We start from the raw sequence: 114,486 nt of genomic DNA, 5'->3' as shown, positions 1-114,486 counted from the left end.
GACGTCGAGGATATCGCGCACCTGATGCCACTTGGTGTGATCGTGGTCGTTGCCGAGGAAGCGTTCCTTGGCACCATCCGCAAACCATGCATCCGCACCTTCGGCTTCGAAGGCCTCCAGAATGCGGGCATTGACGGCCTCGTCCAGCAGCACTTCGCCCTTTTCATCGGCGAACACGGCGATCGGGACGCCCCAGGCGCGCTGACGCGACAGCACCCAATCCGGACGGTTCTCGATCATGGCGCGCAGACGGTTCTGGCCAGCGGCTGGCACGAAACGGGTATCGTCGATGGCCGAAAGCGAACGCGAGCGCAGCGTGGTGCCATCGCCCAGTTCCTTGTCCATATAGACAAACCACTGCGGCGTGTTGCGGAAGATGACCGGCTTCTTGGAGCGCCAGCTATGCGGATAGCTGTGCTTCAAGCGGCCACGGGCAAACAGGTTGTTGGCCGCGATCAGCGCCTTGATGACACGCTCGTTTGCATCACCCTTCTTGCCGTTATCGTCCATGACGCGCGCAGCACCGCCTTCAGCAGATGGGCCGAAACCGGGAGCGTCTTCGGTGTAGAAACCATCGTCGCCAACGGTGAACGGGATTTTGGTCTCGATGTCCAATTCGGCGAGCGCCTTAGCATTCCCCATCCACGCATCAAAGTCTTCTCGGCCATGGCCAGGCGCAGTGTGCACAAAGCCAGTGCCAGCATCATCGGTCACATGATCTCCGGCAAGCATCGGTACCTTGAATTTATAACCCATGTTCGCCAGCGGATGCGAGCAGACGATGTTTGCAAGATCGACAGCCTTGAGACCATAAAGACGCTTGAACTCCAACTTTGCCTTAGCGAATGCATCAGCCGCTAGTTTGTCAGCAAAGATCAACTTCTCACCGGGCTGAGGGCCGAATTCATTGGCAGCAGCAGTCACTTCGTAGAGACCATACTCTATATTCCAAGAAAAAGAGATCGCTCGGTTGCCTGGGATTGTCCAAGGCGTAGTCGTCCAGATGACGACTTTGGCGTCGTAAAGATCCGCTCTGAGACGATCTTTTCTAGCTACCGATTCTGTATCTTCGGGATCGAACATCACAGTGTATTCAGCAACAGGGAACTTCACCCAGATCGTATCGCTTTCAACGTCGTGGTACTCAACCTCGGCCTCAGCCAAAGCCGTGCGCTCGACAACCGACCACATGACCGGCTTCGACCCACGGTACAACTGGCCGCTCTTGGCGATCTTCAGCAGTTCGCCAGCGATGCGGGCTTCCGAGTGGAAGTTCATGGTCGTGTAGGGTTGCTCGAAATCGCCCTCGATGCCGAGACGCTTGAATTCGGCGGATTGCTTTTCGATCCAGCCAGCCGCGAACTCACGGCATTCCTGACGGAATTCGTTGATCGGGACCTCGTCCTTGTTCTTGCCCTTGGCGCGGTAGGCTTCCTCGATCTTCCACTCGATGGGAAGGCCGTGGCAATCCCAGCCGGGGACGTAGTTGGCATCGAAACCGCGCATCTGGAACGAGCGGGTGATGACGTCTTTGAGGATCTTGTTCAGCGCGTGGCCGATATGGATGTTGCCGTTGGCATAGGGAGGGCCATCATGCAGCACGAATTTTTCGCGACCGGCAGCGGAGGCGCGCAGCTTCTTGTAAAGACCCATCTGTTGCCAGCGGGCAACCGTTTCCGGCTCCTTCTGGGGCAGACCGGCGCGCATGGGGAAATCCGTCTGCGGCAGGTACAGCGTGGTGGAATAGTCGATCGTTTGTGCGGTGTCGTTCATGATCATACCGTTATGCGGCGTGCCCGAAATTGACAAAGAATTTCAGGGTTGCGCCGTCTTGAGTGCAAGAGAGGCAAAGCGGAGAGGCGCTTGCGGCAAGCGCCGAAATCCCGGACCTTTCGGCTGCTTACTGCGCGCGAAAGGCCGGGCCAATAATTCGGGAAATGAACGTCAACCGAAATTGGTACATGCCGGTTGTTTATGCGTTTTTCCGGCAAAAAGGAAGAGGTTTGTCGGTTTGAATGCTCATGTCTGTCGCCAAATCCGACACCAACCATCAAAAAGCGATTTTCGCATCCAGCTCGCTGAGCGGCGTTACGCCTGACAGCAGCGCCCTCGCCTCTTCCTCGTCGCGCTTGATCTGCGCCACCAGCGGCTCCAGCCCGTCGAATTTCAACTCGTCCCGCAGATGGCCGAAGAAGGAGACAGCGCAGATTTCGCCATAAAGATCGCCGGAGAAATCGAAGACGAATGTTTCAAGAAGGGCCGCGCCATTGTCGGTGACTGTAGGGCGGTAGCCGAAGCTGGCAACACCATCATGAAGCGTGCCATCGGGGCGGCGGAAGCGCACGGCATAGATTCCAGGTTTCAGTTCCGTTTCCGGCGGGAACGCCATGTTGGCGGTGGGGTAACCCAGCGTGCGGCCGAGCTTCTGCCCGCCGATGACTTCGGCCTCGACCGTGTAACGATAACCCAGCAGGCCAGCGGCACCGGCCACATCGCCCTCAGCCAGCAAGTCCCGGATGCGGCTGGAGGAGACAACTTCCGCACCCTCATCGCGGAAGGAATCGATCAGCATCACATCAAAACCGTGCCGTTTGCCCGCCGCCATCAGATAGGCCGGACCGCCTTCGCGTCCCTTGCCGAAGTGGAAATCCACGCCGGTCACGACGGCGCTGGCACCCAGCCAATCGACCAGAATGGATTTGACAAAATCTTCCGCCGAGCGCTGCGAAAAATCCCTGTCGAACGGGTATTCGATGACGGAGTTGAACCCTTCCGCTTCCAGCACCCGCGCCTTGACGGACGCTGGCGTGAGCCGAAACACAGGCGTTTCTGGACGAAAGACCGTGCGGGGATGCGGCTCGAATGTCAGCACCAGTGCCGGAACGTTGCGGGAGGCGGCAAGCTCCAGCGCATGGTCCAGCACTGCGCGGTGGCCGCGATGCACGCCGTCGAAATTGCCAATGGCGATGACGCCGCCCTTCAAATTGTCGGGCAGCGGCTCCTTCTTTTCATTGCGGTGAAAAACGGTCATGGGCAAACTCTGTTTTCAAGCCAGTGCTTCAAGCCAAACGAGGCATCCACCAGCCGGGTGCCGCGTTCTGGCCCTTGAGGTAGGCATTCAGCAGGGCCTCGTCAGTCTCGCCGTTCAACGTATATTCCGCCGCATGAATGCCGCCGCTGATATAGAGAAGCGTCAGGCCCGCATCGATGGCGCCTTTGACATCCGTCGGCATGCCATCGCCGATGGCCAAAACGCGATCCTTGGTGAACGCGCCGCGCACGTCTTTCGCGGCAGCCAGACAGGCTTCGTAGATCGGCGCATGCGGCTTGCCGGCAATGCGGACCTCGCCGCCCAGCTGCTCGAAATAAGCGGCCATGGCGCCGGCGCAGGGAATGATGCGCTCGCCACGTTCCACCACCAGATCGGGGTTGGCGCAGATCATCGGCACGCCGCGGGCAACGAAGCCCTTGAGCATATCCGTGTAATCTTCCGGGGTTTCGGTTTCATCATCGAAAAAGCCGGTGCAGACGACAGCGGTTGCTTCCGTTTCCGGCACCACTTCGATGTCGAGACCTTCCAGCAGCGGCATGTCGCGCTCAGGCCCCAGCAGGAAGACTTTTTTCGGACCCTGCGAAATCAAGGTACGCGTTACATCGCCCGAGGTGATGATGCGATCATAAGCGGTATCGGGAATGCCCAGCGCGCGCAGCTGCGTGATGACGCCGGGGGCCGGGCGTGGGGAGTTGGTGATGAGCACCACCGTCTTGCCCGCCTTGCGCGCCGCTTCCAGCGCGATGGCCGCATCCGGAAAGGCGCTTACGCCATTGTGCAGCACACCCCAGACATCGGAAAGAACAACGTCGAACCGATCTGTGATTTCGCCAAGGGTGGAAATGCGGTGGGCCATGAGATGCTTCCAGACTTTCAAAACTGCCAGATTTTTCAAAAATGCATGGGCGTGACATGGCAAACCGGCACGCCGATTACAAGCAAAAACGAGTCTCGCCGACCAAAGTCGCAGAGAGCCGAGTTCGCCTTTTTGCACTGCAACATGTTGTGATCGCACGTCTGACGTGTTTTTATAGGGCGGGGCTGGCTTACTCTACCGAGGAGCCATCGATGAAGAGAATTGACCAACTCGAGGGTCTTCGTGGTCTTCTGGCCGCATGGGTTGTTCTGGTTCACCTGCTGCCCGCAGCCGGTATTGATCCGGACAGCATGGGTGCGCTGAAACCCCTGATCAACGAGAAAATCCGCGTGCAAATCTTCTGCATCATGAGCGGTTTCGTGATTTTCGTCATGATGTCCTCGCTGTCGGAAGACTATTCGACTTACATAACCCGACGCATCAAACGCATTTATCCCGTCTATATTTTCGCGTTTTTCCTGTCGATTGCCTTCGCCTGGATCGCCTATCAGGCACTGCACACAGCCGATTTCCAGAGCGTGCGCAATGCGGGCCGCATCGCCATTCTCAACCGCAGCTTCGAGAACTGGGAAATGAACACGCTTGCCCATATGACCATGCTGCATGGCATCATTCCCGATAGCTGGCTGCCGCTGGGTGCCTATGCGTTTCTGGGTCAGGCCTGGAATATTTCCACCGAGTTCCAGTTCTACCTGATTGCACCGCTGGCCTTCTGGTGCCTTCACCATTCCAGCAATCTGGTGCGCGTCGGCTTCCTTGCGGTCTCCGTTATCGGTGTCTGGTATTTCCGCCATTGGCCGAATGGGGCGATCCTCGCCAACTACGCCATCTATTTTGCGGCGGGCATCGCCAGTTATTATCTCTGGAAAATGCGCTGGGACGACCAGCCCTTCATGTCGCCGCCAGTCGTTTTGCCGCTGGCCGCCATTGTCGGTTATTTCGATTTGGCCATCGGCGCGTGGATTTTCGTCTTCACCAGCGCAATCATGGTACGCGACAAGGGACGCAAGAAGGGGTTCGTGGCAATGTTTCTGGAGCACCCCGCCATGATGTTCCTGGGCACCGTCTCCTACTCGCTCTATCTGCTGCACATGATCCCGCTTTACGGCTGGATGTATGTGCTGAACGATCAGGGCTTCAGCCAGGCTACCTATTTCGCCATGCTGGCGGCGCTCACCTTCGCCACAGCCATCCCCTTCTCCTACCTCGCGCATAAATATGTGGAGCGGCCATTCTACCGGTCGAAGACGCACCGCACACCCTCTGCGGCAACGATGCGGCCTGCTGTCGAAGGAAAGTAATCAGATGTGCCGCCACCTCCTGCGGCGGCACATCACATCAGCCAGAGCCGAAGAACGCCGCCTGCTATGCCAAGCACCAGCACCGGCACCATGCCGACTTTCCAGCGCATGAGCATCAGCAGAGACAGGACCAGCAGTCCGGTCGCGATGGGATCGAGCGTATTCCAGACCGGCCAGGATATGCCGGGGCCGAAGCTTAGCGGAACAGCGATGCGCTTGACCTCGCCAAACAGCACATGCAGTCCAAACCAGATAGAGAGGTTGAGGATGACACCCACGACCGCTGCCGTGATTGCCGAAAGCGCAGACGACAGAGCGCGATTATTGCGCAGCTTTTCGACATAGGGTGCGCCAAGAAAAATGAAGATGAAGCTCGGCACGAATGTCGCCCACGCCGTGACCGTCGCGCCCAGAACGCCTGCCACCATCGGGTCCAGCCACTCTGCATGGCGAAAGCCGGCCAGAAAGCCGATATAGGGCAGCACCAGCACCAGAGGCCCGGGCGTGGCTTCGGCCAGTGCCAGACCATCCAGCATTTCGCCGGGGGAAAGCCAGCCATGGGTCTCCACCGCCACCTGCGCGACATAGGCCAGCACCGCATAGGCCCCGCCGAAGGTGACGACCGCCATGCGCGAAAAGAAGCTTTGCAAGGTCGCCAGCGTTTCCGGCGCGGAGAAAAGGAAAATCAGCGCCAGCGGGATTTGCCATATCACCAGCCCCAACACGAGCCCTTTCACCCGAGAGAAAAGCGTGACCGGTGTCGTCTCCGCATCCGTCTCGCTTAATTCAACGGCGGCATGACGCGGGCGCAGAAAGCCGATCAGACCCGCCGCGAAGATGACAAGCGGAAACGGCAGGCCGAAAACGAAAAGCGCAATGAAGGCTGCGGCTGCGATGCCAGCCAGAAAACGGCTGACCAGCGCCCGTTTCGCCACCCGGATCAAGGCTTCGATGACAATGGCCAGCACGCAGGCTTTGAGGCCAAACAAAAGACCGGGCAGCCAATGCGTATCCTGATAAAGACAATAGGCCGCGGCAAGTCCCACGATGGCGAAGAAGCCCGGTAGGATGAACAGCGTCCCCGCAACGATACCGCCCCGCACGCCATGCATGAGCCAGCCGATATAGGTAGCCAGTTGCTGCGCCTCCGGACCCGGCAGCAGCATGCAATAATTCAGCGCATGCATGAAGCGGGCTTCAGACACCCACCGTTTCTCATCCACCAGCACACGGTGCATCATGCCGATCTGTCCGGCGGGACCGCCGAAGCTGAGACAGCCTATGCGGGCGAAGACGGATGTGAGCTCGGCGAGAGACGGTTTGGCTGCGGGTGGCGGGTTTATAATATCTGTCATGAACCGCTGATAACCATTTTACATGAAATATTTCCGACAGGGCGTTCTTGACTCACCACAGGCACAGCCCTATCTCTGCCTCGCTAGCACTCTCCAATGAGGAGTGCTAACACTTATCACGCGGACCTTTGATGGGTTCGTACAGGTCATTTGATCGAGGGATTAGACTAATGACAAGCACAACATTCCGTCCGCTGCATGACCGCGTCGTAGTCCGTCGCGTTGAGTCTGAAGCAAAGACCAAGGGCGGCATCATCATTCCTGATACCGCCAAGGAAAAGCCACAGGAAGGCGAAATCGTCGCTGTTGGCACCGGCGCTCGCGACGATAGCGGCAAGCTCGTTCCTCTGGACGTCAAGGCTGGCGACCGCGTGCTGTTCGGCAAGTGGTCCGGCACCGAAGTCAAGCTCGACGGCGAAGACCTTCTGATCATGAAGGAATCCGACATCATGGGCGTTATCGGCTGATTTAAGCCGGTTTTCTCATCCTTACATGACAACCAATGGGCAATGAGCCCGGGAGTTTTCTACCATGGCAGCTAAAGAAATTAAATTCGGCCGCACAGCGCGCGAAAAGATGCTTCGTGGCGTCGACGTTCTCGCAGACGCAGTGAAGGTAACGCTTGGTCCTAAGGGCCGTAACGTCATCATCGACAAGTCCTTCGGCGCACCACGCATCACCAAGGACGGCGTTTCCGTCGCCAAGGAAATCGAACTTGAAGACAAGTTCGAAAACATGGGCGCACAGATGGTCCGCGAAGTTGCTTCGAAGACCAACGACATCGCCGGTGACGGCACCACGACTGCGACCGTTCTTGCACAGGCCATCGTTCGCGAAGGCAACAAGGCTGTTGCAGCCGGCATGAACCCGATGGACCTCAAGCGCGGTATCGACCTCGCTGTTTCCGAAGTTGTTAAGGACCTTCAGGCCAAGGCCAAGAAGATCTCCACTTCCGAAGAAGTTGCACAGGTTGGCACGATCTCTGCAAACGGCGACAAGCAGGTCGGTCTCGACATTGCTGAAGCCATGCAGAAGGTTGGCAACGAAGGCGTTATCACCGTCGAAGAAGCCAAGACCGCTGAAACCGAACTTGAAGTCGTTGAAGGCATGCAGTTCGACCGCGGTTACCTGTCGCCTTACTTCGTCACCAACCCTGAAAAGATGGTTGCTGACCTGGAAGACGCCTACATTCTTCTCCACGAGAAGAAGCTTTCGAACCTTCAGGCCATGCTGCCTGTTCTCGAAGCTGTCGTTCAGACTGGCAAGCCACTCGTCATCATCGCTGAAGACGTCGAAGGCGAAGCTCTTGCTACACTCGTCGTCAACAAGCTGCGTGGCGGCCTGAAGATTGCTGCTGTTAAGGCTCCTGGCTTCGGCGATCGCCGCAAGGCAATGCTCGAAGACATCGCGATCCTGACCGGCGGTACGGTTATTTCCGAAGACATCGGCATCAAGCTCGAAAACGTCACGCTCGACATGCTCGGCAAGGCGAAGAAGGTTTCGATCTCCAAGGAAAACACGACGATCGTCGACGGCTCGGGCCAGAAGTCCGACATCGAAGGCCGCGTTGCACAGATCAAGGCTCAGATCGAAGAAACTTCTTCCGATTATGACCGCGAAAAGCTGCAGGAACGTCTTGCCAAGCTCGCTGGCGGCGTTGCCGTTATCCGCGTTGGCGGCTCCACGGAAATCGAAGTCAAGGAACGCAAGGACCGCATCGACGACGCTCTGAACGCGACACGCGCTGCTGTTCAGGAAGGCATCGTCCCAGGCGGCGGTACTGCTCTTCTGCGCTCTTCCACGAAGATCACCGTCAAGGGTGCAAACGACGACCAGGAAGCCGGCATCAACATCGTTCGCCGCGCTCTTCAGTCGCTGGTTCGCCAGATTGCTGAAAACGCTGGTGACGAAGCCTCCATCGTTGTTGGCAAGATCCTCGACAAGAACGAAGAGAACTACGGCTACAACGCCCAGACCTCTGAATATGGCGACATGATTGCCATGGGTATCGTTGACCCGGTCAAGGTTGTTCGCACAGCCCTGCAGAACGCAGCTTCGGTTGCTTCCCTGCTGATCACGACAGAAGCCATGATTGCAGAACTTCCTAAGAAGGAATCTGCAATGCCTCCAATGCCAGGCGGTGGCATGGGCGGTATGGACTTCTAAGAAGTCTGACCTTCGGAAATACGAAAAGGCGGTCCTTGCGGGCCGCCTTTTTTGTTGTGGCTATCGCACTGGCACAGTATCGTTCAGCGAGTGTAGGTGCGCTAAATGCAACCCTTGGATCGGAGATTAGGTGTCTGAAGCAGAGCAGATAACCAAGAGCACACCCACTTCTTTGTCGTTTGCTCGCAGACGATGTCTCTTAATGTTAGCTGCGCCCTTAATATTTGCGGTCGGATCAACTGTCTACAGCATCATTAGTGTGCCCGTACCCGTTCCATCAAACTACGTCAGGCTAATCCTCACTCTTCTGTGGGCCGAGCTTTTCAGCTTACAGTCAGTAGTCGTATGTACTGTAATACTCTATTTCGGTCGGATATTTGAAGGCCCGCCGGTCGATCTTGAACAGCTGCGTTGGAACTTTCCACGCTGGATATTTGAGCAGCCGTTCTTTGGCATCACTCTCGGCCTGTCTTTATTTTGTTCTCCTCTGCTCATCGTTATAGGGCTAAGCGGCATAATTTACCTTCTCGCTGCAGGAGTTGTTCTCTATTTAATGCCGCGACTTTTGGCTCAGGGGGCTATCGGTTACGGTATTTTTATCGTCCTGTGTCTCGTTGGCGGATGCATGCTGTCTATGCTCCTCCCCCATAAAAACAACGCTAGTGCGTGCGAGGCCGATAAGACTGTGCCGCTTCGCTCTGGTGCGACAGTGGCATGTGACGAGTACGCCTTCATTGAAAGAGCGGAGGGCCTTATCATCAAACACGGCCAATCATCTATTTTCGTGCCGCTGAAGGACCTCTCACCCTACGAGATCGAAGCACTCGGACCCGGTAGTTTGTCAATACGAGGCGGGATTAGGCCAATTGACTAAAGCCAGCCAAACCGTCCATCGTCTTCAAATAGTGAACAAATAGTCTTCACTTGTTCATCTTTCCTGCGATGCCGAATTGGCGCATATGTCAATTATCAATTAACGCCATCCGGGCAACATCTTGGAGACTTCCATGTCCAGCAGCCAGAACACACTCGTGCTCGTCGCGCGTATTCTTCTTTCCTTCATCTTCATCTATTCAGGCTTCGGTAAGCTGACCGACCCTGCTGGCACCGCTGGCATGATTTCCGGCGCTGGCCTCCCTGCCGCGACTGCTCTTGCCTATCTCGCCGGCGCTTTCGAACTGCTCACCGGCCTTGCCATTCTCGTTGGCTTCCAGACGAAAGTCGCCGCCTGGGCACTCGCTGCGTTCTGCGTGTTCACCGGCCTCGTTTTCCACAGCGGCACCGTTGCCGTTCCTGGCTGGCCTGATGCGGCTCTGGGCTGGATCAACACGCTGAACGGCATCATGCTGATGAAGAACATCACGCTGGCTGGCGCTTACATCCTGCTCGCCACCTTCGGTGCTGGCGCCTACTCGCTTGATGCCCGCCGCGGTCTTGTTGCTGCGCGCGCCTGATTGGAGTGATCAAAAGAAAGGCCGCCGGAGCGATCCGGCGGCCTTTTTTATTTCACGAAATCTTTCTCGTAACCGGGAAGATCATCGATATCGGACAGCCAGTCCACTGCCGATTTGGTCCATATCTGGGCCTTGGGAACCAGTGCGTCGCGCTCATTGATGCTTCCCCAGCGAATGCCCCATTCCTTCGCCTCCTCGCCCTCGCCGCTGGTAAACAAAGGCGAGCCACACTCCGGGCAGAAATGCTGGTTGCGTGTGCGACCGTTGTCGGCAGTCTTTCGATAGATCTTCGGCTGGTTTTCACTAATTTTGAGGGCGGAGCGCTGAACCAGCACCGTGACGCGAAAGGGTGAGCCGGTCAGCCGCTGGCAATCCGTGCAATGGCAAATACCGACGCGCCCGGGATCAGCCTGCGCTTCGAACTTGATATGGCCGCACTGGCACTGGCCGGTAATATGCATGATGAGCTCCTTCTCCAAGAAACCCATCATAGAGCAGCCGCTCAATAAACCAAGGTTTACAGGGCGGATTGCACGCGAGCGATAATGTCGCTTACCACCGCGTCACCTTCATGTTCCGGCTTGCGTGCCCGCACAAAGCAGGCTTCGGACCGCAGGATGATGCCGTCAGTCAGGATTTTCAGGTGGTTGGCCTTCAGCGTCGAGCCGGTGGAGGTGATATCGACGATGATATCCGCCTGCCCCGCCGCCGGTGCGCCCTCGGTGGCACCGAGGCTTTCCACGATGCGGTAAAGCTGGATGCCGTGCTGGCGCGAGAAGAACTGCTGCGTTAACCGCCAATATTTGGTGGCGATGGCGAGGCGGCGGCCATGGCGGGCGCGGAATTCGGAGGCGACATCGCCAAGATCGGCCATGCTGTCCACATCCAGCCAGATTTCCGGCACGGCCACCACGACATCGGCGTGGCCGAAACCGAGGCGGGCGCAGAATTCAACGCGGTTTTCGACATCAACAAGATCTTCGCGCACCAGGTCCTCGCCGGTGACGCCAAAATCCACGGTGCCATTGCCGATTTCGCGAGCGATTTCGGAGGCCGAGAGATAGGCGATCTCGATATCGTCGCGCCCCTCGACCCGGCCGCGATAGGAGCGGTCATTGCCGATGGCGAGAACCTTCAAGCCCGCGCGCTCCAGAATGGCGGAGGCGTCTTCCTTCATGCGACCCTTGGAGGGCAAAGCGATGGTGATGGTCATGCCGTGGCCCTCATGGCTTCGATGCGATCCAGCCAGAGCGAGAAACCGACCGCCGGTATTTTGTCTTTAGCGCCGAGCAGCGTCATCAGCCGGTCAAACCGACCGCCGCCAGCCAGAACGGCATTTTCGCCTTCCACGCCGACTTCGAAAACGAGGCCGGTGTAATAATCCAGCGGACGCCCAAAGGCTGCGCCATAGGTGATGGCATCAAGATCAAGACCGCCATTGGCGAGCGCTGCCACGCGGGCGTCAAACGCAGACAAGGCAGCATCCAGTTTCAGCTTCGCCTTATCGGCAAAGTCGGACAGCGTTTGAGATGCCTGCGATAGCGGCGCTTGTAGGGACAGGAACTGTTTCAACAGCTCGAAACTTTCGTCCGGCAGGCGCGTGGCGGCCAGCGCCAGTTTTTCGCGCAGACGCCGGGCAATTTCCTGCGGCGCGCGGCTGGCATTGGTGGAGTAACCGGTGTCCTGCATGACGCTATCGATATAATCAACCAGCACCTTTTCCTCACCGGTGGCGAGCAGACCCGCAACGCGAGCATCGAGCCCGGTCATCGGCTTGGGGCTGACGAGGCTTTGCAGCAAGGCGTCCAGCTGCACGGTATCGCCAAAGGCCTGAACCAGCCGCTTCTGCCAGCCTTGCGGCAGGCCGAGTGCGGCAACCACAGCCTCGAACACCTGCTGATCGCCCAGCGTAACGGTCAACTTGCGACCGGGCAGCAGCCGCTTCAAAATGGCGGTCGCATCGCTGATGGCGCGGGCATCGGCGCTCGCGATATCCGTATCGCCCAAGTCCTCTATGCCCGCCTGATAAAACTCGCTCGATCCATCCCGACGCTGACGGAAAACCTCGCCCAGATAGGAATAGCGCTTTGGCGTACCGGTTGCGGTTTCGATATGGCGCAGGCAGACGGGAATGGTGAATTCAGGACGCAGGCAAAGGCTCGCCCCCGTCTCACTCTCCGTCATGAAAATCCGGCGGCGCAGGTCTTCCCCGGCCATATCCAGAAACGGTTCGGCGGGCTGGATGACCGGCGTATTGACGCGCGCCGTCTTGCGGGCTGCGAATTCATCCAAGAGCTCTGCGGAAAAGTCTGGCATATCGATCAGAGGCATGAAGTGGCACTTTTTGTCACGGTTGCAGCGGCTGCATCATTTCAATGCGATTGCCGAAGGGATCATAGACGTAAAAGCGGTCATACCCTTCTAGTGGCTCATCCTCAACCACAAGGCAGCCTGCCGTTTCAAGTGTTTTTCTGAATTCGGCCAGATCATTGACGATAAAGGCCGGGTGCGCCTTTCTGGCGGGCCGAAAATCGTCCTCGACCCCCACGTGCACCTTTAACGTCCCGCGCCCGAACCAGCAGCCGCCTTTCTTGGCGAGATTGTCGGGCTTTGGCTGTTCTTCCAGCTCCAGCAGACCGGAATAAAATGCGCGCGCATCGTCTTCCCGGCCCGCAGGCATTGCCAGTTGAACATGATCCAGCGACAGGATCGCCATTATATCATCCCTCGGTTGCCCGGCGACGATCTTCGGCCTGTGCTGCCAGAATCTCTTTCACCTTCGCGACCAGTTCCGCTTCCGGCACGGTTTCCTGCGCCACGCGCGCTTCGCGCCATGCGGCGTTGTCCTCGATCTCGCCGGACAGGCGTTTGCCTTCGATCAGGTCCTTGATCTGCACAACTTCCTCCGCACGCTCGTCTCCACCCTGAATGATGGCGATGGGCGCGCCCATGCGGTCGGCATATTTCAGCTGGTTGCCGAATTTCTTCCAATTGCCTTGATACATTTCGGCACGAATGCCTTCCTTACGCAGCGCCTGCGTGAAGCGCTGATAGCGCCCCATGCTCTCCACATCACCATCCATGACGGTAATGAGAACCGGCGCGAGCGGCTTGACCTGACCGAGCTTGCCAAGGTTTTTCAGTGCCGTCATCAGGCGCGAAACGCCGATGGAAAAGCCCGTTGCCGGAACCGGCTGGCCCATGAAGCGGGAAACGAGCCCGTCATAACGACCACCTCCGCCGACTGAGCCGAAGACGACCTTTTCGCCCTTTTCGTTGGTGACATCGAAAGTAAGTTCGGCTTCGTAGACCGGGCCGGTATAGTATTCGAGGCCACGGACCACCGAAACATCAATCCTGACTCTTTTTGTTCCATAGCCAGCAGAGCGCACCAAGCCGCTTATTTGCTGCAACTCACGGACACCTTCCTTCAGCTTTTCACTATCCGGAAACAATTCTAAAAAGAGCTCGAGCACCCTCGGATTTCCAAGAACCATTTGCCCAACATCTATCTGAGCAGGCTTTTGGTCCTGAGAAACGAGAATTTGATCATCAGCTAAAAGTTCGGCGTCCTTCATGAACATAAAGTAATCACGGCGCCCATCATCTCTAATAATATAGAGCTTTTCAATTCGTTCTATCTGGGTGTCATCCAGTCCCGCTCCCTTAGTGAAGTCACCGGACTCGTCCTTGCGACCCGGGCCTAGCAGCAACTTCACACCTTCCGGTCCAAACTTGTCGAGTTTGTCGATGGCACGCAGTACATTTAGACGACGCCCTGCATTCTCCTCACCACCAAGACCGATGGCTTCCATCACGCCATCCAGAACCTTGCGGTTGTTGACACGGATCACATAATCACCACGCTTGATACCGAGCGCCTCCAGCGTATCCGCCATCATCATGCACATCTCGGCATCGGCCTGAACACCCGGTGCACCGACGCTATCGGCATCGAACTGCATGAACTGGCGGAAGCGGCCGGGGCCGGGCTTTTCGTTGCGGAAGACGTAACCGGCGCGGTAGGTGCGGAAGGGGAGCTGTATCTCGTTGAAATTCTCAGCGACGTAGCGGGCGAGTGGAGCCGTGAGGTCGTAGCGCAGGCTCATCCACTGGTCGTCATCATCCGTCAGCGAAAACACGCCTTCGTTCGGACGGTCGCTGTCGGGCAGGAATTTTCCGAGAGCATCGGTATATTCGAACAGCGGTGTTTCAATGGGATCAAAGCCGTAGAGTTCGTAAACGCCACGGATTTTCTCGATCATCTCATTGGTGGCATGGATATCGGCAGCCGAACGATCCACGAAGCCGCGCGGCAGGCGGGCTTTCAGTTTCTGAGGCTTTTTTGCTTTTTCGCTCATGATGCCGGTCCAATTGTCTCTTGAAATCAAGCCGGTGTATTAGAGGATGAAGCCTTGTGCGGCAAGGGTGTGGCCGGTGGGAATTGCTGGCATTGTTAAGGCGGATATGCTATTTGGGATACATGCATCCCACTCCACTGCCGGGAGAAGAGAACCATGAGCAAACAGACCGCCATCCGCCTGCCGGATGAAACCTATGAGCGCCTGAAGGCGCTTTCCGAGCGCACGGGCCGGACATCCGCCTATTATATCCGCGAGGCTATCGAAAAGCACATCGAGGATATGGAGGATTTGTATCTGGCGGAAGAGGCGACGCGGCGTCGGCTTGAGAACAACGAGCCCACCTACACTCTGGAAGAAGTGAAGCGCCGCCTTGGTCTGGACAATTGAGTTTCAGGAAAAGCCACTCAAGCAGCTTGAAAAGCTTGGAAAAACCAATGCCACGCGCATTATTTCTTATCTGACAGACCGTATTGCGCTCGACGAGGACCCACGAAGAAGTGGGATAGCCCTACGGGGTTCGGAACTCGGCAATTACTGGCGCTACCGCGTTGGCGATTACCGCATCCTCTGCGACATTCAGGACCACAAGCTCGTGGTGCTCGTCATCGAAATCGGCCACCGCCGGGAAATCTACCGCTAAATCATGATCCTCGAAGCCATCAACTACGCCGCGACCTATACCAAGACCCCGTCGGAATTTCGGCCTTATGTGCGTTATTCCGTCAATCTCTGGGCGCGGGCGAACCGTTGCAAACAAGCATGGGCGGAGCATGAAGAGAATAGCCGCAATTTCATTCTGGCTTCCGCTGCGAAACTCAGGCAGCGCCGCACGGCAGTCGTGCTAGGTTCCGGCCTTCTGCGGGATGTGCCGCTCAAGCAACTGGCTGCGGCTTTCGATACTGTTGTGCTAGTCGATCTGGTGCATCTGGCCAGCGTGCGCGCGGGACTTTGGCGCCATGCCAAAAGCGTCGTCCTCAACTATCGCGATCTCTCGGGTTTCGATGCCTTGCAGGCAGGTAAAGAACCGGAGCCTTTGAGTTTTCTGCGGCAGGTGCCTTATCTTGATCTCGTCATTTCCGCCAATCTGCTGTCGCAGATCGGAACCGGCGTGCAGAACCGCCTTGAGAAAGAGCCTGCACACACGGTGCCGGACGATACCCTGCCCCGGCTTATTCAGGCTCATGTCGATGGCCTTTCCGGCCTGCCCTGCAAGGCCTGCCTTCTCACCGATACCGGCTTTGAGGTGATCGATAAGAACGGCGGGTTACGGCAGCAGGAAGACCTCTTGTATGGCGTGTCGGTGCCACGCATCGCACGCCAGTGGAACTGGCCGGTCGTACCCTTCGGCGAGGAAAGCCGCGATTATCAGATCATTCATAAGGTGATTGCCGCCGAGTTGACCTGATGCCCTTTTCCCGTCGCTTTTCAGCCGCTAGATATGCCTCATGCGCTTTGTTGTTCACATGCTGATGTTTTTGGCCTGGATGCTGTACGGCGCGATGCCCGCGCAGGCAGCGATCAGTATGTCCATGCCAATGAGCAACGTGAAAGCCCATGCTTCCGAGATGACGCATGGAGACCATGCCATGCCTGTTGCGCCGTCAGAAAATATTGACACCAGCGATCCCTGCCCGCACCGGGGAAGCATGACCCATGCGCCTTTCTGCGCAGCATGCCTAGTGCTGATCCCCGAACTGCGTTTTGCCGAGAAGGGACGCGCGCCGCTTGGCTACCCAAAGCCCGAATTGCAGCGGGCTTTTATCGGCAATGTTCCGGCTCCGCCGCTGCCCCCTCCCCGCGCCTGAATTACACAGACGACCATAGGTTCAAAGATACTGTCAGACACAGGAAGGATAATCCATGTCTATCAAAACCATATCCATCACAGCAGCTTTTGTCGCCGCACTCATAATTCCCGCCCATGCGCAGGATGCTGGTAGCCATGCGGGCCACACCATGTCCAAGGGTGCGGCATCCGAAAATGCCTCGACACAGGCTTTTATGGAAGCCAGCAAAAAGATGCATGAGGATATGTCGGCGAAATACACCGGCGATGCCGATGTGGATTTCGTTCGCGGCATGATCCCCCATCATCAAGGCGCTATCGATATGGCCAAGGTGGAATTGCAATATGGCAAGGACCCGGAAATCCGCAAACTGGCGCAAGAGGTGATCAAAGCGCAGGAAGCGGAAATTGCCATGATGAAAGAGTGGCTGAAATCAAAGGGCCACTAAAGAAAGACTTTGGAGAGGCGGCCTATGGCTGCCTTTCCACCGTAATCGTGTAATTGGCACCCAGGCCACGGCGCGAAGCGCTGAGGACGAGGATGGGGCGGATCAGCCATTCCGTGTCTGCCTTGGGCGTCAGCAGTGCCGTGTTGTTGCCCGCATCGCTGAAGAAGATCGCGTCGTCCTCGGGCTTGGCGAAATCGAAGATGGCCATGACCACGAATTCGCTTCGGCTGGCGAGGGTTACTTTCAGCTTCTCTCCGGCCTTGACCTTGAGGCGATAGACATCGCCGCGGCCCTGCCGCGTCCAGCCATTCAGCACCAACGGGCCCGTGGCTGGCATGGCGGCGGGCTGCAGCTTTTCGCCGTCATCCAGCCAGATGCCATCGACATTGCGGCCTTCGGCATGGGCGGGAGCCATCGCAGATAGGGCGAGAAGGAATGCCAGAAGAATGTGGGAAAACCGGGTCATGGGCGTGAAAACTCCAGCCTTTGCGTTTCGATACGCGGGCGGCAATGGCAACCTTCGATATGGTCGTTGACCATGCCCATGGCCTGCATGAAGGCGTAAATGGTGGTGGGACCGACAAAGGTCCAGCCGCGCTTTTTAAGGTCTTTCGACAGGCGCGTGGAGGCGGGCGTGATGGGGTTGGCGCGCAGGGTTGCGTAATCGAACACCGGCGGGCGTTCTTCCGGCCTCGGCTCGAAGCTCCAGAAATAGCGGGCGAGCGAGCCGAACTCATCGCGCATCTCGATGGCGCGGCGGGCGTTGTTTATGGTGGAAAATATCTTGCCTCGATGGCGGATGATGCCCTTGTCGGCCACGCAGCGCTCGACATCCGCCTCACCGAAGTCTGCCACCTTGTCGAAATCGAAACCGCAGAAAGCGGCGCGAAAGGCTTCTCGCTTGCGCAGCACAGTCAGCCAGGAGAGGCCGGACTGAAAGCCTTCGAGACAAATCTTTTCGAAGAGGCGCGTGTCGTCCTTGACCGGACGTCCCCATTCTTCATCGTGATAAAGCGCGTAGTCCGCCAGCCCCTGTTGCCAGGAACAGCGGATGAGGCCGTCTTCACCCGTCGAAAGTCCGGTTTCACTCATGGCGCCATGCTCTTTTCCATCGTCTGCCGGTGATTACCATTGATTCACTCTGTTTCAAAACCGTGCGCTAACCTTATTAAAAGGTTTCGTCCAAATCGCGGCTTTTCATGAACGGCCATTTACCATTCGCTGTCTCGGAGGTGCGAACGTGACGGTTATGTTCCGGTGTCATGTAGAGAGTCCACCCGATGTCGATGAAACCCGTTTTTATGGCGCTGAGCCTTGTCTGCGCCTTCTCCATGCCAGCCCTTGCCAATGATCGTTATCGCGAGCGCCCGCCTGTCGTGGTCAGCCCCGACCTGACGGCCCCTTGGGTGATGCAGTTGGGTGGAGCGCAGGTTCGCCCGGTGGTTTACCCGCAGCGTCCTGCGCGTCCGTCGCTGTTCCAGCGACCCGTTGCACAGCCGCGCGCGCAGGCCGTGGCCGCACGACCGAATACGCCAAACATGCGCATCGACCCACAATTCCTGCCGCAGATGGTGCAGTATCAGGGCAAGGAAGCACCGGGCACTATCGTCATCGATACGCCCAACCGCTTCCTTTATCTCGTCATGGCAGATGGAAAAGCGCGCCGCTACGGCGTTGGCGTCGGCAAGCCGGGCTTCGAATGGGCCGGCACGCACAAGATCACCCGCAAGAACGAATGGCCAAGCTGGACGCCGCCGCAGGAAATGATCACCCGCGAAGCCGCCAAGGGCCATTACCTGCCTGCCTTCATGGAAGGTGGCCCGGCGAACCCGATGGGTGCCCGCGCCATGTATCTCGGCTCCACGCTTTACCGCATTCACGGCACCAACCAGCCATGGACCATCGGCAGCAACAATTCGTCGGGCTGCATCCGCATGCGCAATGAAGATGTGACTGATCTTTACGAACGCGTGGATGTCGGCACGAAGGTCATAGTGATCTGATAGCAACGCTGAAGTCATTCTTCACGCCGGAGAGTTGTGAAACGGACTGAACGTGCTTGCCGGATGGCTGAAATGCGTTAAGTTCCGAGCATAAACTTTGGCGGGGGACGTCAAGGGGCCGGAAGCGCTTTAAAGCTGCACGCCGGATATTAAAAAACGGGCGGGTCAAACCGCCCGTTTTTTATTTTAATGCTTCAATCCTGTTCGGTTTCTTGCCGCCATAGGCCCAGTCCAGCAACTGCACGGTGTGCAGAATAGGAATGGCGGTGCCGCCGGCGATCTGCGTGATACAGCCAATATTGCCGGTGGCGATGATATCGGCCTTCGTTGCTTCGATGTTCTTCACCTTGCGGGCTTTCAACTGCGCCGAAATTTCCGGCTGCAGAATATTGTAGGTGCCCGCCGAACCACAACAGAGATGTCCTTCCGCCGGATCACGCACCACAAAGCCTGCTGCCTTCAGCAGCAGTTTGGGTGCCATGGTGATCTTCTGGCCATGCTGCATGGAACAGGCGGAATGATAGGCGACCGTCAAACCGTTACGCTCCAGCGGCGGTAGGTCGAGACCCGCGAGATATTCGGTGATATCCTTCGCCAGTGCCGAGACCTTTTGCGCCTTGTCTGCATAGGCGGCATCCAGCCGCAGCATATGGCCGTAGTCCTTGATGGTGGTGCCGCAGCCTGATGCCGTGATGATGATGGCATCCAGCCCGCCGGTCTCGATCTCGCGCATCCACACATCGACATTGCGCCGCGCCGATGCCAGCGCTTGCTCTTCCCGGCCCATATGATGCACCAGCGCCCCGCAACAGCCCTCGCCTTCCGGCAAAACGACTTCGATGCCAAGCCGGGTCAGAAGCCGGATTGTCGCGTCGTTGATATCGGGGTCGAGCACGGGCTGAGCGCAGCCGGTGAGGATGGCAACACGTCCACGCTTTTCGGCCTGTGGGGCATGAGTGCCGGGATTGGCGAAGATCGATGGTGTGGGAGTGGTTTTCGGGGCCAGATCGAGCATCGAAGCCAAAGGTCTCAACGCTTTGGTCTTGCGAAACAGGGACGCGAGGGGCTGGCCAAGTCGGGCGAGCTTGAGCGCTGCGCGGAAACGTGTGGGATAGGGCAGCACAAAGGCCAGAAGATTGCGGATGAGGCGATCCATGATGGGCCGCCGATAGGTTTTTTCGATGTGAATGCGGGCGTGATCGACCAGATGCATATAGTCCACACCGGAGGGGCAGGTGGTCACGCAGGCCAGACAGGACAGACAGCGATCAATATGCTTCACCACCTGGGCATCCGCCGGGCGGTCGTTTTCCAGCATGTCCTTGATGAGATAGATGCGCCCGCGCGGACTATCCAGCTCGTTGCCCAGCGTCACATAGGTGGGACAGGTGGCCGTGCAGAACCCGCAATGCACGCATTTGCGCAGAATTTTTTCGGATTCGGCAACGTTGGGATCGGTGAGTTGCTGGGGGGTGAAGGAGGTTTGCATTAGGTGAGGCCTCTTTCGACGTCGGCGGGTGCCGCCACCCCCTCTGCCCTGCCGGGCATCTCCCCCACAAGGGGGGAGATAACCTGCGGCGACCCTCCAGCTTTATTCGACGTATCGGATAAATTGGTGTCGGTGCGGCCTGCTTCTCTTCCCCCTTGTGGGGGAGATGCCGGCAGGCAGAGGGGGTTTCTCAGCGCTTCGACCATCATGATATTCCCATCTTCCCCGAATTAAAAATCCCCGCCGGATCAAGCTTTGCCTTGATGCGCTTAGAAAGTTCGTGCTCAGCAATCAGAAGTGGCTCGAAGCCTGCGAGGCCGTAGCGGGACGCGGGCAACGCGCGTATCAAAGTCGAATGGCCACCACCCAAAGCTCTGATGTGGCGGCTTATCAGGTCCGCCTCTGGATCGTGTTCCATCTGCATCCAGACCAACCCGCCCTGCCAGTCATAAAACGCATCGATACCCGCCTCCAGCCGCAACGCCGCCACCAGCTTCTGGCCTTGCGACGGAGCGACGGATACGCGCCAGAGCGGTTTTGCGGGATTGGCCGCATAGGGTGTCACATCGCGGATGTCCCGCCACAGCGCCTTGCTGTCGTCCTTACCGAGAAACACCGAAGGACCGAGTGCGGACAGGATGGTCTGCAATTTCTGCGACCGCGCTTTGACCGAAGCGCCAAGCCCCTCCAGCCGCAGCACGGTTGCCGCGCCATCGGGCAGCGATCCGCTCACGAAGCGTGACTTGACGCTTTCCGGCAGATGTGCGGCACCGGACACTTCGACACTGGTCGCCATGGCAGCAGCCATGGCGTGGGTTGCGGCTTCGTCTTCAAGGCCGGATATGACCAGTGTGGTTTGCGCAGGCGGCACCGGCAGAACGCGGAAGGTGACTTCGGTGAGAAAACCGAGTGTTCCGTATGAGCCCGCGAGCAGCTTCACCAGATCGAGCCCGGTGACATTCTTCATCACCCGCCCGCCTGCCTTGATCGCCTCTCCCTGACCATTGACGAAGCGGATGCCGAGCAGGCTATCACGCGCCGCGCCTGCCACATATCGGCGTGGGCCGGAAACGTTGGCGGCGAAGATACCGCCGATGGTCGGCTCACCTGCTGTGCCCATCACCGCGCGGTGGTCCATCGGCTCAAAAGCCAACATCTGGTTGGCGGCGGATAATGCGATCTCCACCTCTGCCACAGGCGTTCCGGCTTTCACCGTCATGACCATTTCGGCGGAATTATAGGCGACGATGCCAGTGATGGCGCGCGATGATAGCGCCGCCTCGGCCTCTACGCGGTTGCCAAAGCCGGAACGGGTATTGCCACCGAAGATGGCCAACGTCCGGCGTGCCTCCGCATGGTCACGGATGATACCGGCAGCTTCGGCTTCATTTGTGGGCAGAAGTACTTCTTTCATGACCCAGGCCGTCCGTCCAGCGGGAAGACCTTGGAGGGGTTCAGTATCCAGCCCTCATCGAAAGCAGAGCGCACCGCCATTTGCTGCGCCAGATCGGCGTCGGAATATTGGTGACGCATCAGGTCACGCTTTTCGATGCCGACGCCGTGTTCTCCCGTCAGGCACCCGCCCGCATCGACGCAGAGGCGCAGGATTTGGTTGCCTGCTTCTTCCGCTTTTGCGGCCTCTTCCGGGTCGTTGGCATTGAAAAGAATGAGCGGGTGCATGTTGCCATCGCCCGCATGGAAGACATTGGCGACGCGCAGCCCGAGGCTATCAACGATTTCGCCCGTCTTTTTCAGCACGTAAGACAGCTGGCTGAGTGGTACCGTGCCATCCATGCAGATATAATCCGAAATGCGGCCCGTCGCGCCGAAGGCGGATTTGCGGCCTTTCCAGATGGCGGCGGCTTCCATGGCGGATTGGCATTCGCGCACGGTCTTCACACCATGGTTGCGGGCAATGGCGACGATATCGGCCAGCATGGCGTCCATCTCGCCTTCCGACCCCTCCACCTCTACAATCAGCAGCGCCCCGACATCCAGCGGATATCCGGCCTTGGCAAAGGCCTCGCAGATTTCGATCGCGGGCTTGTCCATGAATTCGATAGCGACGGGAATAATGCCCGCGCCGATGATATCGGCCACGCAGGAGCCCGCTTCTTCAGAAGTTTCGAAACCAAAGAGAACCGGGCGTGCGCCTTCCGGCTTGGCAATCAGCCGCACCGTGGCTTCCGTGACAATACCAAGCTGGCCTTCTGAGCCGCAGACGAGGCCAAGTAAGTCGTAACCGCTGGCGTCCAGATGCTTGCCGCCGAGGTCCAACACCGTGCCATCCACCAGCACCATTTTCACGCCCAGCAGATTGTTGGTCGTCACACCGTATTTCAGGCAATGCGCGCCGCCGGAATTCATGCCGATATTGCCGCCGATGGTGCAGGCGAGTTGCGAGCTGGGGTCTGGCGCATAAAAGAAGCCTTGCGAGCCAGCGACATCGGAAATCGAAAGGTTCGTCACGCCCGCTTGCACCGTGGCGGTGCGGTTGAACAGGTCCAGCTCGAGGATTTCTGACATTTTGGAGAGGCCGATGACAACGGCATCTTCCTGCGGAATAGCGCCGCCGGAGAGCGAGGTGCCTGCCCCCCGCGGCACGATGGGAATACCGTAGCGATGGCAATATTTCATCACGGCAGCCACCTGAGCCGTCGTCTTCGGCAGGGCGACGGCCAGAGGCAGCCTGCGATAGGAAACGAAAGCGTCCGTTTCAAACGGAACCAGTTCCCGCGCCTCATGCACCAGACACTCCGGCGGCAGGAGATCGGCAAGGTCCGCGACGATCCTCGCGCGGTTGTCGAGCACCGACGAGCGCGGTTTCAGAAACTCTATGGTTTGCGACATGGTTGCTCCACAGGCCTCCTCCTTGCGATGCAGAACTCTGAGTTTACGGGCCTTTGTGGCTTGGACGCAAGTCGCGCAAATGCTAGAGATTGTTTCCAAAAGGGAAAGAATGGGCGCAGACCGATGACAAATCTGGGTGATCTGGAAGTTTTTGCCAGCGTTGCCGCCTCCGGCAGCATGTCCCACGCCGCGAAAGAACTCGGTTACTCTCCCGCGGTCATTTCCAAGCGGATTAAACGACTGGAAGAAAAGCTTGGCGCACGCCTCTTCCAGCGCACGACGCGCCAGATTTCTTTGACGGAAGCAGGCCACGGTTTCCATCAGCGGATTTTGGCGGTGCTGGAAGGGCTGGAGGAGGCCGAGGATTTCGTCTCCGGTCGGTCCAACACGCTGAATGGAACGCTGAAGGTCTCGGCGTCCACCTCCTTCGGGCGCATGCATGTGGCACCGCATCTCAAGGGCTTCATGGATCGCCATCCAAGCCTGTCGATCAATCTGGTGCTGAGCGATGAGTTCATCGATATCGTTGCCGGTGGATACGATCTGGCAATCCGCATTGCCGATCTGTCGGATTCCAGCCTCGTGGCGAAGCGCTTGGCGCCGGTACGGCGCGTTTTGTGTGCATCGCAAAATTACATCGCCGAACACGGCATGCCGCAGACAATCGAAGAGTTGAAGCAGCACCGCTGCCTGCCCGCACACAACAACGATCTCTGGCGGCTGGAAGGCCCGGATGGTCCGATGAGCCTGCGACCCGAGGGCATGCTGATTACCAATTCCAGCGAAGTCATCCGCGAGGCCGTTATCTCCGGTCTCGGCGTTGCCCTGCGCTCCACTTGGGATATCGGCGCGGAGCTGAAATCGGGCGCGCTGGTGCAGGTTTTGCCTGCCTATGAAAGCTCGAAAAGCGTCGCGCTTTCCGCAGTTTATTCCAGCCGCCGCTTCCTTCCGGCCAAGGTGCGGCTGTTCATCGATTACCTCACGGATCTCTATGGTCCCGTTCCCTATTGGGATCAGATTTAATCAATTTTATCGCCTGTTGATGGAACTTTTTCCGCAGGGCACCATTTTTATGAGGTTATTTGGAAATTTTTACTACGATGGGACGCTATGATTACCACGAGCGAAACTGAACGCTATCCCCGGATAGCACTCATATCGACGCATGGCTACGTAGCCGCACAGCCGCCACTCGGCGCAGCAGATACCGGCGGACAGGTTGTTTATGTCCTGGAACTTGCCAAAAAACTGGGCCAACTCGGATATACCGTCGATCTCTATACCCGCCAGTTCGAAGACCAGCCCGCGTTTGACGAGGTCGATGAGCGCGTGCGCGTCGTGCGCATTCCCTGCGGCGGCAAGGACTTTATTCCAAAGGAATATCTGCACCGCCATCTGATGGAATGGTGCGAGAACGCATTGCGGTTCATCAAGAAAGAGAACCTCAACTACTCCTTCATCAACAGTCATTACTGGGATGCGGGCGTGGCTGGTCAGCGTCTGTCCGAGGCACTGAAAGTGCCGCATCTGCACACGCCACACTCCATCGGCATCTGGAAAAAGCGCCAGATGGAGACGGATTATCCCGAAAAGGCCGATACGTTTGAACTGGAGTTCAACTTCAAAGAACGCATTCAGCACGAGCTGATCATCTATCGCAGCTGCGATATGGTCATCGCTACCACGCCTGTGCAGCTGGATGTGCTGATCGAAGATTACGGCCTCAAGCGCAAACACATCCACATGATCCCGCCGGGTTATGATGACAACCGCTTCTTCCCAGTCTCGGAAGGCTCCCGCCAGATGCTGCGTCAGCGCTTCGGCTTCGAGGGCAAGACGGTGCTGGCGCTAGGGCGTCTGGCTACCAACAAGGGCTACGATCTGCTGATCGATGGCTTCTCAGTGCTGGCAGAACGCGAGCCGGAAGCGCGCCTGCATCTCGCCGTCGGTGGCGAGAACATGGATGAGCAAGAAACCACGATCCTCAACCAGCTGAAGGAGCGGGTGAAATCCCTGAACCTTGAAGACAAGGTCATCTTCTCCGGTTACGTCGCCGATGAAGACCTGCCGGATATCTACCGTGCGGCGGACCTTTTCGTGCTTTCCAGCCGTTACGAACCCTTCGGCATGACCGCCATCGAAGCCATGGCTAGCGGTACGCCAACGGTCGTCACCATCCATGGTGGCTTGTTCCGCGCCGTCAGCTATGGTCGTCATGCGCTATTTGCTGATCCTTTCGACAAGGAAGACCTCGGCATCACAATGATGAAGCCGTTCAAGCATGAACGCCTCTACGGTCGCCTGTCGCGCATGGGTGCACACAAGGCACGCAGCCTGTTCACATGGACAGGCATCGCACAACAGCTTCTGGCGGTTGTCGAAGGACGCCCGATGATACCGGTGCTGGAAGAGTCCGATTGGGCTGAACCATGGAATGATGGCGATTGAAACAGGTTCGCGTCTTCTCAACCGACCTTGACGGGACCGTTGTCGGCAATGATGCCGCGACGGCCCGTTTCCGTGACTTCTGGCAGTCTCTGCCTGAGGAAATGCGCCCGCTTCTAGTGTTCAACAGCGGACGGCTTCTGGATGACCAGTTCGAATTAATGGAACAAGTGCCTCTTCCTCCGCCTGACTATGTCATCGGCGGAGTTGGCACCATGCTTTCCTGCCGCGACCAGCCTTCCTTGCGACAGGCCTATACGGCCTCTCTCGGCAAAGCCTTCGATACCGACAAAATCCTGTCTCTGGTCTCCGACTTTCCCGGCACCAGCATCCAGCCGGATCGCTATCAGCACGGACTGAAATCCAGCTGGTATTTGCATGATGCCAGCGAAGCCGATCTGCTCGATATCGAAAAGCGCCTTGCCGAAAACGATATCGATGCTCGCATCGTTTATTCCAGCAATCGCGATCTTGATATCCTGCCTCGCGCTGCGGATAAAGGCGCGGCCATCACATGGCTCTGCGATCATCTCGAACTTGGTCTGGACGAGGTGGTGGTTGCCGGTGACACGGGCAATGACCGCGCCATGTTCGAACTGCCGGGCGTGCGGGGTATTGCTGTTTCCAATGCGCTGCCGGAGCTGAAGGCGCTCGCAAAAGATCGTGATAATATTTTTTCCGCCCTTGAAGCTGAGGCAGATGGCGTTATATCGGGCCTGAGATACTGGATGTCTCTGTAGAGACACAAAAGTCCGATCACATAAAATATGTGCTCAACATCAAAAATGCTTGGTGCTTGCCGCCGGGCGCATTGACGTTGGCCCGCCACAGCCGGACAATTGAGAGAATCATAACATATCATGCGCTACGCTATGGTATTGGCCCCCATATGGCCACTATATTAGCCGTATCGTATATTTCTGCATTGAACGTTGAAGGAATGACACTGAGTTGAACATTATCACCCGATTGGCAAATGATGTCTGCCTGATGTTGAGGCGCCCGCCGCGTCAGCAATATGCAGCTATTTGCTATCGCCGCAAAAAGAAGACGGGCGAAACCGAAGTCCTGCTGCTGACAAGCCGGGACACGGGACGCTGGGTCATTCCAAAGGGCTGGCCGATGGATGGCAAGAAAGCCCATGCGGTGGCCCAGCAGGAAGCCTTCGAAGAAGCTGGCGTTCGGGGTAATGTTGAAAAAGAGCATTTCGGCTTTTTCGATTACGAAAAGAAGCTGCGCAATGGCGTGAAAGTCATGTGCCGGGTGCAGGTGCATCTGCTCGAGGTGGTCGATCTGGTGAAGAACTTCCCGGAGCGGGAAAGCCGCAAACTGGAATGGGTGTCGCCGGAAGAGGCGTCGCGTCGTGTCAACGAGCCGGAACTGAAAGAACTTTTCCTTTCCTTCGGCAAGCAAATGGCGCAAACGCAACACCAGCCTGACGCAAAAACCGTAAATTTGTAGAATCACACCCACCGCCGCTCCTGCGCCTGCAAATGCGGTATATGCCGCAGCCGAAAGCAGATAGATGGCGCAACCACCCCGCAACCGCATAAAGCCGACGCTCGACAAGGATCTGGATAAGCAGACGCTTGTCGAGGAGGCGAGCTATCATCTGACACGCGGCATGACGGCGCCGGGCATCGGCCTGCTTTTCCTCATCATGTCGGCGCTTTTTGCCAGCGCCTTCGTCATCGGCCAGCCGGGTGGAAGCCTCGTGCTCGCCGCCGCCATCATCGGCGCTTACATGGCCATGAATATCGGTGCGAAGGATGTCGCCAACAATGTCGGGCCTGCGGTGGGCGCGAAAGCCCTGCCGCTGACAGCCGCGCTGCTGATCGGTGCCATCTGCGAGGTTCTGGGTGCTGTCATCACCGGCGGCAACGTGGTCGAGACGATTTCCAGCGGCATCATCAACATCCGCACCATTCCCGATAGCAACATCTTTGCCTGGGCCATGCTGTCGGCGCTCATCACCGCCGCCTTGCTGGTCAACCTGTCGAACTATCTCAAGGCCCCCGTTTCCACCACGCATACCGTCGTCGGCGGTGTCGCCGGGGCGGGCACGGCTGCTTATGGTTTTGCCGCGGTTGACTGGTTCTCGCTCGGTCGCATTGCGATGACATGGGTTGCGACACCCTTCATCAGCGCCTTCTTCGCCACCTTACTGCTTGCCTTCATCAACCGGTTCATCATCAATCAAAGCGACAAGATCGCCGCCGCACGGACATGGGTTCCCGTGCTGATCGGCATCATGAGTGGCGTCTTTACCGCCTATCTCATCTGGGTCGGGCTGCATCAGGTCGTAGTGATCTCCTTTGCGACGGCGCTGATATCGGGCCTCGCTGTCGGCCTTTTGGGCTGGCGGCTGTGCATTCCGCTGATCGCGAAACAGTCGCACGGGCTGGAAAACCGCAATCAGTCTTTGCGTACATTGTTCCAGTGGCCGCTCATCCTGGCTGCTGCGTTGATGTCCTTTGCCCATGGCGCCAATGACGTGTCCAACGCCATCGGCCCTGTTGTCGCCATCGTCCGCGCCACACAGGGCGTCATCATCGGTGAGACAGCACGGGCTCCGCAATGGGTGATGCTGATCGGCGCATTTGGCCTGTCCTGTGGCATCCTGCTGTTCGGGCCGCGCCTGATCAAGCTGGTGGGCGAGCAGATCACCAAGCTCAACCCCATGCGCGCCTTCTGCGTCTCCGTTTCCACCGCACTCACCGTGCTGGTCGCATCCCGCTTCGGCATGCCCGTTTCCACCACCCACACTGCAATCGGCGCGGTCTTCGGCGTCGGCTTTTTCCGTGAGTGGTATATGCAAAATGCCCGGCGGCGGCTGGAACCGGCCCGCGTGGAGACGTCTGGCGAAGCGAATGACGACGACAACGAGAATTCCTCGGAAATTCGCCGCCGTTACCTTGTGCGCCGCTCGCATTTCATGACCATCGTTGCGGCCTGGATCATCACCGTTCCCACCAGCGCGACACTGGCGGCGGGGTTTTACGGAATCATGTATATTCTTTTCATCTGAGCTTGTCTGAGCTTGCTGACAGACATTTATCCCAAACGCAAAGAGACCCATGCGCGCCAATTTTAGAATGCAACGGCTTTTCGTCAGCCAACCTCTTAACGCCGGCGAGGCTTTCGAGGCAACCAGCGACCAGTTCAATTATCTCGCCAATGTCCTGCGCATGGCTGATGGCACAGACATTCTCGTCTTCAACGGTCGCGATGGCGAGTGGAGAGCGCAGCTTTCCTACCCCACCCGCAAGAAAATCCTGCTGACGGCCATCGAACAGACCCGACCGCAGCCTGCGACGCCCGATCTGCATTACCTGTTTGCGCCGCTGAAGGTCGGCCGCATGGATTATCTGGTGCAGAAGGCCGTGGAGATGGGTGCTGGCCTACTCCAGCCCGTCATGACGCAGCATGTGCAAGGCAAGATCACCAATCTCGACAAGTTGCGCGCCAACGTGACGGAAGCTGCCGAACAATGCGGCATTCTGGCCGTGCCCGAGGTCATGGAGCCGGTCAAGCTCAAAGACCTCCTGGAAACATGGCCCGAAACCCGTCGCATCATTTATTGTGACGAGGGCGATGAAGGGCAAAATCCACTGCCCATCCTCAACCGTATAGAGGAAAAGCAGATCGCTCTGCTGGTAGGGCCGGAGGGCGGCTTTTCGGAAGAGGAGCGGCGATTGCTTCGCGACCATCGCTGCGTCACACCGATCCCGCTGGGGCCGCGTATCTTGCGGGCGGATACGGCAGCCGTTGCGGCGCTGGCCGTCATTCAGGCAAGTCTGGGTGACTGGAAATAGTGGACTACGAGGCACGGCCATGGCGCAAAACAAACGCGCTTCACCATGCTTAAAAGAAATTCATTTGCGTGTGGCGGTGCCGCGCCCTATCAGCGAATTCAAAAGCCTCCGAGGCGACATCGACAAGGTAATTTCATGGCCCGCGACACGACCGACCAGACACCCATTTCCTCCGTACAGGAATTGACAGATTATCTGGCGGGTGGGTGCAGACCGGCGGAGAAATTCCGCATCGGCACCGAGCATGAGAAATTCGCCTTCTTCAAGGATGACAACACGCCGGTTCCCTATTTCGGTGACGCCAGCATTTCCGCGCTCTTGAAGGGCATGCAGGAAAAGCTCGGCTGGGAGCCAATCATCGACGAAGGCAACATTATCGGTCTTGGTGAAGCCAACGGCATGGGCGCGATCTCCATCGAGCCGGGCGGCCAGTTCGAACTCTCCGGCGCACCTCTGGAAAACCTGCATGAGACTTGCAAGGAATCCAACCGGCATCTGGCGACCTTGCGCGAGATTGCCGAGCCCATGGGCATTCGTTTCCTCGGCATTGGCGGCAGTCCCCTGTGGACCTATGACGAAACGCCGCAAATGCCGAAATCCCGCTACGCCATCATGACCCGCTATATGCCCAAGGTCGGCACGCAGGGTCTGGATATGATGTACCGCACCTGCACCATTCAGGTGAACCTCGACTTCTCATCCGAAGAAGACATGCGTCGCAAGATGCGCGTTTCGATGAAGCTGCAATCACTTGCCACTGCCCTTTTCGCCTCCTCGCCCTTTACCGAAGGCAAGCCGAACGGGCTTCTGTCCTGGCGCGGCGATATCTGGCGCGATACCGACAACCGCCGCTCCGGCACCCTGCCCTTCACCTTCAAGCCGGATTTCGGTTTCAAGGACTATGTCGAGTGGGCGCTGGATGTGCCGATGTATTTCATCGTGCGCGATGGTAAATATCGCGACTGTACCGACATCACCTTCCGCCAGTTCATGGGCGGTGCATTGAAGGGCCAGATTGCCGAATGGCAGCCCAATCTGGGCGACTGGACCAACCATCTCTCGACCCTCTTCCCTGATGTTCGCCTGAAGCGGTTCCTCGAAATGCGCGGCGCAGATGGCGGCCCATGGCGTCGCATCTGTGCCCTGCCCGCCTTCTGGGTCGGCCTGCTCTATGATGACAGCGCGCTTAGCGCCGCTGACGAACTGACGGCAGACTGGACCTTCGAAGACGTCATCACCATGCGTGACACAGTTCCTGTTCAGGGGCTGAAAGCCAAGGTCGCTGGCCGCGATCTCTTGGACGTCGCGCGCGAAACCGTCTCGATTTCCCGTGATGGCCTGCGCAACCGCAAGCGTCTCAACGAAGACGGACAGGACGAAAGCGTGTTCCTCAACCCGCTGGATGAGGTTTTGGCCAAGAAGGCGACGTTGGCTGAAGATTTGCTGGCGCTTTACAATGGCCGTTGGAACCAGTCCGTTCTGCCGATTTTCGAAGAATACCAATACTGAAGCGCGCATAAAAAAGCCCGGTGCGGCTTGGGACCGAACACCGGGCAAAGGCAGGGCTTATTGGCAAATCACCCTGCGGGGAACTGTTTGAGGCGGTGGCTTACAACGCCTTTGCCGCGGCCATTCTGGCACAGCGGGCAAGCTGCGTTGTTGGATCGTCCGTAAGCCTCAAATTGAGCGCAGTCCTGACATCGCCCCGGGTCAGGCCGATATCTGCCAGTTGATGGTCATCCATCTCCATAAGGCGATTGGCCTTCATGCGATTGGCGATGCGGCGTAGAAACGTGACGAAACCTTTGCGCACCGACTCCACGACCTGCTGCCCGGAAGCTGCACGCGGTGCGATCAAACCCAGTTCCATTCTCCGTTCTGCCGTGCGCATGACACTATCCCTTCATTTAGGCACGATGAGGCACTGCCTTCACACCCATGCGTGAAAGCCGCCAGTTCGGTCATCGGCGGATGACCATTTGGTTATTTGATGTTTCGAGCGTCAAAATGTCGCAAGACCATTGATCAGTCCAACGAATGTTTCTAATGTCAGTCATCAATCATTCTTATGGGTGACCGCCATGTCCGCACCTCTCGACATAGATCAGCTGCACACCTTCATCGCCATCGTCGATTCCGGCAGCTTCACCAAAGCCGCCGACCGGGTTTTCAAGACGCAATCAGCCGTTTCCATGCAGATGCGACGGTTGGAAGAACGCTTGGGAAAACAGCTGTTTGCGAAGGATGGACGCGGCAACCGGCTGACAGCGGAAGGCGAAAAGCTGATGCATTACGCCCGCCGTATCATCCGCCTCAACAACGAAGCCGTTGCCGCCTTTGATGACAACAGGCTGGAAGGCACGCTGCGCATCGGCACACCGGATGACTATGCCGACCGCTACATGCCAGAGATCATCGGTCGTTTTGCCAAGACCCATCCGAATGTCGAGCTTTATATCGTCTGTGAGCCATCCGTCAGCCTTGCGGAGAAAATGGCACGCGGCGAACTGGATATCGCGCTCGTCACCCACAATCCACGGGCTCGCACCTCAGATATCGTTCGCACCGAACCTCTCTGCTGGGTGGCCTCCGCCAACCATCCGCTACGCGACGACGTTCCCGTGCCGCTGGCGGTCGGACGGCGCGATTGTCACTGGCGGCAACTGGCCGCCTCGGCACTCGATGCCGATGGCCGCGATTATCAGGTTCTGTTCACAAGCTGGTCCTCGACCGTTATCGCCGCTGCGGTTCTTGCGGGTATGGCGGTGTCGGTCCTGCCGGAATCGACGCTGCGCACTGGCATGAAGGTGCTGACATCGGCAGACGGCTTCCCGCCGTTGCCGCCGGTTCAGATAGGCCTGATGAAGCGCCCTGGCCTTTCGCCCTCACTCATCAACGCCATTACCGACCATATCACCGCGTGTCTGGACAACATTTCGCTGGCATCACCGCCGGATGAGCTGGATGCGGAGATCAAGTCGTTTCCGAAATTGGCACGGGTTCGGACTGGGCAGTTGGCTCCGGGGTGGTGATCGTGCTGGCAGAGGGTGTGGCTTACCCCCCTCTGTCCTGCCGGACATCTCCCCCTCAGGTGGGGAGATCGGCTAGGCGCGCGCTTGCCGGTTCAACCGCGATGTCAGTGCCAACCTCTTGCACAGCTGGTAAGATGGCCGAGAGATAACCACGAGTCGATCTCCCCCCTTGAGGGGGAGATGTCCGGCAGGACAGAGGGGGGTATGCCACACCCTCCGCGCGATCATAAACATCCATCCTCAATGCCAAAAGCATCAAAGACTGATGGAAATCACCCCAAATTCTTCCGAAAGAAGTCCACCGTCCGGCTCCACGCCAAATCTGCAGCTTTCTTGTCATACCGCGCACTCGACGTATCATTATTGAACGCGTGGTTAACGCCGTCATAAACGAAGATTTCAAACGTCTTGCCATTCGCTTCCAGCGCCTTGCGATAGCCGTCGATGCCCGCATTGATGCGCTCATCCAAACCACCATAATGCAAGAGCAGCGGTGCCTTGATGGCGGGAACGTCTTCTGCTGGAGGCTGGGCACCGTAATAGGCGACGCCAGCATTCAGACCTGCTGACTTAGTAGCCAGACGATTGACGAGGCCACCGCCCCAGCAGAAGCCGACAGCGCCGACCTTGCCGTTGGCACCCTGCCGTTTGGACAGCCACACGCGCGTTGCCTCGGCATCGGCAACGGTGGCGTTCATATCAAGGCCGCTGAACATTTCACGCGCCTTGTCTTCGTCGGCTGGCGTGCCGCCCTGCGGCGACAGAAAATCGGGTGCGAGCGCCACGAAACCTTCCAGAGCCATTCGGCGGGCGACATCGCGGATATGCTCGTTGAGGCCACGGTTTTCGTGGATGACGATGACGGAGCCGAGCGGCGCAGACGCGTTCTTGGGCGTGACGAGATAGCCCTTCATCTCACCCTTTGCGCCGGGATAGGTCACGTTTTCCGCCGTCAGACGGTCATCTGTTTCCGGTACGATGGCCGCCTGCGCACCGCTTGCAGCCAGCATCGGCGCAATGGCCGCAGCAGCAGCGCCGGAGCCTGCCAGCAGCGACAGCTTTTCCATGAATTTGCGGCGGTCGAGGCTGAGATGGGTGTACTCATCATAGGCATCGATCATTGCCTGCGTGATCTTTGGCTTGTCGGTCATCATCTTCTCCCATGTGAACGGCCCCGGGCGAGACTAGCCTAAACGAAAGCAAAGGGATGCAGGACTGTGGGATCGGCAAAACAATTTTTCGCGATCCCGTGGCAAGCGCCGAGGCCTATTCCAGCGCCAGCCAGATGGCCAGCCAGCCCCACATCAGCACCAGTGCAGCAAAGCTGATGCCGAAGGCTGGCGCGCGGTAACGCAGCCTGTTGCTTGTCACATGCACATAGGAATGCGCGTAACGGGCGATGACGAATATCCAGCCGAGAATGATGGTGGCGATGTTGTCCGCATCGGTGATGTAGAGCAGCAGGCAGGCCGCATAAAACAGGACCGGAATTTCGAATTGATTGGCGATGTTTCTGTTCACCAGCTGGCTTTGAGCCGCCTCTTCGCCCGCATCGCGAAAGCGCTTGAAAGCATCCTTGTCGGTGAAGGTAAATTTCTTGCGGCGAATGAAGAGCAGGACATAAAGACCGAAAACCAGAAAAGCGTGGGCAATCATGGGCCAGAACATTGCGGTTGTCGGTGACATGTCTCTTCCTTTCAGCAAAACGCTCTCCGAACGGTCTGTTCGGAGAGCGTGTATCTATTGGCATGTTCCGTATCTGGACGAAAGATCAAACTGCGCCGGGGTAGTTCGGGCTTTCGCGGGTGATCGTCACGTCATGGGCGTGGCTTTCGCGCAGGCCTGCACCGGAGATGCGAACGAAGGTGGCGCGTTCCTGGAAGTCCTTGATGGTGCCGCCGCCGACATAACCCATGGCAGCCTTGAGGCCACCAGCCAACTGGTGCAGCACGCCGGAGACCGGACCCTTGTATGGAACCTGGCCTTCGATGCCTTCGGGAACCAGCTTCAGCGTGTCGCGCACTTCCGCCTGGAAGTAACGGTCTGCCGAGCCGCGGGCCATGGCGCCAACGGAACCCATGCCACGGTATGCCTTGAAGGAGCGGCCCTGATAGAGGAACACTTCGCCCGGGCTTTCATCCGTACCGGCCAGCAGCGAGCCGATCATCACGGCGGATGCACCGGCAGCGATGGCCTTGGCCAGATCGCCCGAGAACTTGATGCCGCCATCGGCGATGACAGGAATATCAGCTGCCTGCGCTGCCTCAACCGCCGACATGATGGCAGCAAGCTGCGGAACGCCGACGCCCGCGACGATACGTGTGGTGCAGATCGAGCCCGGGCCGATACCGACCTTGACCGCATCCGCGCCGGCATCGATCAGTGCCTTGGTGCCATCAGCCGTGGCCACGTTACCAGCGATGATGCGAACCGAGTTCGACATCTTCTTCACATGCGTGACGGCATCGAGAACGCGCTGGGAGTGACCGTGGGCGGTATCGACCACCAACAGGTCAACGCCCGCTTCGATCAGGCGCTCCGCGCGCTCAATGGCATCTGCACCGACGCTGATGGCGGCGGCGGCACGAAGACGGCCCTGCGCATCCTTCGTGGCATTCGGGTTGAGCTGCGACTTCTCTATATCCTTGACGGTGATGAGGCCGACGCAATTGCCCTTGCCGTCGACAACAACCAGCTTTTCAATGCGGTGCTTGTGCAGAAGGCGGCGCGCTTCCTGCTGGTCGACGCTGCTTTCCTTGACGGTCACGAGGTTCTCGCGGGTCATCAATTCGTAGATCTTCTGGGCAGGATCGGAGGCGAAACGCACATCGCGGTTGGTCAGAATACCGACGAGACGGCCCGTCTTGTGGCCGCCAGAGCCACCGTTTTCGACAACCGGAATGCCCGAAATGTGGTAGGTCTTCATCAACGCCTGGGCTTCGGCAAGCGTAGCATCCGGGCCGATGGTGACAGGGTTGACGACCATGCCGCTTTCGAACTTCTTGACCTGGCGAACTTCTTCGGCCTGCTCAATGGGTGTCAGGTTGCGGTGGATGACGCCGATGCCACCTGCCTGTGCCATGGCAATGGCAAGACGACCTTCCGTCACCGTATCCATGGCAGAAGAGAGGATCGGCAGGTTAAGCTCGATATCGCGGGCAATGCGTGTGGAAATATTCGTCTGGCCCGGCATGACTTCGGAGTGCCCCGGCTGAAGAAGCACATCGTCGAATGTCAGAGCGTCGAGACCTGTCGGGGTTTGTATAATGCGTGCCATGGCCAAATTCCTATTTTGAAAATGCATGACCGACCCGGAACGAAAAGTTCACCCCGGCGCCCTGCAAAGGATTGCTTGGAAGTTGGCGAGGGCTGGTAACACGTTCATGACAGGAAGGGAATAGAAAAAACCCGGAAACGAAGTCCGGGTCTCTCCTGTTGCTGCAATGCAGCAGATATCAGATATCGAACTGGTAGGATTTCGGCACGAAGCGGTAACCGACATCCTGACGTTCCGCATAACCCACTGCCGGGAACGGCATGTGATAACCGAGGAACGGCAGGCGGTCCGTGGCGATCATGTCGAAAACCTTCTTGCGGCTGGCAGCCGCGGCGGCCTTGTCCATGTCGAACTTCACTTCCCAATCCGGGCGCTGAAGCGACAGCACGAAATGGTTGGCGGTATCGGCGGTCAGCACCAGCTGCTTGCCTTCCGACTCAACACGGAAAATCATGTGACCCGGCGAATGGCCGAAGGCGGCAACGCTGGTAATGCCGGGAACGACCGTGGCGCCATCGCCAATGAAGGTCGCCTTTTCGGCCAGCGGCTTGACGTTGGCCAGCACGCCTTTCTGCCCGCCTTCTGCGGGAGTGCCGACGCGCTTGGCGTCCGTCCAGAAATCATATTCTGCCTGGCCCATGACATAGCGTGCCTTCGGGAAGGCCGGGGCGCCCTTCTCCATCAGGCCGCCAATATGGTCGCCATGCATATGCGTCAGCACGACTATGGTCACATCGTCAGGCGTGTAACCGGCAGCAGCAAGACCTTCAATCAGGCGACCGTTGCCCGCTTCGCGACCGCTTTCACCAAAGCCCGTATCGAACAGGACGAGATCGGTTCCGGTGTTGATGAGCGCTGGCGAGAAGCTGTTGACGAACTGGTCGGTGGGCAAGAAATTTTCCTGCAACAGAGCGCCGACGGTTTCAGCGCTCTGGTTGGTGCCAAAGGTTTCGCCCGGCTTGCCGGAAGGACGCGCGCCGTCCTTGACGACCAGAATTTCGAAATTTCCAAGCTTGAAGCGGTTTGTTTCAGGCGGCATGACGTGGTTGACCTCCATGGATGTCTGGGGCTGGCTGGACTGGGCAAATGCGGTGCCGCGAAGCACGAAAGGGGCAGCAAGAGCGCCGATCCCCGCGGTGGCAAACAAACCACGCCTGTTCATCTTCAAAAAACTGCTCATAAAATCCTCCAATACAATTTCTACGCCTGACAGGACTATCACCAGTAACGTGCCGAGATTGTGTAGAAAAATGCGTTTCACACAGACGTGATGGAAATCGAAAACTTGCAGATTGTTTAGTTGGCAAAGTGCTCTGACGGGCGTAGGTAACAATTAACGACCTTATCAGGATGCGGGTTTCCCGCAATCATCCCATGAACCGCATCATTCCGCTCATCCTCGCCGTTGCTCTCTTCATGGAGCAAATGGACTCGACCGTCATCGCCACATCGCTGCCGGCGATTGCCGCCGATCTCAATGTCGGGCCGATTACCCTGAAGCTCGCCCTGACCTCCTATATGGTGGCGCTGGCGATCTTCATTCCCATCAGCGGCTGGATGGCGGACAAGTTCGGCGCGAAGAAAATCTTCCGCATCGCGATTGCCATTTTCGTCATCGGCTCCATCTGCTGCGCGGTCTCGTCCTCGGTGGTCGAATTCGTCATTTCCCGCTTCCTGCAGGGCATGGGCGGTGCGATGATGACACCGGTCGGGCGTCTGGTTCTGCTACGCACCACCAAGCGAACCGAACTCGTCTCCGCCATGGCGCTGCTGACCATCCCTGGCCTCGTCGGGCCGCTGACCGGCCCACCCATCGGCGGCTTCATCACCACCTATTTCTCCTGGCACTGGATTTTTCTCATCAATGTGCCCATTGGCGTCATCGGCATCTGGCTGGCAACGATCTTCCTGCCGGAGATCGACACCACCAATCCGCCGCCTATGGATACCAAGGGCTTCATCCTCTCGGGCATCGCCGCATCGGGCGTCGTTTTCGGCGTTTCCGTCGTCAGCCTGCCTGCTTTGCCGCCCTATGTCGGCATCGCAACCACCATCATCGGTTTTATCTGCGGTTACTGGTATGTGCAGCACGCAAAGAACCACCCCGCGCCGATCCTCGACTTCAAGATTTTCCAGAACGCGACATTCCGGGCCGCCTCCGTCAGCGGCACGATCTTCCGCATTTCGACGGGGGCCATCCCCTTCCTCATGCCGCTGATGTTGCAGATCGGCTTTGGCCTGAACCCGTTCCAATCCGGCATGATTACCTTTGCAGGCGCCATCGGTGCCATCACCACCAAATTCATGGCGCGACGCGTCTTTGCGGCCACGGGTTTTAAATCCGTTCTGATCAGCGCGGGCATTGTCGGTGCCTGCACCACGCTGGCCAATTCCTTCTTCACGCCCAACACGCCCTACCCGCTGATCATGATCTTTCTGGTCACGGCAGGCTTTGCGCGCTCCTTCTTCTTCACCGGAACCAATGCGCTTGGCTATTCCGATATCGACGATTCACAGGCCAGTCAGGCGACCTCGATGGCGTCAGTGTTGCAGCAGATCAGTCTGGCGCTGGGTGTCGCCTTTGCCGCGACCATTCTTGAGGTCAGCAGCTTCATGTCGGGCTCGCATTTGCAGCTAGCGGATTTCCATACGGCCTTCATGATCGTGGCTGTCGTATCGTTACTCGCCATCACACCGCTCATCGCGATGGACCGCAGCGCGGGGGCAGCCGTTTCCGGCCATAGAGAAAAGGCATCGCAGCCAGCGGAATAACGATATGCGCTGGTTTCAGCGCATATCCATGTCTTCGTAGTCGTCATCCCGTGGATCGGGGCCCAGTTCGGCGGTGTCGAGATCGACATCCTGCTCCCGCATCGTGGCGTCGCCGGGTTTTCTGCCCTTGAAGTGCTTGGCGAGCAGGAACATTTCCACCGATTCGGAGCGCGACGATGCGGGCTTGATATGAATGACCTGCTTGAAGTTCTTCTTGAGCATATCCAGGAGCTGCCGTTCCGTTCCGCCCTGGAAGGTCTTGGCGAGGAAGTGCCCGCCTTCGGCCAGGACCTGCACGGCAAAATCGGCAGCCACTTCGCACAGATGCATGGTGCGGATATGGTCGGTTTTCTGGTGGCCGGTGGTGGGTGCTGCCATATCCGAGAGAACGAGATCAGGCGTGCCGCCGACGGCTTCCATCAGACGCTCGGGCGCAGCCGGATCGAGAAAGTCGAGATGCAGGATCTTGACGCCGGGAATGGGATCGAGCTCGAGGAAGTCGATGGCCGCAACGCGAATATCGTCTTCGGTCGAATCCGTGACCTTGGCGGCAATCTGCGACCAGCTTCCAGGAGCCGCACCCAGATCGATGATGCGGCGCGCGCCCTTCAATATCTGATGCTTGTCGTTGATTTCCAACAGCTTGAACGCCGCGCGCGCGCGGTAGCCTTCCAGCTTTGCGCGCTGAACATAGGGGTCGTTGATGTGACGCTCGATCCAGGCGCGTGAAGACGGCTTCAGCTTCGCCTTCTTCACCTTCTGGCCGATCTTGCGTCCGGTACGGTTGGTACTCGTGGGCGCCTTGCTCATATCAACCTTTCCGTTCCGGTTTGCCCTGCGTCTGCGCACGGCGAATTCTGTTGCGGCGCCACGCGCCATCATCTGCCATCATATCCGTCAAAAGCCCTTCGCGAAGCCCCCTGTCCGCCACCCGCATGCGCCGCGCGGGCCAACGCCTGCGGATCGCTTCCAGAATGGCGCAACCGGCCAGCACCAGATCGGCTCTATCCGGCCCGATGCAGGCATTGGCGGCGCGACCGGCGAAATCCCAGGCCAGCAATTTGTCCTGCATCGCCGTAACCTCGGCATCCGACAGCCACAGCCCATCGACCTTGCGGCGATCATAACGCGGCAGATCGAGATGCACACCGGCCAATGTCGTCACCGTTCCGGATGTGCCGATCAGGTGAAAGTCCTCATGCGGTTCCTCTTCGCCCAGCGGCGGGCAATGGAACGCATCCAGCAGACCTTCGACTTCGCCCACCATTGCGGCGAAAACATCCGGCGTCACATCGCGACCGCCATGGCGTTCCGAAAGCGTGACGACGCCAACGGGAAGCGAGGTCCAGTGTGTGATGTGGTTTGCCAGCCGGTTGGAGCGGTTCTCGCCAACCCGGATAACGGCAATTTCCGACGACCCGCCGCCGATATCGAACAGCACGACGGAGCGTGCGTCCCGACCGACCAGAGACGAGCAGCCGGAAACCGCAAGCCGGGCTTCCGTCTCACGGCTGATAATTTCCAGATCAAGGCCGGTTTCGCGCGTCACCCGCGCCAGAAACTCCTCGCCATTGACGGCAGCACGGCAGGCCTCGGTTGCAATCAGACGCATGCGGCGAATGGAGCGTCCGGCGAGCTTGGATGCGCAGATGCGCAGAGCCTCGACAGCCCGGTCCATGGCATCGTCAGACAGACGTCCGGTGGACACCAGACCTTCACCTAAGCGCACGATGCGCGAAAACGCATCCACGACGCGGAACTGGCCAGGGCGCGTTGGCTGGGCAATCAGTAGACGGCAATTGTTGGTGCCGAGGTCGAGCGCGGCATACATATCCGCACCGCTATCGATCCCGTTATCCCGGTAATGGGCCTGCGAGCGACCATGGGAGCGGCTCTGCTCGCCAGATGTGGGCGAATGCGCAGGAGACGTAGCACCATTTTGCCGGGCGGACGTCTTGGGCGCATGGGTCGGCACCAGCGGCCTGCCCTGCGGGCCGCGATGGTTGCGCTTTCCGCCACGCGACTTGCGCTTGCCTTGAGGTGGTGTCGATGGAGCCTGAGGCGTCTGCTCGCCAGCCGCCGGGCTGCCCGCGACAGCCTCTTGCTGCGGCTGCCCGCCGCCGTGACCACGCGCACGTCTACGACGTTTGCGCTTTCGCGGCTCCGAATCTCGCTCGGGATTGCCTATAGGTGGGGAATCCGGGTGGGAATCGGCATTGTGAAGCTGCGACAAAGCAGACGCGTCACGGGGCTTGCCGTTACGCCTGCTCTTGCCACGACGGGAACGCTTCGCATTCCCTTTTTCCACCGCCGATGCCCCTGATTCCGACGGCTTAGCGCCGTTGCCGGGGTCAATCACTGTTTTATCCATTCCGCCGCGCGAAAGCGTCAAGCAATGCTGCTGGCGTCCATAAAGGTTACGTTGACGCAACCATACCAGCGCAAGGCATTTTAGCCAACCGATTTTTGGCGGAGATGAACCGAGGGAAAATCACACCGGCAGAGCGCGCGCTTGGGCTAAGCCCAGCACCACACAAAATAAAACGGAATATCGAAGTGGAAAAATGGTACGGTTGGGGGGTCTCGAACCTCCGACCTCAGGTGCCACAAACCTGCGCTCTAACCAACTGAGCTACAACCGCATATGAAACGCCGCGTCGGCGTCACGGGGGCTCACATACGGGGAGTTTTTCCGTTTTGCAAGTCCTTCGGCAATTTTTGCGAAAAAAGCTTGGGAAAGCAAGTGCGTTTCCGGCTGCGGGATACGGCGGCGATAAAAAGCGTGGATTGGTGAGGACGCTCCGGCCAAAATGATTGCAAAACGCAGTCGGGCAACACACATTCAGCGGGATATACGCATGTTTGCGAATTAACTGTAATTGGCAATTTCTGACGCAGATGATGGACCGAACCACGCTGTGAAGTTATTTAAGATTCTGTTAACATCAAGCCGATGCAGGCTGTATGGTGCCTCATGAAGAGGTCGTGCGGTTGCGCAGGTCAGGTCGTGCCAGAATAGGTTTCCACATGCCCGCCGTTCAATATCCATTTATAGACATTGCAGTTCATGAGCGTGTCCGCGACCGTTTCGGTCGGGGCGAAGCCATGGCGCTGTTCTCGATGGACCTGCAAAGCGCGCTCTGGGCCAATGGCCGCGGTGCGGCCCTGTTCGGCATGCCGATGATCTATGATTTTCTGGAGCATGGACCAAAGCAGCAGGATGTGACCTTCCGCCAGTTTGCGGCAACGGCTGCACGACTGACCGAGACAGGCGAGAGCCGACAGTTCACCATTCGCATTCATTCCGGTTTCAGAAGTGTCTCCGTCATTGCGACTGTCGAGATCATCGAGGCCGAGGCTGGCCAGCCCGCTATCCTGTTTACCGCACCCATCGATCAGGTGACGCCGTCCTTGCAGGAGCGTGCGCGCCGGATGATCGAGGGCTTTGACGACCCCGATATCCATATGGCCGTGCTGGATGCCGACTCCAGGATTTTGGCGGCATCGCAGGGCTTTGCGGCGCTTGGCATTACACCGGCTACCACACGCACGCTGATTTCCATGGCATCCACCCAGCCGGGCAAGCTGGTGAAGCGGCCCGTGCCTGCGGGCAAGGGCTACCTACCTGCCGCTGCCGGGCAATTGTCGCAGGAGCCGGAACTCAACCTGCTCTTCGTCGTCGAAACCGTGATCGGCACGCTCGATCCATCCAGCGAGTTCACGCAGACCAAAACGGAACCGGCGACAGAACAGCAGCCGGAGCCGATCCTGCCGGCGCCTGTAGTGGATGCTACCGAGGATAAAGTGCGCCCGGATTTCGCCGAGGTTCTGGATGCCGTGGCGGAAATCGAAGAGGTTTCTGAGCCGCAGGACGAGCATGAGGATATCGACGCTGCTGCTGGCGCTGACAGTGTCGAAGATGCCATCCCTGTCGAAGTGCATCAGACTGAAGAACAAGATCAAGCCATTGTAGCGGATGATGACCGGGCTGTGCCCATTTTGGACGCGCCTGAAGCATCGGAAGCCATGTCTGTCGAGTCGGTAGAAGCCGAACCTGAGCTTCCTCTGGCAGCGGAAGCGCCAGTTGCCGAACCCGTAGAAGAAGTGGCTGCAGCAACGGCTGACGTTACGGAAACGCAGGTTACTGAGCCTCAACCTTTTGTCTTCGACCCTCATCGCCGCGCGTCGCGTTTTGTCTGGAAGATCGATGCCAGCGGTCGCTTCAGTTCCATTTCGCATGAATTCGCTGATGCGGTTGGCCCGCAAGCGGCCAATGTCGAGGGCATGAGCTTTGCCGACCTTGCAGCCCTGTTCAATCTCGATCCCGATGGCAAGATCACCGAGTTGTTGAACCGCCGCGATACGTGGTCCGGCAAGACAATTTACTGGCCGGTGGAAGGCACATCGCTGACGGTGCCGATCGATCTGGCCGCGTTGCCAACCTATACACGCTCGCGCGAATTCGATGGCTTCCGCGGTTTCGGTATCGTGCGCATTGCCGATGCGGTGGAAGATCCCAATGCCGTGGGTCTCACTCTGGTGGCCGACGAGCATTCCGATGACGAGCAGGCGTCAGACGTGGATGACGAGATCACGCTGTTTTCGCTGCCCGAAGAGACCGAAGAGCCAGAGCTCGTTGCAGCTGAGCCGCTGGATGACGTAGAGGAAGAAGCTGCTGAAGCTGAACAGTCGGTTGCGGAACCAGAGCAGCCGGAAGAGCCGCGCAGCTATGCGCCTCCGGAAAAGGAAGTTCCGGCTCTGCAGATCACCGAAACACCGAACCGCCGTTACTCCGACAAGGTCGTTCAGTTCGAAAACCGCCGCAGCAAAAATCGCGATGAGCTGAGCGCCAGCGAACAGGCCGCCTTTAACGAGATTGCCCGCACACTGAAGCCGGTTGTTGCGCCAGAGGCGGAGCCGGAAAAACAGGACGATATCAAGACGCCTGAAGTGGCCGAGGTCACCCCGCTGCCAGAAGTGAAGGCGGAGGCAGAGGTCCAGACAGAGGCGGAGGTCGAAACCGCCGTTGAAGTCGAGGCTGAAGCTGCGCCTGAGCCGGCTGTGACCGAGGAAGAAACCGCCGTCGTAGAACCCGCGCCGGTCGTACCGGAAGCCGAAGAGCCGGATGATTTTGCCGATTACACCCGTGGCGATGAGCCGGTGAGCTTCGTTGCGCCGCAGAGCCCTGCCCGCCTGCCGGACGAGAAGCTGGCTGGTGCCAAGGCGTCTGACGTCCTCATTCCGCTGCGCATCGCCACATCACTGACGGCAGAAGCCGTAGACCAGATGCCAATTGCGCTTTTGATCCATAGCGGCGACCGGCTGATCCATGCCAACCCGGAATTTCTGCGGTTGACGGGTTACGGCGCGTTGGAAGAACTGGCAGAAATCGGCGGTCTCGATGCGCTGCTTCAGCGGGACGAACTCGATGCTGTCTCGGAACGCTCCGGCGGCATGGTTGCCGTCAGCGCTGAGAACGATCTGATCCCCGTCAAGGCACGGCTGCAATCCGTTCGCTGGGATGAGGCTGGCGCCTTGATGCTGTCGCTGATCCCCACCGAGGAGAAAAGCGCAAATCCCCTGCCCGCCAATGAGAATATGCAGGCGGACGCAGACGAGACTGAAACGGATTCCAAGCTGACCGGACTCAAAGGTCAGGTGGAAGAGCTGCATTCCATTCTGGAAACGGCAACGGATGGCGTGGTCGTTTTGAACGAAGACGGCACCATCCGCTCGCTCAACCGCTCGGCCAGCGCGCTGTTCAACTATGACAATAATGAAGTGGCGGCCAAGCCTTTCGTGACGCTGTTTGCCCATGAGAGCCAGCGCGCGGTGCTGGATTATCTCTCCGGCCTTGCCAATAATGGCGTAGCAAGCGTGCTGAATGATGGCCGCGAGGTCATTGGCCGCGAGGCATCCGGCGGCTTCCTGCCTTTGTTCATGACCATCGGCAGACTGAAGTCCTCCAACGGTTATTGCGTGGTCATTCGCGACATTACCCAGTGGAAGCGCACCGAAGAGGATTTGCGCAACGCCAAGCGGGCAGCAGAAACAGCCAATGCCCACAAGACGGACTTTCTTGCCCGCGTCAGCCATGAAATTCGCACGCCGCTCAATGCCATCATCGGCTTTGCCGACATGATGGCGACCGAGCGCTTCGGGCCTGTCGGGCATCCGCGTTACATCGAATATTCCAACGATATCGTGCGGTCCGGTCGCCATGTGCTGGATATCGTCAACGATCTCCTGGATATTTCCAAAATCGAAGCAGGTCAGATGGATGTGGATTTCAAGGCGGTTGCCCTGAACGACACGATTGCTGAAGCCGTTTCCATCGTCCAGCCTCAGGCCAACAATCAGCGCGTCATCATCCGCACGGCGCTGTCGCAATCCGTGCCGCAGATCGTCGCCGATCTTCGCTCCATCAAGCAGATCATGCTCAACATTCTGTCCAATGCCATCAAGTTCACGCCTTCAGGCGGGCAGATCGTGGTGTCTACGGCTTACGAGCCCAACGGAAGCGTCGTGCTGCGCATTCGCGACACCGGCATCGGCATGACCCGCACGGAACTCGAGCAGGCCATGAAGCCTTTCCGGCAGGTCTCCCCCTCCAGCAGCCGCGTGCGTGGCGATGGCACGGGCCTTGGTCTTCCCCTGACCAAGGCGATGGTGGATGCCAACCGCGCCAATTTCTCCATCACTTCGGCCCCCAATGAGGGAACGCTGGTGGAAATCAGCTTTCCTTCGCAGCGCGTGCTTGCGAACTAAGCGCATCCGGGATTAGCAATGGTGTGGAGCGCCCAGCGCTCCCACGTCTTCACATCGGCCAGACCGGTGACCGCAAGGATGAGAGCATTGCCGCTGTCCCAACAGTCTTCTGTCGTTTTACAGCCTGTAACACGAAGGCCTTCCGGGCTTTCGGTTGGCACTGTGCTGCTGGCGGCAGCGGTTGCCATGCCGCTGATTGCGATTTTTAGCATCGCGCTAACGGGCGGCACGGATGGTTGGCGGCATCTTCTGGTCAATGTCCTGCCGCGTGCGGGCGGTCAGACGCTGATGCTGCTGGTGATAACGGGGGCGACCACCGCCTTTTTCGGAATCCTCTCCGCATGGCTTGTCAGCACGTTTCAGTTTCCGCTGCGCCGCCTGCTCTCCTTCGCTCTGGTTCTGCCGCTTGCCATTCCATCCTATCTTGCAGCCTATGCCTTTGGTGAATTTCTGGATTTTACCGGGCCGGTGCAAAGCGCCATTCGCACGCTCTTCGGGTTTCAGACAATAAGGGACTACTGGTTTCCGGATGTCCGCTCGCTGGGTGGCGCGGTTCTGGTGCTGAGTTCCGTTCTCTACCCCTATGTCTATCTGTCGGTGCGCGCGGCCTTCGGCTTGCAGGGCCGGTTTGCGACGGAAGCGGCGAGGACCCTGGGCGCAAGGCCGTTGCGGATTTTCCTATCGGTGCAACTGCCCATGGCGCGGCCCGCCATCATCATCGGTCTTGCGCTTGTGATGATGGAAACGCTGAACGATATCGGTGCGGTGGAATATCTGGGTGTCCGTACGCTGACTTTCGCCATTTACGAGACGTGGCTCAACCGCGGCAATCTGGCAGGCGCAACGCAGATCGCCTCGGTTCTCATCCTCATTGTCGGCGCCCTCATCATCACCGAGCGGAGGGCGCGCAGCCGTCAGCGTTTTGCCGCTGCCAAATCCACGGCCATGACGCAGCGCTTCGGGTTGAAGACGCTGCCCGCCGGTCGCGGATGGCTGGCGACTGTCTTCTGCGCTTTGCCGATCCTGTTCGGCTTCGCGATCCCGGTTCTCGTTCTGGGAAGTTACGCGGCCAAACGGCTTGGGGCGCTTTCAGACCCCAAGCTTATCAAGGCGCTGGCGCATAGTCTCGAGGTGTCCGTTTCAGCGGCGCTGATCACGCTCGTTTGCGGTTTCGTCTTTGCCTATGTGCAGCGGGTCAATACCTCGCCGCTTGCGCGCTCCGCCAGCCGTATTGGCTCGCTGGGTTACGGCATACCCGGCACGGTGCTGGCCATCGGCGTGCTGTTGCCGCTCGCGGCTTTCGACAATGCGCTGGACGGCTTTCTGCGACTGCACCTCAACTATTCCACCGGGCTTCTTCTGTCGGGCACGGCATTTGCCATCATCTATGCCCACAGCGTGCGGTTCATGACGCTGGCGGAAGGCAATATCGATGCCGGATTCCAGAAGCTTTCGCCGCATCTGGACATGGCCGCACGCACGCTGGGTCGTAGCCGTTTCCAGACACTTGTGACCGTGCTGTTGCCCAACATACGCCCGGCGGCGATTACCGCGGCGCTGCTGGTCTTCATCGAATCCCTGAAAGAACTGCCCGCCACCATCATGCTGCGCCCCTTCAGCTTCAACACGCTGGCCACGCTGGTCTATGAGGAAGCGTCCCGCTCCCGCGTGCAGGATGCCGCTCTGCCAGCGCTCATCATCATCGCAGCCGGACTTATTCCCGTGGTTCTGGTGTCGCGTTCGCTGGATGGGAGAGCGTGAGGCAAAAGAAAAGGCAGCCGAGGCTGCCTTGAAAATTGTGCTTATAACGAGAGTAGGAACAAAGTAACATCATGTCTTTGGGCCACCGGCCCGGCCACCCTCTCATTGAGTGCACCCACGTTGGATTTACATTTGACCTGCCCGATTTAACAAAGTGTTAAAAGGCCACTACACCATTTAGGGGCAAGAAATCCTAATCCGGGTCAGGGATTTTTGCATAATGGCACAGCGATCTGACCATCTGGGACAGGCTGTGCCGATATCGATCAACTCTGCAAAGCCTCGATATTCTCAAAAAGCGCCAGAGCATCGGGATTTGCCAGAGCTTCCCTGTTTTTGACCGGTCGACCGTGCACCACTTCCCGCACCGCAAGCTCCACGATCTTGCCGGATTTGGTGCGGGGAATATCGGCCACGGCTATGATCTTGGCGGGCACATGCCGCGGGGACGCACCGGTGCGAACACGGCTCTTGATGGCGCTCACCAAAGCATCATCAAGCACCACACCATCGGCAAGCCGCACGAACAGCACCACGCGCACGTCGCCATCCCAATCCTGGCCGATGCAGAGCGCTTCCGCGACCTCATCCATCTTCTCGACCTGATTGTAAATCTCTGCCGTGCCAATGCGCACGCCGCCAGGATTGAGGGTGGCGTCCGAGCGACCGTGGATGATCAATCCGCCATGTTCCGTCCATTCAGCAAAGTCGCCATGGCACCAGACATTGTCGAAACGGTCGAAATAGGCGGCGTGATATTTGGCGCCGTCAGCGTCGTTCCAGAACATCACGGGCTGGCAGGGAAAGGGCTTGGTGCAGACGAGTTCGCCTTTTTCGCCATGAACCGGCTTGCCGTCATCGCCCCAGACATCGACGGCGAGGCCAAGACCGGGGCCTTGAATCTCTCCTGACCAGACAGGCTTGAGCGGATTGCCCAGCACGAAGCAGGAGACGATATCCGTGCCGCCGGAAATGGACGCAAGCTGCACGTCGCTCTTGATGCCGTCATAGACGAAGGAAAAGCCCTCTGGAGACAGCGGCGATCCTGTCGATGTGATGAGGCGAAGCGTCGATAGATCATGTGTGGTAGCAGGCGCCAGCCCTGCCTTGCGCACCGCATCGATATATTTGGCCGAGGTGCCGAAGACCGCAAAATTCTCGGCGGCAGCATAGTCGAACAGCACATGACCGTCAGGCGCGAAGGGAGAACCATCATAGAGGCAGAGCGTGGCACCCGATGCCAGACCGCTGACCAGCCAGTTCCACATCATCCAGCCGCAGGTGGTAAAGTAGAACAGCCTGTCTCCCGGTTGCAACTCGCAGTGAAAGCGATGTTCCTTCAGATGCTGCAGCAGCGTGCCGCCCACCGAATGCACGATGCATTTGGGAATGCCGGTGGTGCCGGAAGAGAAGAGAATATAGAGCGGATGCGAAAATGGCAGGCGGGTGTAGCGCAAGTCCCGCGGCTCGAAGATGTCGATGAAATCATCATAGAGAACGGTGTCGTCCAGCACCTCCTCAGAGGTCAGGCTGTCTCCAGCATAGGGCACCAGCAGCAGAAAAACGCCGAGCTTTTCGGCAACCGCCCTCGCCTTCTGCGTCACATCCTGCTTTTTGCCATTGTACCAATAGGCGTCGCAGGAAATGAAAATCTTAGGCTCTATCTGGCCAAAACGATCCAGCACGCCCTGCTCTCCGAAATCCGGCGAGCAGGATGACCAGACGGCACCGAGCGAGGTGGCGGCGAGCATGAGTGCCACGGTCTGCGGCATGTTGGGCATCATCGCCGCAACACGATCTCCGGGCTTGAGGCCCAGTTTTCGAAATGCCTGTTGCAGGCGCGAGACCTCGTCGCGCAGTCTGTTCCACGACCAGCGGTCCTCAACCTTGTCTTCACCACGGAAGATCAGCGCGTCATCAGGCCCACTTCGAACCAGAAGATTCTCGGCAAAATTCAGCCTGGCATCCGGGAAAAAGCGGGCGGCAAGCATATCATCGCCGTTCACCAGTGCCCGCTCGCCACGGCTGCCCTTCACATCGCAATAATCCCAGACGGCGCTCCAGAATATGCCCCGGTCATCCACGGACCAGCGGTGAAAGGCGTCATAATCCTTAAATGTCTGCCCGTATTGTTCCGCGCACCACCGCATGAAATACGTCATCGGTGAGCGGGCGACGCGCTCTTGCGATGGCACCCACAGCGGTTGGTTTTCTCCCATGCTGGCCTCCTCCAAAGCCTTGATGCTCTACAACACCCTGCTCACGGCGTTGCGGCGGCGTGCTCGTCACGCATGCGCTGAAGCTCTGTGCGCTTGGATGCAATCGACGCGCAGATGACGCCGACGGTGACGAGTGCAATCAGGATCGTGCAGATAGCGTTGATCTCAGGCGTCACACCAAGGCGGACCTGCGAGTAAATCTTGATCGGCAGCGTCGTTGCACCCGGCCCGGTGGTGAAGCTAGCGATGACAAGATCATCCAGCGATAGGGAAAAGGCCAGCATCCACCCGGCCACGACGGCAGGTAGGATGAGCGGCAGGGTAATGCGGAAGAAGGTCTTGATTGGCGGGCAACCGAGATCGAGCGCCGCCTCTTCCAGACTGCGATCGAAGGTCAGCAGGCGCGATTGCACGACGATGGCGACGTAGCACATGGTGAAGGTCGTATGGGCAATGACCACGGTCCAGAAACTGCGGTCCACCCCGACAGCCACGAAGAGCAGCAGCAGCGACAGGCCAGTGATGACTTCCGGCATAACAAGTGGCGCGTAGATCATTCCCGAAAACAGGATGCGGCCCGGGAAGCGGGAGAACCTCGTGAGCGAAAGCGCCGCCAGCGTGCCGAGAACGGTGCCGATGGTGGCGCTGAGAACGGCGACGCGCGCGGTGATCCATGCCGCATCCATCAGGCCTTGGTTGGACCACATGGAGCTATACCATTGCAGTGAAAAGCCACCCCAGACGGTGACCAGCTTGGAGGCATTGAAGGAATAGACGATCAGAATGATGATCGGGATATAGAGGAAGGCAAAGCAGAAGGTGAGGATGGTCGTATCGAACTTGCCGCGTTTCATGGCTTACCCCACCTTCTTCTGCTGGTTCTGGAAGATGGCGATGGGCACGACCAGCAAGAGCAGCAACAGCACGGCAACGGCGGATGCCAGTGGCCAGTCACGATTGCCGAAGAACTCCGTCCAGAGCGTCTTGCCGATCATCAGCGTTTCTGCGCCACCCAGCAGATCGGGGATGACGAACTCTCCGGTAATTGGAATAAAGCAGATCATGGAACCGGCGATGACGCCCGGCAGCGACAGTGGGAAAGTGATTTTCCAGAAGGCTTTCCATGGCGGGCAACCGAGATCATTGGCGGCTTCCAGCAGCGTCGCATCCAGCTTTTCCAGCGCGGAATAGAGCGGCAGCACCATGAAGGGCAGATAGGAATAGACGATGCCGATGAAGACGGCAGTGTCCGTGCGGAAGATATTCACCTGCTCGTCCGGCCCCAGAAATCCGATGGTCTGGAACAGCAGCGTCAAAAGGCCTTCGGGCTTCAATATGCCGATCCACGCGTAAACGCGGATGAGGAACGAGGTCCAGAACGGCAGGATGACCAGCATGACCAGCGTGGGGCGAATGGTGCCGGGCGCGCGGGCCATGGCAAGCGCCATGGGATAACCAATCAGCAGCAGCAGAAAGGTCGAGATGAAAGCAATGCGCAGCGACGACAGATAGGCTTCGATGTAAAGCGGGTCTTCCGTGAGGAAGAGATAGTTGGCAAAATCGAGTTGCGAAAAGAAATCGCCGATTCTGGCAAAGCCTTCGAACACCGGCGTGTAAGGCGGCATGGCGATGGCCGTCTCTGAAAAGGATATTTTCAGAATGATGAAGAAGGGTGCCGCGAAGAACAGCAGCAGCCAAAGATAGGGTATGGCCACCACCAGCCAGCGGGTGGGGCTTTGCCGGTTTTCCGGAGACGAAATCGCCATTGAACCCTCCCTCAGCGTGTGAGAACCAGACCGGAATCGGCTTTCCAGCTGAGCCAGACCATATCCCCGAAGGTAATGGGTCGATCAACGAGGCGCGAGACGTTGGCCTGCGCGGCGCGGATGACCCGGCCATCGTCCAGCTTGACGATAAAGACCGAGAAATCGCCGAGATAGCCAATATCCCAAACCTCGCCATGCGCGACATTGGGCGATGTCTCGGCGGGCGCATCCAGCGAAATGCGGACCTTTTCCGGACGGATGGCGAAGGCCACCCTGTCGCCGGATGCAGCGGCACATTCCTGCTCCACGGTGACAGTTAGCCCATCGCAATCCAGCTGCACGGCAGGGCCTGTCTTGGATGTGACCGTTGCGTCAAAAATATTGATGTCGCCGATGAAATCCGCAACGTAGCGGCTGTTGGGCGCTTCGTAAATTTCAGCCGGTGTCGCCACCTGCGCAACGATGCCCTTGTCCATGACGGCAATGCGGTCCGACACGGTCATCGCTTCTTCCTGATCATGGGTCACGATCAGGAAGGTGGTGCCGAGCGTTTGCTGAAGGTCCATCAGTTCGAACTGCGTTTCCTCGCGCAGCTTCTTGTCCAGCGCGCCAAGCGGTTCATCCAGCAGCAGCACCTTTGGCCGCTTGGCCAGAGACCGCGCCAGCGCCACGCGTTGCCGCTGCCCGCCCGAGAGCTGGCTGGGCTTGCGCTTGGCAAACTCGGTGAGCTTGACCATGCGCAGCATTTCTTCGACGCGAACCTTGATATCGGCCTTGGGCAAGCCATCCTGCTCAAGCCCGAAGGCGATGTTCTTCTCTACCGACATATGTGGGAAAAGCGCGTAGGACTGGAACATCATGTTGGTTGGCCGCTTATAGGGCGGCACGCCGGAAATATCCTTGCCTTGCAACAGGATGCGACCTTCCGTCGGCTCTTCGAAACCCGCCAGCATGCGCATCAGGGTCGTCTTGCCGCAACCGGATGGGCCGAGCAGCGAGAAGAATTCGCGCTCGTAAATATCAAGCGTCAGATTATCCACGGCAACGAAATCGCCGAAGCGTTTGGTGATGTTTTCAAACCGGATGAAGGGGACGGCGGCTGGATCTTCCCATGGTGAGAATTTGCGTTTTACCGGACCAAGAGATTTCGCCATGAACTGTCCCATTTGTTTTATGAAGTGGCTGAACGAGAAAGGGGCAGGAGTTTCCACCCGCCCCTTCTAAAAACCCGGTCAGCTGCCGGTTTTTATCTGGGTCCAGACGCGGTTGAGAACGCGCTGTTCTTTCGGTCCATAGGGCGAGATGGTGAAGAGCTTCTTCATCGTCTCAGGATCGGGATAAACGCCGGGGTTCTTGGACACGGCCTCGTCCATCAGCGCCTGCGAAGCGAGGTTGCCGTTGGCATATTGCACATAGTCCGAAGCCTTGGCGGCCACGTCAGGCTTCATCATGAAGTTGATGAAGGCGTGGGCCGCATCGACATTCTTCGCGTCAGCAGGAATGGCAAAGGAATCCATCCAGATATAAGTGCCTTCCTTGGGAATGACGTAGTTCACTTCAACGCCGTTCTTGGCTTCTTCGGCGCGGGTCTTGGCCTGTAGAATATCGCCGGACCAGCCGATGGTGATGCAGCTGTCGCCATTGGCAAGCTCATCGATGTAGGCAGAAGAGTTGAAGGTTTTGACCGAAGGACGGATCGCCTTGTAGACATCGCCGCCCGCTTCCAGATCGGCCGTTTCCTTGCTGTCCGGGTTCTTGCCGAGATAGTTCATGGCAATGGCGAAGGTTTCGTCGGAGGCATCGAGAATGTTGATGCCGCAGGATTTCAGCTTGGCCGCATTTTCCGGCTTGAACAGAATATCCCAGCTATCGACCTTCACGTCATCGCCGAGTGCAGCCTTGATCTTGGCGACGTTATAGCCGATGCCGGTGGTGCCCCACATATAGTTGACGGCGTATTCATTGCCCGGATCGTACTGCGACAGGCGCGTGGTGATTTCCGGCCACATGTTCTTGAGGTTCGGCAGCTTGGACTTGTCCAGCTTCTGGTAGACGCCAGCCTTGATCTGACGCGCCAGAAACGGCGATGTCGGCGCGACCACATCATAACCGGAGTTTCCGGCCAGCAGCTTGGTTTCCAGAACCTCGTTGCCGTCATAAACGTCGTAGACGACCTTGATGCCGGTTTCCTTGGTGAATTCTTCCAGAAGGGCAGGATCGATATAGTCGGACCAGTTGTAAACGTGGACGACCTTTTCCTGCGCGAATGCCGTACCGGCGGCCAGCACTGCTGCCACGACGGCCAGACTGAAACGAAGCGAACGATGTTTCATGATATCTCCTGTTTTGAACGCGCAGTGGGAGAAGCGCGTGAACCCCTTGTTTTGCCAGAGACTAGAAAGGAAAAGTTGTGTCGGCAAGCGGGAAATGTGCGGCGCGGCAATTTCAAACAATTGTCTTCACGACCTTTATTGAAAATCGAAAACACTTAAGCCCGTCACCATTTCATCCAGCCCCAGCGGACGCGTCAGCGGCGCCTCCGCCCGCGACAGACAGCCCTGGCGCTCACACAGCCGACAGGACGGGCCGATGGCAATGCTGCCTGCCTTGATGCCAACGACATCGCCGTAAACCGTTTCTTTCGCCAGCGATGCATCGCAGGCCACCATGACAGCGGTGCGACGAATGCGCTCTCCGAATCCTGCCTGCGGTCCATCCAGCGAGCGGGCGATGGTGAGATAGGCCCCGCCATCCGGCATCTCCACCTGCTCGGCCAACACCTGTCCCGGCTGGGCAAAGGCGGCATTAACGTTGAGCTTCACGCAAAGGCCGCCGAACCGCGCCTGCGGAAAGCCTTGCGCGCCTGCCTTGCGGAACCGGTTTCCGGCGCTGTCGATCTCCATCAGGAAAAACGGAATGCCTGATGCGCCGGGACGAGCCAGTGTCACGAGGCGGTTTGCAGCCTGTTCGAAAGACACGTTGAAGCGCCCGCGCAGGATATCGATATCATATCGCGCCCGCTGGGCGGCAGCCAGATATGCGCCATAGGGCATCATCAGCGCGTGGGCGGCGTAACGGGCAAGCTCGAAGCGGGCGATTCGCTTTGCCTCCTCGCCGGAGAGAACCAGCGCTTGCAGCTCAGTGCCGATTTCTTTCGTCAAGGCCAGAAGACAGGCTTCCATTGCCATCTCCCGCAACTGGTCCTGCGGCGACAGGCGCTCGGACAGAAACAGCCGCATGGAGTGGCGGTCATATCGTCGGCGCAGGTTGGGCATGGCGTGAACCGGCATAGAGCGCACGACGATGCCGTGGTTTTTCTGCAGCCAGTTTTTCAACGCCGCGGCCAGATCATCACCGGGAGACAGTGTCGCATGGAAACCTTCAGCCGCCGCATCCAATTGCGCAAAATGCGCTGCGCGCCGTTCGAAGATTTCCCTGACCTCATCGATCGGCAGTCGGGTTGCCGAGAGCGTGGTCTGATGCCCCTCCCGCGCTAGAAGGTCTGACAAATCGCTCAGGCGCTGCGCCTGCTCCTTATAGGCACGGTAAAGCTTGGTGATGCCGCTGGCCGCATTGGGCGCAGCTTCCGCAACCTCCACCAGTTCCTGCCCGGATGGCACCTCGCCTGCCAGCAACGGATCGGCAAAGACTTCGCGCAACTGGCTGGCAATGCCCCCGCTCTCGCCCTGCAGATCGTCCAGATCGACCTTATAGACGGAGCTGAGTTTCAGCAGCAGCTGCACGGTCAGCGGCCGCTGGTTACGCTCTATAAGATTGAGATAGGACGGCGAGATCGACAGCGCCTCAGCCATAGCCGTCTGCGTCAGACCCAACCCGTTGCGCACGCGCCGAACGCGTGGCCCTGCAAAAATCTTAGCCTCCACCACACCCCTCCTTGTCACAATTTACAAGCAATACTCTTTTACAAAATTTACAAATTTACAAACATATCTGTCAAAGACGCTACAGCATGACCTCTTTCAAGTCACTGATTTTCCTTTTCATCTGGCATATATTTTTTGAAATCGGTAAATTCAGTCACATCAGATCGCGGCTTTGAGATGAGTGCTGAGCGCGCGATCAGACAATGACTATGACAAGGGAGAGAGAGAGAGACATGACTGATTTTTACAAGCTGGTTCCAAATGCGCCACAGGGTCGTTTCGACGGTATCGAGCGCACCTATACGGCGGCGGATGTGGAAAAGCTGCGCGGCTCTGTCACCATCCAACATTCGCTGGCGGAAATGGGCGCGAACCGGTTGTGGAAGCTCATCAATGAGGAGAGCTATATCAATGCGCTCGGTGCGCTCTCCGGCAATCAGGCCATGCAGATGGTTCGCGCCGGTCTGAAAGCGATTTACCTCTCGGGCTGGCAGGTTGCGGCAGACGCCAACACCGCATCCGCCATGTACCCGGACCAATCGCTTTACCCGGCCAATGCAGCCCCGGAACTGGCGAAGCGCATCAACAAGACCTTGCAGCGCGCCGACCAGATCGAGACTGCCGAAGGCAAGGGACTGTCCGTCGATACATGGTTTGCGCCCATCGTTGCCGATGCCGAGGCCGGTTTCGGTGGCCCGCTGAATGCGTTTGAAATAATGAAGGCCTTCATTGAAGCTGGCGCTGCAGGCGTCCACTACGAAGACCAGCTCGCATCTGAAAAGAAATGCGGCCATCTGGGCGGCAAAGTTCTGATCCCGACTGCGGCGCACATCCGCAATCTGACGGCGGCACGTCTTGCCGCAGACGTGATGGGCACACCAACGCTGGTCATCGCCCGCACGGATGCCGAAGCCGCCAAGCTTCTGACCTCCGACATCGATGAGCGCGACCGGCCCTTCGTGGATTATGATGCAGGCCGCACCGTCGAGGGCTTCTATCAGGTCAGACCCGGGCTGGAGCCGTGCATTGCCCGCGCCAATGCCTATGCGCCTTTTTGCGATCTCATCTGGTGCGAAACGTCCAAGCCGGATCTGGAGCAGGCAAAGCGCTTTGCGGAAGGTGTGCACAAGGTGCATCCGGGCAAGAAGCTGGCTTACAATTGCTCGCCGTCCTTCAACTGGAAGAAACATCTTGACGATGCGACGATTGCCAAGTTCCAGCGCGAACTGGGTGCCATGGGCTACAAGTTCCAGTTCATCACCCTTGCCGGGTTTCACCAACTCAACTACGGCATGTTCGAACTGGCACGCGGCTACAAGGACCGACAGATGGCAGCCTATTCGGAGCTTCAGGAAGCGGAATTCGCCGCTGAAATCAACGGCTACACCGCCACCAAACACCAGCGCGAAGTCGGCACCGGCTATTTCGATGCGGTCTCCGTCGCCATCTCCGGCGGCACCTCATCCACCACGGCGATGAAGGAATCGACCGAACACGACCAGTTCCGCCCCGCTGCGGAATAACCAACACCCCATTGAACGGAGGAAAAACAATGGCTTCGATTTCGAGAGTTAAGGAACGCACAGAGGAGCAATCCTCTTCCATGAGCCAGGATCAGCAAAGCGCGATCCGCATGCTGGCCAACGACCTGCACCGCCTCAACCAGGCGGTCATGAATGCGGTCGAAGCCGGTGTATCCGTCGAACTCGTCCGCTCCGCCCGCCACCATGGCGGTGATGGGAACTGGGGCGATCTACTGATCCCCGTCATCGTTGCGCAGGGTAAGGCGGCGGCTTGAACCAACGTCTCAAGCCGGGCGGCTGTGCCGTCCGGCGAAGAGATCGGAATGTCCCTTGATCAATTTCACCATACGATCCGCCACCGTCCTGATATCTCGACGGTGGCGGTCTTCGTTGTTCATGACGATCCATTGCTTGTGGCGCAGTTCTTCTATGACTTCGCCCTCGCGCGCCAACCGCGCCTCCGCATCGCCGATGAAACAAGGCAGCACGGCAACGCCTGCGCCAGCCAGTGCCAAATCCAGCAGAGCCGTCGGGCGGTTGACCGTGACCACGATGTTTCCGGCCTTGTTTTCATGCGGCCATCGCAAATAAGCGGAAATCGCACTCTCGGCGGAAACGGCCACCCAGCGATCCCGGGTGGAGGCTGCTGCATTGCGCAACCGATAGGCCGCATAGGCAACATCGCCGGTCTTGATCGCGGCAAGATTGCGCTCTTCCGGTTCGAAAGCCCGGATGCCGATATCGTTTTCGCGGTGCGCTAGGCTGGCCCGTTGCTCGGCAACAAAGAGATCGACCCGGAAGTCATCCCGCTCGCTGCAAATTGCCGAGAAATTGGTGGTCAGTAGATGGGCGTTCCAAGTGCCTGCGGCAATGCGCACAAGTGACGACGCTGCCCCGGATTTGCGCCAGCCATCGATATTGCGGGCCGCATCTTCCATCGTCTGAAGCTGGTCGAGCAGTGCTCTCCCATCGGCGGTCAGCACGTAGCCCGTCTGGCTGCGAATGAAGAGGGATTTGCCGAGCGTCTGCTCCAACTCCAGCATCCGCCGCCCAATGGTCGCGGCGCTGAGGCCCGACGTCGTGGTCGCGCCGGTGAGGCCACCGCTACGGGCGACATCGAGGAAAATCTGAAATGCGTCCCAACCGAGGTTTTTCATCAGTGAAAAACATAGGGCATTCCTGGCTGCATATAAATCAAAAAATGTCGCGCATGCTGAAGTCTCAAAACATGGAGGCAATCATGCAAGAGCTTTATTCAGCACTGGCTTTATTAAGGGTCACGCACCCGAACAGGCCACGAAACGCGCGGGAGGAAGAGGACAGGTTCTATGAAGAGGCCGCGCAGGCATCAGCGCCGTGGCGACTGGCCAAAGCCGCGATGACTCGCTGCGGCGGTGTAATGAGAAACCTAATGCAGCAGCACCAGAAACGCAGCAAGCGCGCCAGCCGAAATCAGGCTCAGGCGGAAGGCGTAAACAGCGGTATCATTAGCGGTGCGGGCAATTGCGATGGCGCGGGCAGGTTTTCTGGACATCATCATGAGCGGCTTCCTGAACGAGAAACATAACCGATCGATGCCGGGTTCCGGCGTCCAGCGGGACATCATGTATCAACTTGCGTTGTGCTGGCATTCGATCAGCATGACTCCGCGTCTCTTAATAAGGCATTAAGATGTCGGGGCTTTACACAGATTCCCCGGCGGCGTGGCCGGATGCCCATGCCCACTGGAAATTATAGCCACCCAGCCAGCCCGTGACATCCACGCATTCGCCGATGAAATAGAGGCCAGGCACGGTTTTCGCCTGCATGGATTTGGAGTCGAGATCGGTCGTATCAACGCCGCCCAGCGTGACTTCCGCCGTGCGATATCCTTCCGAACCGGAGGGCTTTATCGACCACTCCTGCACGGCAGCGGTCAACACGCCCAAAGTCTTGTCGGACATATCGCCAATATTGCCGGTAACCCCTGCCCGCTCCACCACATGCTGTGCCAGTCGTTTCGGCAGAATGTCGCCCAGCGCGGTCTGAGCAGACTGGCGACCATTGGTCTTTTTCGCTGATTTCAGGTGGCCAAGAATGTCCAGATCAGGCTCCATTTTCAGCCTGATATCATCGCCCTCGCGCCAATAGGATGAGATTTGCAGGATGGATGGGCCGCTCAAACCGCGATGGGTGAACAGCAGCGCCTCGTTGAACGATGTTTTGCCGTGGGAAATTTCGGCTGGGACAGCAATGCCGGAAAGAACCGAGAGCTTTTCCAACTGCGTCGGTTCAAGCGTCAGTGGCACAAGGCCGGGGCGGGTTTCCATGATGCCGAGGCCGAATTGTTCGGCGACACGGTAGGCAAAGCCCGTCGCACCCATTTTTGGAATGGATTTTCCGCCGGTTGCCAGAACCAGACTGTCGGTCTCAATGATGCTTGATGAGGTCGCAACACGAAAACCGCCGGTCGGAATGGCTTCCACCGAAGCGATCTCCGTTTGCAGCCTCAGCTTCGCACCCACGGCCTGCATTTCGGCCAGCAACATTCGGATGATATCCTTGGCGCTGTCATCGCAGAAGAGTTGGCCCAGCGCCTTTTCGTGCCATGGGATGCGGTGCTTGTCGACAAGGGCGATGAAATCGCGCGGCGTGTAGCGGGCCAAAGCAGACTTGGCAAAATGCGGGTTGCTGGAGAGGTAGTTCTTCGGGGCCGCATGCACGTTGGTGAAGTTGCAGCGGCCACCGCCGGAAATGCGGATTTTCTCGCCCGGCGCCTTTGCGTGATCAAGCAGAATGACGGAGCGTCCGCGCTGACCGGCACGGATGGCGCACATCATACCAGCCGCCCCTGCCCCCAATATCAGCACGTTACATTTTTCCGTCATGGAGTTTCCCTAGTTTCGGTGTACTTCCTCTTTTCGAAGTCAGGTCGGTTGTCAATGGCGCTCCCCCTTTTGCCAAATGACAAAGTCTGGCTATGATAGCCCCAATCGAAACACACAGCCGGTGATTTATGCCCCCCAAGAAAACCATGCTCCGTCCGAAAAAACCGGCAAACATGGCAAAGAAGATCCAAGTCGACGTTTCCTCCACACGCGGTTGCGCCTCCTGGCGGGAAGCCGCCCAATGGCTCAAGGCCCGCGGTATCGAGGATATTGAATGCATTACGCCAGACCTCGCGGGCGTTCCCCGCGGCAAGATGATGCCGACGGCGAAGTTTACCGGCGACACCTCGCTCGCCCTGCCCTCGGCGCTTTACCGCCACACCATCTCCGGCGAATATCCGGATGAGACGGCGAACTTCCGTTATGAACCGCGCGATAGCGACCTGAAGCTGGTGCCTGATCTCTCCACGCTCTGCGTCGTGCCGTGGGAAAGTGATCCCACCGCGCAGGTCATCTGCGATGTGGTGGATCAGGAAGGCAAATACGTTCCCTATACGCCGCGCAACGTGCTGAAAAACGTACTTGATCTGTACAAGGACAAGGGCTGGAAGCCGGTCGTTGCCCCTGAAATCGAGTTCTATCTCGTCGCCATGAATGACGACCCGGATTACCCGCTGCATCCGCCCAAGGGCCGCTCGGGGCGCTCCATCGTCGGCGGGCAGAGCTATTCCATTGCCGGTATCAACGAATTCGACGAGTTGATCGACGATATCTACCACTTCTCGGAAAAGCAGGGTCTGGAGATCGACACGCTGATCCATGAAGAAGGCCCGGCACAGCTGGAAATCAACCTGCGCCATGGCGACCCGATCGAGCTTGCCGATCAGGTCTTCCTCTTCAAGCGCACCATTCGCGAGGCCGCGCTGAAACACGGCATCTATGCCACCTTCATGGCCAAGCCTATGCAGGGCATGCCGGGTTCGGCGATGCACATCCACCAGTCGGTGGTGGATATCGAAACCGGCCAGAATGTGTTTTCCAACAAGGATGGCAGCCCTTCCAAGGAGTTCTTCGCTTTCGTGGGCGGCATGCAGCGTTATGTGCCGAATGCGCTTGTCATGCTTGCGCCCTACGTGAATTCCTATCGTCGTTTGACGCCGGATATGGCCTGCCCTGTCAACAACGCCTGGGGTTACGATAACCGCACGACGGCATTCCGCGTGCCGATATCGGGCCCTTCGGCGCGACGTGTGGAAAACCGTCTGCCGAGTTCCGATGCCAACCCCTATCTGGCGCTGGCGGCCTCGCTTGCCTGCGGCTGGCTCGGCATCATGAACAATATCGAGCCGACGGAGCCGACATATGAGACGGCCAATGAAGGCTCCATCGAGCTGCCGCGCGGGCTGCTGGAAGCCGTGGCGTTGCTGGAAGGCGAACCGCAGCTGGAGCGCGTCTTCGGCCATGAATTCGTTGGCCTCTATGCAGGTTTGAAGCGTGGCGAGTTCGAAACCTTTATGCAGGTGATCAGCCCATGGGAGCGGGAATTCCTGCTGCTGAACGTGTGAGGGCCACAGCATGACATGGCAAAGCCCCATCGCGCCCGGCGTTTCCTGGTATCAGGACAGTCTGGACGCACGGCGCGAATATGCGGCGATGGACGGTTCGCGTACGGTTGACGTCGCCATCATCGGCGGCGGCTTCACCGGCTTGCAGGCGGCCTATAATCTGGCCAAGGCTGGCGTTTCGGTGACCTTGATCGAGGGACATCGCTTTGGCGACGGCGCATCCGGTCGCAATGGCGGGCAGTTCGGCACCGGCCAGCGCGCATGGCCGGACGATCTGGAAAAGGAAGTCGGTTTTGAGCGTTCCAAGGCGCTGTTCGACATCGCGGAAAATGCCAAGCATTACGTGCTGGATTTCGCCCGCGACCACGCCATCGACATGGATTTCCTCCCCGGTCAGTTGAACGTGCTGCACAAGGCATCCTACGAAAAAGACTACCGCAAAAGCGTCGAGGCCATGTCCAGCCGCTACGGCTACAGCCATGTCTCCTTCATGGAGAAGGCAGAGACGGCGGAACGGCTCGGTTCCAGCCACTATCATTTCGGCGTGCGCGACACCGGCACCGGGCACATTCATCCGCTGAAGCTCGTCATCGGACTGGCGAAAGCAGCGCAGGCAGCTGGCGCGCAGATCTTCGAGATGACGCCGGCTAAATCCATAACCCAGACCGGCGGCAAGACGCTGATCGAGACATCATCCGGCACCATCACGGCCAACCGCGTGCTGATCGCCACCAATGCCCATATCGGCAATCTGGAACCGGTGACGGCAGCGCATGTGATGCCGATCCGCTCCTTCATCGGCGCGACTGTGCCGCTGGATGATTTCCCCACCATCATTCCCGGAAAAGAGGCGGTTGCCGACAGCCGCTTCGTGGTGCGCTATTTTCGCAAGACGCCTGACAATCGGCTGCTGTTTGGCGGGCGTGAGGCCTATACGGCGGATTCACCGCGCGACATTTCCAAACATATCCGCAAGCAGATCGCCGAAATCTATCCAGCCTTGCAAGACATCGAGATGACCCATGCATGGGGCGGATCGGTGGGCATTACGCTGACACGCCAGCCTTTCGTACGTGAGGTGATGCCGGGTGTCATGTCCATCGGCGGTTACTCCGGCCATGGGGTGATGCTGGCCAACTATTGCGGCAAGCTTTATGCGGATATGATCGTTTCCAAGGACAAAGCGCTGGAGCAGTTCGCCGCGCTGGACGTGCCGTCCTTCCCGGGTGGCACACGGTTGCGTGCGCCCCTGCTGTTTCTGGCGCTTTCATGGTACGCATTGCGCGACAGGTTCTGATAGTCAGGTTAAGAACAAAGGCATAGGAAACACGCTCGGACAAAGCAAAACCAATGGCTTACGAGCAAAAAACATAATTTCGCACAACAAGTCTGGCATTTTTAAATCGATTAGATTATGGATGCCCTCAACACGGAAAGATCGAGAGAATCGGTATGAGCAGTCAAATCATTCCAGTCGAGCCCTTCGATTGCGTCGTCTTCGGCGGCACTGGCGATCTGGCCGAGCGCAAGCTTCTGCCAGCCCTTTACCACCGTCAGGTGGAAAACCAGTTGTCCGAACCGACACGCATCATCGGTGCTTCCCGTTCGGTAATGACGCATGACGAATACCGTAAATTCGCGCAGGACGCTCTGAAAGAGCATCTCAAGAAGGGCGAATATGACGATGCGCAGGTCGAAAAATTCTGCGCGCGCCTGTTCTACGTTCCCGTCGATGCAAAATCCGATGGCGGCTGGGACAAGCTGAAGAAGCTTCTGGATGAGGGCAAGGACCGCATCCGCGCTTTCTATCTGGCCGTTGCCCCCGGCATCTTCGGCGATATTGCCTTCAAGATTCGTGACCACAAGCTGATTACCAAGTCCACTCGCATCGTCGTTGAAAAGCCGATTGGCCGTGATCTTGCGTCCGCGCTGGAACTCAACGACACGCTGGGCAATGTCTTCAAGGAAGAACAGATCTTCCGTATCGACCACTATCTCGGCAAGGAAACCGTGCAGAACCTGATGGTGCTGCGCTTTGCCAATGCGCTGTTTGAGCCGCTGTGGAACTCCGCCCATATCGACCACGTGCAGATCACCGTTGCCGAATCCGTCGGCCTTGAAGGCCGTGCTGGATATTACGACAAAGCCGGTGCGCTGCGCGACATGGTGCAGAACCATATTCTCCAGCTTTTGTGCCTCGTTGCCATGGAGCCTCCATCCTCCATGGATGCGGAAGCCGTGCGTGACGAAAAGGTCAAGGTTCTGCGTTCGCTGAAGCTGATCGACGAATCCAATGTCGAGAAGCTAACGGTGCGCGGTCAGTACCGCGCCGGTGCTTCTGCGGGTGGTCCGGTCAAGGGTTATCTGGAAGAGCTAGAAGGCGGCGTCTCCAACACCGAGACCTTCGTTGCGATCAAGGCCGAAATCGCCAACTGGCGCTGGGCGGGCGTGCCCTTCTACATCCGCACCGGCAAGCGTCTGGCAACCCGCGTGTCCGAAATCGTCGTCACCTTCAAGCAAATCCCGCATTCGATCTTTGACGATGCGGCTGGCAAAGTCGAGGCGAACAAGCTGGTCATTCGCCTGCAACCGGATGAGGGCGTCAAGCAGTCCCTGCTCATCAAGGATCCCGGTCCGGGCGGAATGCGCCTGCGTCAGGTCTCGCTGGACATGAGCTTTGCCCAGGCTTTCAACGTGCGCAGCCCCGATGCCTATGAACGTCTGCTGATGGACACGATCCGCTCCAACCAGGCGCTGTTCATGCGTCGCGACGAAGTGGAAGCGGCGTGGAAATGGGTCGATCCTATTCTCAAAAGCTGGGAAGCAGTCGGCCAGGGCGTGCAGGGTTACACATCCGGCACATGGGGACCAAGCGGTTCGATCGCATTGATCGAGCGCGATGGCCGCACATGGCACGAAGCCGATTAAGGGGATATGCAGATGATTGGGCAGGAGCATATCTTCACAAACGGTCAGGAACTGGCAGAGACGCTGGCAAAGGACGTTGCCAAGCGTCTTGAAGACGCGGTTTCCGAACGCGGCACGGCCAGCATAGCCGTCTCTGGCGGCTCTACGCCGAAGCGCTTCTTTCAGGAGCTTTCGAAACATCAGCTGGACTGGAAGAACATCAGCGTGACGCTGGTGGACGAACGTTTCGTGCCACCGGAAAGCGACCGTTCCAACCACAAGCTGGTGGCAGACAACCTGCTGCAAAACGCGGCGGCGCATGCTTACTTTGTGCCGCTATACCAGTTCTTTGCGACGCCTGACGATGCGGCGACGCTCGCAACCGTCAAGACAGAAGCGATCTGCGATCCCTTCGACGTCGTCATTCTGGGCATGGGAACGGACGGCCATACGGCTTCCTTCTTCCCCGGTGGCGACAATCTCGAAGAGGCACTCGATCTGGACGAGGACCGCGCCGTTTTGCCGATGGCGGCTGAAACCGCTGGTGAGGAACGGTTGACGTTCAATCTTTCAGCACTTCACGATGCCCGTTTCCTCGTGCTGCACATTGAAGGTGCGGCCAAGAAGGAAACGTTCGACAAGGCCAAGTCCGATCTGGACGAGGAAGAGATGCCCATCAGGGCCGTCCTCAACCGCGCGGATTCGCAGGTGAATATCTACTGGGCGCCCTAAGCCCAGCGCTTGAAACAGCAACATGACCGTTGGCCGACGTTCCCAAGCGTCTGGCCGATGGTCCACAGAAGGACAGGATGAACGCCCATGGCTGCCGACCCGCGCATTCAGGCTATCACAGCCCGTATCGTCGAGCGCTCGAAACCTTATCGTGAGATCTATCTCGAAAGGCTTCGGCTTCAGGTTTCCAAGGGCGTGCATCGCTCCGTCCTCTCCTGCGCCAATCTCGCACATGGCTTTGCGGTCTGTTCCCCCGCCGACAAGGACATCCTTGCCGGCGATAGGGTCGGCAACCTCGGTATCATCACCGCCTATAACGACATGCTCTCGGCCCATCAGCCCTTTGAGGTTTACCCGGCCATGATCCGCGATGCGGCAAAGGAAGCGGGCGGCATTGCGCAGGTTGCGGGTGCGGTTCCGGCGATGTGCGATGGCGTGACACAGGGTCAGCCGGGCATGGAGCTATCGCTGTTTTCACGCGATGCGATTGCCATGGCAGCAGGCATTGGCCTTTCGCACAACATGTTCGACGCGGCGGTGTTCCTTGGTGTCTGCGACAAGATCGTTCCCGGTCTGGTCATTGCAGCCCTTTCCTTCGGCCATCTGCCGTCCATTTTCATTCCGGCTGGACCGATGACCTCGGGTCTGCCGAATGACGAGAAGTCGCGCATTCGTCAGCTTTATGCCGAGGGCAAGGTTGGACGTGCCGAACTGTTGGAAGCCGAATCCAAATCCTACCACGGCCCCGGCACCTGCACTTTCTACGGCACCGCCAATTCCAACCAGATGCTGATGGAAATCATGGGCTTCCATATGCCCGGCTCCTCCTTCATCAACCCCAATACGCCGCTGCGCGATGCGCTGACCCGAGAAGCGACGAAGCGGGCCCTGGCGATTACCGCGCAGGGCAACGAGTTTACGCCTGCCGGCGAGATGATCGATGAGCGTTCCGTCGTGAACGGCGTCGTTGGTCTGCATGCCACTGGCGGTTCCACCAACCACACGCTGCACCTGATCGCCATGGCGCGGGCTGCCGGTATCGTGCTGACATGGCAGGATATTTCCGACCTCTCGGACGTTGTGCCACTTCTGGCGCGCGTCTACCCGAACGGTCTGGCAGATGTGAACCATTTCCACGCCGCAGGCGGTATGGGCTTCCTCATCAAGCAACTTTTGAAACAGGGCTTCGTGCATGACGATGTGCGCACCGTGTTCGGTCAGGGGCTTGAGGCCTACACTATCGAGCCGACGCTGGATGAAAACGGCGGCGTGAGCCGTACGTCTTCGCCAGAAGTCAGCCATGACCCGAAGGTGCTGGCCAGCATCGAAACGCCTTTCCAGCCGACAGGCGGCCTGAAGATGCTGACTGGCAATCTCGGCAAGGCAGTCATCAAGATTTCTGCCGTCAAGCCTGAGCGCCACATCATCGAGGCACCAGCCATCATCTTCCACGACCAGCAGAGCCTCCAGACTGCGTTCAAGGAAGGCAAGCTGAACCGGGACTTCGTGGCCGTCGTCCGCTTCCAGGGGCCGAAGGCCAACGGCATGCCGGAACTGCATCAGTTGACGCCGCCACTTGGCGTGCTTCAGGACCGCGGCTTCAAGGTGGCTTTGGTCACCGATGGTCGCATGTCCGGCGCATCCGGCAAGGTACCCGCCGCCATTCACATGACGCCGGAAGCGGTCGATTGCGGCCCGATTTCCCGCATCCGCGATGGCGACATGATCCGCCTCGACGCCATCACAGGTACAATCGAAGTTCTGGTCTCATCCGCCGAGCTTGCAGCCCGTGAGCCCGCAACGGCAAATCTTTCCGACAATGAATGGGGTATGGGCCGTGAATTGTTCGCGCCCTTCCGTCGCAATGTCGGCCCAGCCGATCAGGGCGCCAGCGTCTTTCATTGATTGAGGGCTCAATAACAAAAAGGCCGCGTTTCGGACGAAACGCGGCCTTTTTGTTGGATGAATTCTATTACCAGGCGCGGATATCGAGCGTGCGGTCGCGGTGAGACGGGTGAGTGCTGAACACGAAAATCCGGTCCATGTCCTTCTTGCTGAGAATATGCAGGAAGCGGACCTGAATGGTGTTGTTGGCATTGACCTTCATCAGCACGCAGCCAATCTTGGTGATGCGGGCATCGGGAATATCAAGATAAAACTGCCTCGGTAGGTTGTACTGCGTCATCAGAGCAAGCACGGCTTCCGATTGCGAAATCTTGATGACGTCACAGCGGCGCGACGCCATATTCATCACCGCTTTTTCGGTATATTCGATGCGCGCGGCATTCATCGTATCTTCCATTTTGAAACGACCTTCACGGTCGTACATGAAAGATTCTTCCTTGCTGAGATAAGAGGGTTTGCCGACATTTGCCCGCGCGTTCACTGCTAAATTCCTTTTTCTAAAAATTCCAGAAAAGCCTAGCCAGAACTCATTAATAATTTCTCACGCCGTTTCGATATGAAACACATGCGAAATCTGGCTGTGGACAGTTAAGGTTTAGTGACGAAGGAAAGCCGCCGTAGTGGTTAAATTATTGATTGGAAATATTTTTTAAGCACATGAAATATTTAAGACACGGAGGAACGGCTTTATTTTCTGGTTAAAAAGCCGTTCCGAATTGCCCTTTAACGCCGATAAGTATGGCCCTGAGCGTCGAATAAATGCAACTTTTGGGACGGTGCGGAGAAGCGTAAAACCTGACCTTTTTTGGCCTCCGCGATACCGGGAATTTTGACGATGATCGGCTCCTGCCCGGCAGGCGCTTCCAGATAGAGCAAGGTGACTTCTCCAAGTGCTTCCACGATGGCGACTTTGCCTTCGAAAAGATAATCGTCACCGGTTACAACCGCCAGATCTTCCGGGCGAACACCGAAGGACGCAGCCTTGCCTTCTTCTCCCGAGCTGGTTGCAATATCGACAGATAGTGTCTTGCCGCCCGCAAGCTCGATAGCCGTCTGCGCGCCGGTCGATTTGATCATGGCGGCGATGATATTCATGGCCGGGGAGCCGATGAATTTGGCCACGAAGAGGTTTGCCGGGTTCTCATAAAGCTCCAGCGGCGCACCCACCTGCTCGACACGACCGCCATTCAGCACAACGATCCGGTCGGCCAGCGTCATGGCTTCAACCTGATCATGCGTGACATAGATCATCGTTGTGTCGGCCATCTGCTCCGAGAGCTTGGCGATCTCGATGCGCGTCGCGACACGCAGGGCAGCATCAAGGTTCGACAGAGGCTCATCGAACAGGAAGACCTTCGGGTTGCGGCAAATAGCGCGACCGATGGCAACACGCTGGCGCTGACCGCCGGAGAGTGCCTTTGGCAGGCGCTCCAGATACTGCGTCAATTGCAAAATATCGGCAGCGGCGCGCACGCGACGGTCGATTTCCTGTTTGTTCTCCTTGGCGATCTTCATGCCGAAGGCCATGTTGTCGTAAACTGTCATATGCGGATAGAGCGCGTAGGACTGAAACACCATGGCGATACCGCGCCGCGAGGGCGGGATTTCGTTGACCAGTTGGCCATCGATATACATCTCGCCGCCGGTGATCTCCTCCAGACCCGCAATCATGCGCAGCAGCGTGGACTTGCCGCAGCCAGAGGGGCCGACGAAGACGATGAACTCGCCCTGTTTGATGTCGAGGTCGATGCCGTGCAGGACTTTGACCTGCCCGTAGGATTTGCGGATATCCTTCAGAATAACGCCAGTCATGCGGTGTCCTCCCTCAATCTTCAGGCGTGGCGGGCGAAGTAAGCGCCCCATGCCGGTAATGTAACTTCATTGCCGCTCTGCTCTGCGGAAAAGCCGTGACCGTCCAGAGCCTGCCAGCCACCCTGCGGCAACGTCACCACAGACGGTTCTGCCGAGAGGTTAAAGAGGCACAGCACTGTCTCGTTACCGAGCGTGCGCGTATAGCTCGACACCGTGCCGACCACCGGCTGGAACTCTATTCTGCCCTTGGCGAAGGCCGGATGCAGTTTGCGGAACGTCAGGAAGCGGCGGTAGTGCTCCAGCACGGAGGTCTCGTCGCCCTGCTGGGCGCTGACGGCGCGCTGCTTGTGTTCGGGCGGAATAGGCAGCCAGCCCTTCTCGGCTGTCGAGAAGCCTGCCAGCGCATGCCCTGCGTCCCAGACCATCGGCGTGCGGCAACCGTCACGGCCCTTGAATTCCGGCCAGAACTGGATGCCGTAGGGGTCCTGCAAATCTTCGAAAGCGATATCGGCTTCCGTCAGGCCAAGCTCTTCGCCTTCATAGATGCAGACCGAGCCGCGCTGGGTCATCAGCAGAGCGGAGAGAACCTTGGCGAAAGCGTCCTTGTCCTCCACCACATCGCCCCAACGGCTGACATGCCTGATAACATCGTGGTTGGAGAAAGCCCAGCAGGCCCATCCCTCGGGTGCGGCGCGGGCGAAATCCGCCTGCACATCGGCCACGCGCTGCGGGGTCAGCGCATCGGGTGCCAGAAATTCGAAGGCGTAGCACATCTGCATCTTGTCATCGCCGGAGGTATATTCGCCGACGATTTCGAGACCGCGCTGGCTGTCGCCAACTTCACCGACGGCTGCGATATCCGGGAACTCGTCCAACACGGCGCGGAAGCGCTTCAGGAAGGCGATATTCTCAGGGCGGTTCTTGTCGTAGATGTGTTCCTGGAAATTGTAGGGGTTCACCGCAGGCGCAGTAGACGCATTGCGGCGCTCTGGTGCGAGCGCCGGGTTGTTGCGCAGTTCCTTGTCGTGGAAGTAGAAGTTGATGGTATCCAGACGGAAGCCATCGACGCCGCGCTCCAGCCAGAAGCGGGTGATGTTCAGCAGCTCTTCCTGCACCTCCTCATTGTGCAGGTTGAGGTCCGGCTGCGAGGTGAGGAAGTTGTGCATGTAATATTGCATGCGCGTCGGGTCCCACTGCCAGCCAGAACCGCCGAAGATGGAGAGCCAATTGTTGGGCGGCGTGCCATCCGGCTTGCCATCGCTCCACACATACCAATCACCCCTAGGGTTCTGGCGGCTGGAGCGGCTCTGCACGAACCATGGATGCTGATCGGACGTGTGCGACAGCACGAGGTCGATCATGACGCGGATGCCGAGGCGGTGTGCCTCTGCAATCAGTCCGTCGAAATCCGCCAGCGTGCCGAACATCGGATCGACATCGACGTAGTTGGAAACGTCGTAACCAAAATCCTTCATCGGCGAGGTGAAGAAGGGCGAAATCCAGATCGCGTCCGCGCCGAGCTTGGCGATATGTTCGAGGCGCGAGGTGATGCCTTTTAGATCGCCGATGCCGTCGCCGTTGGAATCCTGATAGGAGCGCGGGTAGATCTGGTAGATCACGGCACCGCGCCACCAATCCTTATCGCGCACGAGAGCAGAAGACGTCATTGCAGTATCCTGTGTGGTATGGGCATTCATGAGATATCAGCCTCCCTTGACCGAGCCCGTCAGCAGGCCGCGCACAAGGTAACGTTGGAGAGCGAAGAAGACGCAAAGCGGCACGATGATGGTGACGAAGGCCGATGCGGTGAGGATTTCCCAGTTGCCGCCGCGCGAACCGAGCAACGCGTTCAAGGCACCCGTCAGCACCAGCTCGTCCTTTTGAGTGCCGAGGAAGACCATGGCGACCAGAAGGTCGTTCCACGTCCACAGGAACTGGAAGATAGAGAAGGATGCAAGTGCCGGGAAAGACAGCGGCAGAATGATCTTGACGAAGATTTCGAAATCGCTGGCGCCATCCACGCGCGCGCTTTCGATGATCTCCTTCGGCAGACCGGCAATGTAATTGCGCAGCAGGTAGATGGCGAGCGGCAGACCGAAGGCGGTATGCGCCAGCCAGATGCCCGCATAGGTCTTGGATGGCACGCCGAAGACATTGCCGATCCAGTTATAGAGCTGCAACAGCGGGATGAGCGACATCTGCAAGGGAACGACGATGAGGCCAACGACCATGGCGATCATCAGCGAGCGACCGGTAAACTTCATCCAGGAAAGCGCGTAAGCCGCAAAGGCTGCGATCAGGATTGGGATCACCGTCGCGGGAATGGCAACCGTCAGCGAATTGACGAAGGATTGGCCGATGCCCTCCGACGTCAGCACCGTGCGATAGTTGTCCAGCGTGAAAATCGGTGGTGTCGCCACGGCAAGATAGACGCGCTTGGCACGGGACCCTTCGAAGCTCGCATTCTTGCTATATTGATAGGTGCCGTCTTCGTTGATGAGAAGGCTTTCGCCGTCACCCAGATCAGCCGCCTCACCTGCCGGAAAGGCTTCAGGGTCCTGCACGCGGACGCCGAAGGCGGAAATCTTGCCGCCTGCGCCGTTTTCAAACACGTTGCCGGAGATGACGAAGCGGTCACCTTCCTGTTTCTGTGTGGCAGGGTCGGCAAGGCGTGAGGCCTGCGTCTGGCTGGAACTGGAAAATGCAGTCCACCAGCCGGAAACGACGAGCTGGTCCTTATCTCGCAGCGAGCTGACGAGAATGCCGAGCGTCGGCAGAAGCCACAGCAGAACCACGAACAGCACGCTGATGTGGACGATGAGGCGTGGCAGGCCGATACGGCGAAGACGCGTTGCGATGTTCATCTCAGCGGCCCTCCATTTCGCTGTTTGCCTGACGGATGTTCCAGATCATGATCGGCGTCACCGCTGCCATGATGACCAGCGCGATGACAGCACTTCGTCCGCTGTCTCCGCCGCCACGGAACATCCAGTCGAACATGAGGTTGGCCAGAACCATGGTGTTCCACTGACCGTTGGTCATGGTGAGAACGATATCGAAGACCTTGAGGACGAGAATGGTGATGGTCGTCCAGACGACAGCGATAGTGCCCCATATCTGCGGCACGAGGATTTTCCAGAAAATCTGCCAGCCATTGGCGCCATCGATGACGGCGGCCTCGACCGTCTCTTCAGGAATACCGCGCAGAGCGGCTGACAGGATGACCATGGCAAAGCCGGTCTGAATCCAGATGAGGATGACCATCAAGAAGAAATTGTTCCAGAAGGGCATGGAAATCCACACCTCCGGGTTACCGCCGAAGAACTCGACGATGGCGTTCAACAGGCCGATCTGCACCTGCCCCTCGCCGCGATATTCATAGATGAACTTCCATATGACCGATGCGCCGACGAATGAAATCGCCATCGGCATGAAGACGATGGACTTGGCGATATTCCCCCACCAGATGCGGTCGGTCATGACGGCGATGACGAGGCCGAAGAAGGTGCAGGCGGCAGGCACGACGGCGAGCCACAGGATGTTGTTGAAAATCGACTGGCGGAAACCCGCATCGTAAAACGCCCAGCGGTAATTTGCGAGGCCGACGAAATTATCGCCGGTTCTATCATGGAAAGACAGGATGAAGGTCGCGACCACGGGGTAAACGAGGTAGACCGTTAGCAACAGCAAGGCCGGACCCACGAAGAGCCATGGCCGAACGGCTGCCCGCCGGTTCAGGTTGCGGGAAGCGTGAATGACGTCGCCGTCCTTCAACGGGAAGATGAGTTGCAGCGCCTTGTCCGAAAGCCAGTAATAGGCGGCGCAGGCGAAGACGCCGACGATCATCACGCCGAGCGCCGAAACGATCTGGGTAATCATGTTCCCTCCCCGTTATTCCTCTCATGCCTGAAGCAGCACTTTGGCCGCTATGCAGGCACCTACAAAGAACGACCCGGCAATGGCTTTGCACTGCCGGGCGGAGTGTCTGCTTATTTCAGGCCGTCCCAGGCCTTCTGGATATCGTCACCAACCTGCTGCGCAGATTTACCGCCGACGAAATCGACCATACCCGTCCAGAAGGCGCCAGCACCGATCTTGCCGGGCATAAGGTCCGAACCGTCAAAGCCGAAGCTGGTGGCGGAGGTGAGAATTTCACCCTGACGCTTGGTCTGCTCGCTGGCATAGGCAGCGAGATTGACGTTCTTGTAGGGTGTCAGGAAGCCTGACTGCGCCATCCACACTTCATGCGCAATCGGTGTCTTCAGGAACTCCACGAAAGCGCGTGCGGCCTTGGAGTCCTTGGTAATGGTGAAGAGCGTGCCGGCACCCAGAACCGGCTTGCCGAGTTCAGGCTTGGAGGCAAATGTCGGCATGTAGAAGAAATCGACATCCGTTCCGACCTTGGTTCCCTCTGGGAAGAAGGACGGAATGAACGAGGCCTGACGATGCAGGTAGCACTTCGGCGGAATGTCGAAGAGGCCCTTGGGGCTATCGCGGAAGTCGGTGGAAGCAACGGCGGCCGCGCCACCCGAGACATACTTGTCGTTCTTGGCGAACTTGCCGAACTCCTCGATGGCGGCAACGACGCGCGGATCGTTGAACTTCACCTCGTTGGTCGTCCACTTCAGATAGACATCCAGCGGCTGCGTGCGCAGCATGAAGTCTTCGACCCAGTCTGTGCCGGGCCAGCCGGTTGCGCCGCCGGAACCGAGACCGATGCACCATGGCGTGCCGCCGTCCTTTACAATCTGGTCACTAAGCTTGACCAAGTCTTCCACGCTTTTGGGAACCTCGTAGCCCGCTTCCTCAAAGTTTTCCGGCACATACCAGACTAGCGACTTCACGTCTGCCTTGAACGGGAAGGCGAAATAGGCCTTCTGGCCATCCTTGCCGGGGTACATGCCGAGATCGACCCAGGACTGGCCCGCGCCGTAGTTTTCCTTGACCCAGTTTGCCGTCTCATCACCCAGCGGCGTCAGCAGGCCCTTGGCGGCGAGGTCGGCCAGAAGGCCGGGCTGCGGGAGAATGGCGACATTGGGAGGAGAACCGGCCTGCGTATCGATAACGATCTGCTGCTCGTAGTTTTCCGAAGAGGAATAGCGGACGTTGACGCCGGTCGCATCGGCAAAATAGGCCAGAACCGACTGGAACAGGGCCTCGTCTTCGCCGCGCCATGGGCCGAAGATCGTCAGGGTTTCGCCCTTCAGGCTGGCATTGGCAGCCTTGTAGTCTTCGTAGCTTTTCCAGTTGAATTTCGCGTCTTCGCCGGGCTTGAACTTCAGGTCTGCCGCAAGGGCTGCACCGGAGAAAAGCGTCGCTATGGCCACGGTCGTCCAGAAAGTCTTCTTCATGTGATCTACCTCCCATCACATTGTCAGGCTATCGCCCGTAAAAATACTCAAAGCGCTTTGGCCGCCTATTCATCTCATTGAGAGGGAACAGGAGTCAAGACGTCCGCGCAACTATGACGTTTTAACCCAATATATCGCAGCGTAATACGAAGATTGCAGGCGAACAAATATCACTTTCCAATTGTGAACAACAATAAGACTCGCTATCTTTCAAAGCGGTTTGGGAACTCACTGGGCGCATAAAGGTTCCATACATATTCAGCAAATAAAGCGAGGGCTGCAGATCGTGAACCTGAAACAATTATCGCAGCTGCTCGGCATCTCGCAAACCACCATCAGCCGCGCACTGAACGGCTATCCCGAGGTCAACGCCGAAACACGCCGCAAGATCATCGAAGCTGCAAGGAAAACCGGCTATAGGCCCAATGCTGCCGCCCAACGGCTTGCGACGGGCAAGATGGGCTCCATCGGTCTCGTCATGCCGACCGGGCCGGAGCATCAGTCCGATGTGCATTTCGGCGAGTTTCTGAGCGGCCTGGGCGAGGCTTCCGCCCGCAACGGCTTTCACCTCGTCATCATGCCGACCGATCCTGCCAATGAACAGAATGCGCTGAGAGAGCTTGCAGCCAGCGGCGGCGTAGACGGCATCTATCTCGCCTATATGAAAAAGAGCGATCCCCGCATCGAAATGATGAAGAGCCTGTCTATCCCCTTCATGGTGCACGGGCGCTCATGGGGTGTGGAAACGGATTACCCTTTTCTCGATGTGGACAATGAGACCGCATTTCGTGATGCGACATCGCTTCTGTTGCAGCTTGGTCATCGCAACATCGCGCTTTTGAATGGTCCTGAAGGTTACGATTTCACCTTTCGCCGCCATCGCGGAGTGGAGGCAGCCCTTGCCGAGCGTGGATACGTGCTCAGTCCTGAGAATGTCAGCCATGGCATCATGAATGACGAGGCTGGGTTTCTCACAATGGAGAAACTGCTGTCGCGCCCTGATCGCCCGACAGCTGTCATTTGCGCATCGACGGCGCTTGCATTGGGTGCCGTCCGGTCGCTCAATCATAGAGGCCTGAAGCCGGGGCGGGACATATCGCTCATTGCCCATGACGACGTGCTGCCGCTGCTGAAGCCCGTCAACTTTTCCGTACCGCTGACGACGACAAGGTCGTCGTTGCGGGCGGCGGGATCGCGCATTGCCGAGCGGCTGATCAACCAGATCAAGAGCGGGCAACCGGACTGTCTTCAGGAATTATGGAAAGCCGAGCTTGTGGTGCGTGGCTCGACGGGCCCAGCGCAAGGCTGAGCGCGTCGTTGCGAAACACCGATCAGAATTTCGGAGCGGACTTGCCGGAAGCGTGATGCGCGGCAATGACGGTGTTTGCCATCAGCATGGCAATCGTCATCGGGCCGACACCGCCGGGAACAGGCGTGATGGCCGCGGCAACGGCGCTGGCCTCATCAAAGGCGACATCGCCGACCAGACGGGACTTGCCCTCGCCCTTTTCCGGTGCGGGCACGCGGTTGATGCCGACATCGATGACGGTTGCGCCGGGCTTCACCCAATCGCCCTTGACCATCTGCGGACGACCGACGGCAGCAACGAGGATATCGGCATTGCGGCAAACCGCAGCGAGATCCTTGGTGCGCGAATGCGCCATGGTGACTGTCGCATTCGCATTCAGCAGCAGTTGTCCCATCGGCTTGCCGAACAGGTTGGAGCGACCGATGACGACGGCATTGAGGCCGGAGAGGTCTTCACCGTGAATGCTGCGAACCAGCAACATGGAGCCAGCGGGCGTGCAGGAAATCATGCCGGTTTCGAGATCGCCCGCCGCCAGCTTTCCGGCATTGACGAAACTCAGACCGTCCACATCCTTTTCCGGCAGAATGGACTGGATGACAGGAACGGAGTCCAGATGCTTCGGCAATGGTAGTTGCACCAGAATGCCATGGATGGAGGCGTCGGCGTTCAATGTCGCGACCAAAGCTTCCAGATCGGCCTGCGTGGTTTCTTCGGGCAGCGTGTGCTGAACCGACTTGAAACCGCATTCCTTGGCCATTTTGCTCTTGGAATTGACATAGGCATGACTGGCCGGGTCATCGCCCACGATCACCACTGCAAGTCCGGTTTTGACACCCGTCTGCTGTTCCAGACCTGCCGCCGCTTCGCGCACGGTCTCGATGACAGATGCCGCCTTTGCCTTGCCGTCAATGACCACTACCATATGCCTGCCTCCTAGGAACGAGATAGCTATCTAGCTAGCGCCCTAATGCTGTGCGGCACGGTGGATTGCAAGAAAAATCGGCGGGTCAGGCGCGTTTGCGTTCGCGTTCTTCCTGGATATTCTGCTCGAACAGACGCGCCCTCAACATGGCCAGTTCCTGGCGCAGGGCCCGCAACTCCTCGGTTTCTGCCTGGGCATGCTCCGCCTGACCGGCCAGCGCCGCCGCCAGGAGTGGCGGGAGCTTGAAGGTCGGCTTTCTTGTTGTCGCCGCCTGCTCCAGAGAAACGGCATTGCGCATCAGAACCTGACGGACACGCTCATCGAGCGGAACGTCGTTGGCGGGTTCATCGTAGGGCGTTTCGATTTCCTGCACATATTCTTCGGCAATCAAAGACGCGATTTCCGCAGCCTCGGCTTCGGCCAGTGCCGCGTCGGCAACCGGTTGCGGTTTGACATCGACATTCACCAGATCATCGAAGATGGCAGGCGCTATTTCGATGGTGTCGGCAAGCTCCGTCTCTGCCGTCGCCGCCTCAACGACGACCTCGGTTTCGGTAGCCTCGGACAGTTCGACCTGCTCCACGTCATCTTCCTTCCGCTTGAAGCTCAAGACGAAGAGAGACAGCAACAGCCCGGCAGCGCCACCGGCAAGGGCCATGGCATTGGCTGTGAAGCTGTCATAATTGGCGACCCCGATCTCCGCTGGCGTCGCAAGAGCGGCGCTGACACGCGGGGCGCTGGAGAAGGTGCCAGCCGCATCGCTGGAAATGATGTAGTCGCTACGCGCCTTTTCAAGCGCCGTTTCCAGCCTGGCCAGATCGGCAGGCGCATCGCCCAGAGCCTGCAAGTCTTCGTCCAGTTTGGCACGCGTGCCTGCGTGGGTTTCCAGCGCGGCCGTGATAGTTGCCTGCTCCTGCTTCAAGGCTTCCAGCACGCGGCGCAGCGCAGGCATGGCGGTTGCGCGGGCGGCGTCAACCGTCGTCTGAGCGGCAATGGTGCGGGGGTGCTTCGGCCCGTGATCGACGCTGACTTCCGCCAGCGCCAGTTTCGCGGCGGTGTAAGTCTGGCGGATGGTTTCAAGCGGCGCGAAGGTATCTATCGCTGGCAGATTTCTATTGAGAACATCCTCCACCTTCATGGATGAAGCGGAGGAAATGGCGTCAGCCAGTTCTTTATTCTTCACAGTCAGTGCAGCCGTGGTCGCATCGTCTTCGCGAATTCTCTGCTGCAAACCCTGGATACGGGAAACGGCGTCATTGCCGTGACGCATCTGGAAACCGGTCAATGCCGCCTCGGCACTGTCGAGCGCCACGCGTGCTGCCTCGACGGCCTGAAGCTCGGGATTACGCTGCTCCGAGCCAATGTCCCTGACTATGCGGTTAGCGAAATATTCGGCAATTCGCTGCGACGCTTCCGGCGTTGCCGCCGTAACATCGATGCCGATTTCCGGGCTCGATGGTGCGGATGATATGGATACGGCATTCTTCAACGCATCTTCGGTAGCACCGACCACGGCTTCGGCATCTTTACCGCCGCCAGCCAGCAAATCCAGGAGAACTGAAAAATGGCCCTGATCCGCAGCGCCGATCAAATCCTTGGGCTGAAGGTCGAGATCGGAGACGATGAGGCTAAGCGCGACGGGAGACAGGAGGCTCTCGCGCAGCTGCAAGGTCGTGCGCTGTATGCCAGCTGTGCCGGTGCGCGGGTTCGATACCTTGACGCTGGCGTAGGATGCAAAGCCCTTTAGGCCCGGCTCCAGCAGCACGCCCGGCAGGAAGATGCCGGATGCGGTCAATGAAAGAACGATACCGGCAGAGAGCAGATATCGCCGCCAGGAGGCTGCGCCAAGCCTTTCGCGAAGCGCACCCTGATTCGGCATAACACGTCTGTCGCTCTTAAAAACCATCGCAAACCCATAGGGTTACAGGGAATCTCGACCGTCGAGAATATGAACAAACCCTAAAGCGATAAGGCAAACAAAAGGTTAACAACGGTTAAAACTGTCATTTGCCGGTACGACGCCACGCTGGCGACCGAAAGCCCCCGCCCGCAAGTCCCGCGCAAGATTGTGAACCTAAACAAGCTTCAAGTTAAACACGGAGAATTGTCATGCAGCCGATTCAGCTTTTTTCGCTGGCATCCCGGCAGGCCGAATGGCTTTCTGTGCGTCAAGAAGTCGTCGCCAGCAACATCGCGAATGCCAACACACCAAAGTTCACCGCAAAGGACGTCGTTCCTTTCGAGTCCGAACTGCAATCTGTCGGCATGCAGATGGCCCGTACCAATGCGGCCCATATGGAGTTGGCAATGACGGGTGCCGGCAAGATCGGGCTGGAAACCGCTCCGCTTGCAAACGAAATCGGCATGCAGGAATCCGGCAATACCGTTTCTCTTTCAACCGAAATGGCCAAAACGGGCGAGATCAAGCGTCAGTACGAACTGAACACGCAACTCGTCCGCTCCTTCCACAACATGATGTTGACCGCGGTGGGCAAGTAACATGGACTCTCTATCGTCTTCATTGAAGATTGCAGGCAGCGGGATGGAAGCTCAGGCAACACGCCTGCGCATCGTCTCGGAAAACATAGCCAACTCCAGAACCACGGGCGATACGCCCGGTGCCGATCCCTATCGGCGCAAGACCATTACTTTCGCAACGGAGCTTGATCGCGCCAGCCAGACGAACCTCGTCGAGGTGAAGAAGCTGGGTGTCGACCGTTCCGATTTCACGCAGGAATACGATCCCGACAGCCCGGCCGCCGACGAAAAAGGCATGGTCAAGCTGCCCAACGTGAACATGCTGATTGAAATGGCCGACCTTCGCGAAGCCAACCGCAGCTATGAAGCCAATTTGCAGGTCATCAAGCAGACGCGCGACCTGATCACCTCAACCATCGACTTATTGAAGGGTCAGTGATGATCGACGCCATTAGCAGCCTGAAATCGCTGACCAGCAAATCTGCCACAGACGGTGTGAGCGAGATCACATCGGGCATTTCCTCGCTGGCAGGAAATGCCATTTCCACCGCAGCAAACGTAGCGACCTCAGTCACCGGCCCAAGCTTTGCCAGTGTTCTGGGCGGCGTAGCATCGGATGCGGTGCAATCGCTGAAGCAGGGTGAAGCTATGTCCTTTGCCGGTATTCAGGGCAAGGCCAACACGCGTGAAGTGGTCGATGCCGTCATGCAGGCCGACCAGACACTCAAGACCGCCGTGGCTCTGCGCGACAAGATCGTCTCGGCCTATCTCGATATCGTGAAAATGCAGATCTGACGCTTAAGGACATAAAAAATGAGAGCACTAGCCATTGCAGCAACGGGCATGGATGCCCAGCAGACGAACCTTGAGGTCATCGCGAACAACATCGCGAACATCAACACGACGGCGTTCAAGCGCGGCCGCGCCGAGTTTACCGACCTTCTGTACCAGACAGAGCGTGCACAGGGCGTGATGAACCGCGCCAACCAGTCCGTGGTTCCGGAAGGCGCCAATATCGGTCTCGGCGTGCAGACCTCTGCCGTGCGCAAGCTGCACATTCAGGGCGAAATCAGCCAGACGGGCAACACGCTCGATGTCGCCATCGTCGGCAAGGGCTGGCTGCAGGTGCAGGGTCCGGACAACAACACGCTCTATACGCGTGCGGGTGCCTTGAACCTTGATTCCACTGGCCGTCTGGTCACCGTGGACGGCCTGCCGGTTCTGCCAGCCATTACGGTTCCTACCGACGCCACGGAAACCACGATCAGCCAGGATGGTATCGTTTCGGTTCGTATCGGCACTGCCAACACTCTGACCGAACTCGGTCAGTTGCAGATGAGCAACTTTGCCAACGAAGCCGGTTTGAAGCCATTGGGCGACAACCTGTTCCAGCAGACGGAAGCGTCCGGCAACGCGGTCGATGCCACGCCTCAGTCCGTTGGCTTCGGCTATATCAAGCAGGGTTACCTCGAAAGCTCGAACGTCGATTCCGTCAAGGAAATCACCGACCTGATTTCGGCGCAGCGTGCTTATGAAATGAACTCGAAGGTCATCACCACAGCCGACGAAATGGCGACGATCGTCAGTCAGAATCTGAAGTAAACGAAGGTAGGGTAACATGAAGTTTCGCCCGAAAAACGTGCCTGGCAGTCTCTGCAAAATGGCGCTTGCGGTCATGGTCAGCCTGGTGGTGTTCGCACCCCAGGCCGCTCTTTCGCAGCAAAAACACGCCGTTGTTCCAACTGGCACTATTTTCGCCGGCGACATCATCACCCGCGACCGCGTGACGGAAGTTCTCGTCACCAACCCCAACCTTGCCCCCGGCTATGTCGATAATCTGCAAATCGTGCTGGGCAAGGTTTCCAAGCGCACGCTGGTTGCAGGCCGCACCATTACGCCGAGCGATCTGCGCGATCCCTTTGCGGTTCAGCGCGGTACGACCATCAGGATCACCTACAGCACGGGTGGCATGAACCTTTCAGCCTCCGGCACGGCCATTGAAGATGGCATGGCGGGCGAAGTGGTGCGTGTTCGCAACCGCGACACCGGCGTGACAATCAGTGGAACCGCCAAGGAAGACGGAACCGTGGAGGTTTTTGAGAAATGAGTTTTCGTCAGGGCCTGATTGCTGCCACCATGATTGTCGCCACGCTTTTCGTGACGACACCGACAGCCTATTCCCAAGCCAATGCGCGCGTCAAAGACATTGCCTCCTTGCAGGCCGGGCGTGAAAACCAGTTGATCGGATACGGTCTCGTCGTCGGCCTTCAAGGGTCCGGCGACGGCATGCGTTCGTCGCCCTTCACCGAACAGTCGATGAAGGCCATGTTGCAGAACCTCGGCATTTCGATGCAGGGCAACCAGAGCGGCTCGAAGAATGTCGCCGCCGTCATGGTCACCGCCAATCTTCCGCCATTCGCCAGCCCCGGCAGCCGTCTCGACGTCAATGTCAGCTCTTTGGGCGATGCCTCGTCGCTGCGCGGCGGCACGCTGATCATGACCTCCATGTCCGGCGCTGACGGGCAGATTTACGCCGTGGCACAGGGCTCTGTCATCGTTTCCGGTTTCAATGCCGAAGGTCAGGCCGCACAGTTGACGCAGGGCGTAACCACCGCCGGACGCGTTCCAAGCGGCGCGATCATCGAGCGCGAATTGCCATCGCAGTTCAAGGACTCCGTCAATCTGGTCCTGCAACTACGCAACCCCGACTTCTCGACATCCACACGCATTGCCGATGCCATAAACAACTACGCGCGCACCTCGTTTGGTGAGCCGATTGCGGAAGCACGCGACAGTCAGGTCGTGTTCATCCAGAAGCCGAGAACCGCGGACCTCACCCGTCTGATGGCCAGTATCGAAAATCTTGCCGTCGAAACCGACACGCCTGCCAAGGTCGTCATCAACGAACGCACCGGTACCATCGTCATCGGCGCTGATGTGCGCATTTCACAGGTTGCCGTTAGCTATGGCACGCTGACCGTTCAGGTCACTGAGACACCGCAAGTGATCCAGCCTGCACCGTTCAGCCGTGGCCAGACCGCCGTCCAGCCGCAGACGGACATTTCCGTTATCGACAAGGGCGGGCCCGTCGCCATACTCGAAGGACCGAACCTGCGCTCACTGGTCGCCGGGTTGAACAATATCGGCGTAAAGCCCGATGGCATCATCTCCATTCTTCAGGGCATTAAGTCAGCCGGCGCGCTGCAAGCAGAACTGGTGTTGCAATGATGGCTAAGCTTACCGACCTCTTCACGCCCCGCCGCACGCTGCTTGCCGTGTTCGTCATGGTTGCCGCCCTGCCTTCCGCAAGGGCGCAGGAGCAGTTGCGCGTGACATCCGGCGACACGAGTGGCCAGGAAATCCAGCAATATTGCACCAACATCATCGATCAGGCGCGTGACCAGCGCTACCTCATGCAGAAGCAGGAACTCGAAAATCTGCAACAGGATGTCGATAACCGCATCGCCGTCATGGAAGCACGAAAAGCCGAATATGAGGACTGGCTGAAGCGCCGTAATGATTTCATGCAGCAGGCCGAAGGCAACCTCGTCAACGTCTACAAGACGATGAAGGCAGATGCTGCCGCCCCACAGTTGGAGCAGGTCGATGCAGGTCTTGCGGCCGCCATCATCATGAAGCTGCCTCCCCGCCAGTCGGGCCTGATCCTTGCCGAAATGGACGCCAAGAAGGCTGCCATGGTCGCATCGATCATGTCCAGTGCTGCCGATAAAACCACATCAAGAGATCCGTCATGAACAAAGCGCTCATCCTTGTCCTGTCTGCCGCAAGTGTTCTGACTGGTTGCTCCAGCATCACACAAAACCAGACGCTGAAAGAAATCGGTAACGCCCCGGCAATGAGCCCGATCGGCAGTGGATTGCAGTTCAGCCAGGCGCCACAGCTGGCGTCCTACCCCAAGCAGCCATTGCGCTCGGCCAGCGGTTACTCGCTGTGGAGCGACAGCAAGGCCGCCCTCTTCAAGGACGCCCGTGCGCTCAACATCGGTGACATCCTGACGGTCAACATCCAGATCAATGACAAGGCAACCTTCGACAACGAGACGGACCGGACCAGAAAAAACAATCGTGACACCGGCTGGAAGGCGAATGCCGAAATTCTTGGCTGGAAGCCGCAGGCGGATTCGAGCATGAGCTTCGACAATACCAGCGAATCCAACGGCAAAGGCTCGATCAGCCGTGCCGAAAAATTGACGCTGCTGGTCGCCGCCGTCGTGACCGGCATTCTGGAAAATGGCAATCTGCTGATCAGCGGCTCGCAGGAAGTACGCGTCAACCACGAGGTGCGTATTCTCAACGTGGCCGGTATCGTGCGTCCGCAGGACGTCAATTCCGAGAACACGATTTCTTATGAAAAGATTGCTGAAGCCCGTATTTCCTACGGCGGTCGCGGTCGCATCACCGAAATCCAGCAGCCGCCGGTGGGCCAGCAGGTCGTCGACCTGTTCTCACCGATCTGACGGCGCACATAGCGTAGCATAAACAGGCATTCGGCCCGCCGCATTCCGCACGGGCTGCTCTCCGGGACAGACGTTAGAAACGAATATGAGCCTTACGACCACCGAACCCGCTGCACCCAAAAAGCCGTCGATTGTCGTGACTGCGGGCGTTATCGCCGTGCTTTCGCTACTGGGGCTCGGCGGTGGATTTTTCGTCGGCAAGACCTTGCTTGTGCCGTCCGCACCCGCAGCCGCCACACCGCCAAGCCCGGCGGAACACGCGCCCGCAACGGCAGCGGCCGAAGGCGGACATGGTGCCGCACCGGCAGCAGGTGAGCATGGCGCCGCGGGGACAGGCCCCAGCCTGATCACGCTTGATCCCATCGTTACCAACCTTGGTTACCCCACCGACAACTGGATAAGGCTTGAACTGGCCCTGCAATTTTCCGGTCCCGGCGACACGGCACTCGCTCAGGACTTGCATCAGGAAATGCTTGCCTATCTCAGAACCGTCTCTCTCCAGCAGCTTCAGGGCCCACGCGGCTTTCAATATCTTAGGGATGACCTAAGAGAAATCGTTGACCTCAGATCAAAAGGGCGCGTATCCAAGGTTCTCTTCAGAACCTTTGTGATCGAATGATTCGAAAAATCGCCCTTCTGCTTGTTCTAGCCCTCACCCCAGGGCTTGCATTTGCCCAACAGTCGCCAGCAGATTTGCTCAATCTGCCGCTGGACGGTTCTGCGGCTGCGTGGATCATTCGCACCTTCGGGCTGCTGACGGTTCTGTCCATCGCGCCCGGCATTCTGATCATGGTAACGAGCTTTCCTCGTTTCATCATTGCCTTTTCCATTCTGCGCTCCGGCATGGGTCTGGGCACCACGCCGTCCACCATGATCCTCACCAGCATGGCGATGTTCATGACCTTCTACGTCATGGCACCGACCTTCGAGCGGTCCTGGCAGGACGGCATTCAGCCGATGCTGCAGAACCAGATCACCGAGGCCCAGGCCGTGGAACGCGCCGCAGAACCGTTCCGCGCCTTCATGACGAACAACACTCGGCCCAAGGATCTCGCGCTTTTCGTGGATCTGGCGAATGAACGGGGCCAGGAAACGATGAACGGCAATGTGCCGCAATATCGCGTCCTCATCCCAGCCTTCATGCTGTCCGAAATCCGTCGCGGTTTTGAAATCGGCTTCCTCATCATCCTGCCGTTTCTGGTCATCGACATGGTTGTCGCGACCATCACCATGGCGATGGGTATGATGATGCTGCCGCCCACCTCGATTTCACTGCCGTTCAAGATTCTGTTCTTCGTGCTGATCGATGGCTGGAATTTGCTGGTCGGCTCGCTCGTCAGATCGTTCTCCTGATCCACTCGCCTTAACCGATGCTCCTGGCTTATGCGGTGGAACGATAACCCAATAGCGCGACTGCCCTACTGGCCGCTCATATTGCCATCAAGAAGCTAGCGCCGAGCAGCGCGATGCACCCCCTGCGGGTCGTATGGAGGAGGCCACCCCTAAGCCCTACCCGAGAGCGTAAGTGACTTCACGCTATCGGGCTGCCCTCCTCCCAGACGCAGACGCAAAAGAAAACCGCCTGAACTGGCATAAATGCAGTTCAGGCGGTTTTGGTATTCTCAAGATGTCTTCGCTTCAGTGGCCGGAGCTTGCAGCGGCCGCCGGTTTTGGCGGCGGTGGATCGGTATTGACGACGATCTTCTGAGGCTTGCGATTGGGGTCTTTCGCTTCGATGTCTTCCTTGGAAATGAAATCCATCTGCTCGACCAGAACCTCTTTCACCAGCGGCTTCTCAAGGCGGGTGTTCAGGCCGTCCTTGATCTTCGCCTTGAAGGCCGCGACGTCGAATTTATCCGCGTCCTTGACGTTGACCAGCTTGTCGCCGACGAGAAGCGTATAAAGCTCGTCCGTCAGGAAGGCCGGAACCGGGACATGCACTTCTTTCAGTGCGTCCTCATCCACTTGCAGGCTGGCGCGCACGAGGAAATATCCGGTGACCTTGCCATCTGCCACCACAGGCAGGGTCACGGTTTCACTTTGAACGAAATGCGGAGGCGGAGGCGCATCCGCCGCTTGATTTGCACCGTGATTTCCCAACGTCACGGCGGCATAGACGCCGCCGAGCGTGACGACGAGAATCCAGATGCCTGTCGCCAGCAGCTTGATCATTGCGCCCCGCTTGCGAACTGTTCCAGCGAATAGGTGCCGTCATCTTCGGCACGCTTTGCAGCATTCTTCAGAAGATCGACCACAGCCTTGACGGCATGCAGGTTGGCTTCGACACGACGCGTGTTGATGGCGAGCTTAGCCTTGATATCGAGAATCTGACGCTTGTGATTTGTAGCGATCTGCGCGCCATCCACGTCGCGAAGCAACATGCTGAGCTCATACAGGCAGCGGCTCTTATGGGCGTTCGAAAGCTTGAAATCGAAATCGGGGTCTTTGCCGATCCGCTGGTTTTCGTTGTCGATAACCGTTTCGAGACGACCGAGAATGGCCTGTGTTCTGTAGTCGTTGTTTACAATTTCCATTGTCTCTCAGCGCTCCGCTTAACTTTCAGTTTTCTTCGTATCGGCTACAGAAAAGGTGCGCCGCTGGAAGTCCGTCACCATGCTCAGGGCAAGGTTCTTGTCGTCTTCATTCATTTTTGTGGGGGCTTCGGCATTGCGTGCCTTTTGCAGCGCCTGCGAATAGACCTGCTCGGCAATGCCGATGCCACCGCGCTTGGAAACGGCATCCGCCATCTGCTCGGCCATCATGCTTTTCCAGAAGTCGCCGGCAGAACCCTTGCCGTAAATCTCTTCGCTTTCCTTCGGCATCATGTTCTGGAGCATGGTCGACAGAACGCTGGCTTCGAACTTGCGATAGGTTTCGGGAATTTTTTCATCGCCTTTCGGCGGCTGGATACGCCCAAGCCCGGCCTTGCTGGCCGTCGTATCGATGCTGTTGATCGCCGATTCGAAGCCCGCATTGCTGGCTGTCAGCACCGATGCCTGGTGGGATGCGCTGATCGAGCGCAGTTTTTCTCGTGCTGCCGTAACCTGTGTCGGGTCAGCTGCATTCACAACATCAAGCACAAGATCGCTTGGAGGAGAAATGGCCACGTCGTCATCCTTTCCGGTTTTATCGGATGACGATATCTGCCTAACCTTGCTGGAGGCTGGTGTCTTTCAGGGCCATGTGCAGATCGATCAGCTCGTAGATGCTGTTGTCTTCACGTTCACGCTGTTCGTCTTGGCGGGCGGCATCGCGCTTTTCTTCAAGACGTTCGCCCTTCTTCGTCTCTTTGAGAACCTGCTGCTCCTGCGCCTTCTCGATGGCTTCCAGACGCACATCACGGCTCTTCAGCCTGTCATGCCTGACGGCATAATGCTTGAGCATCTGCTGATGTAGCGGATCGAGCGAATTGAGATAGCCGCTAAGTGTCTCGATCTTTTCCGAGAGCTCATTGCGCTCACGCGTCGTGATCGCCAGCTCATTCTCGGCCATCTGCTGGATGTGTCCCTGGACCTTCACCAGCCTGCTGAGCTTCTTGGATTTGTTCGGGTCCATCGTCTACCTCACATATTCGCAAAAACGCGGAAGAACCCGTTTGCAAACTGGTTTACCAGCGCCGCTATGCCGAAATAAAGCAGCAGCAGACCTCCGCCCAGCGCGTAGGGTGTCGAGATGAAGTAGACCGGGATCTGCGGCGCGAGCTTGTTGATAAGGCCGACCGCGACGTTGAACAAAAATCCGAAAAGGATGAAGGGACTGGCCACGCGAAGCCCGATGTTCATCGACGCGACAAGAGTGTCGGTCAGCGATATCAGCATGCGCTGCACGCTCATCGCTCCACCCAGCGGAATGGATGCGTAGGAATCCACGATGGCGCGAAAGATCACATGGTGGAAATCGAGAATGAACAACAGCAGCAGGACGCCATAGGACAGCATGCTGGACAGCTGGTTTTCCGATGTGTCTTCCAGCACGTCCTGAACTGGCGGACCACTGAAGGAGATGGCCATACCGATGGCGGTTGCCGCAAATTGCATGCCCAGCACGTAAAGGTGAGCAATCATTCCGAATGTGGCGCCGATCAGCGATTCGAAAAAGATGTATTTCAGAAAGGTGATCGTATCCGTTTGCGCCAGAGGATAGATCGTGTCCCACAATAACGGCAAAATGGCCATCGAAAGGGCCAAGGCAGTCAGCAACCGAATCTGCATGGGAAGGCGTGCCGAGGAGAAGCCTGGCATTACCATCAAACAGGCGCCAATCCGGCAAAATGCCAGAAAGAGCGCCATTATCGTTCCCTGCGGGTCTGGGATCATGAGATCGAGCCGAGTATCTTTATTTCTGTGCCCTTGGCCAATTCGACGTGAGAAAGCACCGGCAACGTGCTGAAGAGTCGTTCCGTAATCATCCGCACATATGAGCGGGTTTCGGGCAAAGTCACAAGCACGAAAGGTAGTCCGACATCCATGTATTCACGGATTACTTTGCTCGCCTCGTTGCTGAACTCTTCCACCTGACGCGGATCGATATCGAATTCGATCACTTCGCCCTTAGGATCGCGCTTGATGGCCTGCTGGAAGACGACGTCCCATTTCGTACCCAGTCTCAAGACGCGCAACACACCGTTGTCGGAAAGGTCGCCGCAAATCTGCTGTGCCATGCGGATGCGGACGTGTTCGACGATCTGTTCCGTTCTGCGAAGATGCGGGGCAAGTTCCGCCACGGCTTCGAGAATGAGATGCAGGTTACGGATGGACACACGCTCTGCCAACAACAGCTTCAAGATGGCCTGCAGGCCGGAATAGGACATGTGCGACGAGCAGATCTCATCCGCCAGCTTTTTGTATTCCGGGTCCAGACGCTCGATGAGAACCTTGACGTCCTTATAGGACAGCAGCATCGGCAGATTGTTGCGGATGACTTCGCTGACATGGGTCAGCAGCGCCGAGATGTTATCGATCGGGTGGAAGCCTTCGCGTCTGAGGTCGTCCACGAAGTTTTCCAGAACCGACACGGCTGGCATGCCGAAAGCTGGTTCGCGAACATCGTCGCCCGGAACCGACGGTCTGCGGCCCTTGCCGGTGATGACGAGAACTTCGCCGACGCGGAGCGTGCTGGCCGCAACCGTCGTGCCGTGAATTCGGATCTGGTAGGATTTGTCGGGAATGGCGATGTCGTCCGTGACCTTGATCTCGGGTACGACGAAGCCGTATTGCGACGCGAACTTCTTGCGCATTTTGCCAACACGGAAGCCGAGTTCCTGATGCGCGCCCAAGAGCCTTGGAGAAACCTGCTTGCCAAGGGCAAGTTCGATTTCCGTCGTGCGCAGCGAGTTCTTGACGGTATCCTTTTCGGCATCGTTGGCTTTGGTGGTCTGCTGTTCTTCGGCAACACGCTCCGCAGCCTGATCCCGTGCGAGCTGGCGTGGAATGAACCATGCGCCAGAAGCGAGCATTCCACCCAAAAACACAAACGGGAGAAAGGGTAAGCCTGGAATGAGCGCAAGAACGAACATGAGTCCCGCCGCAACACCCAGCGCTTTGGGATATCCGCTGAGCTGGTTAATGACCGCCTTATCGGTGGAACCCTGCGCGCCACCACGGGTAATGATCAGACCTGCGGCCAGCGAGACGATCAGCGCTGGCACCTGAGAAACGATACCGTCACCGACGGACAGTTTCACGAAAACGTCCGCGGCTTCGCCAATCGGCATACCGTGACGGAAAACGCCGATGATGATACCGCCGCAAATGTTGATGGCGGTGATCAATAGGCCGGCAACGGCATCACCGCGCACGAACTTGGACGCACCGTCCATGGCACCGTAAAAGGCGCTTTCTTCTTCCAGCTCACGACGCCTCAACTGGGCTTCTTTTTCATTGATGATACCAGCCGAGAGGTCGGCATCAATCGACATCTGTTTGCCGGGAATAGCATCAAGGGTGAAGCGGGCGCCGACTTCCGCGATGCGCGTCGCGCCCTTGGTGATGACGATGAAGTTCACCACGATCAGGATGAGGAAGACGATCAAACCGATGACAAAATCGCCCGACATCACGAGGCTTGAGAAGCCTGCGATCACGCCACCCGCCGCATCGTGACCCTGGTTACCGTGCGAAAGGATGACGCGTGTCGTGGCAATGTTCAATGCCAGACGAATCATCGTTGAAATCAGGAGGATAGTCGGGAAGGATGAGAAATCCAGCGGGCGCTGAATCCAAAGCGATACCATCAGAATAAGGACGGAAAACGCAATCGAAAATGCCAGGCCCATGTCGATCAAGAAAACCGGGATGGGCAGGAAGAGAATGCAGAGAATGCACACGATGCCCACTGCAAACCCGATATCGCGACCACGCGCCGCGACTTTGGGAAGGGGCAAGATGCTCGGAGGCGTAGCCATTCTAACTCCATCTCTTCATGAGAAACTGTAGAAGCGTCCCGACTTTCCCATCATGAAAAAGCCTTGCCGACCACCAAGACGGAGATCGACGCCCGAGCTTTATTGGATCAAGCTTGCGCGAGAGTGGAAGAATTGACGACCTTCGTTATTGCGGCGGCCAGCTGTTGCCCCGTAATATTTAGGCTTTGGTTCAGACTATTTTTGTAATATGTTAGCGAGGTTATTCGCGCGATGATGGCGTGCATGCTGGCCATGACCAAGGTCAAACTCTGCAAGGCTACCTTATGGCGACGATTTCCACCTATACGAGCTTCCTTGGCGTCAACCGCGACATCAACTCTTCCCTGTCAAAGGTGGCGAGTCAGTCCTCGGTTGCGCGAGATACGGAGTATTACAAGGAAAAGATCGGACAGGTCACGACCGTCGATGAGTTTCTCGGCGACTACCGCCTCTATTCCTATGCGATGAAGGCTTACGGCCTTGAGGGCATGACCTATGGTAAAGCCTTCATGCGCAAGGTGCTGGAAAGCGACCTGACGGATAGCTCGAGTTTCGCCAATTCGCTGACCGACAAGCGCTACCTGCAATTCGCCGAAGCCTTCAACTTTGCCGGAGACGCTAAAACTGCACAGAATTCTGTGCAGGCGAGCACGCTTACCGATGCCTACAAGGCGTCCTTTACCGCCGAAGAAAAATCACTGAAGGACGAATCCACCTATTTCGCAGCGCAGATCGGCAAAGTCACCAGTGTTGACAGTCTCATCAACAATGACCGCCTTCGCACCTATATGCTCGATGCGGTCGGCCTCGATTCCACCTATACGTCCAAGAGCTACCTCAAGCAGGTTCTGACGAGCGATCTCGATGACCCGGACAGTGTTGCCAACAAGGCGAAAAACCCTGCCTGGAAGCAGCTGACGGAAGCGTTCAATTTCAAGGCCGATGGCACCATCGACGGCTCGGTGCAGAGCGCCGATCAGACCGAAGATCTGAAGCTCGACTATATCTTCAACAAATCCACCTTTCCGTCCGACCTGTTGGCCGATGCCAATGATCGCTATTTCGAAAAGAACGTTGCCAAGGCCACGACCGCCACGGAAGTCGTGGCCGACAAGAGAATGCTGGATTACGTCAAAACCGCATTCGGCCTGAGCACGGGCATCATGGCCAGCAGCGTTGCCAGCCTCATGTCCAACGAGACATTTGCGACGACTTACGGCAACACAGCGCTTCTGGACTATTTCAATTTCGAGAATGATGGCACGCTGGCGGACGGCAACACGCCCCAGACAGCCACTCAGACAACAGATATGGCCAAGCTCTATGAGAAGGCCTTTCAGAAAAACCAGGCGACATCCGTCGATGAGGCCGTCACCAACTACCAGACACGGATCGCCGGGGTCGAAAGCCTGGATGATTTCCTCGTCTCCAATAAAAAAGACAAGGACAAGAAGAATGACAGCGTCACCGAAATCTGGGACGTTGCGCTAAGAGCTTTCGGTATCGATCCGGATGAGATCAGCCAGTCGGAACTGAAACGCATTCTTTCGAGCGATACGAACGACAAGAAAAGCTACGTCAATTCGCTTAAGGATGACCGTTTCGTAGAGCTCAACAAGGCCTTCAACTTTACCACTGACGGGAAGGTGGAGGCGCCGCTCCTGGCCCAGTCGGAAAGCGTGTCCGACAAATACGCATCTGAATATGAGAAGAATAAAGTCAGAGGCTTGAGCGGCAAGGAAAAGAAAGACGCCGTTGAGAAGGCTGACAAGGAAACGGCATATTATCAGGAGCAGATGAAGACCGTCACTTCGGTGAAGGATTTGCTGTCTGATAGTCGCGTCACCAATTACATTCTCGAAGCCAATGGCATCGATCCGAAAAGCGTCACCTCCAGCGACCTCAAGAAAATGTTCGAGTCCGACCTTACGGACCCCAAGAGCTATGTAAATACGCTTGAGGACAACAGGTTTACCGAGATCGTCGCGTCTTTCAACTTCGATGCCAAGGGTAGTCTGACCGCAGATGCCGTGCAGGGTGGCCAGCAGCGTGGTTCCATTCTGGAAACCACCAACCAGTATGTACGCCAGACCCTGGAAGAGCAGCAGGGCGATACCAGCGAAGGCGTCCGCCTTGCTTTGTATTTCGAACGTGTCGCCCCGACCATCTCGAGCGCCTACGGCATCTTGAGCGATGACGCCATATTCAAGTTCTTCAAGACCGCCTACAGCATGCCTGATTCCATCGCCAATATGGATGTGGAAAAACAGGCGGAGATGGTAACGAAATACATCGACGTCACACAGCTCCAGGACACCGATTACGTCAGCAAGCTCATCAAGCGTTTTACGGCACTGTACGATACGCAAAACAGCACAAGCTCCTCAAGCTTGTCGATCCTGAGCGGCGGTTCGACCTCCATCAGCGCCGACACGCTTCTGGCGGTCGCGCAATTGAAGGCTGGATAAGGCGTTCGGACAAACTGCCAATAGAAAAAGGCCCGAAATCGAAGCGATTTGCGGGCCTTTTGTTTGGAATTATTTCAGCGCTGTTCAGTAATCGCCATCACCGGGGCGTCTTGTGTCACCCTCTTCGGCATTGCTCTCATCCTCGGCAACGGGGATGGCGTAAGAGCCTTTCAGCCAACGCGAGAGATCCGCAGAGCGGCAACGATCCGAGCAGAAAGGATAGTCTTCGCGCGTGGATGGTCTTTTGCACTCTGGACAAGGCTGGGTCTTGCGCAAGGGAGTGACACTGGATTTGTTCGATGCATCTGTCATTGGGATCAACCTTCCTGCCAGGCGGACGCCACCTCAAACCCTTCGCCGGCCAGAAGTGACACCGTTTCATAAAGCGGCAAGCCGACGACATTCGTATAGGAACCGGTCAGCTTCTGTACGAAGCAACCGGCAATGCCCTGAATGCCATAAGCACCTGCTTTTCCGCGCCATTGTCCGGACGCGATGTAGCTGTCGATTTCGTGTTCCGAAAGACGCTTGAAGCGAACTTTGGTTTCAACGACCTTCTGGCGCACTTTTCCACCGGGTGTAACAAGGCAGATGCCCGTATAGACCCAGTGGCTGCGGCCCGAGAGCAGGTGCAATGCGGCGGACGCTTCTTCGATATATTCCGCCTTGCCGACGATACGGCGGCCAACGGCCACGACCGTATCGGAACCGAGAACATAGGCTCCCTTCCAGGCAAGCTCGCCCTTCACAGCCTTATGGGCCGCCTCTGCCTTCTGCAAAGACAGGCGGCGGCACAGCGTGCGCGGATGCTCCAGCCGGGTTGGCGTCTCGTCGATATCCATCGGCATAAGCCGTGCGGGCTCGATGCCAACCTGATTCAACAGTTCAAGACGGCGTGGCGACCCGGAAGCCAGAATCAGCTTTTGTTTTGCGTCTGTCATGCTCTGCCAGTCGTCCGATCTGCCGGGCGATTACTTGAAACGATAGGTGATGCGACCCTTGGTCAGGTCGTAAGGCGTCATTTCGACAAGCACCTTGTCGCCCGCCAGAACGCGGATACGGTTCTTACGCATGCGGCCGGCAGTGTGTGCGATGATTTCGTGTTCGTTTTCCAGCTTCACGCGGAAAGTCGCGTTCGGCAAAAGTTCGGTAACGACGCCCGGAAACTCAAGGACTTCTTCTTTTGTCATATAGGGTTTTTCTTCCTGTTGATAATGCCGGACTGAACAGTCCGGGAAAATTGCGCGGAAACTACACAATCGCCGCACATTTGTGAACCTAAATTGTCAATCGTTTTAAAGTGTCTCGGAAAACGGCCTTGCGCGTTGCGGCAGGCGTTCCGAAATCAGCTTCGTCAGGTGTTCACGCACCTCACGATAGGCTTCGAGAATATGCTCTCTCGTGCCCGTCGCCACCGTTGGATCCATCGTTGGCCAGTAGACGACATCGAGCGCATTGGACCGTGTCAGTTCAAGTGCCGCGTGATGCGCCTCGGGTGTGAGCGTGATGATGAGATCGAAGAAGTCGTCTTCTATCTCTTCCAGCGTTCTTGGCTTGTGCTTTCCAAGCGTCAGTCCAGCTTCATCCAGCACCGCATCCACGAAGGGATCACGCTCGCCTGCACGCACACCTGCCGACTGAATATAGATACCGGGAGCGACGAGTTGTTTGGCAATGACTTCCGCCATGGGTGAGCGGATGGAATTCATGCCACACATGAACAATATGGCGCGCGGTGCCTTTTCTTTCAAGTCGACAGCCGCCGGGTCCTGCATGTCTAACCCCGCCAATACAGCACACAGACAAGGGTAAACAGCCGCCGAGCCGTATCGAAATCCACCTTTATCTTGCCGGACAGCCGGTCCATCAGCGTTTGCGAACCATCATTGTGGATGCCGCGCCGGCCCATGTCGATGGCTTCGATCTGGCTTGGCGTGGAAGAGCGGATCGCCTCGTAATAGCTTTCGCAGATCAGGAAGTAGTCCTTGATGATGCGGCGAAACGGCGTCAGCGACAGGATGTGGGTTGCTACAGCCTCGTCGCCCTCGGTCTTGATCGTGAAGACCAGCTTGGTCTCGACCAGCGAGATATTGAGCTTGTAAGGCCCACCGGCATGGCCAACCGGCTCAAAACTGTTTTCTTCGATAAGGTCGAAAATGGCAACGGCGCGTTCATGCTCCACGTCAGGCGTGGACCGGCCGATGCTCTCGTCCAGAACCACATCGCAAAGCCTGAAAACGTCTGCCCCCATCCCTCACCCTTCCAGATTGAGACGAATGGCGACGGAACGCGCATGCGCGTCCAGCCCTTCGGAATGGGCAAGCGTGATCGCAGCCGGTGCCAGCTGGCGCAATTGCTCCGGCCCGAGCCGCAGGATCGATGTGCGCTTGACGAAATCCAGAACGGAAAGACCCGACGAGAAACGGGCCGAACGCGCCGTCGGCAGAACGTGATTGGAGCCGCCGACATAATCACCGATCACCTCAGGCGTATGGCGACCGACGAAGATCGCACCCGCATTGCGCACGCCTGCCATCAGCGCATCGGGATCATCAACGGCCAGTTCCAGATGTTCGGCTGCGATGCGATTGGCAAGCGGGATGGATGCTGCGAGATCATCAACCAGGATGATCGCGCCGAAATCACGCCAACTCGCTGTTGCCGTCTGTGAGCGGGATAGCAGCTTCAGCTGTCGCTCCACGGCCTGCTCCACCGCTTTGCCAAGTTCGGCATCATCGGTGATCAGGATGGATTGGGCACCCTCGTCATGCTCGGCCTGCGCCAGAAGGTCTGCCGCCAGCCATTCGGGATTGTTGTTCTTGTCGGCAATGACGAGCACTTCCGATGGCCCGGCAATCATGTCAATGCCGACCGTGCCGAAAACATGCCTCTTTGCCGCCGCCACAAACGCATTGCCCGGGCCGACGATCTTGGCAACAGGCGCAATGGTCTGCGTGCCATAGGCCAGTGCCGCCACGGCCTGCGCACCGCCGATGCGGTAGATTTCTTCGACGCCCGCAATCCGCGCCGCCGCAAGCACCGCCGGGTTGATGGTGCCACCATTGGCCGGAACGACCATGACGATACGTTCGACACCCGCAACCTTGGCCGGAACAGCATTCATCAGCACCGAGCTCGGATAGCTTGCGGTGCCGCCCGGAACATAAAGACCAACCGCCTCGATGGCCGTCCAGCGGGAGCCGAGACCGACGCCGATATCGTCTTCGTAGATGTCGTCCTTCGGCATCTGCCGGGCGTGGTGCTTTTCAATGCGTTTGGCTGCGAGCTTCAGCGCATCCAGAACTGCGGCATCGACCTGCTCAATCGCCGCATCGATTTCTTCCGCGGTCACGCGCATGGAGGTTTTGGAAAAATCCAGCTTGTCGAACTTCAGAGAATAATGAGCCAGCGCCTCATCGCCACGTTTGCGGACATCATCGATGATGTCGCGCACGACGATATTGACGTCTTCGGATACTTCTCTCTTTGTCGTCAGGAATGCTGCAAACGCCTGTTCAAAATCAGCAGACCCCTGCTCCAGCCAGATTGCCACGTCACTTACCCTCTTGAGGCCCCGTCCGCGGACGGAGCGAAATGCTATGCCTACACGTTTTGGCGTGCGCTATAAGGGTATGTGGCATAAATTAAAACAGGCGGGCAAGGCAATTCCCTGTCCGCCCGTCCGTCTTTATAAGATCAGTCTTCCGGGTGGTGCGGTTTGGATGCCGTTTCCCAGCCGCCGCTGACATCGGTCAGTTGCGCTTCGATACATTCGACATCAAGCGCAATGGCACCGCCGCCGGACAGGACCAGTTCCACCGTTCCCTCCGGGCCTTCGCCGTTTTGCGTGAAGCGAACGGCAAGCAGGGACAGAACCTGTTCCTTGTTGTCGCGGCTAAAGCCATGCGACCGGGCATTGCCGACGCGCTTCAAAGCAAAAACACTGCGGCATCGCTCCGGCGTCTGCCCTTTCTTGCTGCCATTTTCCCAAACGAAACGGTTGGCAGACAGCAGGAACTGACCGGACTTGTGATCGAAGGACGCGTCTTTCAGCTTGAAGACGCTATCCTGCATGTGGGTTGAAATGACGGAGAGGTCTTCTCCGTCAAGCGCCATCAATTTAAGGCCGCTCATCGTGTCTATGTCCTCATTTCGCGGACAAGGCCGCTTATTCCAATCGATGACTTGGAGATAGGCAGTCAAAGCCCGCTCTACAACCGGCGAGCTCAGAGTCCGCCTGAAAACTTCGGACGGGTCGATCCCGCGAGTTTCCAAACGGACTCTTAGATGAGCGATACGTATTAGTCGCTGACGCGCTCGACCTGCGCACCGCAACGGTTGAGTTTTTCTTCCAGACGCTCAAAGCCACGGTCGAGGTGGTAGACGCGCGAAACCATGGTCTCGCCTTCCGCCACAAGACCGGCAATGACCAGCGAAACGGAGGCGCGCAGATCCGTTGCCATGACCGGCGCACCCTTGAGGCGGGACACGCCTTCGATACGAGCCATCTGTCCGGAAAGCGAAATCTTGGCTCCAAGACGCGCCAGTTCCTGAACGTGCATGAAACGGTTTTCGAAGATCGTTTCGGTGATGTGCGACACACCCTGTGCCCGCGTCATCAGCGCCATGAACTGCGCCTGAAGGTCGGTCGGGAAGCCGGGGAATGGCTCGGTCACGACATCCACGGGATGGATACCGTTGCCATTGCGCACGACGCGCAGACCGGTCTCGGTTTCGGTGATGGTGGCACCGGCAAGCTTCAGCGTCTCCAGCGCATTGTCCAGTAGCGAAGCGTTCGTGCCTTCCAGCAGCACATCGCCACCCGTCATGGCCACGGCCATGGCGTAGGTGCCGGTTTCGATACGGTCAGGCAGAACGCGATGGCGTGCGCCAGACAGGGAGGTTACGCCTTCGATGGTGATGGTGGAAGTGCCAGCACCTTCGATCTTGGCGCCCATAGCGGTCAGGCATTGGGCAAGGTCAACGACCTCAGGCTCACGCGCTGCATTGTGAATGACCGTCGTGCCACGTGCCAGCGATGCCGCCATCAGCATGACATGCGTCGCACCGACCGAGACTTTCGGGAAGGTGTAAGTCGCGCCGATCAGGCCACCGGATGGCGCTGTCGCATTGATGTAACCGCCGTCGATTTCCATGTTGGCGCCAAGCGCTTCCAGTCCCTCGATGAAGAGATCGACCGGGCGCGTGCCGATGGCGCAACCGCCCGGCAGCGAAACGCGAGCCTGGCCGTTACGGGCCAGAAGCGGACCGATGACCCAGAAGCTTGCGCGCATCTTGGAGACCAGTTCGTAAGGTGCGGTGGTATCGACGATGGTGCGGCAGGTAAAATGCACGGTGCGCGAATAGCTTTCGCCCTGGCTTTCGCGGCGACCATTGACGGAGATATCGACGCCGTGGTTGCCAAGGATACGGATCAGCTGCTCGACGTCTGCCAGATGCGGCACGTTTTCCAGTGTCAGCGTATCGCTGGTCAGCAGCGACGCGATCATCAACGGCAAAGCCGCGTTCTTTGCGCCCGAAATGGGAATGATACCGTTGAGTTCGTTACCGCCGGTTATTCTGATGCGATCCATACGTCCCTACGGGCTTTGCGCCCGCCTTTCCTGATGCCGTGCGAAGCACTGCCTGTTCGGCTTTTACGGTCGGTGGTGACCGTCAAAATCGCCGAAAAAACAATCTTGCCGCATAATCCGTTAAATTATGCAGTAGATGAAACGCCGCGCTATTTCAATTTTCCGCTGAATGTTTCTTGTCAGCACGATTCGTCCGTTTTTGCGGCAGGCAAACCGATTGTTTCGTCAGCCTCACCGGCACGTCGCGCACGGGCCTGCTGCTTGCGCCGGGCAAGGTTCTCGCGCAGCTTTTTGGCCGCCCGCGCCTTACGCTCGGCCTCCTGCCGTTTGGCCCTGTCGCCCGGGCCGCTCTGGCCGGAAGCAGAGGCTGCCTTATCCGCTAAATTATCGTGATGATCGTCCATGCGCGCAGCAATAGCCGAATTTCGGCCTTTTCAACAGCCCCCGCCGATTTTTGCACCGTGTAATGACGAAGTCTGAATTTGCGGCTTGCGCTCATCAAAAACCTATGGCAATAGGCGCCCACTTGATGTCGAGCAGATGCTTCGGCACCGGATGCTGCGGTAGCTCAGTGGTAGAGCACTCCCTTGGTAAGGGAGAGGTCGAGAGTTCAATCCTCTTTCGCAGCACCATTCGTAAAAGCCCCAAAATACAGACTATATAGCGCCTTTTGGGTGCACCGACGCGTCGTATGCACGAAGTTCATCCATACTTTCGTTGAGAATCGCGCAAGCAAAATCAGCGAGTCACTCGTCGCTTCACATCATTCCTGCTTTAAAATCCGGATTGGACGCGGGAAAATACCATATTCGTGAACATCCCAATCTGGGAGCCGACGAAAGGTGCGGACAGGCCGACTGCGACCATGACGGCGATGATCTTGGGCACGAATGTCAGGGTTGCTTCCTGAACCTGCGTGAGCGCCTGAATGAGGCCAATGATGATGCCGACTGCCATGGCAGCAGACACCGCTGGACCCGCTGAAATCAGCACGGTCCAGATGGCACTTCGCATAATGTCGAGAGCGTCGGCCTCGTTCATCTCAGTCCGCTCGATCTAACCGGCGTCACGAAGCCGAGTTGAGGAAGTCAAATAGTCAGTGACGCCGTTTCCGTCTGCAAAGAACGGTATATGATTCGAGATCGACCGTTAAGAGTCTGTTTGGAAACTCGGTGCGGAGAGCCGGCGGATGATTTTTGTGGCTGACAAGAAGAAAATCCTAGGCGATATCATGTGATATCGGCAAGATTTTCGACGCCGTCAGGTGCAAAAATCATCCGCTGGATCGACCCGTCCGACGTTTTCAAACAGGCTTTATGCAGCGGTCTGCGAGATTTTGATGCCCTGACCGATGGCAATCGACGCGCCTGCTGCGGTGGTTGCAGTCAAGCCTTCAGACGTTACTTCCACGGAGGTAATGACGCCGGACGTCTTTCCGTCTGCACTCGTAATCGTCTTACCGATGTAGGATGACGCATTGGAGAGCGAGGAGGCCGAGATCAGGCTTTCAAGATTGGTGTTCGTCTTGATCGTCTGTTCGACCTGCGAGAAGGTTGCCAACTGCGCGACCTGTTCACTGGCATCCATAGGATCGGTCGGATCCTGGTTCTTCATCTGCGCGATCAAAAGCTGCAGGAAGTTATCGTAATCCAGCGAGGCCTTGTTCGCATCGGTCTTGGACGTCGAAGTCGTGGAGGTAGTCCCTGCGGTGGATGTGGTACCTGTAACTGCGTCTACCATGGTGCGATTTCCCGTCTCAGTTCGTTCACCACCGCAGGGGTGATTTCATGACTGTTGAGAATAGCCTCTTCCTTTGCATAGAGACCGCGAATGGTCTTCAGCGCATCAAATGGGCGGCCGGACGATACCGTTGCGTCGATCCGCTTCAGCTCGGAACGAATTTCCTCGTTCTTGAACGTGGTCAGCAGCATGGTGATCGACTTGCGGAACAGGGAAAGCGACTGCTCCTTGCCTTCCGGGTTGATCAGCATCATCTGGACGATGAAATACAGCTGTCTCAAAGGTGTGGTCGTGTCTTCGAGCTGAAGCACATGGTTTTCAAGAAGGAATGTCACATCATTGAGAAATTCCAGAGATACTTTCCTGTCAACGCGCAACACAGCGCCATTGATGAAGATTTTTTCTCCAGACTTCAAAGAGATCCGCAGCGTACTTTTCATTTTAATCCATCCTTGATGATGGTTGTAACGTCGATAATGCCCTGATAATTCTTCGATTTACGTTTGCGTATCTGCTCGCACTCTCTAAGAATCCAGATAGCGATGGATATCAGGTTGGCTTTTAGTTCAACAGGCAACTCGTTTTCGGGCTGCTTGAGATCGTCAATGAGTCTGGTCCAAACGCGTCGTGTGTAAAAAATTGCCTCGATGCCGTCCTTGCCGTAGCTGTCGTTGTCCTTGGCCACTGCGAGAAGTTCAATCGATCTCTGTAGAACCTGTCTTTCCCTATCGCGGGCGATATTGGGGTCATCCTCCATTATCTCCGCATATGAAAACTGGAACATTCATCTTTCCTTCATGGTCTTAACTGCCACCCGTCATAGGCGTTTCTGTATTCCCTAGAGATAGTTAACCAGGCTCAGGCCCTGTATCTTGGATGTGATGCTGTAGGACGTCTCGACCTGGTTGAGCAGCGTGGTCAGACGTGTGGAGGCCTCATAGGTATCGACGCCAATCAGATTGGTCAGCTGTGTGTCGATGATCGTCTTTTGAGAACTCATATAGGTATTCGCCTTTTCCACGCGTTCCTGGGACAGGCCAATTTTCGCACGCTCGGTATCGATGCCGGAGATCGCAGATCCCGCAAGGCTGGTGGTCGTGTCATTGACGACGGCTAGGGCACTCGAACTCAATCCAGAGTTTACCATCTGCGACGATATCACACTCGCCATGACAAGGCTTTTGAAACCATCCGAATTGGCAGTCGTGGATGTAGATACGGTTTCCGAAGTACTAATGCGGCTGCTCATGGTTGTCTCAGAGGCACCCGTCCACTGCGACCAGTCAAAGCTGTCCTGATAATCGGACAGGAACGTTTTCATGTCTTCCGCAGTGGCGGAAGAAGGGTCTGGAAACGCAGCCGTGAAAGCCTCGTTGAAGTCGTCGGTCACTTGAGTAATGAAGTCGTCACCCAATGTCTGAACATCCGTGTTGATACCGGAAAAGAGGAATTCGCCGTTTACCGAGGTGTTCGCGTAGCTGACGAAATTTTCCAGCGTGGACTTGGCTGTCGTCTGCGCGACGGCAAGGCTGCTGGTATCGGTGTTGCCGCTGAGCGCGATCACAGAGTTCAGAAGCGTCTGCGCGGAAGACGACATGTTTTCCATGGCAAGCTGTGACGCATCCATGCGCTGCTCGGCGACGGCGTTTGCGTCGATAATCGACTGCAGGCGACCGCTTTCGCGCGTGTAATCCATGCTCGTGGATGTCCGCGTGCCAAGCTCCAGACCAACGTCGGAATAGGTGCCCGTCACAGCTTCTTTCTGAAGCTTGGTGATTTCCGTCTGCGCATTCGAAACGGTCAACTGCATGGCCGTGCTGATGGAAAGAGATGAAATAGCTGTGGTCTTCATATCAGTTCGCGGCCTCCATCAGCGTCTTCAACAGCTCGTCGATGGTCGACATCAGTTTCGCTGCTGCTTTGTAGGATTGCTCGATATCCAGCATCTGGATCAGTTCTTCGTCCAGGTTGACGCCGGTCGAATTGGAATAGCTTTCCTTCGCCTTGGTCAGCATGGCAGATGTGCTTTCCGCAGCCGTCGTCGCATTGCTGCGATACTCTTCGGCCCAACCGGCGGAGTCCGTGGCAAAGCTCAGCAATGTCACATTGGTGGAAATCCCAGCATTGGGATCGAATTCCATCTGCGTGTTAAGAGCTGCCGCATATTTATAGAGAAGATCGGAATAGCCGGTCGAACCATCTGTATTCGGCGAGTCACCCGCAATGCTGCCATCACGAAGCTTCACCGGAGATGCCTTGGCGTCAGCCGATACCGTGATCAAGCCTGCCAGACCTGAAACGAGTTCCGGCGTCTCAAAATCGACTTCAGAACCATCTGACGTCGTGAACAGTCCGGCGATTGCATTGCCGCCAGTATCCGTCTCGGCAAATGCACCCATCAAGCCACGGGCGATTTCATCTAGTTGCGACTGATAGTTGGGGTAGACTTGGTCGCGCAGCTGCAAAAGTGCTGGCAGGCTGCCCTTCGCGTTGGTGTTGCTACCCTCGCCTGACTTTACAGCGACACCATCGATGTAAATGCTGCCGCCTGTTGCAGTCGCATCATAGGCAGACATTGAGTCGAACGACACCGTTCTAGCATTGGTTTCGAACAGTGTCGTACCGTCGCTGGTGTAGAGCACCATGTCGTTGTTCGACCTGACAGAGGTCGATACGCCGACGATCTCTGAAATCTGCTTGAGAAGCCCTTCGCGCTGGTCGAGCGCATTGTTTGGGTCGCCACCTGAGGATGTTGCCAGCTTGACGGCGTTGTTTGCCGTCTCAAAATCCGACAGAAGCTGGTTGAGCTTGGAAACAGTGGTCGCAATTTCCGTATCAGCATCTGCTCTCAGTGCCTGAACGGATTGTGTCGATGTGTTCAGCGCATTGGCAACATCGGCCGACGCACTGACGACAGCTGAGGCAAGCGTTACGTCGCTTGGTGAAGCCGCATAGGTCTGCAAAGCATTTTGCAAAGTGGAGAGATAGGTGGCAGGTGCTGCCGTATATTCCTCACCGCCCAAAACGACGCTGAGAGAATTCATGCCGTCGAGGAACGTCTGTTTGCCAGCATCGTCAGACGTGGCGGCCAGAGTCTGCTTCAAAAGCGCGGCATCTTCTGTCCGCTCAATCTTCACAATGGTCGCACCGGTGGACGCATTCGTGGTGGTGATCGCAGTCCGGCGATTGTAATCCGCAGAGCTGGCATTCGATATATTGTTCGAAACGACGCCACTCTGAACAGCATTATTGCTCAGAGTTGCTTTTGTCGTATTAAGCGCCGAAGCAAGCGACATTCACCCGTCCTCTATAACGTTATCGTACCAGATTGATGAGAGTTTCCATCAGATCGGAACCGGTCTGGAAGACCTTTGAGTTTGCGGTGTAGCTACGCTGCGCCTGGATCATCTCGGTCAACTCGGTCGCGGTATCCACGTTGGAAGACTCGAGCTGTTTTGAATTGATTGTGCCAAAACCGGACGTGCCCGCGAAGCCAAGAGTAACAACACCCGATTCCGCACTGGTCTGGAATACGTTGCCTGAGAGTACCGTCAGATTGTCGGGACTTGCGACATCAGCCAGTGGAATCTGGTAGAGCGCGCGAGCAGCGGACTTCGCATAGTTGGCATAAACAGTGCCATCGGCCGACACGGAAACGGACTGCACCGCTTCCGCCGGATTCCCGTTGATGTTACCGCCGTCACCTGTTGATTTACCTGACAGCTGCGTCATGGCGCTAAGGTCAATGGTAATACTCAGGTCGTTATTCGGGTCGTCGATGGTGATCGTTTCGGGATCAGTGAGTGTACCGATATCATAGTTCATTGTCTCAGGACCGGAGACTGGGCCTTCGGAATACGGGAACCCGCCATTCGTCGATTTTGAAGCGTCATAGACGGTGACTTCCCATGCGTCCTCATCTGTCTTGGCGAAGTAGAAATCATACTTCACCGTCTCGCCATAAGCATTGTAGCCCGTCATCGAGGTCTTCAGAATGCCACTTTTTTCAAGGTCAAGGGTGGAAGGATTCTCGCTTGGCAGAACGTCCGCGATCTCAGCAGATTTGTTGAGGTTACCCTCCAATGAGCCCAAAGTGGAAGCAGTGGCCGTTAGACCGTTTGCCCCAATATTAACCGGCACCAGACCGTCATAGCTGTTGACGACAGTTGTCGGCGTTGTTCCATTGTTTTGGTAACCGAGAAGCGTGAAGCCCGCGTCATTGACAAGATTGCCATTGTCATCTGCTGTAAAGGAGCCTGCACGCGTCAAGAAAATGCTGCCGGATGCATCCTGAACCACGAAGAAGCCATCGCCATTGATGGCAAGGTCCGTCGGGGATTGCGTTGCGACAGTCGCACCAGCCTGAGAAATCGAATATTTGACCTTGGTGTCGACGCCACCGGAGTTGTAGTTGCCGCCGCCGCCGCCAGAATTTAGAACAAGGGAAGAAAACGCGGTCGATGCGCTTTTGTAACCAGTCGTGCTGGCATTAGCGATGTTGTCGCCGACGGTGCCCAGCTTGTTGGACTGGGCATTCATGCCGGATACGGCCGTTTTCATCGTTCCAAAAAGGCTCATTTCGAATCCTCTGTTCTCATCTGTAGCGAAGTTAGGATGCAAGCCTTGCGTGAGGCTGTCTGCTTTTCTTTCCGACCGAAAAAACCGGTCAAAAAGAAAGTCTTGGGTGGAACCTTTCACCGATTCGCGAATTTAATCAGCAACCGATGGTGACGCCTAACTATCGATAGTTACACGATAAAACAAAAACGCCGCGGGCTGTTTGGACCCACGGCGCGTATCTGATGAAGCTTCGTTCTATCTGCCAAAAATCGCCTCTGGATTTTCGGCAAAGCGCGTTCAGCTCCAGTCGATGCAGTAACCCAGAAACCGCTTCGAATCGATTGGGTCGAAACCGAGCTTCTTGCGCAGCTTCTTGCGCAGCTTGCTGATGTGGCTTTCGACGACGTTTTCTTCGACTTCTTCATCGAAGATGCCGTAGATCGCGTTGAAGATTTGCGCCTTGGAAACGCGACGACCGCGGTTTGCGATTAAGTATTCGAGGATACGGCGCTCACGGCGCGGCAATGGGAATACCTCGCCGCTGACTTCCGGATCGCGTCCATCGGAGAAAACGCGGATCGGGCCCGCATCTGTAAAATTCGTGAGAACCGACAGGCGACGGCGAATTGCCGCTGCGCGTGCCAGGATCTCTCTTGGATGCACTGGCTTGCGGACGACATCGTCCACGCCACAGTCAAACAGGGCCAAGGTAGCGTCCAGGGAATGATGATCGCTAACTGCGATCACCGGTGCCTGAGAGCGATCCCGGATGGTGCGTGGCAACTCGTGAGTCGTGTCTGCCTGACCAATCAAAAACGCTTCGATTGCCGCAATATCGGAATCCGCCGCCGAGTGGACCCATTCGCCAAATTCTGCTGGATCAAATCCAGTTGAGGGAATTCCCTCTCGCCCAAAAAGGGCTGTGTACCCGTCCTTAACAAGCTTGCGCTCATCAACTACCACGATCATTCGTCCGCCTCCGAATCAGTGTAGCCAATCTACAAGCATGGGTGTACGAATCGCGGGAATCTCCCACAACTACGAAATAACACAGGCATTAATTAATAATTGATTAACCATATTGTCCCGATTTGATCTATATCTAGTATGCCTTTTCAAATTTAGGGATATTTTTTCGGGGGAAAAGTGCGAGTCAAGCCACTTAGCTGTTGCAGAGTCGTTTTTGACCGAATCTCGCCGCATTTGTTTGAAGGTCGTCAGATAGGCGATTTATAAAACTCTAGGTTGCTGCACCGGCACAGAAGGTTCGCGCATTGGCAGTCCATTTCCCATAACCCGTGGCAATCAGGTTACTAATGACCCGGCACACGTATCGTTGTTGAGCGGGGTCGTTATTGGGTCCGGCATGGTATCTGGCTACCGCCATTGTCCATGTGTCGTGACGGTCATGGAGCCTTTTGAGGAACTGCGCAGCATAGGCGACGTTCTTCGCGGGGTCGAACATATCAGCAACGGAAGCGAATTCGGCGCCGTGAAAATAGACGTTGATCTGCATGCAGCCGATGTCGATCAGCTTCGCGCCGCCGCGCCGGGCGTCATCAACCATCCTGTAGGCCTCTGGCATGCTGTGCGGAAAATAGGCCTTGCCTTCGATGTTGATGGCATAGGGGCTCAGAGAGCCCTTGCGTCCCGTCTCCGTCAGGCCGACCGAATAGAGAATACCTTCCGGTATTCCATATCGGCCAGCTGCTGCCTGTATCTGCCGCTCGCAGTCAACCGTTGCTGCGGGCTGGGAAGCCTCACAGGTAAAGGTGGTCAGGACGAGCGCTGGAATTGCGAGCAGGTGCTTCAGACGGTGAAGTGCTTTCATGACTGATGGCTTCCTCTCTAACGCGCGTTCCGGACTGTCTGTTGAACTGTTCCTGGGGCTTTTCTTCATGGCCGCGTTGGCCTTGTTGTGCGCCCTGCTGTCCAGGATCGGATGGTTGACGGTTGCCGGTGCTGCTATCCTGCCGTTCCGTGTTGCTTGCCAGCGTCACGGTAACCTGATCGACACTGAAACCCTGCGCTTTCAAGGCATCGAGAATGCCGTTGCTGTCTTTTTGCAGCTCGCTATAGCCCTTCAGCGTATGGGCGGTGAGCTGGACACTGAGGTCATCCCCCACCAGCTTCAGCGCCGCCGTAACATGTCCCAACTCCACTGGCGCCATCTGGATCTTCAGGACGTGAACGACCTGTCCGGTGCTGGCAATCATCGGAGAATTGCTGGTCTGGCCAGCCATTGAGGCGGCCCAATCCGGGTCAGCAGCCATGGCACTGGTAATCGCCGTCGTATTGGTAGGTGCCGCAAGACCGACAAATCGTCTGCTTTCCACGACCTGCACAACATCGGCAACATCACCGGTGGCCGTTGTCACATCAAGCTTCTTAGATCCATCTTCCTGTGTGGCGATGTGAAGATCGACGGACGGTACATCCTGCTTCTGCAATCTGACGACAGTCGCTGTTGTATCGGCACTTCCGGCGAGAGCGTCTTCACCAAGAGCGGCTCCCGATATTGCTTCCAGAGCCGAACCCTCGGTTCCCTTGGCCTGCGGCACATTCTGCGCAACAGGTTGAGCAACCGGCATTGCCGTCGATGCAAGCAAAGACAGCAAATCCAGATTTCCATTGGCAGCATCAACCGGCGTGGCATCGACGTCGGTCGCCTCGTCACCAGCCTCATCTGTCGTCTCATCCGTCTCGGATGCCGCAGAAGAGCCAGCCAGCTTGCTCAACGCCGTCACAAGCTTTGCCAGATCGCTGACAACAGGGAGCGTCTCATTCTCAGCTAGCGCATCGAAAGGATTGCCGAGATTGGTCGGCATCGCCTGCGGAACCTTCACGTCCATGACCGGGCTTGTCCCATCCGCCGGGAGCGTCACCACTGTCTCGCTCAGAGACTGTGTGACGGGTGTGGCGGCTGGCTCCAGAAAGAGCGTGTTGGGCGCGGCAGGCTTGCTGACGACGGTTTGTGTCTGATCGACTGGCGCTGCTGTACCGCTTTGCGCGGCGGGCGCGGCCTTTTGATCAGCACTAGAATTTGCGGAAGCGCTAGTGGAGGAGCCCTGTTTGGAGGAGCCGCCTTTGTCGAGCGAACTCATGGTGTCGGAAAAGCCCGATCCCCCACGCTTCGATCCATTATCCCTATCCTGCCGCGTCGCCTGGCTGGCGACCTCAGTTTTACTCGGAACAATCGTTGCTAAGACATTCATCCTACTTCTCCTCCTGCTCCAACAAAGAATCTATCTCGTTCAAACGAGCCCGGCTCTTGTCGAAAAATTCCTTCAATGGCGCTCCGGCAACGGCCTGGCCTGTCTGTTCCTGCATCTTCGTGTCTTCGTTACTCGCCTGCACAACAGCCGCACTTTCGCCCGTCGGGTTTTCACCCGGCCGCCCGGAAGGGTTTTCGGCAGTCGGCACTCTCACGATCTGTTCGGCAATTGCTTTTGCGGCATCGCGCAGCGCCAGATCGCGCTCGGAAAGTTCATCATTCGGTATGCTTGCCAGTAGCTCGCTGGCGATATGGACGCCCTCGCTTGGAACGCTGGCCAGTCCGGAATAGAGTTTCGACAGAGGGGCACGCGATATATCGCCGGTTTCCGATGTCAGCAGCGTCGCCTGCTCCGTTGCAAAACGCGCAAGCTCGCTCTGCCCGCGCAAAGACGCCTGACGCGCAATGCGCAGATAGATTTCCTCAGCGCGAGCCGGGTCCATCAACTGGGTGATCTCTTCGATCTTTTCCTTCGGAACCGTTGCGAAGCCTTCAACCGCGAAATTCACGAACAGATCGGCAAACTGAGACGCATAGGGCGAATGCAAAAAGCGAACTGCGTATTTGCGGATATAACTCAGCGCCTTGTCATGATCCTTGGCCTGGATCATCGCGATGATCGACCGCCGTAGCGCCGCCTCTTCTATGATGGTGCCCGGGGCGGTTAAGCGTGCATCGTCAAAAAAGGCCAGCGACGCGACCGGATCTCGGTTGACGGTGATATTGCCCGCAATCAGCATGAGATAGGGACCAAGCACGCCCTTGCGATATTCCGGAAGAATATCGGTCAGGATCTTTTCGACCTGGCTGCCGCGTCCGTTCAAGTACTTTTGCAGGATGTTGGTGATGCGGGTATCGAAATGGCCCTGCACATCCCTCGCCACGAGATAATCCAGCGTTTGCGGGTTACCGCCGCTCATGATGTACGCGAGTGCTGCATCGGCATTGCGCGAATCTTCGAAAATCGCTGCATCGGCTGTTCGCAGCGTCGAGTCGATCGTCTCTAGAAGATATTTCTGCATTTCCCGCGCGGAGTGATCACCCATGACCACCGAGTCCTGGACGAACTGGAGGGACCGCAGGATCTTGGCTGGCGGCAAATCGCTCTGGGCGTACCCGTAACCGGCACTGGCCAGCCACGGAATGCCTAGAAACAAGACAGCAATGCGGGTCGATCTCATCATCCGCTGCCTCAACTATCCTCTAGCAATATTTCGATACGACGGTTTGCGCCGTTCAGCGGGTCATCCGAGCTTTGCAAACGGCGGTCGGCAAAGCCTGACAGCTGCTTGATCCGCGTTTCATCGAGACCACCGCGTGACAGCATGTAATAGGCGGCGTGAGCGCGATCCATCGACAGCGTCCAGTTGTCTTTGCCACCGCTGCTGTAAGGCCGCGCATCCGTATGACCACGAATGACAACTGCGCCCTTCTGCTTGCTCAGAACTTCGCCGATTTTTTCCATCGCCATCACGAGGTCTCTCTGCGGCACCGCAGAGCCCACGTCGAACATGGCCGTATTGGATTTTTCCGAAATCGTGATCAGCGTGCCGCCTTCGGCGGGCGTCACGACGATGCCTTCCGCCAGCTTGCCCGCGACACCGGAAACCTGCTGGGCAATCTCTTCCCGCAGTTCCTCGGTTGTCTTGTCTTCTTTCTGCGCCGCGTCCACTGCCGCCTTCGCAGACGCATCCGCTTTGGCGGTTTTCGTCTGGTTTTGCTTCGGCGGCAAATCGCCTATCTCATCGATAGAGCCGGAAGGAAGGTTCTTCGAATTGGCATTGGCGATCTGGGTCGGCGTGGACGGCTCGCTGTCACTGATGACACTCGCCATATCCTGCGCAACGGTTTTGGCCTTCGGATCGGTCTTCTTCTGCGGCTTTTCAGGCAAAGCCGTGTCCTGAATGGCGACGCCACCCTGGTCTGGGCGTACATCGATCTGCTTGCTCCAGAAATCCGGATCGAAGGGATCGCGGTACGCTTCACCGCCAGATGCACCGGTCGAAGGGCCGGACTGGCTTGCACCGCCCTCCCCCTTGGAACTGACATTGGCCTGCTGGCCCACTTCCTGCGCAATTTCCGCAAGAACCGCATAGGGGTTTTCGAAGAAAGCCGCTTCGGAGTAGGCCGTCTTGTCGCCCGCTGACGACGTCATGTCTTCACCGCTGGCTGCGGCTGCCGCGTCCTGAGGCTTTTCGGATTTGGTATCGGAGGTCTGCTGCGTCTGCTCGCCCTTCGCCGTTTTGGCAGGCTGCTTCATGCCCCGGTCGGCTGGCTTTTCATCCGTCAGTTTGATCGGATTGAAGTAGCTGGCAACAGATGCCTTCGTTTCCTCGTTTGAGGCATTGACCAGCCACATCACGAGGAAGAAGGCCATCATGGCGGTCATGAAGTCCGCATAGGCAATTTTCCAGGCGCCACCATGGGCTCCGTCATGGCCACCCTTATGACGCTTGACGACAATGATTTCGTTTTTGCCGTGATGGTGATTTTCGCCTTCACTCATCCGCCAGACCTCTTACGCTCTGGAAAAACTCCGAAAGTCTTGTCATCAAAACCGAGTTATCCAATTGAACTTTAATATCAATATCTGCTGAAACTTCGTAATCGACCTGGTTATCGACCGAGCCCAGATCCTCGCGAATGCGCGCCAGCAGGGCATCAGGTCCTGTGATTTTAATCGTGCCCGCAAATCCACCTTCGATTTCACGAATGATCTGGGCCGAAAGATCGGAGGACGCGTTTGTGGCAAGATCACGTTCCATGACCTTGGAGAAAAGACGGAAACAAGCGACCTCAACATTGCTGGCAATAGCCTGCTTCATCGAAATGACCGACGTCGCGAGGTGACTTGCAATCTCGTCTTCGTACCGCGTCCGCATCGCGGTCATTTCTTCGTCATGCAGCGCGCGCAAGGCGTCTAATTCGCTCTCATGGGCTTTTTGCGCTGTGCGCGTGCCAGCCTCTTCGCCTTCCGCAAAGGACTTGCGTTTCTCTTCATCGAGATCGACGATGATTTCAGGCGCGGCGGGCCAGTCGTTCTCGAAGCTGGAAACAGGCATCTCCAGCTCGGGTACGACAGGCACTTCAGGCGGCACGAACTGGCTGAAGTCCTTGAGATATTTGCTCAGCGCTCCGCTCACAGACGTACCTCGCCCGACATCGCACTTGTCTTTTCTCTGGATAAGAAAGTCATGAAATAACCCGCAAGGCATTCAGATACGAGCAACAGAGCGACGCACTCTTCAACAGTGCGGAAACTCGGCAGCAATTCAGCCTCTTAAATTAGAGAGTCAAACTTGTGCGAGGATGAACCCCACCACAGATCACGCAAAGAGATTGGTGAGGGCTTTTTTATGGTTGTTGGCCATGGAGACAACCTGAACCGCCAGATCGCGCTGGGTTTCGTAAGCCTTCAGCTTGGTCGATTCTTCTTCCATATCGGCATCGACCAAACGGCTGACGCTTTTATCAAGCGAATCCCGCAAAGAGGCGACGAAGGTCGATTGCTGATCAATGCGGTTCGACATGGTTCCCAGTGAGGACCCCAGAGAATTCAGCTTGTTCGACAACTGCCCGACGACATAAACCATGTCGTCCAATTCATCCGGCGTCGTTGCACTGGAAACGGAAATTTCTGTGCCGGAAGCGCCTGTCGTCGATCCTGCATCGACAAGATAATAGTCCCGTGCGCCACCACCGGCGTCCGCATCACGGGCGCTGGCGTCTACAGCTGCGGTCAACAAACCGCGGCTGGCATCACTGGTATCAACGAGCGTCGTTTCTGCGGTGTTTACATCCAGATATTGTAGCTCGACCGATCCCTGCACACCCTTATGATACGCGTAGGGCACCGATTTTACGTCTGCGAGTTGCTCCGACGTATTATAAAGCCAGTTGTCGCCGGAGAAGCTCGCTGCCTGTGACACCGACTTGAGGTTCTCCTTCAAAGCGGAGATGGCGCTGTTGATCTGTCCCCGATCGGCGCCCGGTTCGTAGGCTGTGGTCAACTGCGTCATGATCTGATCGACCACATTGATGAGCGAGGTCACCGCTTCATAAGCCGTATCGACCTTGGACACTCCCAGATCCAGCGCGTCACCCACGCTGGACAAGACGCTTCCATCCGATTTCAGATTGGTTGCTGTTGACCAATAGCCGGAATTATCCGCAGCCGACCCAATCTTATAACCTGAGGTCACGCGTTCCTGTGTTTTCTGAAGCGTATCGTTGCTGAACAAAAGCGTCTGAAGCGCACTCTGCACGGAGCCGGAGGAAATAATCTTGGTCATGATACCTACATCGGTCGGGGAGTAAGAGGACATGCCAGATTATCTGGCGAAAGCCGCACTCTCATCATGAAGAGGCTTGGATGCGAAGCGATAGGACCTTCGCATGGCTCAGGGTTAACGAAATGTAAATCCCGTGACAAGTCATATACCAGCCCAAGCTATGCCGAAACTTGCGTGATTGCGTCTAAAGACCGACGCAGAAGCCATTTTATCGAAGCTGTTCAAAGACATAAAAAAACCGCGCCTCCTTTTCAGAGGGCGCGGCTTTGATGTGAAGCAGATGAAGCTTACTGCTGGAAGAGCGACATGATGTTCTGTGCGCTGGAGTTCGCAATCGACAGCGACTGGATCGCCAGCTGTTGCTGCGTCTGAAGCGCCGAGAGCTTCGCCGATTCCTCTTCCATGTCGGCGTCTACCAGACGGCTGACACCCGATTCCATCGCATCCGAAAGCTTCGCAGAATAGGCGTCCTGCAGATCGATACGTGTCTGAAGCGCACCGATAGCCGCAGCGGAGTCCGTCAGGCTGCTCATGGCAGCTTCGACCGTCGTCATGAATGCATCGATATCGCCTTGGGTAGACATGCTGTTCAGCGCAACGCTCATGACGCTGCCGAGAATACCGCCCTCACCGACGCCGTCGCCGTTGATCGTGGAGAACATGGCGTAAGAGCCGATGTTGAATTTTGCAGTCGTGACGCTGACGCCACCGCTGGAGTTACGGATGAAGCCGTCCACAACGCTCGCCTGTGTAGCTTCGCCAAGAACCATCCAGTTTTCGCCGGAGAACGAGGCGCCCTGTGCGATGGCGGAAAGCTGTTCCTGAAGCTTGCCGATTTCCAGCTGGATCTGATCCTTATCGGCAGATTCTTCACTGGCAGTGACGAGCTTTGCCTTGATTTCATCGACGGCGCTGATGGCGCTTTCCATCGCCGCATAGGCGGTATCGACTTTCGCAGCGCCCACACCCAGAGCGTCCGAGGCAGCGTTGAGCGCCTTGTTATCGGAGTTCATGGTGGTGGAGATGGACCAGTAGGCGACGTTATCCTTCGCCTGACCGACGCGGTAACCGGACGAAACGCGGTCCTGCGTGTTGGAGAGGTCCGTGTTGATCGAACGCAACGTCTGGAGGGCCGACATTGCAGAGGTGTTGGTCAAAATACTAGTCATCTTCAGGTCGCCCCTTTGGCAAATTCTTTAAGAAGAGACATTCCGGTCATGCCGGGAAACGCAGCAGGCAGCTTCATGCTTACCGACCTGATGGTTCGGTGCGCTGTTTCGATGACCACAGAAAACAGCTTTATGGTTAACAAAACTTTAATCGTAGGAAAGTTTTTACCTAAATGAAGGAAGTCTTAAGCCGCACCAGCAGCGTTAATGATGAATAACATATTGTTAATAATGGATAATTCTCTAATTTTGAACGTTTAATTTTTCCAAAAAAAAAGCCGCGCAAAATGCGCGGCTTTCCTATTAGAGCGAGGCTGATTAGCCGCGGAAGAGGGTCATGATGTTCTGCGACGACGAGTTCGCAATCGACAGCGACTGGACCGCCAGCTGCTGCTGGGTCTGGAGCGCCGAAAGCTTTGCGGATTCTTCTTCCATGTCAGCATCAACCAGACGGCTAACGCCGGCTTCGATTGCGTCGCTAAGCTTGCTGGAATATTCGTCCTGCATGTCGATACGGGTGGACAAAGCGCCCAAAGCAGCAGCGCCGATTGTCAGTGTGTCGAGAGCAGTTTCGACAGTCGTCATGAATGCATCGATTTCGCCCTGTGTGGCAGCGCTTGACAACGAGATAGTCATAACGTCGGCAAGGATGCCGCCGCTGCCAACGCCGTCGGCGATGGAGTTGAACAGAGCGTAGGAACCAGCATTGAATGTAGCAGTCGTAACCTTGACGCTACCGTCCGAGTTACGGATGAAGCCATCGACAACAGTCGTCGAGGAACCCACGTCACCCTGGATGGCCCAGTTTTCACCGTTGAACGAAGCGGCCTGACCGATTGCAGTCAGCTGCTCCTGAAGCTTGGTGATTTCAAGCTGAACCTGCTCTTTGTCAACGGATGTTTCGCTGGCAGTGGTCAGCTTCGCCTTGATTTCGTTGACGACGTCAATAGCGCTGTCCATGGCGGCGTAAGCCGTATCAACCTTGGCTGCACCGACGCCCAGAGCGTCTGTTGCTGCATTGAGCGCCTTGTTGTCGGAATTCATCGTCGTGGAAATCGACCAGTAGGCAACGTTATCAGCAGCTTTACCGACCTTTTCACCGGACGAAACGCGGTCCTGCGTCGTGGAAAGGTTTGAATTGATTGTACGCAGGGTCTGCAGTGCAGACATAGCAGATGTGTTCGTGAGGATACTGGTCATAGTATTGATTGCCCCTTTGGCAAGTACAATTGAAGGGACATTCCGGTTTTACCGGTAAACGACAATCAGCCTCATGCCTGCCGAGCAATATAGTTACTTTTCGGCCGCCGTTTCGATAGACCGATCTAACCTCATTAAGGTTAAGAACTTCCAAATATTATATAAACAAATAGTTAATTTTAAAAAAAATTTAGTAATACTCTGTTAACGAATAAAATGCGAAAGGCCGGACCTTTCGGTCCGGCCAGTTTTTATCGCTGAGAAAATTCGTATTAACGGAACAGCGTAAGGATGTTCTGCGACGAGTTGTTCGCAATCGACAGCGACTGGACCGCCAGCTGCTGCTGGGTCTGGAGCGCCGAAAGCTTCGCAGATTCTTCTTCCATGTCAGCGTCCACCAGACGGCTAACACCGGCATCCATCGCGTCGCTCAGCTTGCTGGAGTATTCGTCCTGCAGATCGATACGGGTCGAGAGAGCACCGAGAGCAGCTGCGCCCTTGGTGAGTTCGCCCAGAGCGGTTTCAACTGTCGACAAGAAGCCGTCAATAGCTCCCTGCGTGGATGCGCTGCTCAGAGAAATGGTCATGACCGCGGCCAGAACGCCACCGGTGCCAACGCCACTGTCGATGCTGGAGAACATTGCGTAGGAACCAGCGTTGAAAGTTGCTGTCGTAACCTTGACGCTACCGTCCGAATTGCGAATGAAGCCATCGACAACAGTCGTCGTGGATGAGTCGTCAGACTGAACAGCCCAGTTTTCACCGTTGAACGAAGCGGCCTGACCGATTGCAGTCAGCTGCTCCTGGAGCTTGGTGATTTCAAGCTGAACCTGGTCCTTGTCAACGGAAGTTTCGCTGGCAGTGGTCAGCTTGGCCTTAATTTCGTTGACGACGTCGATTGCGCTGTCCATGGCGGCATAAGCCGTATCGACCTTGGCTGCGCCGATCCCGAGTGCGTCCGTCGCTGCACCGAGTGCCTTGTTGTCGGACTTCATCGTCGTAGCGATAGACCAGTAAGCTGCACCATCGGAAGCGTCAGCAATTTTCAAACCT

At 57.4% G+C, this 114,486-nt stretch carries 110 protein-coding genes, 2 tRNA genes and 1 pseudogene (2 of these 113 only partly in view); 42 read left to right on the top strand and 71 right to left on the bottom strand.

Annotation, left to right across the window (positions count from 1 at the left end):
- From ileS to ABUK73_RS09230, 3 genes are all read right to left on the bottom strand, one after another.
- Positions 1–1,773, bottom strand: partial view of an isoleucine--tRNA ligase gene (gene ileS, locus ABUK73_RS09240; RefSeq protein WP_353577008.1) — the 5' portion only. 1,185 nt of this gene lie to the left of the window's left edge; only the first 1,773 of its 2,958 coding nucleotides appear in the window; the start codon lies at positions 1,771–1,773; its stop codon lies beyond the left edge, outside the window.
- 277 nt (positions 1,774–2,050) lie between these two features.
- Positions 2,051–3,031, bottom strand: coding sequence for a bifunctional riboflavin kinase/FAD synthetase (locus ABUK73_RS09235; RefSeq protein ID WP_353577007.1), 981 nt, complete (start codon positions 3,029–3,031; stop codon positions 2,051–2,053).
- Positions 3,032–3,059: 28 nt separating this feature from the next.
- Complete coding sequence (locus ABUK73_RS09230; protein ID WP_353577006.1) at positions 3,060–3,908, bottom strand: TIGR01459 family HAD-type hydrolase; 849 nt, start codon at positions 3,906–3,908, stop codon at positions 3,060–3,062.
- Between the two features lie 212 nt (positions 3,909–4,120).
- Between ABUK73_RS09230 and ABUK73_RS09225 the strand changes: the two genes are divergently transcribed.
- The gene (locus ABUK73_RS09225) at positions 4,121–5,230 is read left to right on the top strand and encodes an acyltransferase family protein (protein ID WP_353577005.1); all 1,110 of its coding nucleotides are present in this window, start codon (positions 4,121–4,123) and stop codon (positions 5,228–5,230) included.
- 32 nt (positions 5,231–5,262) lie between these two features.
- On the opposite strand, the gene chrA is transcribed toward ABUK73_RS09225, so the two are convergent.
- Entirely contained in the window at positions 5,263–6,585 is a 1,323-nt protein-coding gene (gene chrA, locus ABUK73_RS09220; protein WP_353577004.1) for a chromate efflux transporter, read from the bottom strand.
- A gap of 170 nt (positions 6,586–6,755) precedes the next feature.
- Here chrA and groES point away from each other — a divergent pair, with 170 nt between their 5' ends.
- The 4 genes from groES to ABUK73_RS09200 all read left to right on the top strand — a co-directional run bounded on the left by groES (position 6,756) and on the right by ABUK73_RS09200 (position 10,205).
- Positions 6,756–7,052, top strand: coding sequence for a co-chaperone GroES (gene groES / locus ABUK73_RS09215; RefSeq protein WP_045229730.1), 297 nt, complete (start codon positions 6,756–6,758; stop codon positions 7,050–7,052).
- A gap of 64 nt (positions 7,053–7,116) precedes the next feature.
- Positions 7,117–8,751 carry a chaperonin GroEL gene (groL, locus tag ABUK73_RS09210; protein WP_353577003.1) on the top strand — a complete coding sequence of 545 codons (1,635 nt, stop codon included), beginning with the start codon at positions 7,117–7,119 and terminating at the stop codon, positions 8,749–8,751.
- 130 nt (positions 8,752–8,881) lie between these two features.
- Positions 8,882–9,625 carry a hypothetical protein gene (locus ABUK73_RS09205; protein WP_353577002.1) on the top strand — a complete coding sequence of 248 codons (744 nt, stop codon included), beginning with the start codon at positions 8,882–8,884 and terminating at the stop codon, positions 9,623–9,625.
- 133 nt (positions 9,626–9,758) lie between these two features.
- Positions 9,759–10,205 (top strand): DoxX family protein, encoded by a 447-nt coding sequence (locus ABUK73_RS09200; RefSeq protein ID WP_353577001.1) that lies wholly within the window; start codon positions 9,759–9,761, stop codon positions 10,203–10,205.
- Between the two features lie 47 nt (positions 10,206–10,252).
- Here the strand turns inward: ABUK73_RS09200 and ABUK73_RS09195 are convergent, their stop codons facing one another.
- The 5 genes from ABUK73_RS09195 to hisS are packed head-to-tail and all read right to left on the bottom strand — an operon-like array spanning position 10,253 to position 14,566.
- Complete coding sequence (locus ABUK73_RS09195; protein WP_353577000.1) at positions 10,253–10,666, bottom strand: GFA family protein; 414 nt, start codon at positions 10,664–10,666, stop codon at positions 10,253–10,255.
- Positions 10,667–10,722: 56 nt separating this feature from the next.
- Positions 10,723–11,418 carry an ATP phosphoribosyltransferase gene (gene hisG, locus ABUK73_RS09190; RefSeq protein WP_353576999.1) on the bottom strand — a complete coding sequence of 232 codons (696 nt, stop codon included), beginning with the start codon at positions 11,416–11,418 and terminating at the stop codon, positions 10,723–10,725.
- Positions 11,415–12,536: an ATP phosphoribosyltransferase regulatory subunit gene (locus ABUK73_RS09185; protein WP_353576998.1), complete on the bottom strand. Its 1,122-nt coding sequence runs from the start codon at positions 12,534–12,536 to the stop codon at positions 11,415–11,417. Before ABUK73_RS09185 ends, hisG begins: the two co-directional genes overlap by 4 nt.
- Positions 12,537–12,552: 16 nt before the next feature.
- Entirely contained in the window at positions 12,553–12,921 is a 369-nt protein-coding gene (locus ABUK73_RS09180) for a VOC family protein (RefSeq protein WP_353576997.1), read from the bottom strand.
- A 4-nt stretch (positions 12,922–12,925) separates the two neighbouring features.
- The gene (hisS, locus tag ABUK73_RS09175; protein ID WP_353576996.1) at positions 12,926–14,566 is read right to left on the bottom strand and encodes a histidine--tRNA ligase; all 1,641 of its coding nucleotides are present in this window, start codon (positions 14,564–14,566) and stop codon (positions 12,926–12,928) included.
- Positions 14,567–14,722: 156 nt separating this feature from the next.
- Between hisS and relB the strand changes: the two genes are divergently transcribed.
- Genes relB through copM form a run of 5 tightly spaced genes read left to right on the top strand, consistent with a single transcriptional unit; the run spans position 14,723 to position 16,804 of the window.
- On the top strand, positions 14,723–14,956 hold the full coding sequence (gene relB / locus ABUK73_RS09170; protein WP_353576995.1) for a type II toxin-antitoxin system RelB family antitoxin: 234 nt from the start codon (positions 14,723–14,725) through the stop codon (positions 14,954–14,956).
- Positions 14,940–15,209: a type II toxin-antitoxin system RelE family toxin gene (locus ABUK73_RS09165; protein ID WP_353576994.1), complete on the top strand. Its 270-nt coding sequence runs from the start codon at positions 14,940–14,942 to the stop codon at positions 15,207–15,209. Before relB ends, ABUK73_RS09165 begins: the two co-directional genes overlap by 17 nt.
- A 3-nt stretch (positions 15,210–15,212) precedes the next feature.
- Positions 15,213–15,974: a hypothetical protein gene (locus ABUK73_RS09160; protein ID WP_353576993.1), complete on the top strand. Its 762-nt coding sequence runs from the start codon at positions 15,213–15,215 to the stop codon at positions 15,972–15,974.
- A gap of 40 nt (positions 15,975–16,014) precedes the next feature.
- The gene (locus ABUK73_RS09155; RefSeq protein WP_353576992.1) at positions 16,015–16,374 is read left to right on the top strand and encodes a hypothetical protein; all 360 of its coding nucleotides are present in this window, start codon (positions 16,015–16,017) and stop codon (positions 16,372–16,374) included.
- A 55-nt stretch (positions 16,375–16,429) separates the two neighbouring features.
- Positions 16,430–16,804: a CopM family metallochaperone gene (copM, locus tag ABUK73_RS09150; protein WP_353576991.1), complete on the top strand. Its 375-nt coding sequence runs from the start codon at positions 16,430–16,432 to the stop codon at positions 16,802–16,804.
- A 22-nt stretch (positions 16,805–16,826) separates the two neighbouring features.
- Here the strand turns inward: copM and ABUK73_RS09145 are convergent, their stop codons facing one another.
- Positions 16,827–17,270 (bottom strand): hypothetical protein, encoded by a 444-nt coding sequence (locus ABUK73_RS09145; RefSeq protein ID WP_353576990.1) that lies wholly within the window; start codon positions 17,268–17,270, stop codon positions 16,827–16,829.
- Positions 17,267–17,896, bottom strand: a complete 630-nt coding sequence (locus ABUK73_RS09140; RefSeq protein ID WP_353576989.1) for a DNA-3-methyladenine glycosylase I — start codon at positions 17,894–17,896, stop codon at positions 17,267–17,269. Before ABUK73_RS09140 ends, ABUK73_RS09145 begins: the two co-directional genes overlap by 4 nt.
- Before the next feature lie 188 nt (positions 17,897–18,084).
- On the opposite strand from ABUK73_RS09140, the gene ABUK73_RS09135 reads away from it, so the two are divergent.
- Entirely contained in the window at positions 18,085–18,807 is a 723-nt protein-coding gene (locus ABUK73_RS09135; protein ID WP_353576988.1) for a L,D-transpeptidase, read from the top strand.
- A gap of 181 nt (positions 18,808–18,988) precedes the next feature.
- On the opposite strand, the gene glcF is transcribed toward ABUK73_RS09135, so the two are convergent.
- The 3 genes from glcF to ABUK73_RS09120 form a co-directional block, all read right to left on the bottom strand.
- The gene (gene glcF / locus ABUK73_RS09130) at positions 18,989–20,296 is read right to left on the bottom strand and encodes a glycolate oxidase subunit GlcF (protein WP_353576987.1); all 1,308 of its coding nucleotides are present in this window, start codon (positions 20,294–20,296) and stop codon (positions 18,989–18,991) included.
- Between the two features lie 205 nt (positions 20,297–20,501).
- On the bottom strand, positions 20,502–21,710 hold the full coding sequence (locus tag ABUK73_RS09125) for an FAD-binding protein (protein WP_353576986.1): 1,209 nt from the start codon (positions 21,708–21,710) through the stop codon (positions 20,502–20,504).
- Entirely contained in the window at positions 21,707–23,146 is a 1,440-nt protein-coding gene (locus tag ABUK73_RS09120) for an FAD-binding oxidoreductase (RefSeq protein ID WP_353576985.1), read from the bottom strand. Before ABUK73_RS09120 ends, ABUK73_RS09125 begins: the two co-directional genes overlap by 4 nt.
- A gap of 123 nt (positions 23,147–23,269) precedes the next feature.
- Between ABUK73_RS09120 and ABUK73_RS09115 the strand changes: the two genes are divergently transcribed.
- The 7 genes from ABUK73_RS09115 (at position 23,270) to ABUK73_RS09085 (ending at position 30,915) form a co-directional block, all read left to right on the top strand.
- Positions 23,270–24,169 (top strand): LysR family transcriptional regulator, encoded by a 900-nt coding sequence (locus tag ABUK73_RS09115; protein WP_353576984.1) that lies wholly within the window; start codon positions 23,270–23,272, stop codon positions 24,167–24,169.
- 87 nt (positions 24,170–24,256) lie between these two features.
- The gene (locus ABUK73_RS09110) at positions 24,257–25,594 is read left to right on the top strand and encodes a glycosyltransferase family 4 protein (protein WP_353576983.1); all 1,338 of its coding nucleotides are present in this window, start codon (positions 24,257–24,259) and stop codon (positions 25,592–25,594) included.
- A complete protein-coding gene (locus tag ABUK73_RS09105; protein ID WP_353576982.1) occupies positions 25,591–26,331 on the top strand; it encodes an HAD-IIB family hydrolase in 741 nt (246 codons plus the stop codon). The genes ABUK73_RS09110 and ABUK73_RS09105 overlap by 4 nt, the downstream gene beginning before the upstream one ends.
- 211 nt (positions 26,332–26,542) lie before the next feature.
- Entirely contained in the window at positions 26,543–27,052 is a 510-nt protein-coding gene (locus ABUK73_RS09100; protein WP_353576981.1) for an NUDIX hydrolase, read from the top strand.
- A 64-nt stretch (positions 27,053–27,116) separates the two neighbouring features.
- Positions 27,117–28,619 carry an inorganic phosphate transporter gene (locus tag ABUK73_RS09095; protein ID WP_353576980.1) on the top strand — a complete coding sequence of 501 codons (1,503 nt, stop codon included), beginning with the start codon at positions 27,117–27,119 and terminating at the stop codon, positions 28,617–28,619.
- 49 nt (positions 28,620–28,668) lie between these two features.
- Positions 28,669–29,406 (top strand): 16S rRNA (uracil(1498)-N(3))-methyltransferase, encoded by a 738-nt coding sequence (locus ABUK73_RS09090; protein WP_353576979.1) that lies wholly within the window; start codon positions 28,669–28,671, stop codon positions 29,404–29,406.
- 135 nt (positions 29,407–29,541) lie between these two features.
- Positions 29,542–30,915: a glutamate--cysteine ligase gene (locus ABUK73_RS09085; RefSeq protein ID WP_353576978.1), complete on the top strand. Its 1,374-nt coding sequence runs from the start codon at positions 29,542–29,544 to the stop codon at positions 30,913–30,915.
- A gap of 100 nt (positions 30,916–31,015) precedes the next feature.
- Here ABUK73_RS09085 and ABUK73_RS09080 read toward each other — a convergent pair whose 3' ends face one another.
- Positions 31,016–31,297: a DUF1127 domain-containing protein gene (locus tag ABUK73_RS09080; protein WP_353576977.1), complete on the bottom strand. Its 282-nt coding sequence runs from the start codon at positions 31,295–31,297 to the stop codon at positions 31,016–31,018.
- Positions 31,298–31,487: 190 nt separating this feature from the next.
- Here ABUK73_RS09080 and ABUK73_RS09075 point away from each other — a divergent pair, with 190 nt between their 5' ends.
- Positions 31,488–32,438, top strand: a complete 951-nt coding sequence (locus ABUK73_RS09075) for a LysR substrate-binding domain-containing protein (RefSeq protein WP_353576976.1) — start codon at positions 31,488–31,490, stop codon at positions 32,436–32,438.
- 272 nt (positions 32,439–32,710) lie between these two features.
- Here the strand turns inward: ABUK73_RS09075 and ABUK73_RS09070 are convergent, their stop codons facing one another.
- From ABUK73_RS09070 to ABUK73_RS09055, 4 genes are all read right to left on the bottom strand, one after another.
- Positions 32,711–33,589, bottom strand: a complete 879-nt coding sequence (locus tag ABUK73_RS09070; RefSeq protein WP_353576975.1) for a dienelactone hydrolase family protein — start codon at positions 33,587–33,589, stop codon at positions 32,711–32,713.
- Positions 33,590–33,704: 115 nt separating this feature from the next.
- Entirely contained in the window at positions 33,705–34,106 is a 402-nt protein-coding gene (locus tag ABUK73_RS09065) for an MAPEG family protein (RefSeq protein WP_353577016.1), read from the bottom strand.
- Positions 34,107–34,209: 103 nt separating this feature from the next.
- Positions 34,210–35,715, bottom strand: a complete 1,506-nt coding sequence (gene guaB, locus ABUK73_RS09060) for an IMP dehydrogenase (protein ID WP_113089781.1) — start codon at positions 35,713–35,715, stop codon at positions 34,210–34,212.
- A gap of 178 nt (positions 35,716–35,893) precedes the next feature.
- Entirely contained in the window at positions 35,894–36,877 is a 984-nt protein-coding gene (locus ABUK73_RS09055) for an MBL fold metallo-hydrolase (protein WP_454892348.1), read from the bottom strand.
- A 212-nt stretch (positions 36,878–37,089) separates the two neighbouring features.
- On the opposite strand from ABUK73_RS09055, the gene ABUK73_RS09050 reads away from it, so the two are divergent.
- Positions 37,090–38,487: an MDR family MFS transporter gene (locus ABUK73_RS09050; RefSeq protein WP_353576973.1), complete on the top strand. Its 1,398-nt coding sequence runs from the start codon at positions 37,090–37,092 to the stop codon at positions 38,485–38,487.
- A gap of 15 nt (positions 38,488–38,502) precedes the next feature.
- On the opposite strand, the gene ABUK73_RS09045 is transcribed toward ABUK73_RS09050, so the two are convergent.
- From ABUK73_RS09045 to ABUK73_RS09035, 3 genes are all read right to left on the bottom strand, one after another.
- On the bottom strand, positions 38,503–39,297 hold the full coding sequence (locus ABUK73_RS09045) for an RlmE family RNA methyltransferase (RefSeq protein WP_353576972.1): 795 nt from the start codon (positions 39,295–39,297) through the stop codon (positions 38,503–38,505).
- Position 39,298: 1 nt separating this feature from the next.
- The gene (locus ABUK73_RS09040; protein WP_454892343.1) at positions 39,299–40,858 is read right to left on the bottom strand and encodes a Ppx/GppA phosphatase family protein; all 1,560 of its coding nucleotides are present in this window, start codon (positions 40,856–40,858) and stop codon (positions 39,299–39,301) included.
- Between the two features lie 194 nt (positions 40,859–41,052).
- Positions 41,053–41,129 (bottom strand) — tRNA-His (locus ABUK73_RS09035).
- Between the two features lie 385 nt (positions 41,130–41,514).
- On the opposite strand from ABUK73_RS09035, the gene ABUK73_RS09030 reads away from it, so the two are divergent.
- Entirely contained in the window at positions 41,515–45,255 is a 3,741-nt protein-coding gene (locus ABUK73_RS09030) for an ATP-binding protein (RefSeq protein ID WP_353576970.1), read from the top strand.
- 78 nt (positions 45,256–45,333) lie between these two features.
- Positions 45,334–47,016, top strand: coding sequence for an ABC transporter permease (locus ABUK73_RS09025; protein ID WP_353577015.1), 1,683 nt, complete (start codon positions 45,334–45,336; stop codon positions 47,014–47,016).
- Positions 47,017–47,282: 266 nt separating this feature from the next.
- On the opposite strand, the gene ABUK73_RS09020 is transcribed toward ABUK73_RS09025, so the two are convergent.
- The 6 genes from ABUK73_RS09020 to ABUK73_RS08995 form a co-directional block, all read right to left on the bottom strand.
- Positions 47,283–49,235 carry an acetoacetate--CoA ligase gene (locus ABUK73_RS09020; RefSeq protein WP_353576969.1) on the bottom strand — a complete coding sequence of 651 codons (1,953 nt, stop codon included), beginning with the start codon at positions 49,233–49,235 and terminating at the stop codon, positions 47,283–47,285.
- A 41-nt stretch (positions 49,236–49,276) separates the two neighbouring features.
- On the bottom strand, positions 49,277–50,089 hold the full coding sequence (locus ABUK73_RS09015) for an ABC transporter permease (protein WP_353576968.1): 813 nt from the start codon (positions 50,087–50,089) through the stop codon (positions 49,277–49,279).
- 3 nt (positions 50,090–50,092) lie between these two features.
- Positions 50,093–51,001 carry an ABC transporter permease subunit gene (locus ABUK73_RS09010; RefSeq protein ID WP_353576967.1) on the bottom strand — a complete coding sequence of 303 codons (909 nt, stop codon included), beginning with the start codon at positions 50,999–51,001 and terminating at the stop codon, positions 50,093–50,095.
- 11 nt (positions 51,002–51,012) lie between these two features.
- The gene (locus ABUK73_RS09005; RefSeq protein ID WP_353576966.1) at positions 51,013–52,155 is read right to left on the bottom strand and encodes an ABC transporter ATP-binding protein; all 1,143 of its coding nucleotides are present in this window, start codon (positions 52,153–52,155) and stop codon (positions 51,013–51,015) included.
- A gap of 78 nt (positions 52,156–52,233) precedes the next feature.
- Complete coding sequence (locus ABUK73_RS09000) at positions 52,234–53,334, bottom strand: polyamine ABC transporter substrate-binding protein (protein ID WP_353576965.1); 1,101 nt, start codon at positions 53,332–53,334, stop codon at positions 52,234–52,236.
- Between the two features lie 135 nt (positions 53,335–53,469).
- A complete protein-coding gene (locus ABUK73_RS08995; RefSeq protein ID WP_353576964.1) occupies positions 53,470–54,888 on the bottom strand; it encodes a helix-turn-helix domain-containing protein in 1,419 nt (472 codons plus the stop codon).
- 230 nt (positions 54,889–55,118) lie between these two features.
- Here ABUK73_RS08995 and aceA point away from each other — a divergent pair, with 230 nt between their 5' ends.
- Positions 55,119–56,408: an isocitrate lyase gene (aceA, locus tag ABUK73_RS08990; protein ID WP_353576963.1), complete on the top strand. Its 1,290-nt coding sequence runs from the start codon at positions 55,119–55,121 to the stop codon at positions 56,406–56,408.
- Positions 56,409–56,437: 29 nt separating this feature from the next.
- Positions 56,438–56,683, top strand: coding sequence for an SMc00767 family acetate metabolism repressor (locus tag ABUK73_RS08985; RefSeq protein ID WP_045229770.1), 246 nt, complete (start codon positions 56,438–56,440; stop codon positions 56,681–56,683).
- Between the two features lie 9 nt (positions 56,684–56,692).
- On the opposite strand, the gene ABUK73_RS08980 is transcribed toward ABUK73_RS08985, so the two are convergent.
- The 3 genes from ABUK73_RS08980 to ABUK73_RS08970 all read right to left on the bottom strand — a co-directional run bounded on the left by ABUK73_RS08980 (position 56,693) and on the right by ABUK73_RS08970 (position 59,275).
- Entirely contained in the window at positions 56,693–57,565 is an 873-nt protein-coding gene (locus ABUK73_RS08980) for a LysR family transcriptional regulator (RefSeq protein ID WP_353576962.1), read from the bottom strand.
- Between the two features lie 251 nt (positions 57,566–57,816).
- On the bottom strand, positions 57,817–57,948 hold the full coding sequence (locus tag ABUK73_RS08975; RefSeq protein ID WP_353576961.1) for a hypothetical protein: 132 nt from the start codon (positions 57,946–57,948) through the stop codon (positions 57,817–57,819).
- A gap of 142 nt (positions 57,949–58,090) precedes the next feature.
- Positions 58,091–59,275, bottom strand: a complete 1,185-nt coding sequence (locus tag ABUK73_RS08970) for a BaiN/RdsA family NAD(P)/FAD-dependent oxidoreductase (protein ID WP_353576960.1) — start codon at positions 59,273–59,275, stop codon at positions 58,091–58,093.
- A 128-nt stretch (positions 59,276–59,403) separates the two neighbouring features.
- Between ABUK73_RS08970 and ABUK73_RS08965 the strand changes: the two genes are divergently transcribed.
- The 5 genes from ABUK73_RS08965 to edd all read left to right on the top strand — a co-directional run bounded on the left by ABUK73_RS08965 (position 59,404) and on the right by edd (position 66,384).
- Positions 59,404–60,840 (top strand): glutamine synthetase family protein, encoded by a 1,437-nt coding sequence (locus ABUK73_RS08965; RefSeq protein ID WP_353576959.1) that lies wholly within the window; start codon positions 59,404–59,406, stop codon positions 60,838–60,840.
- 10 nt (positions 60,841–60,850) lie between these two features.
- Positions 60,851–62,137 carry an NAD(P)/FAD-dependent oxidoreductase gene (locus ABUK73_RS08960; RefSeq protein WP_353576958.1) on the top strand — a complete coding sequence of 429 codons (1,287 nt, stop codon included), beginning with the start codon at positions 60,851–60,853 and terminating at the stop codon, positions 62,135–62,137.
- A 155-nt stretch (positions 62,138–62,292) separates the two neighbouring features.
- Positions 62,293–63,768, top strand: a complete 1,476-nt coding sequence (gene zwf / locus ABUK73_RS08955; protein WP_113089766.1) for a glucose-6-phosphate dehydrogenase — start codon at positions 62,293–62,295, stop codon at positions 63,766–63,768.
- 12 nt (positions 63,769–63,780) lie between these two features.
- Positions 63,781–64,479 carry a 6-phosphogluconolactonase gene (gene pgl, locus ABUK73_RS08950; protein WP_353576957.1) on the top strand — a complete coding sequence of 233 codons (699 nt, stop codon included), beginning with the start codon at positions 63,781–63,783 and terminating at the stop codon, positions 64,477–64,479.
- A gap of 87 nt (positions 64,480–64,566) precedes the next feature.
- Entirely contained in the window at positions 64,567–66,384 is a 1,818-nt protein-coding gene (gene edd / locus ABUK73_RS08945) for a phosphogluconate dehydratase (protein WP_353576956.1), read from the top strand.
- Positions 66,385–66,451: 67 nt separating this feature from the next.
- Here edd and ABUK73_RS08940 read toward each other — a convergent pair whose 3' ends face one another.
- The 6 genes from ABUK73_RS08940 to ABUK73_RS08915 form a co-directional block, all read right to left on the bottom strand.
- A complete protein-coding gene (locus ABUK73_RS08940) occupies positions 66,452–66,808 on the bottom strand; it encodes a hypothetical protein (protein ID WP_113089764.1) in 357 nt (118 codons plus the stop codon).
- Between the two features lie 299 nt (positions 66,809–67,107).
- Positions 67,108–68,196: an ABC transporter ATP-binding protein gene (locus ABUK73_RS08935; protein WP_353576955.1), complete on the bottom strand. Its 1,089-nt coding sequence runs from the start codon at positions 68,194–68,196 to the stop codon at positions 67,108–67,110.
- Positions 68,197–68,216: 20 nt separating this feature from the next.
- Positions 68,217–69,893: a beta-galactosidase BglA gene (bglA, locus tag ABUK73_RS08930; RefSeq protein WP_353576954.1), complete on the bottom strand. Its 1,677-nt coding sequence runs from the start codon at positions 69,891–69,893 to the stop codon at positions 68,217–68,219.
- Between the two features lie 6 nt (positions 69,894–69,899).
- Entirely contained in the window at positions 69,900–71,060 is a 1,161-nt protein-coding gene (locus ABUK73_RS08925; RefSeq protein WP_353576953.1) for a carbohydrate ABC transporter permease, read from the bottom strand.
- A gap of 1 nt (position 71,061) precedes the next feature.
- Complete coding sequence (locus tag ABUK73_RS08920) at positions 71,062–72,075, bottom strand: carbohydrate ABC transporter permease (protein ID WP_353576952.1); 1,014 nt, start codon at positions 72,073–72,075, stop codon at positions 71,062–71,064.
- A 110-nt stretch (positions 72,076–72,185) separates the two neighbouring features.
- Positions 72,186–73,547 carry an ABC transporter substrate-binding protein gene (locus ABUK73_RS08915; RefSeq protein ID WP_353576951.1) on the bottom strand — a complete coding sequence of 454 codons (1,362 nt, stop codon included), beginning with the start codon at positions 73,545–73,547 and terminating at the stop codon, positions 72,186–72,188.
- Positions 73,548–73,833: 286 nt separating this feature from the next.
- On the opposite strand from ABUK73_RS08915, the gene ABUK73_RS08910 reads away from it, so the two are divergent.
- Positions 73,834–74,856: a LacI family DNA-binding transcriptional regulator gene (locus ABUK73_RS08910; protein ID WP_353576950.1), complete on the top strand. Its 1,023-nt coding sequence runs from the start codon at positions 73,834–73,836 to the stop codon at positions 74,854–74,856.
- Positions 74,857–74,878: 22 nt separating this feature from the next.
- Here the strand turns inward: ABUK73_RS08910 and folD are convergent, their stop codons facing one another.
- Both folD and ABUK73_RS08900 read right to left on the bottom strand, forming a co-directional pair.
- Positions 74,879–75,778 (bottom strand): bifunctional methylenetetrahydrofolate dehydrogenase/methenyltetrahydrofolate cyclohydrolase FolD, encoded by a 900-nt coding sequence (gene folD / locus ABUK73_RS08905; protein WP_353576949.1) that lies wholly within the window; start codon positions 75,776–75,778, stop codon positions 74,879–74,881.
- Positions 75,779–75,863: 85 nt separating this feature from the next.
- Positions 75,864–77,657 carry a GumC domain-containing protein gene (locus ABUK73_RS08900; RefSeq protein ID WP_353576948.1) on the bottom strand — a complete coding sequence of 598 codons (1,794 nt, stop codon included), beginning with the start codon at positions 77,655–77,657 and terminating at the stop codon, positions 75,864–75,866.
- 230 nt (positions 77,658–77,887) lie between these two features.
- On the opposite strand from ABUK73_RS08900, the gene flgB reads away from it, so the two are divergent.
- The 10 genes and pseudogenes from flgB to fliP all read left to right on the top strand — a co-directional run bounded on the left by flgB (position 77,888) and on the right by fliP (position 84,086).
- Positions 77,888–78,277, top strand: coding sequence for a flagellar basal body rod protein FlgB (gene flgB / locus ABUK73_RS08895; protein WP_113089756.1), 390 nt, complete (start codon positions 77,888–77,890; stop codon positions 78,275–78,277).
- A 1-nt stretch (position 78,278) separates the two neighbouring features.
- Positions 78,279–78,695, top strand: coding sequence for a flagellar basal body rod protein FlgC (gene flgC / locus ABUK73_RS08890; RefSeq protein WP_353576947.1), 417 nt, complete (start codon positions 78,279–78,281; stop codon positions 78,693–78,695).
- A complete protein-coding gene (locus tag ABUK73_RS08885) occupies positions 78,695–79,051 on the top strand; it encodes a flagellar hook-basal body complex protein FliE (RefSeq protein WP_113089754.1) in 357 nt (118 codons plus the stop codon). The genes flgC and ABUK73_RS08885 overlap by 1 nt, the downstream gene beginning before the upstream one ends.
- Positions 79,052–79,069: 18 nt before the next feature.
- Positions 79,070–79,858 carry a flagellar basal-body rod protein FlgG gene (gene flgG, locus ABUK73_RS08880; RefSeq protein ID WP_353576946.1) on the top strand — a complete coding sequence of 263 codons (789 nt, stop codon included), beginning with the start codon at positions 79,070–79,072 and terminating at the stop codon, positions 79,856–79,858.
- Between the two features lie 16 nt (positions 79,859–79,874).
- Complete coding sequence (gene flgA, locus ABUK73_RS08875) at positions 79,875–80,363, top strand: flagellar basal body P-ring formation chaperone FlgA (RefSeq protein ID WP_113089752.1); 489 nt, start codon at positions 79,875–79,877, stop codon at positions 80,361–80,363.
- Between the two features lie 83 nt (positions 80,364–80,446).
- Positions 80,447–81,484 (top strand): annotated as a pseudogene (locus ABUK73_RS08870) (flagellar basal body P-ring protein FlgI); the annotation flags it as partial.
- The gene (locus ABUK73_RS08865) at positions 81,481–82,011 is read left to right on the top strand and encodes a MotE family protein (protein WP_353576945.1); all 531 of its coding nucleotides are present in this window, start codon (positions 81,481–81,483) and stop codon (positions 82,009–82,011) included. The pseudogene ABUK73_RS08870 and the gene ABUK73_RS08865, both read left to right, overlap by 4 nt.
- The gene (gene flgH, locus ABUK73_RS08860; protein WP_113089749.1) at positions 82,008–82,733 is read left to right on the top strand and encodes a flagellar basal body L-ring protein FlgH; all 726 of its coding nucleotides are present in this window, start codon (positions 82,008–82,010) and stop codon (positions 82,731–82,733) included. The genes ABUK73_RS08865 and flgH overlap by 4 nt, the downstream gene beginning before the upstream one ends.
- 85 nt (positions 82,734–82,818) lie before the next feature.
- The gene (locus tag ABUK73_RS08855) at positions 82,819–83,352 is read left to right on the top strand and encodes a flagellar basal body-associated FliL family protein (RefSeq protein ID WP_113089748.1); all 534 of its coding nucleotides are present in this window, start codon (positions 82,819–82,821) and stop codon (positions 83,350–83,352) included.
- On the top strand, positions 83,349–84,086 hold the full coding sequence (gene fliP, locus ABUK73_RS08850) for a flagellar type III secretion system pore protein FliP (protein WP_113089747.1): 738 nt from the start codon (positions 83,349–83,351) through the stop codon (positions 84,084–84,086). The genes ABUK73_RS08855 and fliP overlap by 4 nt, the downstream gene beginning before the upstream one ends.
- Positions 84,087–84,371: 285 nt before the next feature.
- Here the strand turns inward: fliP and ABUK73_RS08845 are convergent, their stop codons facing one another.
- From ABUK73_RS08845 to flhA, 6 genes are read right to left on the bottom strand one after another with little or no spacing between them, the layout of a single operon-like run.
- Positions 84,372–84,905, bottom strand: coding sequence for a hypothetical protein (locus ABUK73_RS08845; protein ID WP_353576944.1), 534 nt, complete (start codon positions 84,903–84,905; stop codon positions 84,372–84,374).
- A complete protein-coding gene (locus ABUK73_RS08840) occupies positions 84,902–85,267 on the bottom strand; it encodes a hypothetical protein (RefSeq protein ID WP_113089745.1) in 366 nt (121 codons plus the stop codon). The genes ABUK73_RS08845 and ABUK73_RS08840 overlap by 4 nt, the downstream gene beginning before the upstream one ends.
- Positions 85,268–85,285: 18 nt before the next feature.
- Positions 85,286–85,840 carry a rod-binding protein gene (locus ABUK73_RS08835; RefSeq protein WP_353576943.1) on the bottom strand — a complete coding sequence of 185 codons (555 nt, stop codon included), beginning with the start codon at positions 85,838–85,840 and terminating at the stop codon, positions 85,286–85,288.
- Between the two features lie 40 nt (positions 85,841–85,880).
- Positions 85,881–86,288: a hypothetical protein gene (locus ABUK73_RS08830; RefSeq protein WP_353576942.1), complete on the bottom strand. Its 408-nt coding sequence runs from the start codon at positions 86,286–86,288 to the stop codon at positions 85,881–85,883.
- An 8-nt stretch (positions 86,289–86,296) separates the two neighbouring features.
- Entirely contained in the window at positions 86,297–87,049 is a 753-nt protein-coding gene (gene fliR, locus ABUK73_RS08825) for a flagellar biosynthetic protein FliR (protein WP_353576941.1), read from the bottom strand.
- Positions 87,046–89,136, bottom strand: a complete 2,091-nt coding sequence (gene flhA / locus ABUK73_RS08820) for a flagellar biosynthesis protein FlhA (RefSeq protein WP_113089741.1) — start codon at positions 89,134–89,136, stop codon at positions 87,046–87,048. Before flhA ends, fliR begins: the two co-directional genes overlap by 4 nt.
- A 284-nt stretch (positions 89,137–89,420) precedes the next feature.
- Here flhA and ABUK73_RS08815 point away from each other — a divergent pair, with 284 nt between their 5' ends.
- Positions 89,421–91,604, top strand: coding sequence for a DUF1217 domain-containing protein (locus ABUK73_RS08815; RefSeq protein ID WP_353576940.1), 2,184 nt, complete (start codon positions 89,421–89,423; stop codon positions 91,602–91,604).
- A gap of 84 nt (positions 91,605–91,688) precedes the next feature.
- Here the strand turns inward: ABUK73_RS08815 and yacG are convergent, their stop codons facing one another.
- From yacG to ABUK73_RS08770, 9 genes are all read right to left on the bottom strand, one after another.
- Positions 91,689–91,916: a DNA gyrase inhibitor YacG gene (gene yacG, locus ABUK73_RS08810; protein WP_113089739.1), complete on the bottom strand. Its 228-nt coding sequence runs from the start codon at positions 91,914–91,916 to the stop codon at positions 91,689–91,691.
- Between the two features lie 5 nt (positions 91,917–91,921).
- A complete protein-coding gene (locus ABUK73_RS08805) occupies positions 91,922–92,545 on the bottom strand; it encodes a Maf-like protein (RefSeq protein ID WP_353576939.1) in 624 nt (207 codons plus the stop codon).
- 30 nt (positions 92,546–92,575) lie between these two features.
- Positions 92,576–92,794: a translation initiation factor IF-1 gene (gene infA, locus ABUK73_RS08800; protein WP_027673809.1), complete on the bottom strand. Its 219-nt coding sequence runs from the start codon at positions 92,792–92,794 to the stop codon at positions 92,576–92,578.
- A 105-nt stretch (positions 92,795–92,899) separates the two neighbouring features.
- Positions 92,900–93,379 carry an arsenate-mycothiol transferase ArsC gene (locus ABUK73_RS08795; RefSeq protein WP_353576938.1) on the bottom strand — a complete coding sequence of 160 codons (480 nt, stop codon included), beginning with the start codon at positions 93,377–93,379 and terminating at the stop codon, positions 92,900–92,902.
- A gap of 2 nt (positions 93,380–93,381) precedes the next feature.
- Positions 93,382–93,855, bottom strand: coding sequence for a UPF0262 family protein (locus ABUK73_RS08790; RefSeq protein ID WP_353576937.1), 474 nt, complete (start codon positions 93,853–93,855; stop codon positions 93,382–93,384).
- 3 nt (positions 93,856–93,858) lie between these two features.
- The gene (gene hisD / locus ABUK73_RS08785; RefSeq protein WP_353576936.1) at positions 93,859–95,157 is read right to left on the bottom strand and encodes a histidinol dehydrogenase; all 1,299 of its coding nucleotides are present in this window, start codon (positions 95,155–95,157) and stop codon (positions 93,859–93,861) included.
- Positions 95,158–95,300: 143 nt separating this feature from the next.
- The gene (locus ABUK73_RS08780) at positions 95,301–95,738 is read right to left on the bottom strand and encodes a DUF2948 family protein (protein WP_353576935.1); all 438 of its coding nucleotides are present in this window, start codon (positions 95,736–95,738) and stop codon (positions 95,301–95,303) included.
- Between the two features lie 167 nt (positions 95,739–95,905).
- On the bottom strand, positions 95,906–97,198 hold the full coding sequence (gene murA / locus ABUK73_RS08775) for a UDP-N-acetylglucosamine 1-carboxyvinyltransferase (RefSeq protein ID WP_353576934.1): 1,293 nt from the start codon (positions 97,196–97,198) through the stop codon (positions 95,906–95,908).
- 179 nt (positions 97,199–97,377) lie between these two features.
- Positions 97,378–97,602: a hypothetical protein gene (locus ABUK73_RS08770; protein WP_113089733.1), complete on the bottom strand. Its 225-nt coding sequence runs from the start codon at positions 97,600–97,602 to the stop codon at positions 97,378–97,380.
- 153 nt (positions 97,603–97,755) lie between these two features.
- Between ABUK73_RS08770 and ABUK73_RS08765 the strand changes: the two genes are divergently transcribed.
- Positions 97,756–97,830 (top strand) — tRNA-Thr (locus ABUK73_RS08765).
- Positions 97,831–97,972: 142 nt separating this feature from the next.
- Here the strand turns inward: ABUK73_RS08765 and fliQ are convergent.
- The 17 genes from fliQ to ABUK73_RS08680 form a co-directional block, all read right to left on the bottom strand.
- Positions 97,973–98,239 carry a flagellar biosynthesis protein FliQ gene (gene fliQ, locus ABUK73_RS08760; RefSeq protein ID WP_113089723.1) on the bottom strand — a complete coding sequence of 89 codons (267 nt, stop codon included), beginning with the start codon at positions 98,237–98,239 and terminating at the stop codon, positions 97,973–97,975.
- 273 nt (positions 98,240–98,512) lie between these two features.
- Entirely contained in the window at positions 98,513–98,938 is a 426-nt protein-coding gene (flgD, locus tag ABUK73_RS08755; protein WP_353576933.1) for a flagellar hook assembly protein FlgD, read from the bottom strand.
- Positions 98,932–99,378, bottom strand: coding sequence for a flagellar biosynthesis repressor FlbT (flbT, locus tag ABUK73_RS08750; protein ID WP_062586496.1), 447 nt, complete (start codon positions 99,376–99,378; stop codon positions 98,932–98,934). The genes flgD and flbT overlap by 7 nt, the downstream gene beginning before the upstream one ends.
- Positions 99,375–99,722 carry a flagellar biosynthesis regulator FlaF gene (gene flaF / locus ABUK73_RS08745; RefSeq protein WP_113089721.1) on the bottom strand — a complete coding sequence of 116 codons (348 nt, stop codon included), beginning with the start codon at positions 99,720–99,722 and terminating at the stop codon, positions 99,375–99,377. Before flaF ends, flbT begins: the two co-directional genes overlap by 4 nt.
- Before the next feature lie 54 nt (positions 99,723–99,776).
- A complete protein-coding gene (locus ABUK73_RS08740; protein ID WP_353576932.1) occupies positions 99,777–100,790 on the bottom strand; it encodes a flagellar hook-associated family protein in 1,014 nt (337 codons plus the stop codon).
- A 1-nt stretch (position 100,791) separates the two neighbouring features.
- A complete protein-coding gene (gene flgK / locus ABUK73_RS08735; RefSeq protein ID WP_353576931.1) occupies positions 100,792–102,234 on the bottom strand; it encodes a flagellar hook-associated protein FlgK in 1,443 nt (480 codons plus the stop codon).
- Between the two features lie 19 nt (positions 102,235–102,253).
- Complete coding sequence (locus tag ABUK73_RS08730) at positions 102,254–103,516, bottom strand: flagellar hook protein FlgE (RefSeq protein WP_353576930.1); 1,263 nt, start codon at positions 103,514–103,516, stop codon at positions 102,254–102,256.
- Positions 103,517–103,795: 279 nt separating this feature from the next.
- Positions 103,796–104,467 (bottom strand): response regulator transcription factor, encoded by a 672-nt coding sequence (locus ABUK73_RS08725; protein ID WP_113089717.1) that lies wholly within the window; start codon positions 104,465–104,467, stop codon positions 103,796–103,798.
- Between the two features lie 271 nt (positions 104,468–104,738).
- Positions 104,739–105,329, bottom strand: a complete 591-nt coding sequence (locus tag ABUK73_RS08720; RefSeq protein WP_353576929.1) for a transglycosylase SLT domain-containing protein — start codon at positions 105,327–105,329, stop codon at positions 104,739–104,741.
- Positions 105,259–106,713, bottom strand: a complete 1,455-nt coding sequence (gene fliK, locus ABUK73_RS08715; protein ID WP_353576928.1) for a flagellar hook-length control protein FliK — start codon at positions 106,711–106,713, stop codon at positions 105,259–105,261. The genes ABUK73_RS08720 and fliK overlap by 71 nt, the downstream gene beginning before the upstream one ends.
- Before the next feature lies 1 nt (position 106,714).
- The gene (locus ABUK73_RS08710; RefSeq protein ID WP_353576927.1) at positions 106,715–107,956 is read right to left on the bottom strand and encodes a chemotaxis protein; all 1,242 of its coding nucleotides are present in this window, start codon (positions 107,954–107,956) and stop codon (positions 106,715–106,717) included.
- Between the two features lie 8 nt (positions 107,957–107,964).
- Positions 107,965–109,278, bottom strand: coding sequence for a MotB family protein (locus tag ABUK73_RS08705; protein ID WP_353576926.1), 1,314 nt, complete (start codon positions 109,276–109,278; stop codon positions 107,965–107,967).
- On the bottom strand, positions 109,271–109,915 hold the full coding sequence (locus tag ABUK73_RS08700) for a hypothetical protein (protein ID WP_353576925.1): 645 nt from the start codon (positions 109,913–109,915) through the stop codon (positions 109,271–109,273). Before ABUK73_RS08700 ends, ABUK73_RS08705 begins: the two co-directional genes overlap by 8 nt.
- A 183-nt stretch (positions 109,916–110,098) precedes the next feature.
- Positions 110,099–111,064, bottom strand: coding sequence for a flagellin N-terminal helical domain-containing protein (locus ABUK73_RS08695; protein ID WP_353576924.1), 966 nt, complete (start codon positions 111,062–111,064; stop codon positions 110,099–110,101).
- 287 nt (positions 111,065–111,351) lie between these two features.
- Positions 111,352–112,233: a flagellin N-terminal helical domain-containing protein gene (locus ABUK73_RS08690; RefSeq protein ID WP_353576923.1), complete on the bottom strand. Its 882-nt coding sequence runs from the start codon at positions 112,231–112,233 to the stop codon at positions 111,352–111,354.
- A gap of 318 nt (positions 112,234–112,551) precedes the next feature.
- Positions 112,552–113,433, bottom strand: coding sequence for a flagellin N-terminal helical domain-containing protein (locus tag ABUK73_RS08685; protein ID WP_353576922.1), 882 nt, complete (start codon positions 113,431–113,433; stop codon positions 112,552–112,554).
- Positions 113,434–113,705: 272 nt separating this feature from the next.
- Positions 113,706–114,486, bottom strand: partial view of a flagellin N-terminal helical domain-containing protein gene (locus ABUK73_RS08680; protein WP_353576921.1) — the 3' portion only. The gene runs 98 nt beyond the window's last position; the window shows 781 of its 879 coding nt (coding positions 99–879); its start codon lies off the right edge, out of view — the gene reads right to left on this strand; it ends in the stop codon at positions 113,706–113,708.

Origin of the sequence: Agrobacterium vacciniicorymbosi, assembly GCF_040427045.1 — a bacterium.
GTDB lineage: Bacteria > Pseudomonadota > Alphaproteobacteria > Rhizobiales > Rhizobiaceae > Agrobacterium.
The sequence above is the reverse complement of the archived record's forward strand: the minus strand, read 5'-3'. Positions and strand labels throughout refer to the sequence as shown.

Bases quoted from the DNA above. Each gene is read 5' to 3' on its own strand.
- ABUK73_RS09185 (WP_353576998.1), bottom strand. From the start codon at position 12,536: ATGCCTCTGATCGATATGCCAGACTTTTCCGCAGAGCTCTTGGATGAA.
- ABUK73_RS09070 (WP_353576975.1), bottom strand. From the start codon at position 33,589: ATGACCGACAAGCCAAAGATCACGCAGGCAATGATCGATGCCTATGAT.
- flgB (WP_113089756.1), top strand. From the start codon at position 77,888: ATGCAGCCGATTCAGCTTTTTTCGCTGGCATCCCGGCAGGCCGAATGG.
- ABUK73_RS09040 (WP_454892343.1), bottom strand. From the start codon at position 40,858: ATGGATAAAACAGTGATTGACCCCGGCAACGGCGCTAAGCCGTCGGAA.
- groES (WP_045229730.1), top strand. From the start codon at position 6,756: ATGACAAGCACAACATTCCGTCCGCTGCATGACCGCGTCGTAGTCCGT.
- hisS (WP_353576996.1), bottom strand. From the start codon at position 14,566: ATGAGCGAAAAAGCAAAAAAGCCTCAGAAACTGAAAGCCCGCCTGCCG.
- ABUK73_RS08795 (WP_353576938.1), bottom strand. From the start codon at position 93,379: ATGCAGGACCCGGCGGCTGTCGACTTGAAAGAAAAGGCACCGCGCGCC.
- flgC (WP_353576947.1), top strand. From the start codon at position 78,279: ATGGACTCTCTATCGTCTTCATTGAAGATTGCAGGCAGCGGGATGGAA.
- ABUK73_RS09010 (WP_353576967.1), bottom strand. From the start codon at position 51,001: ATGGCGATTTCGTCTCCGGAAAACCGGCAAAGCCCCACCCGCTGGCTG.
- ABUK73_RS08915 (WP_353576951.1), bottom strand. From the start codon at position 73,547: ATGAAGAAGACTTTCTGGACGACCGTGGCCATAGCGACGCTTTTCTCC.
- ABUK73_RS08710 (WP_353576927.1), bottom strand. From the start codon at position 107,956: ATGATGAGATCGACCCGCATTGCTGTCTTGTTTCTAGGCATTCCGTGG.
- ABUK73_RS08830 (WP_353576942.1), bottom strand. From the start codon at position 86,288: ATGGACCCGAACAAATCCAAGAAGCTCAGCAGGCTGGTGAAGGTCCAG.
- ABUK73_RS09080 (WP_353576977.1), bottom strand. From the start codon at position 31,297: ATGCGCACGGCAGAACGGAGAATGGAACTGGGTTTGATCGCACCGCGT.
- ABUK73_RS09155 (WP_353576992.1), top strand. From the start codon at position 16,015: ATGCGCTTTGTTGTTCACATGCTGATGTTTTTGGCCTGGATGCTGTAC.
- ABUK73_RS09145 (WP_353576990.1), bottom strand. From the start codon at position 17,270: ATGACCCGGTTTTCCCACATTCTTCTGGCATTCCTTCTCGCCCTATCT.
- ABUK73_RS08935 (WP_353576955.1), bottom strand. From the start codon at position 68,196: ATGACTGGCGTTATTCTGAAGGATATCCGCAAATCCTACGGGCAGGTC.
- flgH (WP_113089749.1), top strand. From the start codon at position 82,008: ATGAACAAAGCGCTCATCCTTGTCCTGTCTGCCGCAAGTGTTCTGACT.
- zwf (WP_113089766.1), top strand. From the start codon at position 62,293: ATGAGCAGTCAAATCATTCCAGTCGAGCCCTTCGATTGCGTCGTCTTC.
- ABUK73_RS08770 (WP_113089733.1), bottom strand. From the start codon at position 97,602: ATGGACGATCATCACGATAATTTAGCGGATAAGGCAGCCTCTGCTTCC.
- relB (WP_353576995.1), top strand. From the start codon at position 14,723: ATGAGCAAACAGACCGCCATCCGCCTGCCGGATGAAACCTATGAGCGC.
- ABUK73_RS09135 (WP_353576988.1), top strand. From the start codon at position 18,085: ATGTCGATGAAACCCGTTTTTATGGCGCTGAGCCTTGTCTGCGCCTTC.
- ABUK73_RS08725 (WP_113089717.1), bottom strand. From the start codon at position 104,467: ATGATCGTGGTAGTTGATGAGCGCAAGCTTGTTAAGGACGGGTACACA.
- ABUK73_RS09020 (WP_353576969.1), bottom strand. From the start codon at position 49,235: ATGGGAGAAAACCAACCGCTGTGGGTGCCATCGCAAGAGCGCGTCGCC.
- ABUK73_RS09090 (WP_353576979.1), top strand. From the start codon at position 28,669: ATGCGCGCCAATTTTAGAATGCAACGGCTTTTCGTCAGCCAACCTCTT.
- ABUK73_RS08790 (WP_353576937.1), bottom strand. From the start codon at position 93,855: ATGGGGGCAGACGTTTTCAGGCTTTGCGATGTGGTTCTGGACGAGAGC.
- ABUK73_RS08720 (WP_353576929.1), bottom strand. From the start codon at position 105,329: ATGAAAGCACTTCACCGTCTGAAGCACCTGCTCGCAATTCCAGCGCTC.
- ABUK73_RS09025 (WP_353577015.1), top strand. From the start codon at position 45,334: ATGAGAGCATTGCCGCTGTCCCAACAGTCTTCTGTCGTTTTACAGCCT.
- ABUK73_RS08840 (WP_113089745.1), bottom strand. From the start codon at position 85,267: ATGGAAATTGTAAACAACGACTACAGAACACAGGCCATTCTCGGTCGT.
- ABUK73_RS09110 (WP_353576983.1), top strand. From the start codon at position 24,257: ATGATTACCACGAGCGAAACTGAACGCTATCCCCGGATAGCACTCATA.
- ABUK73_RS08960 (WP_353576958.1), top strand. From the start codon at position 60,851: ATGACATGGCAAAGCCCCATCGCGCCCGGCGTTTCCTGGTATCAGGAC.
- ABUK73_RS09095 (WP_353576980.1), top strand. From the start codon at position 27,117: ATGGCGCAACCACCCCGCAACCGCATAAAGCCGACGCTCGACAAGGAT.
- ABUK73_RS08740 (WP_353576932.1), bottom strand. From the start codon at position 100,790: ATGAAGACCACAGCTATTTCATCTCTTTCCATCAGCACGGCCATGCAG.
- fliQ (WP_113089723.1), bottom strand. From the start codon at position 98,239: ATGAACGAGGCCGACGCTCTCGACATTATGCGAAGTGCCATCTGGACC.
- ABUK73_RS08865 (WP_353576945.1), top strand. From the start codon at position 81,481: ATGATGGCTAAGCTTACCGACCTCTTCACGCCCCGCCGCACGCTGCTT.
- edd (WP_353576956.1), top strand. From the start codon at position 64,567: ATGGCTGCCGACCCGCGCATTCAGGCTATCACAGCCCGTATCGTCGAG.
- ABUK73_RS08845 (WP_353576944.1), bottom strand. From the start codon at position 84,905: ATGATCAAGCTGCTGGCGACAGGCATCTGGATTCTCGTCGTCACGCTC.
- ABUK73_RS08690 (WP_353576923.1), bottom strand. From the start codon at position 112,233: ATGACTAGTATTTTGACCAACACCTCTGCAATGTCGGCCCTCCAGACG.
- ABUK73_RS09115 (WP_353576984.1), top strand. From the start codon at position 23,270: ATGACAAATCTGGGTGATCTGGAAGTTTTTGCCAGCGTTGCCGCCTCC.
- ABUK73_RS08730 (WP_353576930.1), bottom strand. From the start codon at position 103,516: ATGAGCCTTTTTGGAACGATGAAAACGGCCGTATCCGGCATGAATGCC.
- ABUK73_RS08925 (WP_353576953.1), bottom strand. From the start codon at position 71,060: ATGAACATCGCAACGCGTCTTCGCCGTATCGGCCTGCCACGCCTCATC.
- ABUK73_RS09160 (WP_353576993.1), top strand. From the start codon at position 15,213: ATGATCCTCGAAGCCATCAACTACGCCGCGACCTATACCAAGACCCCG.
- fliP (WP_113089747.1), top strand. From the start codon at position 83,349: ATGATTCGAAAAATCGCCCTTCTGCTTGTTCTAGCCCTCACCCCAGGG.
- yacG (WP_113089739.1), bottom strand. From the start codon at position 91,916: ATGACAGATGCATCGAACAAATCCAGTGTCACTCCCTTGCGCAAGACC.
- ABUK73_RS08965 (WP_353576959.1), top strand. From the start codon at position 59,404: ATGCCCCCCAAGAAAACCATGCTCCGTCCGAAAAAACCGGCAAACATG.
- guaB (WP_113089781.1), bottom strand. From the start codon at position 35,715: ATGGCACGCATTATACAAACCCCGACAGGTCTCGACGCTCTGACATTC.
- ABUK73_RS09055 (WP_454892348.1), bottom strand. From the start codon at position 36,877: ATGAACAGGCGTGGTTTGTTTGCCACCGCGGGGATCGGCGCTCTTGCT.
- ABUK73_RS08900 (WP_353576948.1), bottom strand. From the start codon at position 77,657: ATGCCGAATCAGGGTGCGCTTCGCGAAAGGCTTGGCGCAGCCTCCTGG.
- folD (WP_353576949.1), bottom strand. From the start codon at position 75,778: ATGGTAGTGGTCATTGACGGCAAGGCAAAGGCGGCATCTGTCATCGAG.
- ABUK73_RS09230 (WP_353577006.1), bottom strand. From the start codon at position 3,908: ATGGCCCACCGCATTTCCACCCTTGGCGAAATCACAGATCGGTTCGAC.
- ABUK73_RS09125 (WP_353576986.1), bottom strand. From the start codon at position 21,710: ATGAAAGAAGTACTTCTGCCCACAAATGAAGCCGAAGCTGCCGGTATC.
- ABUK73_RS08940 (WP_113089764.1), bottom strand. From the start codon at position 66,808: ATGTACGACCGTGAAGGTCGTTTCAAAATGGAAGATACGATGAATGCC.
- ABUK73_RS08885 (WP_113089754.1), top strand. From the start codon at position 78,695: ATGATCGACGCCATTAGCAGCCTGAAATCGCTGACCAGCAAATCTGCC.
- ABUK73_RS08980 (WP_353576962.1), bottom strand. From the start codon at position 57,565: ATGAAAAACCTCGGTTGGGACGCATTTCAGATTTTCCTCGATGTCGCC.
- ABUK73_RS09195 (WP_353577000.1), bottom strand. From the start codon at position 10,666: ATGCATATTACCGGCCAGTGCCAGTGCGGCCATATCAAGTTCGAAGCG.
- ABUK73_RS09015 (WP_353576968.1), bottom strand. From the start codon at position 50,089: ATGAAACGCGGCAAGTTCGATACGACCATCCTCACCTTCTGCTTTGCC.
- ABUK73_RS08975 (WP_353576961.1), bottom strand. From the start codon at position 57,948: ATGATGATGTCCAGAAAACCTGCCCGCGCCATCGCAATTGCCCGCACC.
- ABUK73_RS09065 (WP_353577016.1), bottom strand. From the start codon at position 34,106: ATGTTCTGGCCCATGATTGCCCACGCTTTTCTGGTTTTCGGTCTTTAT.
- ABUK73_RS09000 (WP_353576965.1), bottom strand. From the start codon at position 53,334: ATGAAACATCGTTCGCTTCGTTTCAGTCTGGCCGTCGTGGCAGCAGTG.
- groL (WP_353577003.1), top strand. From the start codon at position 7,117: ATGGCAGCTAAAGAAATTAAATTCGGCCGCACAGCGCGCGAAAAGATG.
- glcF (WP_353576987.1), bottom strand. From the start codon at position 20,296: ATGCAAACCTCCTTCACCCCCCAGCAACTCACCGATCCCAACGTTGCC.
- aceA (WP_353576963.1), top strand. From the start codon at position 55,119: ATGACTGATTTTTACAAGCTGGTTCCAAATGCGCCACAGGGTCGTTTC.
- ABUK73_RS08855 (WP_113089748.1), top strand. From the start codon at position 82,819: ATGAGCCTTACGACCACCGAACCCGCTGCACCCAAAAAGCCGTCGATT.
- ABUK73_RS09075 (WP_353576976.1), top strand. From the start codon at position 31,488: ATGTCCGCACCTCTCGACATAGATCAGCTGCACACCTTCATCGCCATC.
- flaF (WP_113089721.1), bottom strand. From the start codon at position 99,722: ATGTTCCAGTTTTCATATGCGGAGATAATGGAGGATGACCCCAATATC.
- murA (WP_353576934.1), bottom strand. From the start codon at position 97,198: ATGGATCGCATCAGAATAACCGGCGGTAACGAACTCAACGGTATCATT.
- ABUK73_RS08705 (WP_353576926.1), bottom strand. From the start codon at position 109,278: ATGAGTGAAGGCGAAAATCACCATCACGGCAAAAACGAAATCATTGTC.
- ABUK73_RS08920 (WP_353576952.1), bottom strand. From the start codon at position 72,075: ATGATTACCCAGATCGTTTCGGCGCTCGGCGTGATGATCGTCGGCGTC.
- ABUK73_RS09225 (WP_353577005.1), top strand. From the start codon at position 4,121: ATGAAGAGAATTGACCAACTCGAGGGTCTTCGTGGTCTTCTGGCCGCA.
- ABUK73_RS08685 (WP_353576922.1), bottom strand. From the start codon at position 113,433: ATGACCAGTATCCTCACGAACACATCTGCTATGTCTGCACTGCAGACC.
- ABUK73_RS08815 (WP_353576940.1), top strand. From the start codon at position 89,421: ATGGCGACGATTTCCACCTATACGAGCTTCCTTGGCGTCAACCGCGAC.
- ABUK73_RS09005 (WP_353576966.1), bottom strand. From the start codon at position 52,155: ATGGCGAAATCTCTTGGTCCGGTAAAACGCAAATTCTCACCATGGGAA.
- fliR (WP_353576941.1), bottom strand. From the start codon at position 87,049: ATGATCCCAGACCCGCAGGGAACGATAATGGCGCTCTTTCTGGCATTT.
- ABUK73_RS08985 (WP_045229770.1), top strand. From the start codon at position 56,438: ATGGCTTCGATTTCGAGAGTTAAGGAACGCACAGAGGAGCAATCCTCT.
- flgK (WP_353576931.1), bottom strand. From the start codon at position 102,234: ATGTCGCTTGCTTCGGCGCTTAATACGACAAAAGCAACTCTGAGCAAT.
- ABUK73_RS09120 (WP_353576985.1), bottom strand. From the start codon at position 23,146: ATGTCGCAAACCATAGAGTTTCTGAAACCGCGCTCGTCGGTGCTCGAC.
- flgA (WP_113089752.1), top strand. From the start codon at position 79,875: ATGAAGTTTCGCCCGAAAAACGTGCCTGGCAGTCTCTGCAAAATGGCG.
- ABUK73_RS08805 (WP_353576939.1), bottom strand. From the start codon at position 92,545: ATGACAGACGCAAAACAAAAGCTGATTCTGGCTTCCGGGTCGCCACGC.
- ABUK73_RS09180 (WP_353576997.1), bottom strand. From the start codon at position 12,921: ATGGCGATCCTGTCGCTGGATCATGTTCAACTGGCAATGCCTGCGGGC.
- ABUK73_RS08970 (WP_353576960.1), bottom strand. From the start codon at position 59,275: ATGACGGAAAAATGTAACGTGCTGATATTGGGGGCAGGGGCGGCTGGT.
- pgl (WP_353576957.1), top strand. From the start codon at position 63,781: ATGATTGGGCAGGAGCATATCTTCACAAACGGTCAGGAACTGGCAGAG.
- ABUK73_RS09140 (WP_353576989.1), bottom strand. From the start codon at position 17,896: ATGAGTGAAACCGGACTTTCGACGGGTGAAGACGGCCTCATCCGCTGT.
- ABUK73_RS09200 (WP_353577001.1), top strand. From the start codon at position 9,759: ATGTCCAGCAGCCAGAACACACTCGTGCTCGTCGCGCGTATTCTTCTT.
- ABUK73_RS09085 (WP_353576978.1), top strand. From the start codon at position 29,542: ATGGCCCGCGACACGACCGACCAGACACCCATTTCCTCCGTACAGGAA.
- ABUK73_RS08695 (WP_353576924.1), bottom strand. From the start codon at position 111,064: ATGACCAAGATTATTTCCTCCGGCTCCGTGCAGAGTGCGCTTCAGACG.
- ABUK73_RS09235 (WP_353577007.1), bottom strand. From the start codon at position 3,031: ATGACCGTTTTTCACCGCAATGAAAAGAAGGAGCCGCTGCCCGACAAT.
- infA (WP_027673809.1), bottom strand. From the start codon at position 92,794: ATGACAAAAGAAGAAGTCCTTGAGTTTCCGGGCGTCGTTACCGAACTT.
- ABUK73_RS09045 (WP_353576972.1), bottom strand. From the start codon at position 39,297: ATGAGCAAGGCGCCCACGAGTACCAACCGTACCGGACGCAAGATCGGC.
- flgD (WP_353576933.1), bottom strand. From the start codon at position 98,938: ATGGTAGACGCAGTTACAGGTACCACATCCACCGCAGGGACTACCTCC.
- bglA (WP_353576954.1), bottom strand. From the start codon at position 69,893: ATGAATGCCCATACCACACAGGATACTGCAATGACGTCTTCTGCTCTC.
- copM (WP_353576991.1), top strand. From the start codon at position 16,430: ATGTCTATCAAAACCATATCCATCACAGCAGCTTTTGTCGCCGCACTC.
- ABUK73_RS09050 (WP_353576973.1), top strand. From the start codon at position 37,090: ATGAACCGCATCATTCCGCTCATCCTCGCCGTTGCTCTCTTCATGGAG.
- flhA (WP_113089741.1), bottom strand. From the start codon at position 89,136: ATGGCTACGCCTCCGAGCATCTTGCCCCTTCCCAAAGTCGCGGCGCGT.
- ABUK73_RS09030 (WP_353576970.1), top strand. From the start codon at position 41,515: ATGCCCGCCGTTCAATATCCATTTATAGACATTGCAGTTCATGAGCGT.
- flbT (WP_062586496.1), bottom strand. From the start codon at position 99,378: ATGAAAAGTACGCTGCGGATCTCTTTGAAGTCTGGAGAAAAAATCTTC.
- chrA (WP_353577004.1), bottom strand. From the start codon at position 6,585: ATGACAGATATTATAAACCCGCCACCCGCAGCCAAACCGTCTCTCGCC.
- fliK (WP_353576928.1), bottom strand. From the start codon at position 106,713: ATGAATGTCTTAGCAACGATTGTTCCGAGTAAAACTGAGGTCGCCAGC.
- flgG (WP_353576946.1), top strand. From the start codon at position 79,070: ATGAGAGCACTAGCCATTGCAGCAACGGGCATGGATGCCCAGCAGACG.
- hisG (WP_353576999.1), bottom strand. From the start codon at position 11,418: ATGACCATCACCATCGCTTTGCCCTCCAAGGGTCGCATGAAGGAAGAC.
- ABUK73_RS08780 (WP_353576935.1), bottom strand. From the start codon at position 95,738: ATGAGCGGCCTTAAATTGATGGCGCTTGACGGAGAAGACCTCTCCGTC.